The sequence below is a fragment of the Pseudomonas sp. FP818 genome, from assembly GCF_030687335.1.
GTDB classification, from domain to species: Bacteria; Pseudomonadota; Gammaproteobacteria; order Pseudomonadales; family Pseudomonadaceae; genus Aquipseudomonas; species Aquipseudomonas shahriarae.
Genome location: NZ_CP117427.1, coordinates 3,305,092 through 3,420,434, shown reverse-complemented (window position 1 = coordinate 3,420,434; position 115,343 = coordinate 3,305,092). Strand labels below are relative to the sequence as shown.

Annotated in this window: 93 protein-coding genes, 1 tRNA gene and 4 pseudogenes (2 of these 98 only partly in view); 57 read left to right on the top strand and 41 right to left on the bottom strand. The window is 61.1% G+C overall.

What is annotated here, in order from left to right:
- Both PSH80_RS15215 and PSH80_RS15210 read left to right on the top strand, forming a co-directional pair.
- Positions 1-1,259 carry the 3' portion of an ATP-binding protein gene (locus tag PSH80_RS15215; protein ID WP_081044264.1) on the top strand. 1,129 nt of this gene lie to the left of the window's left edge, so the window shows 1,259 of its 2,388 coding nt (coding positions 1,130-2,388); its start codon lies beyond the left edge, outside the window; it ends in the stop codon at positions 1,257-1,259.
- Positions 1,256-3,604, top strand: coding sequence for a transporter substrate-binding domain-containing protein (locus PSH80_RS15210; RefSeq protein WP_128593578.1), 2,349 nt, complete (start codon positions 1,256-1,258; stop codon positions 3,602-3,604). The genes PSH80_RS15215 and PSH80_RS15210 overlap by 4 nt, the downstream gene beginning before the upstream one ends.
- 14 nt (positions 3,605-3,618) lie before the next feature.
- On the opposite strand, the gene PSH80_RS15205 is transcribed toward PSH80_RS15210, so the two are convergent.
- A complete protein-coding gene (locus PSH80_RS15205; RefSeq protein WP_258571518.1) occupies positions 3,619-3,753 on the bottom strand; it encodes a hypothetical protein in 135 nt (44 codons plus the stop codon).
- Between the two features lie 252 nt (positions 3,754-4,005).
- Here PSH80_RS15205 and PSH80_RS15200 point away from each other — a divergent pair, with 252 nt between their 5' ends.
- The 4 genes from PSH80_RS15200 to PSH80_RS15185 all read left to right on the top strand — a co-directional run bounded on the left by PSH80_RS15200 (position 4,006) and on the right by PSH80_RS15185 (position 9,129).
- Positions 4,006-4,554, top strand: coding sequence for a fimbrial protein (locus PSH80_RS15200; RefSeq protein WP_057959903.1), 549 nt, complete (start codon positions 4,006-4,008; stop codon positions 4,552-4,554).
- Positions 4,555-4,707: 153 nt separating this feature from the next.
- Entirely contained in the window at positions 4,708-5,373 is a 666-nt protein-coding gene (locus PSH80_RS15195; protein WP_307830297.1) for a fimbria/pilus periplasmic chaperone, read from the top strand.
- 171 nt (positions 5,374-5,544) lie between these two features.
- On the top strand, positions 5,545-8,004 hold the full coding sequence (locus PSH80_RS15190) for a fimbria/pilus outer membrane usher protein (RefSeq protein ID WP_370693702.1): 2,460 nt from the start codon (positions 5,545-5,547) through the stop codon (positions 8,002-8,004).
- Between the two features lie 912 nt (positions 8,005-8,916).
- Entirely contained in the window at positions 8,917-9,129 is a 213-nt protein-coding gene (locus PSH80_RS15185; protein WP_305417344.1) for a fimbrial protein, read from the top strand.
- Positions 9,130-9,149: 20 nt separating this feature from the next.
- Here PSH80_RS15185 and PSH80_RS15180 read toward each other — a convergent pair whose 3' ends face one another.
- From PSH80_RS15180 to PSH80_RS15160, 5 genes are read right to left on the bottom strand one after another with little or no spacing between them, the layout of a single operon-like run.
- On the bottom strand, positions 9,150-10,421 hold the full coding sequence (locus PSH80_RS15180; protein WP_220172297.1) for an FAD-binding oxidoreductase: 1,272 nt from the start codon (positions 10,419-10,421) through the stop codon (positions 9,150-9,152).
- A gap of 2 nt (positions 10,422-10,423) precedes the next feature.
- A complete protein-coding gene (locus PSH80_RS15175; RefSeq protein ID WP_220172296.1) occupies positions 10,424-11,995 on the bottom strand; it encodes an aldehyde dehydrogenase (NADP(+)) in 1,572 nt (523 codons plus the stop codon).
- A 55-nt stretch (positions 11,996-12,050) separates the two neighbouring features.
- Positions 12,051-12,998, bottom strand: a complete 948-nt coding sequence (locus PSH80_RS15170) for a dihydrodipicolinate synthase family protein (RefSeq protein WP_057441006.1) — start codon at positions 12,996-12,998, stop codon at positions 12,051-12,053.
- A 44-nt stretch (positions 12,999-13,042) separates the two neighbouring features.
- Positions 13,043-13,969, bottom strand: a complete 927-nt coding sequence (locus tag PSH80_RS15165) for a 4-hydroxyproline epimerase (protein WP_057959897.1) — start codon at positions 13,967-13,969, stop codon at positions 13,043-13,045.
- Positions 13,970-13,995: 26 nt separating this feature from the next.
- Positions 13,996-15,612 carry an APC family permease gene (locus tag PSH80_RS15160; protein WP_120733440.1) on the bottom strand — a complete coding sequence of 539 codons (1,617 nt, stop codon included), beginning with the start codon at positions 15,610-15,612 and terminating at the stop codon, positions 13,996-13,998.
- A 200-nt stretch (positions 15,613-15,812) separates the two neighbouring features.
- Here PSH80_RS15160 and PSH80_RS15155 point away from each other — a divergent pair, with 200 nt between their 5' ends.
- Positions 15,813-16,583: an AraC family transcriptional regulator gene (locus tag PSH80_RS15155; RefSeq protein WP_198799360.1), complete on the top strand. Its 771-nt coding sequence runs from the start codon at positions 15,813-15,815 to the stop codon at positions 16,581-16,583.
- Between the two features lie 700 nt (positions 16,584-17,283).
- Here PSH80_RS15155 and PSH80_RS15150 read toward each other — a convergent pair.
- Positions 17,284-18,120 (bottom strand): 5'-nucleotidase, lipoprotein e(P4) family, encoded by an 837-nt coding sequence (locus PSH80_RS15150; RefSeq protein WP_305417336.1) that lies wholly within the window; start codon positions 18,118-18,120, stop codon positions 17,284-17,286.
- Between the two features lie 126 nt (positions 18,121-18,246).
- Between PSH80_RS15150 and PSH80_RS15145 the strand changes: the two are divergent.
- From PSH80_RS15145 to PSH80_RS15125, 5 genes and pseudogenes are all read left to right on the top strand, one after another.
- A pseudogene (locus PSH80_RS15145) lies at positions 18,247-20,398 on the top strand (TonB-dependent receptor family protein).
- A 158-nt stretch (positions 20,399-20,556) separates the two neighbouring features.
- Entirely contained in the window at positions 20,557-21,099 is a 543-nt protein-coding gene (locus PSH80_RS15140) for a sigma-70 family RNA polymerase sigma factor (RefSeq protein ID WP_169989989.1), read from the top strand.
- Positions 21,099-22,043 carry a FecR family protein gene (locus tag PSH80_RS15135; RefSeq protein ID WP_169989988.1) on the top strand — a complete coding sequence of 315 codons (945 nt, stop codon included), beginning with the start codon at positions 21,099-21,101 and terminating at the stop codon, positions 22,041-22,043. Before PSH80_RS15140 ends, PSH80_RS15135 begins: the two co-directional genes overlap by 1 nt.
- Positions 22,044-22,145: 102 nt before the next feature.
- A pseudogene (locus PSH80_RS15130) lies at positions 22,146-24,625 on the top strand (TonB-dependent siderophore receptor).
- Between the two features lie 119 nt (positions 24,626-24,744).
- A complete protein-coding gene (locus tag PSH80_RS15125) occupies positions 24,745-25,383 on the top strand; it encodes a hypothetical protein (protein WP_099170904.1) in 639 nt (212 codons plus the stop codon).
- 138 nt (positions 25,384-25,521) lie between these two features.
- On the opposite strand, the gene PSH80_RS15120 is transcribed toward PSH80_RS15125, so the two are convergent.
- Positions 25,522-26,067: a hypothetical protein gene (locus PSH80_RS15120; RefSeq protein ID WP_115128457.1), complete on the bottom strand. Its 546-nt coding sequence runs from the start codon at positions 26,065-26,067 to the stop codon at positions 25,522-25,524.
- Positions 26,068-26,236: 169 nt separating this feature from the next.
- Here PSH80_RS15120 and PSH80_RS15115 point away from each other — a divergent pair, with 169 nt between their 5' ends.
- Positions 26,237-26,566 (top strand): hypothetical protein, encoded by a 330-nt coding sequence (locus tag PSH80_RS15115; protein WP_057444032.1) that lies wholly within the window; start codon positions 26,237-26,239, stop codon positions 26,564-26,566.
- A 462-nt stretch (positions 26,567-27,028) separates the two neighbouring features.
- Entirely contained in the window at positions 27,029-27,277 is a 249-nt protein-coding gene (locus PSH80_RS15110) for a DUF1652 domain-containing protein (protein ID WP_057440802.1), read from the top strand.
- 3 nt (positions 27,278-27,280) lie between these two features.
- Here the strand turns inward: PSH80_RS15110 and PSH80_RS15105 are convergent, their stop codons facing one another.
- Positions 27,281-27,643 (bottom strand): NUDIX hydrolase, encoded by a 363-nt coding sequence (locus PSH80_RS15105; RefSeq protein WP_057959228.1) that lies wholly within the window; start codon positions 27,641-27,643, stop codon positions 27,281-27,283.
- A gap of 138 nt (positions 27,644-27,781) precedes the next feature.
- Between PSH80_RS15105 and PSH80_RS15100 the strand changes: the two genes are divergently transcribed.
- From PSH80_RS15100 to PSH80_RS15065, 8 genes are all read left to right on the top strand, one after another.
- Positions 27,782-28,750: a Gfo/Idh/MocA family protein gene (locus PSH80_RS15100; RefSeq protein ID WP_057440806.1), complete on the top strand. Its 969-nt coding sequence runs from the start codon at positions 27,782-27,784 to the stop codon at positions 28,748-28,750.
- A 79-nt stretch (positions 28,751-28,829) separates the two neighbouring features.
- The gene (gene lexA, locus PSH80_RS15095) at positions 28,830-29,447 is read left to right on the top strand and encodes a transcriptional repressor LexA (RefSeq protein WP_057440807.1); all 618 of its coding nucleotides are present in this window, start codon (positions 28,830-28,832) and stop codon (positions 29,445-29,447) included.
- On the top strand, positions 29,447-30,058 hold the full coding sequence (gene imuA / locus PSH80_RS15090; RefSeq protein ID WP_120733431.1) for a translesion DNA synthesis-associated protein ImuA: 612 nt from the start codon (positions 29,447-29,449) through the stop codon (positions 30,056-30,058). The genes lexA and imuA overlap by 1 nt, the downstream gene beginning before the upstream one ends.
- 7 nt (positions 30,059-30,065) lie before the next feature.
- Positions 30,066-31,481 carry a DNA polymerase Y family protein gene (locus tag PSH80_RS15085; RefSeq protein WP_169989985.1) on the top strand — a complete coding sequence of 472 codons (1,416 nt, stop codon included), beginning with the start codon at positions 30,066-30,068 and terminating at the stop codon, positions 31,479-31,481.
- On the top strand, positions 31,457-34,555 hold the full coding sequence (locus tag PSH80_RS15080) for an error-prone DNA polymerase (RefSeq protein WP_305417328.1): 3,099 nt from the start codon (positions 31,457-31,459) through the stop codon (positions 34,553-34,555). Before PSH80_RS15085 ends, PSH80_RS15080 begins: the two co-directional genes overlap by 25 nt.
- Before the next feature lie 135 nt (positions 34,556-34,690).
- Entirely contained in the window at positions 34,691-36,820 is a 2,130-nt protein-coding gene (locus PSH80_RS15075; protein ID WP_057959233.1) for a PAS domain-containing hybrid sensor histidine kinase/response regulator, read from the top strand.
- 57 nt (positions 36,821-36,877) lie between these two features.
- Positions 36,878-39,415, top strand: a complete 2,538-nt coding sequence (locus tag PSH80_RS15070) for an excinuclease ABC subunit UvrA (RefSeq protein WP_305417326.1) — start codon at positions 36,878-36,880, stop codon at positions 39,413-39,415.
- A gap of 78 nt (positions 39,416-39,493) precedes the next feature.
- A complete protein-coding gene (locus tag PSH80_RS15065; protein ID WP_032857259.1) occupies positions 39,494-39,733 on the top strand; it encodes a DUF465 domain-containing protein in 240 nt (79 codons plus the stop codon).
- Positions 39,734-39,880: 147 nt separating this feature from the next.
- On the opposite strand, the gene PSH80_RS15060 is transcribed toward PSH80_RS15065, so the two are convergent.
- From PSH80_RS15060 to PSH80_RS15050, 3 genes are all read right to left on the bottom strand, one after another.
- Positions 39,881-41,251, bottom strand: a complete 1,371-nt coding sequence (locus PSH80_RS15060; RefSeq protein WP_305417323.1) for a VOC family protein — start codon at positions 41,249-41,251, stop codon at positions 39,881-39,883.
- Positions 41,252-41,431: 180 nt separating this feature from the next.
- The gene (locus PSH80_RS15055) at positions 41,432-41,746 is read right to left on the bottom strand and encodes an SCP2 sterol-binding domain-containing protein (RefSeq protein ID WP_057440819.1); all 315 of its coding nucleotides are present in this window, start codon (positions 41,744-41,746) and stop codon (positions 41,432-41,434) included.
- Positions 41,747-41,802: 56 nt separating this feature from the next.
- On the bottom strand, positions 41,803-42,513 hold the full coding sequence (locus PSH80_RS15050) for a histidine phosphatase family protein (RefSeq protein WP_057959236.1): 711 nt from the start codon (positions 42,511-42,513) through the stop codon (positions 41,803-41,805).
- Between the two features lie 361 nt (positions 42,514-42,874).
- On the opposite strand from PSH80_RS15050, the gene sohB reads away from it, so the two are divergent.
- The gene (gene sohB / locus PSH80_RS15045) at positions 42,875-43,897 is read left to right on the top strand and encodes a protease SohB (protein WP_057959237.1); all 1,023 of its coding nucleotides are present in this window, start codon (positions 42,875-42,877) and stop codon (positions 43,895-43,897) included.
- Positions 43,898-43,931: 34 nt separating this feature from the next.
- On the opposite strand, the gene PSH80_RS15040 is transcribed toward sohB, so the two are convergent.
- Positions 43,932-45,458, bottom strand: a complete 1,527-nt coding sequence (locus PSH80_RS15040; RefSeq protein WP_057440823.1) for an MFS transporter — start codon at positions 45,456-45,458, stop codon at positions 43,932-43,934.
- A gap of 150 nt (positions 45,459-45,608) precedes the next feature.
- On the opposite strand from PSH80_RS15040, the gene PSH80_RS15035 reads away from it, so the two are divergent.
- On the top strand, positions 45,609-46,484 hold the full coding sequence (locus PSH80_RS15035) for a LysR family transcriptional regulator (RefSeq protein ID WP_057959238.1): 876 nt from the start codon (positions 45,609-45,611) through the stop codon (positions 46,482-46,484).
- A gap of 10 nt (positions 46,485-46,494) precedes the next feature.
- On the opposite strand, the gene dhaL is transcribed toward PSH80_RS15035, so the two are convergent.
- The 7 genes and pseudogenes from dhaL to PSH80_RS15000 all read right to left on the bottom strand — a co-directional run bounded on the left by dhaL (position 46,495) and on the right by PSH80_RS15000 (position 53,798).
- Complete coding sequence (gene dhaL, locus PSH80_RS15030) at positions 46,495-47,142, bottom strand: dihydroxyacetone kinase subunit DhaL (protein ID WP_115128449.1); 648 nt, start codon at positions 47,140-47,142, stop codon at positions 46,495-46,497.
- A 3-nt stretch (positions 47,143-47,145) separates the two neighbouring features.
- Positions 47,146-48,149: pseudogene (locus tag PSH80_RS15025) on the bottom strand (dihydroxyacetone kinase subunit DhaK).
- 90 nt (positions 48,150-48,239) lie between these two features.
- Complete coding sequence (locus PSH80_RS15020) at positions 48,240-49,355, bottom strand: alcohol dehydrogenase catalytic domain-containing protein (RefSeq protein WP_115128447.1); 1,116 nt, start codon at positions 49,353-49,355, stop codon at positions 48,240-48,242.
- Between the two features lie 26 nt (positions 49,356-49,381).
- Positions 49,382-50,137: an SDR family oxidoreductase gene (locus PSH80_RS15015; protein WP_057959240.1), complete on the bottom strand. Its 756-nt coding sequence runs from the start codon at positions 50,135-50,137 to the stop codon at positions 49,382-49,384.
- 136 nt (positions 50,138-50,273) lie between these two features.
- Positions 50,274-51,281, bottom strand: a complete 1,008-nt coding sequence (locus tag PSH80_RS15010; RefSeq protein ID WP_057959241.1) for a substrate-binding domain-containing protein — start codon at positions 51,279-51,281, stop codon at positions 50,274-50,276.
- Positions 51,282-51,336: 55 nt separating this feature from the next.
- On the bottom strand, positions 51,337-52,314 hold the full coding sequence (locus tag PSH80_RS15005; RefSeq protein ID WP_057959242.1) for an ABC transporter permease: 978 nt from the start codon (positions 52,312-52,314) through the stop codon (positions 51,337-51,339).
- Complete coding sequence (locus PSH80_RS15000) at positions 52,311-53,798, bottom strand: sugar ABC transporter ATP-binding protein (protein WP_057444030.1); 1,488 nt, start codon at positions 53,796-53,798, stop codon at positions 52,311-52,313. The genes PSH80_RS15005 and PSH80_RS15000 overlap by 4 nt, the downstream gene beginning before the upstream one ends.
- A 282-nt stretch (positions 53,799-54,080) precedes the next feature.
- Between PSH80_RS15000 and rpiB the strand changes: the two genes are divergently transcribed.
- The 3 genes from rpiB (at position 54,081) to PSH80_RS14985 (ending at position 57,583) form a co-directional block, all read left to right on the top strand.
- On the top strand, positions 54,081-54,542 hold the full coding sequence (gene rpiB, locus PSH80_RS14995; protein ID WP_057959243.1) for a ribose 5-phosphate isomerase B: 462 nt from the start codon (positions 54,081-54,083) through the stop codon (positions 54,540-54,542).
- Positions 54,543-54,605: 63 nt separating this feature from the next.
- Positions 54,606-55,586, top strand: a complete 981-nt coding sequence (locus PSH80_RS14990) for a sugar-binding transcriptional regulator (RefSeq protein ID WP_029293725.1) — start codon at positions 54,606-54,608, stop codon at positions 55,584-55,586.
- Between the two features lie 434 nt (positions 55,587-56,020).
- On the top strand, positions 56,021-57,583 hold the full coding sequence (locus PSH80_RS14985) for a TerC family protein (protein ID WP_057959244.1): 1,563 nt from the start codon (positions 56,021-56,023) through the stop codon (positions 57,581-57,583).
- On the opposite strand, the gene PSH80_RS14980 is transcribed toward PSH80_RS14985, so the two are convergent.
- Positions 57,580-57,942, bottom strand: a complete 363-nt coding sequence (locus PSH80_RS14980) for a co-chaperone YbbN (RefSeq protein ID WP_057959245.1) — start codon at positions 57,940-57,942, stop codon at positions 57,580-57,582. The genes PSH80_RS14985 and PSH80_RS14980 overlap by 4 nt on opposite strands.
- Positions 57,943-58,248: 306 nt before the next feature.
- Here PSH80_RS14980 and PSH80_RS14975 point away from each other — a divergent pair, with 306 nt between their 5' ends.
- From PSH80_RS14975 to PSH80_RS14940, 8 genes are all read left to right on the top strand, one after another.
- On the top strand, positions 58,249-59,094 hold the full coding sequence (locus tag PSH80_RS14975) for a transporter substrate-binding domain-containing protein (protein WP_305417313.1): 846 nt from the start codon (positions 58,249-58,251) through the stop codon (positions 59,092-59,094).
- Positions 59,095-59,146: 52 nt separating this feature from the next.
- Positions 59,147-59,809 carry an amino acid ABC transporter permease gene (locus PSH80_RS14970; protein WP_057440843.1) on the top strand — a complete coding sequence of 221 codons (663 nt, stop codon included), beginning with the start codon at positions 59,147-59,149 and terminating at the stop codon, positions 59,807-59,809.
- Positions 59,810-59,821: 12 nt separating this feature from the next.
- Positions 59,822-60,472, top strand: a complete 651-nt coding sequence (locus PSH80_RS14965; RefSeq protein ID WP_057440845.1) for an amino acid ABC transporter permease — start codon at positions 59,822-59,824, stop codon at positions 60,470-60,472.
- Positions 60,469-61,236: an amino acid ABC transporter ATP-binding protein gene (locus PSH80_RS14960; RefSeq protein WP_057440847.1), complete on the top strand. Its 768-nt coding sequence runs from the start codon at positions 60,469-60,471 to the stop codon at positions 61,234-61,236. The genes PSH80_RS14965 and PSH80_RS14960 overlap by 4 nt, the downstream gene beginning before the upstream one ends.
- Before the next feature lie 15 nt (positions 61,237-61,251).
- The gene (locus tag PSH80_RS14955) at positions 61,252-61,641 is read left to right on the top strand and encodes a RidA family protein (protein ID WP_200659689.1); all 390 of its coding nucleotides are present in this window, start codon (positions 61,252-61,254) and stop codon (positions 61,639-61,641) included.
- 180 nt (positions 61,642-61,821) lie between these two features.
- Positions 61,822-62,586, top strand: coding sequence for an IclR family transcriptional regulator (locus PSH80_RS14950; protein ID WP_057440989.1), 765 nt, complete (start codon positions 61,822-61,824; stop codon positions 62,584-62,586).
- Between the two features lie 17 nt (positions 62,587-62,603).
- Positions 62,604-63,812, top strand: coding sequence for an amino acid deaminase (locus PSH80_RS14945; protein ID WP_120733410.1), 1,209 nt, complete (start codon positions 62,604-62,606; stop codon positions 63,810-63,812).
- A 117-nt stretch (positions 63,813-63,929) separates the two neighbouring features.
- A complete protein-coding gene (locus PSH80_RS14940) occupies positions 63,930-64,838 on the top strand; it encodes a sugar kinase (protein ID WP_057959248.1) in 909 nt (302 codons plus the stop codon).
- Positions 64,839-64,875: 37 nt separating this feature from the next.
- Here the strand turns inward: PSH80_RS14940 and PSH80_RS14935 are convergent, their stop codons facing one another.
- The 12 genes from PSH80_RS14935 to PSH80_RS14880 form a co-directional block, all read right to left on the bottom strand.
- Positions 64,876-65,151 carry a peptidylprolyl isomerase gene (locus PSH80_RS14935; RefSeq protein WP_057959249.1) on the bottom strand — a complete coding sequence of 92 codons (276 nt, stop codon included), beginning with the start codon at positions 65,149-65,151 and terminating at the stop codon, positions 64,876-64,878.
- A gap of 41 nt (positions 65,152-65,192) precedes the next feature.
- Positions 65,193-67,742 (bottom strand): PAS domain-containing protein, encoded by a 2,550-nt coding sequence (locus PSH80_RS14930; RefSeq protein ID WP_305417307.1) that lies wholly within the window; start codon positions 67,740-67,742, stop codon positions 65,193-65,195.
- Positions 67,743-67,887: 145 nt separating this feature from the next.
- A complete protein-coding gene (locus tag PSH80_RS14925) occupies positions 67,888-69,840 on the bottom strand; it encodes an acetoacetate--CoA ligase (protein WP_057959251.1) in 1,953 nt (650 codons plus the stop codon).
- A 100-nt stretch (positions 69,841-69,940) separates the two neighbouring features.
- Complete coding sequence (locus PSH80_RS14920) at positions 69,941-70,714, bottom strand: 3-hydroxybutyrate dehydrogenase (RefSeq protein WP_057959252.1); 774 nt, start codon at positions 70,712-70,714, stop codon at positions 69,941-69,943.
- Positions 70,715-70,721: 7 nt separating this feature from the next.
- Positions 70,722-72,113: a GntP family permease gene (locus PSH80_RS14915; protein ID WP_057959253.1), complete on the bottom strand. Its 1,392-nt coding sequence runs from the start codon at positions 72,111-72,113 to the stop codon at positions 70,722-70,724.
- A gap of 286 nt (positions 72,114-72,399) precedes the next feature.
- Positions 72,400-73,806, bottom strand: a complete 1,407-nt coding sequence (locus tag PSH80_RS14910) for a sigma-54-dependent Fis family transcriptional regulator (RefSeq protein WP_128592943.1) — start codon at positions 73,804-73,806, stop codon at positions 72,400-72,402.
- A 49-nt stretch (positions 73,807-73,855) separates the two neighbouring features.
- Positions 73,856-75,433, bottom strand: a complete 1,578-nt coding sequence (locus tag PSH80_RS14905; RefSeq protein WP_200659691.1) for an ABC transporter ATP-binding protein — start codon at positions 75,431-75,433, stop codon at positions 73,856-73,858.
- A 14-nt stretch (positions 75,434-75,447) separates the two neighbouring features.
- A complete protein-coding gene (locus PSH80_RS14900) occupies positions 75,448-76,470 on the bottom strand; it encodes an ABC transporter permease (protein ID WP_169989979.1) in 1,023 nt (340 codons plus the stop codon).
- Positions 76,470-77,531, bottom strand: coding sequence for a microcin C ABC transporter permease YejB (locus PSH80_RS14895; protein WP_057440862.1), 1,062 nt, complete (start codon positions 77,529-77,531; stop codon positions 76,470-76,472). The genes PSH80_RS14900 and PSH80_RS14895 overlap by 1 nt, the downstream gene beginning before the upstream one ends.
- Positions 77,531-79,390, bottom strand: coding sequence for an extracellular solute-binding protein (locus PSH80_RS14890; protein ID WP_305417303.1), 1,860 nt, complete (start codon positions 79,388-79,390; stop codon positions 77,531-77,533). Before PSH80_RS14890 ends, PSH80_RS14895 begins: the two co-directional genes overlap by 1 nt.
- A 135-nt stretch (positions 79,391-79,525) precedes the next feature.
- Positions 79,526-79,807, bottom strand: coding sequence for a peptidylprolyl isomerase (locus PSH80_RS14885; protein WP_128592944.1), 282 nt, complete (start codon positions 79,805-79,807; stop codon positions 79,526-79,528).
- An 80-nt stretch (positions 79,808-79,887) separates the two neighbouring features.
- On the bottom strand, positions 79,888-80,958 hold the full coding sequence (locus tag PSH80_RS14880; protein ID WP_057959258.1) for a 3-deoxy-7-phosphoheptulonate synthase: 1,071 nt from the start codon (positions 80,956-80,958) through the stop codon (positions 79,888-79,890).
- A 621-nt stretch (positions 80,959-81,579) separates the two neighbouring features.
- Here PSH80_RS14880 and PSH80_RS14875 point away from each other — a divergent pair.
- Entirely contained in the window at positions 81,580-82,329 is a 750-nt protein-coding gene (locus PSH80_RS14875; protein ID WP_220172287.1) for a carbon-nitrogen hydrolase family protein, read from the top strand.
- 19 nt (positions 82,330-82,348) lie between these two features.
- Positions 82,349-82,798, top strand: coding sequence for a GNAT family N-acetyltransferase (locus tag PSH80_RS14870; RefSeq protein ID WP_120734439.1), 450 nt, complete (start codon positions 82,349-82,351; stop codon positions 82,796-82,798).
- A 36-nt stretch (positions 82,799-82,834) separates the two neighbouring features.
- Here PSH80_RS14870 and PSH80_RS14865 read toward each other — a convergent pair whose 3' ends face one another.
- Positions 82,835-83,074, bottom strand: a complete 240-nt coding sequence (locus tag PSH80_RS14865; RefSeq protein ID WP_057440874.1) for a DNA-binding protein — start codon at positions 83,072-83,074, stop codon at positions 82,835-82,837.
- Between the two features lie 81 nt (positions 83,075-83,155).
- Here PSH80_RS14865 and PSH80_RS14860 point away from each other — a divergent pair, with 81 nt between their 5' ends.
- The 6 genes and pseudogenes from PSH80_RS14860 to PSH80_RS14835 all read left to right on the top strand — a co-directional run bounded on the left by PSH80_RS14860 (position 83,156) and on the right by PSH80_RS14835 (position 90,247).
- Positions 83,156-83,521, top strand: a complete 366-nt coding sequence (locus PSH80_RS14860) for a helix-turn-helix domain-containing protein (RefSeq protein WP_057959260.1) — start codon at positions 83,156-83,158, stop codon at positions 83,519-83,521.
- Between the two features lie 151 nt (positions 83,522-83,672).
- The gene (uvrY, locus tag PSH80_RS14855; protein ID WP_029293774.1) at positions 83,673-84,314 is read left to right on the top strand and encodes a UvrY/SirA/GacA family response regulator transcription factor; all 642 of its coding nucleotides are present in this window, start codon (positions 83,673-83,675) and stop codon (positions 84,312-84,314) included.
- Positions 84,315-84,330: 16 nt separating this feature from the next.
- Positions 84,331-86,156, top strand: a pseudogene (gene uvrC / locus PSH80_RS14850) (excinuclease ABC subunit UvrC).
- A gap of 32 nt (positions 86,157-86,188) precedes the next feature.
- Entirely contained in the window at positions 86,189-86,749 is a 561-nt protein-coding gene (gene pgsA, locus PSH80_RS14845; protein WP_057959261.1) for a CDP-diacylglycerol--glycerol-3-phosphate 3-phosphatidyltransferase, read from the top strand.
- A 63-nt stretch (positions 86,750-86,812) separates the two neighbouring features.
- Positions 86,813-86,888, top strand: a tRNA-Gly gene (locus PSH80_RS14840).
- A gap of 1,232 nt (positions 86,889-88,120) precedes the next feature.
- Entirely contained in the window at positions 88,121-90,247 is a 2,127-nt protein-coding gene (locus tag PSH80_RS14835) for a TonB-dependent siderophore receptor (RefSeq protein ID WP_057959262.1), read from the top strand.
- A gap of 239 nt (positions 90,248-90,486) precedes the next feature.
- On the opposite strand, the gene PSH80_RS14830 is transcribed toward PSH80_RS14835, so the two are convergent.
- The 4 genes from PSH80_RS14830 to PSH80_RS14815 form a co-directional block, all read right to left on the bottom strand.
- The gene (locus PSH80_RS14830) at positions 90,487-90,645 is read right to left on the bottom strand and encodes a YeeE/YedE family protein (protein WP_234451166.1); all 159 of its coding nucleotides are present in this window, start codon (positions 90,643-90,645) and stop codon (positions 90,487-90,489) included.
- Between the two features lie 76 nt (positions 90,646-90,721).
- Positions 90,722-92,005, bottom strand: a complete 1,284-nt coding sequence (gene dctM, locus PSH80_RS14825; RefSeq protein WP_057959263.1) for a C4-dicarboxylate TRAP transporter large permease protein DctM — start codon at positions 92,003-92,005, stop codon at positions 90,722-90,724.
- Positions 92,002-92,634, bottom strand: coding sequence for a TRAP transporter small permease (locus PSH80_RS14820; protein WP_057959264.1), 633 nt, complete (start codon positions 92,632-92,634; stop codon positions 92,002-92,004). The genes dctM and PSH80_RS14820 overlap by 4 nt, the downstream gene beginning before the upstream one ends.
- 65 nt (positions 92,635-92,699) lie before the next feature.
- Positions 92,700-93,695 (bottom strand): TRAP transporter substrate-binding protein, encoded by a 996-nt coding sequence (locus tag PSH80_RS14815; RefSeq protein WP_057959265.1) that lies wholly within the window; start codon positions 93,693-93,695, stop codon positions 92,700-92,702.
- Positions 93,696-94,470: 775 nt separating this feature from the next.
- Here PSH80_RS14815 and PSH80_RS14810 point away from each other — a divergent pair.
- Both PSH80_RS14810 and PSH80_RS14805 read left to right on the top strand, forming a co-directional pair.
- On the top strand, positions 94,471-96,351 hold the full coding sequence (locus tag PSH80_RS14810; RefSeq protein WP_305417292.1) for a DUF294 nucleotidyltransferase-like domain-containing protein: 1,881 nt from the start codon (positions 94,471-94,473) through the stop codon (positions 96,349-96,351).
- Positions 96,348-97,070 carry a 3'-5' exonuclease gene (locus PSH80_RS14805; RefSeq protein ID WP_057959267.1) on the top strand — a complete coding sequence of 241 codons (723 nt, stop codon included), beginning with the start codon at positions 96,348-96,350 and terminating at the stop codon, positions 97,068-97,070. Before PSH80_RS14810 ends, PSH80_RS14805 begins: the two co-directional genes overlap by 4 nt.
- Positions 97,071-97,298: 228 nt before the next feature.
- On the opposite strand, the gene PSH80_RS14800 is transcribed toward PSH80_RS14805, so the two are convergent.
- The gene (locus PSH80_RS14800; RefSeq protein ID WP_057959268.1) at positions 97,299-98,966 is read right to left on the bottom strand and encodes a BCCT family transporter; all 1,668 of its coding nucleotides are present in this window, start codon (positions 98,964-98,966) and stop codon (positions 97,299-97,301) included.
- 410 nt (positions 98,967-99,376) lie between these two features.
- A complete protein-coding gene (locus PSH80_RS14795) occupies positions 99,377-100,294 on the bottom strand; it encodes a LysR family transcriptional regulator (RefSeq protein ID WP_057440882.1) in 918 nt (305 codons plus the stop codon).
- Between the two features lie 126 nt (positions 100,295-100,420).
- Between PSH80_RS14795 and PSH80_RS14790 the strand changes: the two genes are divergently transcribed.
- The 8 genes from PSH80_RS14790 to PSH80_RS14755 all read left to right on the top strand — a co-directional run bounded on the left by PSH80_RS14790 (position 100,421) and on the right by PSH80_RS14755 (position 109,239).
- The gene (locus tag PSH80_RS14790; protein ID WP_057959269.1) at positions 100,421-101,179 is read left to right on the top strand and encodes a 5-oxoprolinase subunit PxpA; all 759 of its coding nucleotides are present in this window, start codon (positions 100,421-100,423) and stop codon (positions 101,177-101,179) included.
- A gap of 95 nt (positions 101,180-101,274) precedes the next feature.
- The gene (locus tag PSH80_RS14785) at positions 101,275-101,520 is read left to right on the top strand and encodes an acetyl-CoA carboxylase (protein ID WP_057440886.1); all 246 of its coding nucleotides are present in this window, start codon (positions 101,275-101,277) and stop codon (positions 101,518-101,520) included.
- A gap of 10 nt (positions 101,521-101,530) precedes the next feature.
- Positions 101,531-102,904 carry an acetyl-CoA carboxylase biotin carboxylase subunit gene (locus PSH80_RS14780; RefSeq protein ID WP_057959270.1) on the top strand — a complete coding sequence of 458 codons (1,374 nt, stop codon included), beginning with the start codon at positions 101,531-101,533 and terminating at the stop codon, positions 102,902-102,904.
- Positions 102,901-103,773: an allophanate hydrolase subunit 1 gene (locus tag PSH80_RS14775; RefSeq protein WP_305417289.1), complete on the top strand. Its 873-nt coding sequence runs from the start codon at positions 102,901-102,903 to the stop codon at positions 103,771-103,773. Before PSH80_RS14780 ends, PSH80_RS14775 begins: the two co-directional genes overlap by 4 nt.
- Positions 103,770-104,744 carry a biotin-dependent carboxyltransferase family protein gene (locus PSH80_RS14770; RefSeq protein WP_216312054.1) on the top strand — a complete coding sequence of 325 codons (975 nt, stop codon included), beginning with the start codon at positions 103,770-103,772 and terminating at the stop codon, positions 104,742-104,744. The genes PSH80_RS14775 and PSH80_RS14770 overlap by 4 nt, the downstream gene beginning before the upstream one ends.
- Before the next feature lie 231 nt (positions 104,745-104,975).
- On the top strand, positions 104,976-106,187 hold the full coding sequence (locus PSH80_RS14765; RefSeq protein WP_370693701.1) for a cytosine permease: 1,212 nt from the start codon (positions 104,976-104,978) through the stop codon (positions 106,185-106,187).
- 77 nt (positions 106,188-106,264) lie between these two features.
- A protein-coding gene (locus PSH80_RS14760) for an IS3 family transposase (protein WP_216312731.1) occupies positions 106,265-107,400 on the top strand; the annotation gives its coding sequence in 2 pieces (ribosomal slippage) (positions 106,265-106,517 and positions 106,517-107,400; 1,137 coding nt in all).
- A 327-nt stretch (positions 107,401-107,727) separates the two neighbouring features.
- Entirely contained in the window at positions 107,728-109,239 is a 1,512-nt protein-coding gene (locus PSH80_RS14755) for a serine protease (RefSeq protein WP_120733383.1), read from the top strand.
- A 76-nt stretch (positions 109,240-109,315) separates the two neighbouring features.
- Here PSH80_RS14755 and PSH80_RS14750 read toward each other — a convergent pair whose 3' ends face one another.
- On the bottom strand, positions 109,316-109,834 hold the full coding sequence (locus PSH80_RS14750; protein WP_120733381.1) for a GNAT family N-acetyltransferase: 519 nt from the start codon (positions 109,832-109,834) through the stop codon (positions 109,316-109,318).
- A gap of 311 nt (positions 109,835-110,145) precedes the next feature.
- On the opposite strand from PSH80_RS14750, the gene PSH80_RS14745 reads away from it, so the two are divergent.
- The 4 genes from PSH80_RS14745 to PSH80_RS14730 form a co-directional block, all read left to right on the top strand.
- Positions 110,146-112,719, top strand: a complete 2,574-nt coding sequence (locus PSH80_RS14745) for a heavy metal translocating P-type ATPase (protein WP_057959276.1) — start codon at positions 110,146-110,148, stop codon at positions 112,717-112,719.
- Positions 112,720-112,884: 165 nt separating this feature from the next.
- Positions 112,885-113,385, top strand: a complete 501-nt coding sequence (cueR, locus tag PSH80_RS14740) for a Cu(I)-responsive transcriptional regulator (RefSeq protein WP_120734437.1) — start codon at positions 112,885-112,887, stop codon at positions 113,383-113,385.
- Positions 113,386-113,435: 50 nt separating this feature from the next.
- On the top strand, positions 113,436-113,651 hold the full coding sequence (locus tag PSH80_RS14735; RefSeq protein ID WP_057959277.1) for a heavy-metal-associated domain-containing protein: 216 nt from the start codon (positions 113,436-113,438) through the stop codon (positions 113,649-113,651).
- A gap of 361 nt (positions 113,652-114,012) precedes the next feature.
- Positions 114,013-115,343, top strand: the 5' portion of a protein-coding gene (locus PSH80_RS14730) for a hydrogenase maturation protein (protein WP_057959278.1). Its footprint extends 388 nt past the window's final position; the window shows 1,331 of its 1,719 coding nt (coding positions 1-1,331); the start codon lies at positions 114,013-114,015; the stop codon falls past the right edge of the window.

Genomic DNA, 115,343 nt, shown 5'->3' with positions numbered 1-115,343 from the left:
TGAGCATTGAACCGACCGATGTGACGGCGCTGGTGCAGGGTGTAGTTGGCTTGCACCGCCTGCGCGCCCGGGAAAAGCACCTGAGCCTGAATGTGAGCATCCACACCGCGCTGCCCTTGCTGTTACTCGACAGCTCCCGCCTGACGCAGATTCTTCATAACCTGCTTTCCAATGCCATCAAGTTCACCGATGTCGGCGGTGTCGACATCAAGCTGTACCTGTTGGCCCTACCGGCCGGTGGTCAACAGTTGCAAGTCAAGGTGCGCGACACCGGGATCGGTATCAGTGAAGCGGTACAGGCGTCGTTGTTCCGGCCATATGCCCAGGCCAGTCAATCCTACAAGCGCTCCGGTGGTACCGGGCTGGGCCTGGTGATCTGCCAGCAACTGGCGAACTTGATGCAGGGGTCGTTGACACTCAGCAGTGAGCCGGGGGTTGGCACGACCTTCATCCTCTGCGTGCCGGTAACGGTTGCCCCCCAGACTGCTGAACCACCGCAGGTTCAGCAGTCCGCGCCAGAGGCCGAGACGGACGGCCTGCAAATCCTGGTCGTGGAAGACACCCTGGCCAACCAGGAAGTGCTGCGGGCGCAGATCGGCGGCTTTGGCTGCGAGGCGGTGATCGCCGCCGATGCCGCCCAGGCCCACAGCTTGTTCGTGCAGCAGGCCTACCAATTGATTCTGATGGACTGTGACCTGCCGGACCAGGACGGTTACAGCCTGGTTCGCGAACTGCGTGAGTTCGAGCGCGGCTTGGGGCGTCCACGCTGCCCAATCATTGCCATTTCTGCCCTGACCGGTGAACAGCACCTCAAACGTTGCATGGATGCTGGGATGGACGCCGCATTGAGCAAGCCGATACGCCTTGGGCAACTGCGCGAAGTGATCGAGCGCTGGTGCGACGTCACCCTGGCTGCACCTCGTGCGAGCCTGATGGCCCCTCAACTGGATCAGGCGGCGATCAATCGGGAGATGGCCAGTGACCTGGGGAGCCTGATCAAGGCCATAGCGCTCTGTGACCGCCCCAGCGCCGTCCACGTTGCCCATCGTCTGCACGGTGCTGCGCTGATTATGGAGTGGCTGGCCCTGGGGCAGAGTGCCGAGCATCTGGAGCGCCTGCTGCGCGCGCAGGAGGGCTGGGATTGCCCGGCCTACGCCCAGGCCCTGCGGGCGTTGGTTGAGCATTGGCGGGCCTTGGGCGGGGATGCTCCCCTGGAAGTGCTGCCGCCCGCGCGTGCCTCGCGGGTGACCCAGCGATGAACGCCAAATTGCTACGCCTGCTGCTGATAGCGTTCGTGTTGGGAAACCTGGGCGTCGGGGTGCAGGCAGGCCCGACGCCGCTGGACTTGACCCAGCAGGAGCGTGATTGGATTGCCGCCCATCCGGTGCTGCGTGTTGGCGTATTCGATAACTTGCAGCCTTTTGAATACATCAGCAATGGCCAACTCAGAGGGTTGTCAGCCAAATACCTGGGGTTGATTGCATCGCGCACGGGCCTGTATTTCGAACCCGTCACCACCACTACGCGCAGCGCCCGCAAGGACATGCTGATCAGCGGCGAAGTCGATATCTTGTCCACCCGGCGCCGGGATGATGACCCGGCAAAGGATCTCGGGCTGCGTTACACCGCGCCCTACAACACCAGCTCGACCGTTATGGTCAGCCGTTTTGGCGATCAACCGTTTGCCGACTTGGAGCAACTCGCCGGCAAGCGGGTGGTGGTGCTGGGGCGTGAGGAGGATTACGTCGCTTTTTTGAAGCGTAAGGCCCCGGGGATAACCATTGTTTCAGCCCTGAATGCGCTGGACATGATGGCGATGGTCAAGGACGGCCGCACGGACGCGGCGATTGCTTCGGAATGGCTGCTGATTCCCTACCTGTCCCGCCAATATCATGGGGTACTGCAGATTTCTGGGGTGCTGCCGTCGCTGCATACCGGCGTGAGCATGGCAGTACGTGACAGCGATGTGCTCCTGCTGTCTATTTTGGACAAGGTGCTGGCGTCCATCAGCGGCGAAGAGCGCAAGGCGATCTATGACGCCTGGTTTGTGGATATGGACCTGGATATTCCCACCGTCAAGGCCATTGCCGAGCACTACCAAGGTGAGCTGTGGTTGCTGCTGGCCGTGGTGGCAGTGCTCGTCGGGCTGGTCGTGCAAAGTCGCCTGCAACGGCGCCAGGCCATGAACAGCGAACGGGAGAAGGCGATGTTCCTGGCGGTCATCAGCCATGAAGTGCGTTCGCCGATGAACGCAGTGCTGGCCGCCGTGGAACTGCTGGAGCACACCCCGCTCGATGAGCAGCAGCGACATTTCACCAGCTTGGCCAATAGCGGCGCCAATACCTTGCTGCGGCTGGTGGATGATGTGCTGGATATCTCCAAGATGGAAGCCGGGCAACTGGCCCTCAATCTTGAACCGGTGGACCTATGGGCGCTGGTCTTGCGGATAGTCGATGAGCATCGAGCGCAAGCACAGGAAAAGGGCATTGAGCTGCTCGTCACCGGCGAGCGTCCCGGCGCCCCATTGTTGCTGGACGAACTGCGTCTGGCGCAGGTGCTGCGCAACCTGATCTGCAACGCCGTCAAGTTCACCGATGTGGGCCGGGTAGAGGTGCAGTTGCAACAGCTGGAAAAGCCTGCGGTCGAGGTGCGACAGCTGGTGATCCGGGTCATCGATACGGGCATAGGCTTGTCCAAGCAGGTGCAAGCCTCGCTGTTCCGGCCGTATGCCCAGGCCAAGCAATCCTATCGGCGCACTGGCGGTACCGGCCTGGGCCTGGTGATCTGCCGGCGCCTGGTCAGCTTGATGCGCGGCAGGTTGGTGCTCAGCAGCTTGCAGGGGGTCGGTACCCAGGTCGAGGTGTGGTTGCCAGTTGAGCGGGCTGTTTCCCCGCAACTGCCGGCACCTGAGCCTGCGCCGAGCGCGGAATCGGCTAACGGTTTGCAGGTGTTGGTGGTGGATGACTCGCTACCCAGTCGGCAAGTGTTGCAGGCACAACTCGACAGCCTTGGTTGCGCGGCGCTGCTGGCGGCTGATGCCGACCAGGCGGTGGCGTTGTTCAGTGCGCACCGGGTCGATATGGTGCTGATCGATTGTGACTCGCCAGAGGGCGACGCCGAGGGCATGGTCAGCGCGTTTCGTGAGTCGCAGCTCCAACAGGAACGCTCATATTGCCCGATCATCGCGCTCTCGCAATTTAGCGGGAATGAATACCTGCAACGTTGTTTCGATGCCGGTATGGATGGTGTACTGAGCAAACCGGTCCAACAGGCCATGTTGCAGCAGATGATTGAACTCTGGTGCGAAGTAACCCCGGCGCCGCAAGTTGCAGAGTACCTGGAAACTCCAGGGTCGCCGGAGGCTGTGCGCCAGGAACTTAACAGCCTCATAGAACTACTTGCCCTGCGCGATCGCGGCATGGCGCTGGAGGCGCTACACAGACTGCGCACTGCCGCGTTGGACGTCGGCTGGGAGGACTTCGCGGCCACCGCGCAGCGTATCGAAGTGCTGTTGCAGGACGAAGTGAACTGGCCAGCAGAAGCGGTTGCGGGCCATGCCCGTAGCCTGCTTGAGCACAGGGCCGGGCTTCCCTGCGGAGCCTAGGTAGAGTAGGGGCTTCACAGCAGGACAGGTTGATCTGGGAATGATGCAATCGCCGCGAATTGCATGCCCTGCCGCAACATCTGCCTCACCGCCTCGATAAAACTCGATGGCGGCCACCGGTTGTTTGCTGCTTCTGCATTGATAAACATTGCAGCGCCTGTTTTTAGGAGTGCTCCTATAGACGGGTTACTAATGTTTTTCCATTAAATAGTGCAGTGCGGCAGTAAGTTTTATAGTGGTTTTAATTGTTGGGAATTTTCCGTGCTCAATTGTTTTTCAGAGCGCTCCTATATTGAGTTCGATGTGGGCTCCCTAAACTCAGCCCCGCAACAGCACAGAAGCTCTCCGATAAACGGAAGCTTTATAACTTACTGTAGAACATCGCTCTCTCGGAGTTACTCATGAATTACAAAGCTCGCGCCCTCGCTGTACTGGTCGCTGCCACCGCCTCTACCGTTGCTCTGGCTTCAGACGGCAAAATCGATTTCAACGGCGAACTGAAAGCCGAAACCTGCAAGGTTGCGGTTAACGGCGCGGCTGGTGCGAGCCCGTCGACTGTCACGCTGCCAACCGTCTCTACCGCTGCCCTGGGAGCAAAAGGCCAAGTGGCAGGCCAGACCGGTTTCAATATCGAGCTGAGCGATTGTTCTGCCGCGCTGAAAACAGCTGCTGCATTCTTTGAGTCGAGCGGCAGCGTTGATGCAACCAGCGGCAACCTGAAGAACGTGAGCGGTACTGCCACCCAGGTTCAGCTGCAATTGGTTGACGCAACCAATGGCAACGCGATCAAGGCCGGCAACACTGCGCAGGTCACTTCCACCAGCCGTATTGCCATCGATGCAACCTCCAAGGCCGCCATCCTGCCATACGCTGTCCAGTACTACGCTCAAGCCCCGACCACTCCGGGTACCGTAGTTGGCTCCGTGACTTACTCCATCAATTATCAGTAAGTCGCCGCTCATGGACACACGCCCTGTTCAGCGACAAAAGGGCGTGCTTCCAGGCAGCAACGGGATTACGTAATGCCTTGCATATCTGCCCTCAGACAATTGCTCCTGGCAAGCCTTGTGACACTGACGTGTTCCCAGGCTATCGGGGGTGTAGTGATTACCGGAACTCGCCTGCTCTACCCGGCGGACCAGAAAGAAATCACGGTAAAACTCAACAACAATGGCACGCAGCCAGCGCTGATCCAGTCGTGGATCGACACCGGCAGCGTCGAGTCGACTCCGACCAGCTCCAAGGCGCCGTTCCTGCTTTCACCGCCGGTGGCGCGCATCGATCCGACCAAGGGCCAAAGCCTGCGGGTGTTGTTTACCGGGGCTCCCATGGCCCAGGACAAAGAGTCGGTGTTCTGGCTCAACGTATTGGAAATTCCACCCAAGCCCGAGGCGGGTGCAGATATCAATACGCTGCAAATGGCATTCCGTTCGCGGATCAAATTGTTTTATCGCCCGACCGGCTTGCCAGGCACTGCCAGCGAGGCGATCGAGCAGGTGCAGTGGCAATTGGTGCCCGCACGCGATGGGCAAGGCTTGGCCTTGCAGGCCTTCAATCCGTCGGCGTTCCATGTTTCGCTGATCGAGTTGGAACTGGTGGCTGGCGCCCAGCGTGAGCGCAGTGAAGACGGCATGATCGCTCCGGGTGAAACCCGCCAATTTGTGCTCCCAACGCTCAAGGTCCGACCGGCTGCGGGTGCTCAGGTGGAGTTCAGCGCTATCAACGATTACGGCGCACTGATCCCGACCCGTAAAGCACTCAAGCCCTGATTAAACCTCAAGTTTTTTAGTCGCGAGTCATTTATGTCGACCTCTTCCAGCTGCAGGCTTTCTCTGCGGGCGCGGCCTTGCTTCGCCTTGAATCCGCTCTCTGCCTTGATCCTCAGGGTATTGGCCATCGCCCCTGGTGCATGGGGTATACAGGGTGCGCTGGCGCAAGAGGTGCAGTTCAACGATGCGTTCCTGCCTGAAGACTCGCGCAATCTCGACTTGGGCGCCTACCAGACCGGCAACCCGGTGATGCCCGGGCAATACCGTGCAGACGTAGTGCTTAACGGCCAGTTGAACAGCCGCCAGGACATTCGCATCGACGCCCAGGCCGACGGCAGTAAGCCGGTGGTCTGCATGACGCGTGGCTTGCTTGAGCGTCAGGGTGTGGAGATGAGCAAGCTGGCGCCTGAAAGCACTTTGGCGCTGGACAGCCAGGGCTGTGCCGCCGTGGGCAGTCTGATCCCGGGTGCAACCGCGAATTTTTCACCGGAAAACCAGGCCCTCGACCTGAGCATTCCCCAGGCGGCGCTGCGGCGCAATGCCCGAGGATACGTCAGCCCGGAACTGTGGGATCGCGGCGTGACCGCAGGCATGCTCAGCTACAGCTTCAATGGCAGCCGTAACCGTACCCGCAGTGGCAACTCTGACTCGGCATTCCTGGGCCTGCACACCGGCCTCAACCTGGGTGACTGGCGCCTGCGCCACAACGCGTCGATGAGCTGGCAGTCACGTCAGGGCAATAATTACCAAGCCCTGGACTCCTATGCGCAACGCGACATCACCGCGTTGAAAAGCCAACTGACGGTGGGTGAGTCCAACACCTCCGGCGAGATCTTCGACACCCTGTCCTACCGTGGTGTGCAACTGGCCAGTGACGACCGCATGCTGCCCGACTCCATGCGCGGCTATGCCCCGGTGATCCGTGGGATTGCCCGCACCAACGCCCGTGTGACCATTCGCCAGGCCGGCAACATCCTGCTGGAAACCACCGTGGCTCCCGGGGCATTTGTGATTGATGACCTGTATTCAACCGGCTATGGCGGCGACCTCAGTGTCAGCGTGGCGGAAGCCGACGGCACTGAGCAGAACTTCATCGTGCCCTATGCCTCGGTCAGCCAGTTGCTGCGCCCTGGTACCTCGCGCTTCAGCCTGACCGCAGGCGAGACCCGCAATAACTACGTCGACAAGCAATCGCGCCTGCTACAAGGCACTGTGCAATATGGCCTGAACAATACGTTCACCGGATTTGCCGGGATGCAGTCCAGCGATGACTACACCGCCGTGCTCACCGGCCTGGCGTTTGGCACGCCGATCGGTGCCATGGCCATCGACTTGACTCACGCCCAGACTGACCTGGCCACTGGTGCCGCCAAAGGGCAGAGCATGCGGGTGTCCTACAGCAAAAATGTGCTCAGCACGGGCAGTAACTTCACCGTTGCGGCTTATCGTTTTTCTACCAGCGAATACCTGGACTTCAGTAACGCCATGCAACTGCTCGATGCCGAGAAAACGGGGTGGGACACCAGCATGTTCGGGCGCCCGCGCAGTCGCTTTTCGGTCACCGCCGACCAGAGCCTGGGGGAGTGGGGGCAAGTGGCAATCAGCGGCTATGCGCAGAACTACTGGAACCTGCCGGGCAGTGATTTGCAGTACCAGTTCAGCTACAGCAAGCAGTTCAATCGCATCAGCTTCAGTGTGAACGCCAACCGCAGCCGCATGGGCCTGGGGGACATGGAAAACAGCTTTTTGCTGACCATGAGCATGCCTCTGGAATTTGGCGGTCCAGGCTTCAGCCCGCAAATGACCGCACAGGTAGGACGTGACTCCCAAGGCAACTACAGCGAGCAGGCCGGCATCAGCGGCACCGCTGGCGAGGACCGTCAATATGGCTACGGCGCGACGGTCGGCCATGACGGTGCCAGTAACAGCAAGAGCGCGGCCCTCAATGGCCAATACACCGGCGCGCGCGCCATGCTCAGCGCTGCCCTGGGACGCGGTGATGGCTACACCAGCGCCTCGGTGGGCGCGAGCGGCAGCGTGGTGGCGCATGCCGATGGGGTGACCATGACTCCTTATCGCGGTGAAACCATGGCGGTGGTCAGTGCCCCGGGTGCGCAGGGGGCCAAGGTGTCCGGCTACCCTGGCCTCAAGCTCGACAGCCGCGGCAATGCCGTGGTTCCGTACCTGCGGCCATATGAGTTGAACGAAGTGGCAATCGACCCTATTGGTAGCTCGCTGGACGTCGAACTCAGCGAAACCAGCCAACAGGTGGCCCCGCGCGCCGGTGCGGTGGTGCACCTCAAGTACACCACCAACCAGGGCCGCGCAGTGTTGCTCAACGTACGCCTCGACGATGGCAGCAGCCTGCCCTTTGGTGCTGGCGTGACAGATATCGACGGCACCTCGGTCGGCGTGGTCGGGCAGGGTGGCCAGCTCTACGCACGGATCAAGCCGCAAACCCGTCAGTTACTGATCAACTGGGGAAGCAAGACCCATCAACAGTGCGCACTGGTCATCCCGGCGGGCCCCGGCGAAGGGCAGCAATTGCAACAGGTAGACGCGGTTTGTGCGGCCGGTAAGCAAGTCGCTGGCAGCGTGCAGCCCAACATTCTTCAAAAGGTACAGTTATGAACATTGGCGCTTTGATCAAGGCGGGCCTGGCCGTCGCGGCATTGTGGGCGGCGGCGGGGACGGCCATGGCGGTCACTTGCACCTACATGGAGGGTATCCAGCCGGCCGTGGGCTCCATGCCATTGCAGATTTCGGCGATCACTATCGGGCGCGATCTGCCGGTGGGTACCGAGGTATATCGTCAGCGCTTCAGCATGGCTGCGGGCCAGGCGCCCAAGCTTGAATGCCTCTATGCCCCGTATCAGCAGTGGACTGAGATGACAGTCGACTCCCGTTATCCCATGGCCAATGTGTCCAGCGGGACCTACGCCAACAAGGTCTATAGAACCAGCATTCCGGGGCTGGGGGTTGCCTTCAACAGCTCGGGCGGCCTGCTGCCAAGGCAATCTGGCAAGGCATGGACCACATGCACATCTGGCTACAGGTGTGTGGTCCCATTTGACGGGCCTTCGAACTTTGAGCTGATCTTGATCAAACTGGGCGATGTAACGCCTGGTGTATTGGTGGGCAATACGTTGCCGGTCGTCAGTCTGTACGGCAACTTCGGCGATGCGAGAATGCGCGGCTTCAGTATGGGGATCTCCGGCAATATCCAGATTGTCTCGAGTACCTGCCGTACACCGGATGTCTCGGTGCCCATGGGCTCTCATCTGACCTCCAAGTTCACCGGGCTCAACAGCAGCACGGGCTGGACGGATTTTTCCATCGCTTTGAATGACTGCCCGGCGTTCAACGGGATCTATACGACAACGGGGCCGGCCTGGTCATCGCAAAGTGGAAATTTTCCTTCTGGTACGAACATCGGCAGTGGCTCTCTGGTGCGTAACACCCTGCAGTACCGCATCGACCCCGCGCGTACGGCGATCAACACGAATAACGGTGTACTGAGCCTCGACCCTGGCGCCACGGGCAGTGCGCCCGCCGCCACAGGGGTTGGCGTGCAGGTGCAGAACCGCAACGGCAACTCGGTCATCCTTGGAACCAACCAAAGCAGCGGCCTCACCCTGCGCCCCAACGAGGGGGAGTTATACGATCCCCTTGCGCGCCCGCTACCTGCAGACGGCGAGCAAGGTAACCCCCGGCCCGGCGAATGCCTCGGCGACGTTTACGATTATTTACCAGTGATTGCTCCTGCTAGGTCTGCGTCAGAACCGATCCAGCCGATAGGCCGCCAATGCCGGCAATCCCTGGGGCTGAGGCACATAAATCGGCGATACCCACTGCGCGATCAGTTCGGCGGTGACGGCCGCTTGCGTCAACCCCAAATGTTGATGCCCGAAAGCAAGCAACACTCTGCCGTCGCACACCCGGTCGATGATCGGCAGCGAGTCCGGCAACGACGGCCGAAAGCCCATCCACGGCGTGGCGTCCTCAGCGCTCAATTCGTGACGCAACAGGCCGTGGCTGAGCCGGTGCAATTGCCAGGCGCGCTGCATGTTTGGCGGGCGGTCGAGGCCGGCGAATTCCACGGTGCCGGCCAGCCGCAGCCCATCGCTCATGGGCGTCATGATGAACTTGCGTTCCAGTGAGGTGACGGCGAAGGGCAGGCGATCTTGTTCATGGGGCAGCATCAGGTGATAACCGCGCTCGGTGTCCAGGGGCACCTTTTTGCCGGTCAGCGCTTGGGTGAGCCTGGCCGAGTGGGCGCCGCAGGCGATCACTACCTGGCGTGCGGCCAAGCGGCCCTGGTCGGTGATCAGTGCAACGCCCTGGGCCTGAAGCTGGCCGTCCCGGACCTGGCGCTTGAGAAAGGTCACGCCGCTGGCCTTGGCGGCCTCGACCAGTTCGCACACCACGCGATACGGGTCGAGGAAATGCCCGGTGCGGGGAAAGAACAAGCCCCCCTGGATCCGCTCGCTCAATTGCGGTGCGGCCTGCTGCACGGCGTCGGCCGACCAGCAGTCCACCGGCACGTTCTGCTGGGTCATGCGCGCTTGCAAACCCTCAATTGCTTTCCGCGATTCGGCACGCTCGAACACCAGCAGCGAGCCGTCCTCGCGCATCAACTGTGGCCGGTCGATGTTCGCCAACAAGCGCTGCCAGGCGCCCAGGCTGCTTTCGTTGAGGGCACGGATACCGGCGACCGTGCGCTGGTAGGCGGCGGGGCGCAGGTTTAACAATAGCCGAGCAAACCAGGGCAGCGCACGGGGCAGGTATTTCCAGTCCAGGCGCAGTGGGCCCATGGGGTCCATGAGCATCGCGGGCAGGCGCATCAGGATCGACAGGTCGGCGATGGGGAATACCTGTTCGGTGGCCAAATGCCCTGCATTGCCGAACGAGGCGCCCATCCCCGGTTCCTGCTGGTCGATGACCACCACGCGCCGGCCCTGGCGCGCCAGTTGCAGCGCGCAGGCGACGCCGATGATGCCGGCGCCGACCACCGCGATGTCGATCTCGGTTTGACGATTGTCGAGCATGATCAGGCTTCTCTCTGGCCGTCGAGCAAGCGTCGCAGCCGCAGGGGGTTGCCTTGTTTCAGTGCGTCGGGCAGCAGGCTGTCGGGGAAGTCCTGGTAGCACACCGGCCGCAGGAAACGCAGGATCGCGCCGGTGCCGACCGAGGTCGAGCGCGAGTCCGAGGTCGCGGGGAAGGGCCCGCCATGCACCATGGCATCACACACCTCGACCCCGGTCGGCCAGCCGTTGACCAGCAGCCGGCCAGCCTTGCGCTCAAGTGCCGGCAGCAATGCCCGTGCCTGTTCAACATCCCCCTCATCCAGGTGCAGGGTGGCGGTCAACTGGCCTTCGAGGTGCTCAGTCACTTGGCGCATTTGCGCGTTGTCGGCGCACTGCACCAGGAGCGAGGCGGCGCCGAAGACTTCGGCCTGCAAATGCGGGTTGGTAAGGAAGTCTTGCGCGTGGGTAGTAAACAGCTGCGCCTGGCATTGGTTCGGCCCTTGCGCCGGCAACCCGCTGGCCAGGCAGTGGGCATGCTCAGCCAGTGCGCTGACGCCCGCCTCATAGGCCTGGAAGATGCCCGGTGTGAGCATGGTCTGCGCCGGGCTGCGTTGCAGCAAGTCGCTGGCGAGGCTGACAAACTGCTGCAGTTCCGGACCTTGAACCGCAATCACCAGGCCGGGGTTGGTGCAGAACTGCCCGGCGCCCTGGGTCAATGAGGCGACAAACCCTTGTGCCAGTGCTTCGCCGCGCGCCTTGAGGGCGCCCGTAAACAGGTACACCGGGTTGATGGCGCTCATTTCCGCGTACACCGGAATGGGCTCCGGCCGTGCCTGGGCCGCCTGGCACAAGGCAATACCGCCACTTTGCGAACCGGTGAATCCCACTGCCTTGATCCTTGGGTCGCTGACCAGGGCAATCCCCACTTCGCGTCCGGAACCGTACAGCAGGGAAAACACGCCCTCGGGCAGACCACACTGCTTCACGGCACGGGCCAGCGCGCGGGCCACCAGTTCGCTGGTGCCGGGGTGGGCGCCGTGGGCCTTGACGATCACCGGGCAACCGGCGGCAAGGGCTGAAGCGGTATCACCGCCGGCCACCGAGAACGCCAGCGGGAAGTTACTGGCGCCGAATACGGCCACCGGGCCCAGCGGCACCTGGCGTTGGCGCAGGTCGGCACGGGGCAGGGGCTGGCGGCCTGGTTGGGCGCCATTGACCCGCACGTCCAGCCATTCGCCAGCGCGTACGGTGCGGGCGAAGGTACGCAGTTGCTGGCAGGTGCGGCCCCGTTCGCCCTGGATCCGCGCGTGGGGCAAGCCGGTTTCGGCCACGGCACGCTCGATCAGTTCATCGCCGAGGGCTTCGATTTCGCTGGCGATGGTTTCGAGGAATTCAGCACGCGCCGCCAGTGATGTCTCGCGGTAGCTGTCGAAGGCTGACCACGCCAACGCGCAAGCCTGGGCCACCTGCTCGGTGGAACCGCCGGGATAGGCCGGCTCCAGCGCAGCATCGGTGGCTGGGTTGATCGCACGGATGGCTGTGCGGGTGCCGGGAATGGAGTGCTGACCGATCAGCATATTGCCTGTCAGAGTCATGGCCTGTTCCTGAAAAAAGAAGGGACGCCGCTGTGTAGCAGCGGCGTACGAGCAGTCAGTCGACGTTCTGTTCTGCCGACCAGTTGGCGTACCACTGGCGGAACAGCGCGTACTGGTGCTCGGCATACCGGCGTTGGGCATCGCTGAGCACATCGCTGTCGTTGAAGTGCAGGCTGTATTCCAGGTCGCCATTGAGCACCATCAGGTGCTTGTAATAGAGCACCAGGTCGCAGCCTTCATCGAAGGACGACAGCACCGCCAGCGCCGCTTCCAGCTCCCGGGCCTGGCGCCGGGCCTTGGCATCGCCCTTGGCAGCCTTCTTACTCAGGGCCACCAGTTGCAGGACTTCCCGTGGCAGGGCGTTGCCGATGCCAGTGATCGCGCCGGTGGCGTTGCAGTTGACGAAACCGTGCACCACCTGGGTATCGACACCGACCATCAGGGTCACGTCATCGTCCTTGGAGGTGATGTGTTCGGCCGCATAGCGCAGGTCGGCACCGCCGCCGAACTCCTTGAAGCCGATCAGGTTCGGGTACTCGCGACGCAGTTCAAAGAACAGGTCGGCGCGGGTGGCGAAGCCGTAGTAGGGGCTGTTGTAGATCACCGACGGCAGGTTCGGTGCGGCGCTGAGGATCGCCGCGAAGTGGGCCTTTTGCGCAGTGGCCGAAGCGCCACGGGACAGCACCCGTGGGATGACCATCAAACCGTGGGCGCCGACCTTGGCGGCGTGGGCGGCATGGGATATTGCTTCACGGCTGTTGACCGCCCCGGTGCCGACAATGGTCGGGATGCCCGCAGCCACCAGGCGCGCCACGCCTTCCTGGCGCTGGGCTTCGGTGAGCAACGGCCAGTCGCCCATGGAGCCGCAATACACCACGGCGCTCATGCCGATGTCGATCAGTTCGCGGCCCTTGGCGACCAGGGCGTCGAAGTCCGGCTGACGCTCGGCGGTGCACGGGGTCATCAGGGCAGGGATGCAGCCGGTGAAAATGTTATCGCTCATGGTTCTATCTCCTTGGAAGGGTCTGTTGTAACGCTGCCGGGTGCTCAAATGCCCCAGGCGAAGGGGTCCTGTTCGTCGATCAGCAAGGTGCTGTCGGCGGTCATATAGGCGCGGCCGGTGATGAAGGGGCGGATGCGTTCGCCCTCCCATTCAAAACGGCCTTCGAATTGGCTGGCGGTGATGCTGGCTTGTACCCAGGGCTCACCGGCCTGAAGCTTTCCATCGGCGGCCAGGCACGCCAGCTTGGCGCTGGTACCCGTGCCGCAGGGCGAGCGGTCGTAGGCCTTGCCGGGGCACATGACGAAGTTGCGGCTGTCGGCCTGGTCGTCATCGGCGAACAGTTCGATATGGTCGATCAACGCGCCGTCTGCGCCATGGATGCCTTGGGCTTCGAGGGCCTTGAGCATGGCCCAGGTGAAGTCGGTAAGGACCTCGACATTGGCCATGTGCACATCCTGGCCGTGCTCGGACACCAGGAAAAACCAGTTGCCGCCCCAGGCGATATCGCCGTAGATCCGGCCATGCCCCGGTACATCCACGGGCACCTGCTGGCGATAGCGATAGGCGGGCACGTTGCGCAGGGTGACCGCGCCGTCCTCATGCAGGGTGGCGCTGACTTGGCCCACCGGCGTGTCGATGCTGTGCACCCCTGGCGCGATGCGGCCCAAGTAGTGCAACGAGGCAATCAGGCCGATGGTGCCGTGGCCACACATGCCGAGGTAGCCGGCGTTGTTGAAAAAAATCACCCCGCAGGTGGCCCCCGGCGAGACCGGCTCGCAGTACAGAGCGCCGACCAGTACATCGTTGCCACGGGGCTCCAGCAGGCAGGCGCGGCGCCATGGGTCGTGCTCGGTGCGCAGGCTCTCGAGCTGCTCGGCGATGGTCTGGCCGGCCAGCTGCGGGAAGCCATTGATGATCAGGCGCGTCGGTTCGCCGCCGGTGTGGGAGTCAATCACATGCAGTCGTTTCATCCAGCTATTCCTTGGTGATTGGCCAATTACGCGTTCGCCGGGTGCATGCCGGTAGTGGGCAGCACGGCTTCGCTTTCGTCGTCTTCGTGTTCCAGTTCTACCAAGTGCGCCGGCACGCCGGTGGCCGCACCCCAGTAGTAGATGCCCATGGCGCAGGCGGCGACGACCAGGGTGTCGAAGGGATGACTGAGCACGCCCAGGCCGCCGAAACTACCGAGTTTCGACAGCACCATGGTCACGGCGTAGAAGCCGATCAGCCACGCGCTGGAGCGCACTTGCTGGGCGATGCTCAGGTGCTGGGTCGGCACCAGGCGGCGGCACAGCAGGTACACCACAAACATCACGATTTGCAGGCCCAGCAGCCAGGACACGGTGTTCCAGCCCGACCAGTAGACGATCAGCGCGGCGATGATGAACGACAGCGGGCCCAGCACACTCATCCACTTGACCCGGAACGGGCGCGGCATGTCCGGTGCATTGCGTCGCAACGCAGCCACGCACACCGGGGCCACGGCGTAGCTCAACACCAGGGCGGCGGACACCACATTGATCAGCGCTTCCCAGGACGGGAACGGCAGGGTCCAGAACACCGACAAGCCAAAGGTCAGCCACAACGCCGGGCGCGGGATGCCGGATTTCTCATCAATACGCGTGAAAATCTTGAAGAAGGTGCCGGTCTGCGCCCAGCCATAGATCACCCGTGGCGTGGCGTTCATATAGATATTGCCGCAGCCGCTGGGGGAGATCACCGCGTCGGCCACCACCAGGTAGGCCAGCCAGCCCACGCCCAGGGCCAGGGCGATATCGCGATAGGGCAGGGCCAGTTCCTTGCTGATGCCGGCCCAGCCATTGGCGAGCATTTCGGTGGGCACGCCGCCGAGGAAGGCCACTTGCAGCAGCACATAAATTGCCGTGGACAGCAGCACCGAAAGGATCAGGGCAATGGGAATGGTGCGTTGTGGGTTTTTCACTTCGCTGGCCACCGAGATGATCGGCGTCAGCCCCAGATAGGCAAAAATCACCCCGCCGGCGGACACCGCCATTTCAATCCCCGACAGGCCGAACGGCGCGAACCCCTGGGAGTGGAAGTTGGCCGGTTTGAAGAAGGTGAACAGCACGCCGATCACCAGCAGCGGCACGATGAACTTGAAAATGCTGACCAGGTTATTGGCGATGGCGAAGGTCTTGACGCTGCGGTAATTGAGCACGAAAAACAGGCAGAGCAGGCCGAACTGCACCAACCAGCCGAGGGGGGTGGGGTCGCTGGAGCCAGCCTTGGTCAACTCGGGAAACCAGGCGGCGGCATATTGCCTTGCGGCAACCACTTCAATCGCCACCAGGCTGGAAAACGCGATCAGCGTGATAAAGCCCATCAGGTAGCCCAGCAGCGGGCCGTGGGAATACACCGGGTAGCGCACCACGCCCCCGGCACGGGGCAGGGCGGCGCCCAATTCGCAATACACAATGCCCAGCAACAGCACGGCAAAACCGCCGAGCAACCAGGAAAAAATCCCCGCGGGGCCGGCAATGGACGACACGTGACTGGCGGCAAACAACCAACCGGAACCGAAGATGGCTCCCAGGCCGATAAAGGTGAGGTCGATCAGAGACAGCTGTTTCTTGAACTTGCCTTGGGCTGACATAGCGGCGCCTTCTTGTGGGTTATTGGATAGGCATGCAGTGGCGCTACAGTGAACCCATCGGCGCGCTGGCGATTGATGTTTTGCGCGGCTATCAATGACGAATTCAGCACAATTGCCAGGTGGGCAACGGCACTCGACAGGGCCCCGGCCATCGGGCAATCTGCTGGCCCGGCGAGGCGATAAACGAGGCGGTGAGCGGCATGATGCACAACGCGTTTGCAGCCCTGTGCCAGGGCGATGAGCAGCGCCCCCACAGCCTCGAACAGCTGCTGGCGGGCGTGGCCATGCTGTTGCCGATGCTCGACGTGATCCCCAATGCGACGATGTTTATCAAGGATGTGCAGGCGCGCTATGTCATGGCCAACCACACCCTGGTGCAGCGCTGTGGCTTGAAAGACCGGCGCCCGTTACTGGGCAAGACCAGCGCCGAAGTGTTCCCCGCGCAGTTGGGGCCGGGCTATACCGAACAGGATCGGCGCGTACTGGAACAGGGCCTGGTACTGGAGGACCAACTGGAGTTGCACCTGTACGGCAGCCGTGAACCCGGTTGGTGCCTGACCCACAAATGGCCGTTGTATAACCGCGAGGGGGCGATCATCGGCTTGGCTGGGATTTCGGTCGACCTGCAATCCGCCAGCGAGACCCACCCGGCCTATCAGCGCCTGGCGGCGGTGGACGAACACATCCGCGCCCATTTCAACCAGCGCGTGACCCTCGGCGAACTGACACGCATCGCCGGCATCTCGGTGGCGCAACTGGAGCGTTACTGCAAGCGCGTATTTCACCTGACACCCCGGCAGATGATCCAGAAAGTGCGCCTGGAACATGCCCATCGCCTGTTGCACACCGAGTTGCCGATCACCGAAGTGGCCCTGCAATGCGGCTACACCGACCACAGTGCATTCACCCGCCAGTTCAAGGCGTTGACTGGCTTTACGCCGCGTCAGTATCGGCAGGCCACCAGCCAATGAGTGGACGCAAGTCCCTGTGGCAGATGGCTTGCCTGCGATAGCGGTGGGTCAGCCAACATCAATCCCAGCAATACCGCCGCCATCGCCGCCTCGCCGGGGCTCGACAGCTCCCACCTTGATCTTCAGGGTTTGGAAGATTGCGTTTCAGCTGCCATCGCAGGATGCATACGGTGCTCAATGTACTGAGGATCCTAGGTGGGAGCTGGCTTGCCTGCGATAGCGGCGGGTCAGCCAACATCAATCCCAGCAATGCCGCCGCCATCGCAGCCTCGCCGGGGCTCGACAGCTCCCACCTTGATCTTCAGGGTTTGGAAGATTGCATTTCACTACCACCGCAGGATGCACACGGTGCTCAATGTGCTGAAGCTCCAAGGTGGGAGCTGGCTTGCCTGCGATAGCGGCGGGTCAGCCAACATCAATCCCAGCAATGCTGCCGCCATCGCAGCCTCGCTGGGGCTCGACAGCTCCCACCTCGATCTTCAAGGGGTGGAGGATTGCATTTCAGCTGCCACCGCAGGATGCATACGATGCTCAATGTGCTGAAGATCCAATGTGGGAGCTGGCTTGCCTGCGATAGCGGTAGTTCAGCCAACATCAACCCCCGCAATGCTGCCGCCATCGCAGCCTCGCCGGGGCTCGACAGCTCCCACCTCGATCTTCAGCGGGTGGAGGGTTGCATTTCAGCTGCCACCTTGGATCTTCATTGCTGCAACTGAAGGGCCTCACGCTTGAAAAAGCGCTTCTGCTCAAATGGAATCTCTTCGCGGTCGGCGTAGGGTGCGCTGTACCAGTTGCCGTAGGTGGGATTCGGCAGCAGGAACCAGCGCTGGCCGAACCAGCCTGTATAGGGCTCGACCGCCCGGTGTTGGGCGGCCAGGGTGTTGTGTTCGGCCTGGACGAAATCCCCCAGGGAATCCCCGACCATCAACAGCACCCGCGCCTGGCTGGCGACCCACTGGCGGCGGCAGTTTTTGCCGTAGCCGGCCTGTTCGCAATGGCCGGTCGGGGTGGCGGCCGCCAGTATTTGTTGGTTGCTGTCCACCGGGAAACCACGCAGGCGCAGGTTAGCGACCGTGGCCTGAACCTGGCTGTGTTCGCGGTTGGTCAGGTAATACACCTTGATCCCGCGTTGCTGCGCCGCCTGCACAAACGCCACGGCACCGGGCAGGGTCTGGGCCTTGGCCTGGTCGACCCAGGTGTTCCAGCGATCATAGGAGTAGACCTGGTTGTTGATGATGTCCCGCGCGTTGAGTGGCACGTTGTCCAGCAGGGTTTCGTCGATATCGACGATCACCGCCGGCGGCAGGCCGCTGAGGTTGCGTGGGGCAAAGGGCAGGGCGTCCCAGTCCTTGCTGGCCAGGGCCACGTCGAGCTGGCGGGTGGCGTTGGCAAACACCTGGCGATAGATCAACTCATGCTCGATGGAGGTTTGGGTCCAGAGCACCGCATCCAGTTGGTCGTTGGCCGGTGGGTGCTGTTGGCAACCGACCAATAGTGAAGAGAACAGGCAGATGCTGGCGAAGGTGAGATTGCGCATGAAAGGCTCGGCCTCAAGAGTGAAGGGGCGCTCAGGGCCAGCACATTAGCCTAATCGACGAGGTTTGTGCGTGACCTGCGTATGATCCGCGGCTTCCAACCGCAGACCTCTTCAAGGATACGGCCCATGCGCCTGCGACAACCTCTGCTTGTTCTTTCCCCGCGCTGGCTCGGCTTGGGGGCTGCCCTGACGTTCAGCCACCTGGCCCAGGCCGATGAGGCGCTGCAGTTGGCGCCGCTGCAAGTCACCAGCACCGAACTGAGCGAAGGCGAAGCGGCCCAGGCGCAACTCAAGCAGGTACCCGGTGGGACCAACTACGTTGACATGGCCAGCGTCGAGCAGGGGCGGGTCAGCAGCAATGAAGACGTGCTCAAGTACCAGGCCGGAATCTATGCCAAGGCGGCGAATAACGAAGGGGTGAAAATCTCCATTCGCGGCTCGGGCATCAACCGTGGCCCCGGCAGCCATGCGTCCGGCCTGTATGAAACCATCGACGGCCTGCCACTCACCGGCCCCGGCGGCACGCCTTATGAACTCAAGGACCCGCTGTGGCTCAGCCGCGTCGAAGTGCTGCGCGGTGCCAACGGTTTCGACCGCGGCGCACTGGCCCTGGGCGGGGCGGTCAACTATGTCACCCGCACCGGCTACGATGCGCCCAAGTTGCGCGTGCGCTACGAGGCCGGCAGCCACGGGTATGCCCAGCGGGAAATCAGCTCCGGGCAAGTGCTGGGTGATGCCGACTATTACATCAGCCTGACCGACACTGACTACGATGGCTTCCAGCAACAAAGCGCCGGCAGTGGCAAGGGCGTGGCGGCCAACTTCGGCTACCGGTTCAACCCGGACCTGGAAACCCGCTTCTATTTGCGTTACCGCGAAACCGCCAACGACAGCCCCGGCAAACTCACGCGCCAGCAGATCGAGCACAGCCCGCGTGCGGCCAATGCGCTCAATTTGACGCGCGACTCCAAGCGCTTGCAGCCGGGTTCTACCTGGATCGCCAACAAGACCACGCTGCAGTTGGACGATAACTCCCGCATCGAAGCGGGGCTGGTGTACCACGACTACCCCATGGACCTGCGCGAAGGCACCAACCGGCTCAAGGTGGCGTATACCGATATCAGCGGCACCTTGAACTACATCCGCCAGGACACCCTGCTGGGACGCGACAGCAAGACCATGGTCGGCCTGCGCACCACCCAGGGCCTGCCCAATAACGGTGTGTCGGAGTACGTGCGGGTGCCTGCAGGTGCCACCGCCGGTTTTGCCCCGGGCACCAAGACCCGTGACTACAGCTACCTGGGGTCGGATACGGTGCTGCACGTGAGCAACGACCTGGAGCTGCTGCCCGATCTGTGGCTGACCACCGGGCTGGCGGCGATCTATACCCGTCGCGAAACCGAAGTCACCTATCCCGAGACCCATGCCCCCTTGAGCACTCATGCCTGGGACTATGCCCCGCGCGTGGGCCTGCGCTATGACTTCAACCCGCAATTGCAGGTGTATGGCAACCTGAGCCGCTCGGTGGAGCCGCCGCATGCCTGGTCGATGATCTGGGGTTCCAATAAGTTCTTTGCCAAAGATGTTAATAATCCGGCTTCCGGCTTGGCCCGCGAAGGCGTGGAACTGCAAAACCAGACCGCCACCACCCTGGAAGTGGGCGGACGCGGCGAAGCCTGGTTCGGCCAATGGGATCTGGCGCTGTATCACTCGCTGGTGCGCCATGAGTTGCTCAGCGTCGAGACCCAGGCGGCTACTACGCCCAACCTGTCGCAGGTGGTCGCCGAATCCAACGCCAGCCCGACCATTCACCAAGGCCTGGAACTGAGCCTCACCAGCCCGTTGTGGGAGGGCGGCAACACTGGTCGCCTGGCCCTGCGCCAGGCCTACACCTACAGCAACTTCCACTACCGCGACGACCCGCGTTTTGGCGACAAACACATTGCCCGGTATCCCCAAGCACTATTACCAGGCGCAGGTGCGCTACAGCCATCCCAGCGGCTTTTTCAGCAGCCTCAATGGCGAGTATTCCTCGCGGGTGGCGGTGGACTACGCCAACTCCTACTACGCGCGAGCCTATGGCTTATTGGGCACCACCGTTGGCTATGACGCGCCGAAGCAGGACTGGCAAGCCTGGGTCGACCTGCGCAACCTGACCAACCAGCGCTATGCCAATACCGTGACCCCGGGCTATGACGATCATGGCAAGGATATGGCGCGCTCGACGCCGGGCGATGGCATGGGCGTGTATGCCGGGGTGTCCTGGAGCTTGCGCTAAGCAGGCGAACCCCTCGCCATAAGTCGGGCCTCCTGCACCTGTGCGGGACAGCTGGTCTGGATGTGCCTGGGGTTCGTTGCCAAGCTCTTGCCCTGCCATCGTTTTACTGTCATCGTTTGCGCGATTGGTAATCTTTCTTGTTTGAGAAACTTTTGCGCATGCATGACTTTCCTGTGGCCGATTGTGATATGGCCCGCCGCCAGCAGACACTCACTGCGCTCTACAGCGACCACCATTCCTGGTTGCAGGGTTGGCTGCGCAAGAAACTCGGCTGTTCGCAGCATGCGGCGGACCTGGCCCAGGATGCATTCGTGCGGGTGTTGCTGCTGGCCGAGCCCCACAATATTCAGGAGCCTCGGGCATTTCTCGCGACCACTGCCGGGCGCTTGCTGATTGACGGTGCGCGGCGACGCAAGATCGAGAAAGCCTATATGCAAGCCCTGGCGATCCAGTACGAAGACGCTGGCATGCCCGATCCGGCGACCATTCATGTCGCGCTGCAGGCCCTGGAACGCATTGCGCTGATGCTCGCCGGCCTGCCGGACAAGGCCCGCGAAGCGTTTCTGCTCAGTCGCCTGGACGGCCTGACCTACAGTGAAATCGCGGCCCAGCTCCAGGTCTCCTCCAGCACAGTAAAAAACTACATCTCCAGCGCGCTGGTGCATTGCTACCAGACGCTGCATGGCGCGGATCCGCTTTGATGTCCGCCGAACAGATTGTCAGCGAGGCAGCGCAATGGTTGGCGCTGCTCAATGATGAGAAAGTCAGCGCCGCTGACCGCCAGGCATTTGAAGAGTGGTGTGAGGCTGACCCACGCCATCGGGTGGCTTTCGAGCGCATGGGGGCATTGTGGGGCAGCCTCGATGAACTGCCTGCCGAACCGGCACGGCTGGCATTGAATCAAGCCTTCATCCCACGCAAGCCCGGTTACGCCGTGCGCGGCGGGCAGGTCCTGGGGCTGTTGGGTGTGTTGGTGCTCGGCTGGGCGAGCGTCGAGCAACTGCCACTGTGGATGGCCGACCAACGTACCGGCGTCGGCGAACGGAGCCAGGTGGTCCTGGCCGATGGCAGCCAGGTGCAGCTCAACAGCAACTCGGCACTGGACGTGAAATTCGACGGCCAGCAGCGTGTAATCGAGTTGCTCAAGGGCGAGATGTGGGTCGAGGTGGCCAAGGATGCGCAGCGGCCATTTGTGGTGCGCACCGACCAGGGCACGGCGACCGCGTTGGGCACGCGTTTCCTGGTCCAGCGCGCGGTGGATGGCTCGACCGTGGTCACGGTGATCGAATCAACGGTGGCCGCCAAAGGCAATCACAGCGAGGCGGTGAAGGTCACGGCAGGCCAGCGCGCGATCCTCAAGCAGGGCCACGCCCAGCCGGCGCAAGCGGTCGGCAGCGGCGACCCGGCGGCCTGGACCCGGGGCTTGCTCACGGTGGATGACCGGCCGTTGAGCGAGGTCCTGCAAACCCTGGCCAGCTATCGCCATGGCGTGGTGCGTTTTGATCCTCAGGCGTTGCAAGGCATGCGCGTGTCAGGGGTGTTCAAGCTCGATGACAGCGATGCAGCGCTGGCGACCCTGGCGGATAACCTGCCGATCAAAGTGGAGCATTTCACCGACCTGCTGGTGGTGATCAAACCCCTCTGATCTGCCTGAAGACACCCGTTCAAATAAAAACCGGTCTCATTCATACCCGATTTCCCGACATGGCCGTCATGGAATATAGAACCCTCTTTTCCAGGACCTCTCATGTCACGCTTTGCTCGTCCGTTGCACCCGCTGGCGCTGTCAGTGGCGATGGCTTTTGCCGCTGTGCCCCTGACCATTCACACCGCATGGGCTGATGAAAGCAGCCATTTCTCGATCCCTGCCGGTGACCTGAGCCAGGCCCTCAACGGCTTTGCCGAACAGGCCGGGCTGGTCCTGGCCTTTGATCCGGCCTTGACCCGCGGCAAGCGCAGCAGCGGTTTGAACGGGCAGTTGAGCAGCGACGCGGCACTCGCCCAGTTGCTGGCGGGCAGCGGTTTGCGGGCCCAGGCGCTGTCTGCCCAGCGCTATCGCATCGAGCCGATCCCCCAGGCGGATGGCTCGGTGGAGTTGCAAGCCACCACCATCAGCGCTGCCGAGCAAAGTGAAAGCCCCATCGGCCCGGTGTCCGGCTATGTGGCCACGCGCAGCCTGTCCGGTACCAAGACCGACACCGCGCTGATCGAGACCCCGCAGTCGATCTCGGTGGTCACCAAAGACCAGATGCGCGCGCAGAATGCCGAGAGCCTCAACCAGATCCTGCGCTACAGCGCCGCGGTCGTCCCGGAAACCCGTGGCGCCACCGCCTCGCGCCTGGACCAGTTGACCATTCGCGGCTTCTTGCCAGTGACTTACCTCGACGGCCTGCGCGTGGCGTCGAGCCGCGATGCCTCGCCGCAAAAGGATGCCTTCGACCTGGAGCGCGTGGAGGTCCTGCGCGGCCCGGCCTCGGTGTTGTATGGCCAGGGCAGCCCCAGCGGCGTGATCAATATGGTCACCAAACGCCCGCTGGATACGCCTTTTCACGAAGTGGGCGTGGAGTACGGCACCTTCAACAAAAAGCGCACCACCTTCGATCTCAGCGGCCCGCTGGATGAGCAAGGGGTGTACTCCTACCGCGTCGCCGGCTTGTTCGATGATGCCGACGGCCAGGTCGAGCACACCGAGACCCGCCGCCAATCCCTGTCTTCGGCCTTCACCTGGCGCCCGAACGAGGACACCTCGCTGACCCTGCTCGGGCATTTTCAGAAGGATCCCAAGGGCGCTTCCTACGGTTCGATGCCGGCCTGGGGCTCGGTGTTTGCATAGCCCGCTGGGGCGCAAGATTGATGTCGATTTCTACGACGGCGAGAAGAACTTCGAGAAGAGTGACCGCGCGCATTACTCCATCGGTTATGCCTTCGAGCATCACCTCGACGACGTCTGGACCGTGCGCCAGAACGCTCGCTATATGCGCAGCGAAGGGATCTACCGCAGTATCTACAGCAGCAACCTGCAGGCTGATTACCGCACCTTGAACCGCTCGACCATCGCCACCGATGTCGACATGGATGCCTACAACCTGGATAACCAGTTGCAGGGCAAGTTCGACACCGGCCCGGTCCAGCACACGCTGTTGATGGGGCTTGATTACCAGAACCACCAGCGTCGATACCAAGGCCGGTTACGGCAAGGGACCGGACCTGGATATTTTCGATCCGGTATATGGCGCGCCGGTCACCACCCCGGCATTTTCCAGCGACGCGACCCAGCGCAGCGAGCAGACTGGCGTGTACCTGCAGGAGCAGGCGAAGTGGGATAAGTGGGTGCTGTTGATGGGCGGTCGTTATGACTGGGCCAGCACGGATAACAGCTCATTGAGTTTGACCGACGGCAAGAAAGCCAAATCCTCCCTGGACAGCAAAGCCTTCACCGGCCGCCTGGGGGTGGTCTACCTCTTCGATAACGGCCTAGCGCCATACGCCAGCTATTCCGAATCCTTCTCCCCGCAATCGGGCACCGGCTACGGTGGTTCGGTGTTCAAGCCCACCGAAGGCAAACAGTACGAAATCGGCATCAAGTACCAGCCGCCAGGCAGCAACAGCTTTATCACCGCCGCCATCTTCGACCTGCGCCAGAACAACGTGCCGACCATGGACCCGGACCCAACTCACTTGTGCGGCAATGGTCGCTGCCAGGTCCAGGACGGTGAAGTGCGCTCCCGTGGCTTTGAACTCGAAGGCAAGGCCAGCCTCAACGACAATCTGGATATCACGGCGGCCTATGCCTACCTCGATAACCGCATCAGCAAATCCAACAGCACCGTGCGCTATGCGCCGATCACCGACATTGGCGTCGGCCCCGCCGTGCCGACCCAGGGCACCACGACCTATGCTGTGCCGCGCCACACCGCCTCGGTGTGGGCCGACTACACCTTGCATGACGGCAACCTCAAGGGCTTCGGCGTGGGCGCAGGCGCGCGGTATGTCGGCTCGTCCTGGGGCGATACCGCCAACACCCTGAAGGTTCCGGGCTACACCTTGTTCGATGCGTCGGTGCACTACGACATCCCGCACATCAATACCCAGGGCGACAACCTGCGCCTGGCGCTGAACGCCACCAACCTGGCGGATAAAGAGTACGTGGCGTCCTGCTATTCGTACTCGTGGTGCTGGTACGGCTCGCAACGGACGGTGCAGGCCAGTGCGACGTATCAGTGGTAAACGCCGAGAGTTGATGAGGTTTTTTCCTACAACGGCCTTTTACCCAGGCCGTTGACTCTCTATTATCCGCCCCCAGCACCTCCGGCCATGGAGACGCTCCATCAACTAAGGAAGTCGTAATGCACATTGGAAAAATGCTGGGGTTGGCCCTAATGATGTTGGCAGTGAGTGGCTGCGCCAGCTTCACCAAGGACGAAGTCGCGCCAGTCACCCTGCCATCGAAGGCGAGCTTCGCCAACAAGCCGAACGTTTACGTCGACTTTGATTTCTATCAAGGCGAACCGACCAACGCTGCCGCTGCCGAAGTCCCCCAGGCGCGGGATATGCTGCGTCCGCAGCTGCAAAAAATCCTCACCGATTCCGGCCTGTTCGGTCGCGTGACCCTGGATGAGTTCCAGAAGCAGCCAGGCGATTACAGCCTGCGCCTGAAGGTCTACAACCATCCGCCAGGGGGCGGTCAGATGGTACTGGCGTTTATCAGCGGCTTCACCTTCACCATTATTCCGGCGTTGGGTACCGACCAGTACACCATGAGCCTGGAAGCCCTGGACCCACAAGGCCAGGCGCTTAGCAAAGGCAGCAACCACGATGCGATCAACACCTGGTTGGGTATCTGGTTTATCCCGATGATGGCCTACACGCCAAAAGAAGCGGTGACCGATACTTTCACGCGCCAGGTCAATGCGTTGCTCAAGCAGATGGTCGAGAGCAATAACCTGAAGTACTCGGCACTGGATGGCGGTGTACCGCGGGCCTGATGCGGCCTGCAAAAAAGGGAGCCGGCTGACGGGCTAATACCCGTTAGTTAAGGACGAACACTGTCTCTGTGGCGAGCGGGTTCTACTTAACTAACGGGTATTACCCGGCTGACCGGCTTCCTTTTTTTACCTGGTTTTTTACTTGAGTGCCTGGATGAACAGCGGGTCGCTGTACAAGGCTTTGAGCAAGTCACGCACCAGCGGGTTATAGGCATTCGCCGCATTCGGAATCGCAATGGGGCCGAAGAATGAACTGGACCACACGCTGGTCACTTCCTTGGTGGCGTCGTACACCACTGCATCGTTCTTGAACAGGGTGAAGCGCGCGGCCAGCGTGCCGTGGCCTGAGCCTACGCCTGCCGTCAGCTCGTTCTTCACCAGCAGCACGTCAAGGCGGCGTGGCGCGCTTTGATTAAGCAGGCCGGCCAGGGACAGTTCCTGGGTAAGTGCCGCCTGCACATGGGCGGGGATACTGCCGGCGGGCGAACTGATCGGATTGGCCCGAACCATCAACGAACCCTGGCCCGAGGCAGCAGTGACCTTGGCCTGGCTGACGGGCTGCAGCGGTGGCGTCTGCTTGAGGCGCTGGACGTTGTCGAAGTTGGGCTCGTATTGCGTCATGGTCACGCCGCAACCTTGCAGCAGCAGGACTAACAACGGGGCTAACAACAGAAACTTCTTCACGGCATTTCCTTGCGTGAGGGGAATAGTGGCGCGCGATTATGGGCAGCCGCGGGTAGGGCGGCAACCATGGCGGGGAGGGCAGGTGGCCGAGAAGGCATTTTAATGGCCCCCAACTGGCCGATGTTTCGCCAAAATCACTTTTATTTTCAGGTGGTTAGGTGGGATGCCAATGCGTAACGTAAAAATCACGCTGATTGCCTTGGCCCTGGCGAGCGGGGCGGCGGCGGCCCAGGGCAAGACGCTGCGCGAAGGGGATCGGTACATGTGCAGTTGGGGCGCGGGCACGGCGGCCAGGGCCCAGGAGCTGAAGTTGGCCGGTGTTTCGCTGTATGCCGCGCGGCAGAAAATCCAGCGGTACAAGTTCGACAAGTCCTGGATGCGCATGATGGCCATGGGGATCACCGAGCAGACCTATGACAGCCCCTCGCGGCTCAAACCGACGGCTGTTCGTTCGAGCTTTTATGAAGAGTGCGTGCGCTACAAACTGGCGCGTAAATAGACATGCTACATACTCGGTTATTAACCTGATAGTTATTAGGGTTTTAACCCGGCAAGTTTGGAAGTTGCACCAAAAAGTGGCACGAAAGATATCGCGAACCCTGAAAAATGTGTGGTTATTGAATGACTTAGCGCTGTTTCAATCCGACGAAAGGCTAATAATCAACTTGTTACAGGTTGTCTCGATGGTTATTATGACCGGGCGTTCACCTCCCACGGTTTATGCATTTTTAAATCCCAAGTTTCCATCAGCTACTTGGGATTTTTTTTGTCCGCGATTTGACCTTCATACCTGCCTGGCAGATAAACGTCCGTGGTTTTTCTGGCGCCAGTGCACCAACGCTTTCGCAGAAAAGTGTGGGGTAGCTAACACTTTCGTAGGATTGCCTACACGCGTTGCACAACCTGATCTACCCTGCATGGATCACGTCCATCGCGTCATGTGCGAGCAAGGGTGCCCAGGATGATTCCGATCGCTGAGTTGAGCCGCATCATGGCGTCCGGTTTCGTCCCGCTGTCGTGCGACTGTAGCGTCAACCCCCAGGGTTTCTTGACCATCCGAGTCTTCGAACCGGAGTCCGGTCGCGTCGAGCTGCTGTTGACCGGCGTGTCGCCCCAGGGTCTGGACAGCATCCGGGCCATCTCCAACCTGATTGGCGAACTGCGCACCGAACTCAAGGCCGGGCGCCGTGGGTTTGCGGCATTCGGCTAGGCGTCAGAGCCGGCGCAGAAACGAGCGGACAATGCGCTTGGTGGCGTCGGTGGTGTCCAGTTGCTCCAGGGCACTATAGGCATGCCACTGGCAGTCGGTGATTTCATTGCAGGGCCGGGCCTGGTCGATGTTCACCACTGAGGCTTCAAACACGTGATGCAGCGTGTCACTGGCCTTCAACTCCTGCAGATACAGCAAACCATCCACGTTCAGCCCGGTTTCCTCCTGTAACTCCCGCTCGGCCGCGCCGACTGGGCGCTCATCGCGCTCGACCTTGCCACCGGGCAATGCCCATTTCGACCTGGCCTTGCGCACGAACAGAATGTGCCCCTCACTTTCGCAAATCACCGTTGCGCGTATTTTCATCGTCTGTGCCCCCGCAAGATGATCGTCATAAAAGTGTAATGCAATTGTCATGCTGGGTCTTTATGGGCGGAGGCTGGAGACCGCGCAGGAAAACGCTGATACTGCCCGACTGAAAAAGTACCGATGAAGGAAAGTCATATGAGCACCATCCGCTGGGGCATGATCGGTTGTGGCAGTGTTACTGAAATCAAGAGTGGACCCGCTTTCTACAAAGCGCCAGGCTCGGCCCTGGTGGCCGTGATGGGGCGCCGTGAGGAAGCCGTGCGCGATTATGCGGCACGCCATGGGATTGCCCGGTTTTACACAGATGCCCAGGCCCTGATTGATGACCCCGAAGTGGATGCGGTGTACATCGCTACGCCCCCCGACAGCCACCTGGAATACAGCCTGCTGGTGGCGGCGGCGGGCAAGCATTGTTGTGTCGAAAAGCCGATGGCGCTGAATGCCGAGCAGAGCGCCTTGATGCAGCGCACCTTCGAGCGGGCCGGGCTGCATCTGTTTGTTTCCTATTACCGCCGCTCCCTGCCGCGCTTCCAGCAGGTGCGTGCCTGGCTGCAAGAGGGGCGCATCGGCGAGTTGCGGCAGCTGAACTGGACGTTGTGCAAGCCGCCATCGCCCACGGACACCAACGCGAGCAACTGGCGTACCGATCCGGCGATTGCCGGCGGTGGTTATTTTGCCGACCTCGCCAGCCATGGCTTCGACCTGTTCCAGTACCTGGCAGGGGATATTGTCGAGGTCACGGGTTATACCGCGCGCCAGGCCGGGCGCTATGCGGCGGAAGATGCGGTCACCGCCTGCTGGAGCTTCAGCTCGGGCGCGCTGGGGATGGGCTGCTGGAACTTTGTGGCTGACCGACGCGAGGATCGGGTCGAGTTGATCGGCAGCACAGGGCGCATCAGTTTTTCCGTGTTCGACGAGCAGCCGTTGCAACTTGCAGCCGAGGTCAGCGAAACCCTGCATATTGCCCATCACCCCCATATCCAGTGGCACCACGTGCTGGGCATGAACGCGCATATTCGCGGCGAGAGTGTGCACCCGGCACTGGCGATCGAGGCCCTGAAGACCGACCGCATCATGGATCGGGTGTTGCAGCGCAAGCCCTGACGCCGCCCACCCTTGTCGGAGCCGGCAAGGTGTTGGTCTGACTGGCGGCTATTGTCAGGAATTTCCCACAGGAGTACAAATGTACTCCATGACGACTCTCACTCCCCGCCGTTCCGCCATCCTGAACTTCATCCGCGAGCGTATCGCGCAGCAAGGTCAGCCCCCCAGCCTCGCCGAGATCGCCGAGGCATTTGGTTTTGCTTCGCGCAGTGTGGCGCGCAAACACGTGCTGGCGCTGACCGAAGCCGGGTTTATCGAGGTCAACCCGAACCAGGCCCGGGGGATTCGCCTGCTCAATCAACCGGCGCGGCCTGAGTGGCTGGAGGTCCCGGTGCTGGGCCGCGTGGCCGCTGGCCTGCCCATCGGCGCCGACGCCGAAGTGCACACGCGGCTGATGCTCGATCCGGCGACCTTCGCCCGGGTCCCGGATTACCTGCTGCGGGTCCAGGGGGACTCGATGATCGAGGACGGCATTCTCGATGGCGACCTGGTGGGCGTGCGGCGCAGTGCCGAAGCGCTGAACGGGCAGATCGTGGTCGCGCGCCTGGACGGCGAAGTCACCATCAAGCGTTTCGAGCGAGTGGGCCACAGTGTGCGCCTGTTGCCGCGCAACCCTGCCTATCAACCTATTGTGGTTCGTGCCGACCAGGACTTGGCCATCGAAGGCGTGTTCTGTGGCTTGGTGAGGCAAGGTTGATGGGCGCGGTGGTTGCGCTGGACTCGCTGTTCAATGGCGGGCGGGTGTGGAAGGGGCGGCCGGCCGCGCCGCCGGCCAGTGTGCACCCCACCGGGCTGGCGGCCCTGGATGCGGTGTTGCCCAGCGGTGGCTGGCCGGAGGCGGCCTTGAGTGAAATCCTTGTGGCCCAGCAGGGGGTGGGCGAGCTGCGACTGGTCTGGCCAACCCTGGCGCGGCTGTCGGCGGCCGGCGAGCGGATTGTGCTGGTGGCGCCGCCGTATACCCCATACCCCCACGCCTGGCAGAACGCCGGGGTGGACCTGCGCCAGCTCTCGGTGATCCAGGCCGATGAACGCGATGCCTTGTGGGCGGCCGAGCAATGCCTGCGCTCCGGCAGTTGCGGCGCGGTGCTGTGCTGGCCGCACAAGGCCGATGACCGGGCCTTGCGCCGTTTGCAGGTGGCCGCCGAAACCGGCCAGACCCTGGCGTTCGCCTGGCGGGCCCTGAGCGAGGCGATCAACCCGTCACCGGCCGCCCTGCGCCTGGTCGTCGAACCGAGCCAGGTGCGGGTGCTCAAGTGTCGGGGCGGCCTCGCCCATCCCGCGCCGATTGCCCTGGCCAGCGGGCACTGAGGTTGGTATGCGCTGGGTGTGCATTGTCTTCCCGCAATTGGCGTTGGACGGGGTCTTGCGTCAGCGTCCCGAACCCGACCAACCCTTGGCGTTGTTGGCCGGCCCGCCGCAACGCCGGGTGCTGCAAACCGTCAATGCCGCCGCACGTGCCCTGGGCTTGCGCCCCGGTCAATCCCTGACGGCGGCCCATGCCCTGACCAAGGCTTTTACCTGCGTCGAATACGACCCGGTGGATATCGAGCGCTGCCAGCAATTGCTCGCGGCCTGGGCCTACCGTTTCAGTTCCCAGGTCAGCGTGTTCTATCCGCGGGCCTTGCTGTTTGAAATCGAATCGAGCCTGGGCCTGTTCGGGCCGTGGCCGCTGCTGGAAGCACGCTTGCGCAAGGAACTGACCGCCCTGGGCTTTCGCCACCGTATCGTCGCCGCCCCCAACCCGGCCGCTGCGCGGGTGTTGGCCAATGCCTACGATGGCCTGGCGGTGGCCGATGTCGAGGGTTTACAGCACGCCCTTGGGTCGATGCCGATTGATCGCGTCGGCCTCACCCCGCAAGCCGCCACGGCCTTGTCGCGCATGGGCCTGCGGACCCTGGCCCAGGTGCAGGCGTTGCCCCGGCATACCCTGGCCAGGCGCTTCGACGCGGGGGTGCTCAAGCACCTGGATGCCTTGACCGGGCAACGGCCACTGGCCCTGGATTTTTATCAGCCGCCGGATCGTTTTGATCTGCGCATCGAGTTGAATTTCGATGTGCAGTCCCACCAGGCGCTGCTGTTTCCCTTGCGGCGCCTGACCGGCGACCTTGCGGCGTTCCTTTGTGGCCGTGACAGTGGCGTGCAGCGTTTTGCCCTGCACCTGGAGCATGCCGAGGCGCCCGACAGCGTGATCCAGGTTGGCCTGCTCAGTGCCGAGCGCGAACCCTCGATGCTGTTTGAACTGGCCCGTGGCCGCCTGGAGCAGGTGCAAGTGGCGGCGCCGGTGCGTGGCCTGCGCCTGCTGGCCGAAGACTTGCCGGTGTTTGTACCGCAGCGCCAGGACCTGTTCGACGAGCGCCCGCAGCAAACCCTGCCCTGGGTGCAATTGCGCGAGCGTCTGCGCGCGCGCCTGGGGGATGAGGCGGTGCAGGGCTTGCGCTTCCATGCCGACCATCGTCCCGAGTGCGCCTGGCTGCCGGGCGCCGACAGCCGTGCCTGCCCGGCCTTGAGCCCGGTGCAACGCCCTGGCTGGCTGCTCCATGAACCGACTCTGCTCGCCGAGCAGGGCCTGCAGATCCTGCTGGGCCCGGAGCGCATCGAGTCCGGTTGGTGGGATGGCGTGGATATCCGCCGCGATTACTACCTGGTGCGCACTCGCAGCGGGCAGCAAGGCTGGGCCTATCGCACCGTGGGTGACAGCGCCGGGCTGTGGCTGCAAGGCTGGTTTGCATGATGGAGGGCTACGCCGAGCTGCACTGCCTGTCGAACTTCACCTTCCAGCGCGGCGCGTCCAGTGCCCGCGAGTTGTTCGAGCGCGCCAAACAGCAGGGGTATCAGGCCCTGGCAATCACCGACGAATGCACCCTGGCCGGCATCGTGCGGGCCTGGCAGGCGGCCAAGGAGGTTGGGCTGGGGTTGATCGTCGGCAGTGAGGTGCGCCTGGAAAACGGCCCGAAACTGGTGCTGCTGGTGGAGGACCTGCAGGGCTACCAACACCTGTGCCGACTGATCACCCTGGCCCGGCGCCGTGCCGCAAAAGGCCAGTACCGCCTGTTACGCGAAGACTTTGCCGAGCCGGTGCCGGGGCTGCTGGTGCTGTGGCTGGCCGACGAGGGCGACACACCTGCCGACGGCCAATGGTTGTGCGAAACCTTCAGCGGGCGGCTATGGCTGGCGGTAGAGCTGCATTGCGCCCAGGACGATGCCCACCGCCTGGCGCAACGCCTGCAACTGGCCGCCAGCCTGCACCTGCCGGCCGTGGCCTGTGGCGATGTGCATATGCATGTGCGCAGCCGGCGCGCCTTGCAGGACACCATGACCGCGATCCGCCATCACCTGCCGGTGGCGCAAGCCGGCCAGCGCCTGCACCCCAATGGCGAGCGGCACCTGCGCAGCCTGGAGGCCCTGGGTGCGCTGTATCCGGCGCACTTGCTCGAAGAATCGCTGCACATCGCCCGCCGTTGCAGCTTCGACCTGAGCCAGTTGCGCTATCAATACCCCAGGGAGCTGGTGCCAGAAGGGCAGAGCCCAAAATCCTGGCTGCGTGCCTTGACCGAAGAAGGCATTGCCCGGCGCTGGCCCGAGGGGGTAGCAGCCAAGACTCTGGAGCAGATCAATAATGAGCTGGAGTTGATCAGCGAGCTGGGCTACGAAAGCTACTTTTTGACGGTGCACGACATCGTGCGCTTCGCCCGCAGCCGTTCGATCCTCTGCCAGGGCCGTGGCTCGGCGGCCAACTCGGCAGTGTGCTTTGCCCTGGGTATCACCGAAATCGACCCCAGCCGCATGAAAATGCTGTTCGAGCGCTTCCTGTCCCGGGAACGCAACGAGCCACCGGACATCGACGTGGATTTCGAACACGAGCGTCGTGAAGAGGTGCTGCAATACGTATTCCAGCGCTATGGCCGGCGCCGCGCGGCCTTGACCGCAGTAGTCAGCAGCTACCACGGTGCCGGCGCGGTGCGTGATGTGGCCAAGGCCCTGGGCCTGCCACCGGATCAGGTCAATGCCCTGGCCGATTGCTGTGGGCGCTGGAGCGATGAAGCGCCGCCATTGGAGCGCCTGCGCGAAGGCGGTTTCGACCCGGACAGCCCGGTATTGCGGCGGGTGTTGGGCCTGACCCAGCAACTGATCGGCTTCCCGCGTCACCTGTCCCAGCACCCCGGCGGTTTCGTGATTTCCGAGCAGCCGCTGGACACCCTGGTGCCCGTGGAGAACGCCGCCATGGCCGAGCGCACCATCATCCAGTGGGACAAGGACGACCTGGACGCCGTGGGCCTGCTCAAGGTGGATATCCTCGCCCTCGGTATGCTCAGCGCGATCCGCCGCTGTTTTGACCTGCTGCGCCGCCATCGTCACCTCGACCTGACGCTGGCGACGGTGCCCTCGGAGGATGCGGCGACCTACGCAATGATCAGCCGCGCCGACACCATCGGCGTGTTCCAGATCGAATCCCGGGCGCAAATGTCCATGCTGCCCCGACTCAAACCCAAGACGTTCTATGACCTGGTGATCGAGGTGGCCATCGTGCGCCCCGGGCCGATCCAGGGCGGCATGGTGCATCCGTATCTGCGCCGGCGGAACAAGGAAGAGCCCACGACCTATCCATCGCCCGAGCTGGAGGCGGTACTCAAGCGCACCCTGGGTATCCCGCTGTTCCAGGAGCAAGTGATGCAGATCGCCATTGTCGCGGCGCACTACACACCCGGCGAAGCGGACCAGTTGCGCCGCTCGATGGCCGCCTGGAAGCGCCATGGCGGCCTGGAGCCCCATCGCCAGCGGCTGCGCGACGGCATGCTCAAGAACGGTTACAGCCAAACCTTCGCCGCCCAGGTGTTCGAGCAGATCAAGGGCTTTGGCAGCTATGGTTTTCCTGAGTCCCATGCGGCCAGTTTCGCCTTGCTGACCTATGCCAGTTGCTGGCTCAAATGCCATGAACCGGCGGCGTTCGCCTGTGCCCTGATCAACAGCTGGCCCATGGGCTTCTACAGCCCGGATCAGATCCTGCAGGATGCGCGTCGCCATCATTTGCAGATTCGCCCGGTGGACGTGACCGCCAGTGACTGGGATTGCAGCCTGGAACCCATTGACGGCCAGCAGCCGGCGATTCGCATGGGCTTGCGCATGATCAGCGGCTTTCGCGAAGAGGATGGCCGGCGTATCGAAACCGCCCGCCAGGCCGCTGGGTTTTGCGGGATCGCCGACCTGGGCGAGCGCGCCCAGTTGGACAGCCGTGCCCAGGAACTGCTGGCCGATGCCGGGGCCTTGCGCCAGTTGGCCGGGCACCGGCACCGGGCACGCTGGGACGTGGCCGGGGTGGAGCAACAGTTGGGGTTGTTTGCCGGGGTGTCGAGCCCGCGGGAGGAGGCGGTGCAACTACCGGCTCCCAGTGTCGGTGAGGACCTGTATGCCGACTATGCCAGTGTGGGCACCACCCTGGGGCCCCATCCCCTGGCGCTGTTGCGTGATCAACTGCGTGCGCGGCGCTGCCGCAGTTCACAGGAATTGCAGGCGGTGGAGCACGGACGCAATGTCAGCGTTGCCGGCCTGGTCACCGGGCGCCAGCGCCCGGGCACGGCCAGTGGCGTGACCTTCGTGACCCTGGAAGATGAGTTTGGCAACCTCAACGTGGTGGTCTGGCGTGAGCTGGCCGAGCGTCAGCGCCAGGTGCTGGTGGGCTCACGGCTGCTCAAGGTGGATGGGCGCTGGGAGGCGGTGGGCGAAGTCCGCCATTTGATCGCCGGCCGCCTGAGCGACCTGACGCCGCTGTTGGCGGGGATCAGCGTGCGTAGCCGGGATTTCCACTGACGGGTAGGGCGCACCGACCTAATCGTCCCTCCTGTGGGAGCCGGCTCCTGCAATGGTTCTTCTACACAGTGAAACCATCGCGCCCGGCTATGCTCCAACATTGGCGACTGTCCTCTCTCTGCACTGAGCTGATCCATGCAATTTCTATCCAATACCTACGGCTGTGACGGTTGGGGCGGTGAAATGGCCCAAAGGATTCGTGCCTTTGACTGGTCCACCACTGACCTGGGCCCCATTGATACCTGGTCCACCAGCCTGACCTGCGCGGTGCAGATGCTCCTCGCTTCGCCAGTGCCGATGGTGATGCTCTGGGGCCGCGCCGGGTACATGATCTACAACGACAGCTATTCGGTGTTTGCCGGCGGGCGCCACCCGTTTCTGCTGGGGGTGCCGGTCGAGCAGGGCTGGCCGGAAGTGGCCGAGTTCAACCGGCATGTCATGGACACCTGCCTGGCCGGTGGCACCTTGTCCTATCGCAACAAGGCCTTGATGCTGCTGCGCAATGGCCGCCCCGAGGATTTGTGGCTGGACCTCTATTACAGCCCGGTGGCCGGCGACGACCAGCATCCGGCCGGCGTGTTGGCGATCGTTGTGGAAACCACCGAGCATGTGCTGTCCGAGCGTTTGCGCCAGGAAGCCGAGGGGGCTTACCGGGTGGCGGACGAACGCTTGCAACTGGCCCTCAATGCCGGGGCGTTGCTGGGGTCGTTTGTCTGGGATGTGCTGCCGGATCGCCTCTCGGGCGACGAGCGCTTCGCCCGTACCCTGGGCCTGTCCATGGACGACGTGGAGCGGGGTGTTTCCATTGCAGTCGCCACCCAGGCCATCCACCCCGACGACCTGGCGCGGGTCAACCGCCTGATTGCCCAGACCCTGGCGACGGGTGGGCCATATAACGTCGAGTTTCGCGTGCGACGCCCGGACGCCAGCTATCTGTGGGTACTGGCCAGCGGGCGTTGCGAGCTGGACGCGGGCGGCCAGCCGTTGCGCTTTCCCGGGGTGATCATTGATATCCATGTGCGCAAGATCGCTGAAGAGTCTCTGCTCAAGCTCACCCATAACCTGGAGCAGCGCGTCGCCGCCGAAGTCCAGGCGCGCTCGGCCGCCGAGGAGCAGTTACGCCAGTCGCAAAAGCTCGAGGCCATTGGCGGGCTGACGGGGGGCGTGGCCCATGACTTCAATAATCTGCTGCAGGTGATTGCCGGCAACCTGCACCTGCTGGCCCGCCATGAGCGCGATAACGCCCAGGTCCAACGGCGCGTCGGTGCTGCCCTGGCGGCCGTCGAGCGCGGTGCCAAGCTGTCCTCGCAACTGCTGGCCTTTGCCCGGCGCCAGCCACTGTCACCGGCGGTGTTCAACCCGCGGCGCATTTATGAAGGCCTGGGTGAGTTGCTGCAGCGGGCCCTGGGGGAAACCATCCAGATTGATGTGCAGTTGCCGCAAGACCCGTGGTGCATTCATGTCGATCGCAATCAACTGGAAAACGCCGTGCTCAACCTGGCGATCAACGCCCGGGATGCGATGAAGGGCGAGGGGGTGATCCGCATCACCGGTGAAAACATCACGTTGTCGCCCGAAGATGGCAGCCGCAGCGGGATTGCCCCTGGCGAATATGTGCGCCTGTCGGTCAGCGACACGGGGGCCGGCATGTCGCCGGCGGTGCTGCAGCGGGTCTTCGAGCCGTTCTTTACCACCAAGCCTGACGGTCACGGCACCGGCCTGGGCTTGAGCATGGTGTTTGGCTTCGTCAAGCAAAGTGGCGGGCATGTGCAGATCAGCAGCGAGCCAGGCCAGGGCACCCTGGTGCAGATGTACTTCCCCCACAGCCTTGAGCCGGAAAGCCAGGAAGCGCCCGACCAGGTGGAGCAGCAAGAAGGCGGCCGGGAAACCATCCTGGTGGTGGAGGACAACGAAGGCGTACGTGGCGCAGCGGTGGAACTGCTGCAACAGGCCGGCTACACGGTACTCACTGCCACCGATGGCGATGACGCCATGCTGATGCTGCGCACCGGCTTGCGGCCGGACCTGATCTTCACCGATGTGGTCATGCCGGGGCGGATCAAAAGTACCGACCTGGCCACCTGGGCCAAGGCGCAACAGCCGCCCATTGCAGTACTGTTCACCTCCGGGCATACCCGTGACATTCTTTCCAGCGACCACCTGCTGGGCAACGACATTCATCTGCTGGGCAAGCCCTACAGCCCCGAGGAACTGGCGCGACAGGTACGCTCGGTATTGACCACGCAGGTGAGCTACTGCGATTGAACGTTTACCCCTGTTGCCGGATCCACCCCTGGACCGCTGACTCTTATAAGGTTGACCATGACTTCATCGCGCCACTTGCCGCCTGCCACTGATCTTCTGGCCGCGCGCCCCGGTTTTGTCCGGGTGCGCGGCGCCCGGGAACATAACCTGCGCAATGTCGATGTGGACATCCCACGGGATGCTCTGGTGGTGTTCACCGGGGTCTCGGGGTCGGGCAAATCATCCCTGGCGTTTTCCACGTTGTATGCCGAGGCGCAGCGGCGTTACTTCGAGTCGGTCGCGCCGTATGCCCGGCGCCTGATTGACCAGGTGGGCGTGCCGGATGTGGACTCCATCGAGGGGCTGCCGCCGGCCGTGGCCCTGCAACAGCAGCGGGGCACGCCGAGCACGCGCTCGTCGGTGGGCAGCGTGACCACCTTGTCCAGCCTGATCCGCATGCTCTATTCCCGTGCCGGCAGTTATCCGCCGGGGCAGCCGATGCTGTATGCCGAAGACTTCTCGCCGAACCTGCCCCAGGGCGCCTGCCCGCAGTGCCACGGCCTGGGCCGCGTGTATGAAGTGACCGAGGCACTGATGGTGCCCGATCCGTCCCTGACCATCCGCCAGCGGGCGGTCGCCGCCTGGCCGCTGGCCTGGCAGGGGCAAAACCTGCGAGACATCCTTGTGACCCTGGGCTACGACGTCGATATCCCCTGGCGCGAGCTGCCGAAAAAACAGCGCGACTGGATCCTCTTCACCGAGGACACGCCCACGGTGCCGGTGTATGCCGGTTTGACCCCGGAGCAGACCCGCGGCGCCCTCAAGCGCAAACTCGAACCCAGCTACCAGGGTACTTTCAGCGGCGCCCGTCGCTACATTCTGCACACCTTCACCCACACCCAGAGCGCGCTGATGAAAAAGCGTGTCGCGCAATTTATGCAAGGCAGCCCGTGCCCCTTGTGCGAGGGCAAGCGCCTGACCAAGGCCGCGTTGTCGGTGAAGTTTGCCGGGGTGGATATTGGCGAGCTGTCGCAACTGACATTGTTGCAACTGGCGCAGCTCCTGCGCCCGGTGGCCGAGGGCAAGGGCCGGGTAAAACTCTCGGTGGAAAAACGCCTGGCCGCCCAGCGCATCGCCCAGGATTTGCTGGAGCGGGTCAGCACCCTGACCGACCTGGGCCTGGGCTATCTGTCCCTGGAGCGCAGCACGCCAACCCTGTCCTCTGGCGAATTGCAGCGCCTGCGCCTGGCGACGCAATTGGGCTCGCAACTGTTCGGCGTGATCTATGTGCTGGACGAACCGTCGGCCGGCTTGCATCCGGCGGATGGCGAAGCCCTGTTCACGGCGTTGGAGCGCCTGAAAGCCGCCGGCAACTCACTGTTTGTGGTGGAGCACGACCTGGAAACCATGCGCCGTGCCGACTGGTTGATCGACGTCGGCCCGGCGGCGGGCGAGCAGGGCGGCCATGTCCTGTACAGCGGCCCACCGGCAGGCCTGGCACAGATTGCAGCGTCACAGACCCGCGAATACCTGTTTGCCGAGCCGCGCCCGCTGAACACTTCGCGCCGTGCGCCGAGCGGCTGGCTCAGCCTGGAAGGGGTCAGCCGCAATAACCTCGACGAGGTGAGCGTGGACTTTCCCCTGGGCTGTTTTACTGCTGTGACGGGGATTTCCGGCTCGGGTAAATCCAGCCTGGTCAGCCAGGCCCTGCTGGACCTGGTGGGTGAGGGGCTGGGTCGGGTGGTGGTCAGCGACGACGAGCCCGACCTCGAAGACCCGGCGCCGCAAACCAGCAGTGGCCGCATCCGCGCGGGCCTGGAGCAGATCCGCCGCCTGGTGCAGGTGGACCAGAAGCCCATCGGCCGCACCCCGCGCTCCAACCTCGCGACCTACACTGGCCTGTTCGATAACGTGCGCAAGCTGTTCGCCGCTACCCCAGCGGCGAAAAAACACCACTACGATGCCGGGCAGTTCTCCTTCAACGTCGCCAAGGGTCGTTGCCCGAAGTGCGAGGGTGAGGGTTTTGTCAGCGTCGAATTGTTGTTTATGCCCAGCGTCTACGCACCTTGCCCGACCTGTCACGGCGCGCGCTACAACCCCCAGACCCTGGCGATTACCTGGCAGGGCCTGAACATTGCCCAGGTGCTGGGCTTGACCGTTGAGCAGGCGGTGGACGTCTTCGCCGAACAACCCAGCGTGCTGCGCGCGTTGCGGGTCCTGCGCGACATCGGCCTGGGCTACCTGCGCCTGGGCCAGCCGGCCACCGAGCTGTCCGGTGGCGAGGCCCAGCGGATCAAACTGGCCACCGAACTGCAACGTACCGCGCGGGGCGCAACCCTGTATGTCCTCGACGAGCCCACCACCGGCCTGCACCCCCGTGATGTCGACCGCCTGCTGCTGCAACTCAACCACCTGGTGGATGCCGGTCACACAGTGATTGTGGTCGAACACGAAATGCGCGTGGTGGCCCAGAGCGACTGGGTCATCGACATCGGCCCAGGCGCCGGCGACCAGGGCGGCAACGTCGTCGCCAGCGGCACGCCCCAGCACCTCGCCCAGAACCAAACCAGCCGCACTGCCCCCTTCCTCGCACGCGAGCTGGGGCAAGGGAATTGACCTTGGGCATGACAAGAGGCCCCTGGATGGGCTAGCTTCAAGGTGGACCAGTCATTGATTAACTTGCGGAGGTACTTCATGCCAGTGAAACATGATCTTTATCAGGATTTGGGGTTGAGCAAGGAGGATGTCCAGCAGCGTCGGGCAAGCCACCATCGGTTGGATGTATTGCTCACCCAGTATGACGTTGCCGACAAGGAGGTGCTGGAGGCTGAATCTGCAAGTGCCAATGACGATGATGTGGAGAACCTGAAGAAGAAACGCCTGTTGATCAAAGATAAAATCGTCGAACAACTGGAGCAGACCAAGGGGCATTAGCCAACGCTGGGGGAGGGGGTCCATATTTGTTCAGAATTGCCCCAAGGACAACAACCCCGCCACTGCCTATTATCCCAACCGTTCGCCCGACCCTGGGGCACGTTGACTGCGCATGGAATGCGTTGTGGTGTCGGGCGAACTCTTTTTCTAGGTGCGCAGCACCTGCAGGCAGGCGTCGATCGAGCGCTGCTGGGTGTCTGCATACAGCTGCAACTCATCAAGAGTCTGGCGGCCCAGGGCCTGTTCAAACTCAGCCTGGTTGGCGTTGGCCGCGTAGTGACTCTGCGCCGCATCGCCCAGGTTCGACTGGAAAATCCCCGCCGCGCTGACCGGCAGAAAATCTTCATACACCAACGGTTCGATATCGACGTAACCCGCCTCGATCAACGCGTCCAGACTCTGTGGCGCGTCCTTCTCGGCGGCACGGCCCTTGTCGGTCACTCGGTAGCGAAAGTACGCCAAACCTTGCTCGCGCATGGCCCGATGGTTATCCGGGAAGGCCTGGAAGTGCTGTGCCATCAGTTCGGTATAGCGCTGGGCGTTGGCTTCATTGGGAAAGGCACCCAGTTCGTCCCGCGCGGCGTTGAGCAGTTGGTCATAGAGCGCCCGGCCCTTGGGCGTCAGGGCCACGCCACGTTGTTCGATTTCGCCAAAGCGTGCGCTGTGGCTGCCCTTGGCATCGGTAAAGGCAATGGCTTCGTCGAGGGCCTTGAAACTGGTCTGGCGTAGCAGGATCGGGCATTGGCGGCGGGGTGGGCCTTCGATCACGGCTTTGGGGGTGATGCCTTTGCCGGGCATGTCGGCTTGTACGCGGTCGATGTCCAGGGTGCGTGGGGTCAGGTGATTGATATGCGGGCCCTTGAAGGCCACCACGTCGGCAATCAGCCGGTGCTGGTCGCTGAGTTGCTGGTACTGGGCCGCGCTGACCGTGGAGGTGTGGTGCCAGCGAAAGGTTTCCAGGGCTTGCTGGATAAAGGCCTGGGCATCGCTGGCATTCAGGCCGCCGTCGGCTTCGGCCTGTTCGATCAGGGCTAGGGCCCGTGGGGTGAAGATGGAGCGCTTGGCCAGGGCTGATTCGGCAAAGGCTCGCAGTTCAAGGTTTTCGATCAGCTCCAGGCGCAGCAGCGAGGTGAAGACCCGGAACGGGCTGGTCTGCAAGGCGCTTTCATGCACGGCGCGAAAGGCCGTGGAATGCACCGGCACGCCGGCCGGGGTGAGGTCGTAGTAACCCACCGGGTGCATGCCCATTACTGCAAACAGGCGGCTGATGGTTGCCAGCTCATAGGCGCTGCCCAGGCGGATGGCGCCGTGGCGCTCCATGTCCAGGCGCTGGATTTCGCCAGTGTGCTGCAGTTGCTGCGCCAGGTCTGGATCGCTCGCCAGCACCCGGGCATTGGTTTCGGCCACCAACTCCAGCAGCGCGCCATACAGCGGCACTTCCTCGCGGTACATGTCGGACATGGCCTTGGAGAAGTCTTTGCGGATGGCATCGGGGCTGATAAAGCGCGGGGTAGGCATAGAAAAATTCCTGGCTGCGGTAACGGTGGTGTGGGCCGTAAGCCAGATTTTGTTGGGCGCTGCCTGAGGGGCGCAAACGAAGATTCCTCTGGACTTCATTCTGCAAATGAATGAGCGCCACAGGCACACACAAAAATCCCGCCTGGGTAGGCGGGATTGGTCAACCCAGGTTGCCCTGGATCAGGCCGGGAACAGTTCGCTCAGTTTCATCGCCAGCATCATGTCGCCTTCGGCGCGCAGTTTGCCGCCCATGAAGGCCTGCATGCCGTCGGTTTCGCCGCTGACGATACCTTTCATGGTTTCAGCGTCCATCACCAGAGTCACCTGGGCGTCAGGGTTCACGCCTTCTTGCAGTTCGCAGGTGTTGTCCTTGACGATCAGGGAGAAGTTCTGGCTCTCGTCGATACGGAAACCGAACACCAGGTCCAGGCCGTCGGCAGCGGCTGGGTTGAATTTGGCTTTCATTGCTTCTACGGCTTTAGCTACGTCAGTCATGGTTCGATCCTTTTATGGGTGGTGCCAGTGACCTTGGGGTCACGGTTGGCCGCAATTCATCGGAAGGTGATGAGCTGCGGCGCCTTCAACAGTTGCAAGTGGGTATGGCTGTTGAAGGAAGCCAGTGCCACTTCGCGTCCACGGAACTTCAAGTGGTTGAGCGAAGTGTTGACAATCTGCCAGTTCAGCTCGAAAGCCTGGGTGGCAGGTATGCGGGTAATCAGGTGGAGCAGGGCGGTGATGGTGCCGCCAGAAGTAAATACGGCGATCTTGTGGGAACTGTCGGCAGTCTCCAGCAGGCGCTGCAGGCCACCCTGGACGCGCTCGACAAACCCCAGCCAGCTTTCCAGGCCGGGGGTGTCGTAGGTGCCGCTCAGCCAGCGTTCGATGATCAGGGCAAAGATACGCTGGAACTCGCCACGGTTTTGCTGGGCGTTGCGCAGGATATCCAGGGCTTCGGGCTCGCTGTCGAGCAGGTCCGGAAGCAGGGCGCGGATGATCGCGTCGGCGTCGAATTCGTTGAAGGCACTGTCGATTTCCAGGGGCGGCACCGGCAAGCCCTGGGCGCCGATGGACTCGAGCGTGGCATTGGCCGTGTGCTGCTGGCGCCGCAGGTCGCCCGACACACAGCGGTCGAACGTCAGGCCCAGGTCTGCCAGATGGCTGCCCAGTATCTGCGCCTGCTGCACACCCACGGGCGACAGGACATCATAGTCGTCTGCACCGAAGGAGGCCTGGCCATGTCGAATCAAATAGATGCTGCCCACGTCCGTCACCCGGTACGTTGAAAGTCTGGCGAGGTTATGAGGATGCCGGGAAGCTGTCAATGAAAAAACATACGCTTGTTTTAAAAGCCCGTTAGAGGCCGATATCCGTGTGGGAGCTGTCGAGCCTTGGCGAGGCTGCGATGGCAGCGGCACTGTCAGCAGAGATGTTGCCTGGCCCACCGCTATCGCAGCCTCGCCAAGGCTCGACAACTCCCACAGGGTTTAGCGGTGTTTGTTGGATCCTTTCACGAGCATGAGCCTTGAGAGGCCCGTTTCAAGGGGTTTCAGCTCTGGCTCACCGGCCGTCCCATCGGTATGCTGGGGCAATCGCGCCTGGCGCACCGTTTCTGTAAGGAGTCCCATGGAGTTTTTGGCTGAGTATGCAAGTTTTCTGGCTAAAACCGTCACGTTGGTCGTCGCCATCCTGGTGGTGCTGATCAGTTTTGCGGCGTTGCGCAGCAAGGGCCGGCGCAAGAATGCCGGGCAGTTGCAGGTCAGCAAGCTCAATGACTTTTACAAAGGCCTGCGCGAGCGCCTGGAGCAGACCCTGCTCGATAAGGATCAGCTCAAGGCCCTGCGCAAGTCCCAGGGCAAGGCCGAGAAAAAACAGAAGAAAACCCCCGAAGCCAAGCCACGGGTGTTTGTGCTGGATTTTGACGGGGACATCAAGGCGTCGGCCACCGACAGCCTGCGCCACGAAATCACTGCGCTGCTGAGCCTGGCCACGCCCAAGGATGAAGTGGTACTGCGCCTGGAAAGCGGCGGTGGCATGGTCCACAGCTATGGCCTGGCGTCCTCGCAATTGGCGCGGATCCGCGAGGCGGGCGTGCCGTTGACGGTGTGCATCGACAAGGTCGCGGCCAGCGGCGGCTACATGATGGCGTGCATCGGCGAGAAGATCATCAGCGCACCGTTTGCCATCCTCGGCTCGATTGGCGTGGTGGCCCAGTTGCCCAACGTCAACCGCCTGCTGAAAAAGCACGATATCGACTTTGAAGTACTCACCGCTGGCGAATACAAGCGCACCCTGACGGTGTTTGGCGAAAACACCGAGAAGGGCCGGGAGAAGTTCCAGGAAGACCTGGATATCACCCATCAACTGTTCAAGAACTTCGTGTCGCGCTATCGCCCGCAACTGGCGATTGATGAAGTGGCTACCGGCGAAGTCTGGTTGGGCGTCGCGGCGCTGGACAAGCAGTTGGTAGACGCGCTGCAGACCAGTGACGAATACCTGGCCACCAAGGCCAAGACCGCCGAGTTGTTCCACCTGCACTATGCCGAGCGTAAAAGCCTGCAGGAGCGGGTGGGCCTGGCGGCCAGCGGCTCGGTGGACCGGGTGCTGCTGACCTGGTGGAGCCGCCTGACTCAACAGCGTTTCTGGTAACTCACCCACCCTGTAGGCGCCGGCAAGCCGGCACCTACAGGGGATCGCGTCGATCCTGCAGCAGTGGAATCGGATGCCTCATCAGCAGGCCCACCACCAGCGCCCCCAGCAGCCCCAATAGCCCCGCCACCCACAACACCCTGGCAAACCCGCCGACAAACGCTTGCCACGCCAAGGGTTGCACCCATCCCTGCGCCGACTCCGGCAGCAGTGCCATGGCCGCTGGCATATCCCCGGCCACCACCCGCGAGGCAATCCCCGGTACCTGGGCCTGCCATTGCGTACCAAGGCTGGTTTGCAGCAGATACTCGCTATGACTGGCCAATAGCGCGCCATACACCCCAATCGCCAACATGATCGCGCTGAAACGCATCGTGGTGCTCATGCCCGATGCCATGCCCGCGCGGTCCCTTGGCACGCAGGCCATGATGTTTTTCTGGGTGTCGCCATTGAGCAGGCCGGCCCCGGCGCCAGTCACTGCAATCGCCAGGGCGAACGGCAGATAACCGCCGACATTCACCGCCCAGGCGCTGAGCAGGTTGCCGCTGCCCACCAGGGCCAGGCCGGCCGCCATCATGGTCGCGGGGGCAAAGCGGCTGGCCAGGCGTGCGCCGATCCGCGGGCAGATCAGCATGGTCAGGGCAAACGGTAACATTCCCAAGCCCGAGGCAATCGCGGAAAACCCCAGGCCGTTTTGCAGGTAGAACGGCAGCAGCGTCATCATCACCTGGGCACACCCGGCATAGGCAAACATCCCCAGCAAGGCCCCGATAAACCGTGGGTACTGGAACAGTTGCAGGTCCACCATGGGCCGGCGCTGCAAGCGCTCCACCCACACAAACAGGCCCAGCAGCAACGCGCCGCCGAGCAGCCGCGCATAGGTCAGCGGGTTGTCCCAGCCGATGCGATTGGCTTCGATCAGGCCCCAGATCAGGCACAGCAGGCTGGCGCTGAAGGTCAGGCTGCCCCAGGGGTCGAGGCGCGCCGATTGGCTGTCGCGCGATTCCGGGATGGCGTGCAGGACCAGTGCGAGCAAGGCCAGGCCCACTGGCAGGTTGAGGTAGAAAATCCAGCGCCAGCCCATGTAGTGGGTAATCAGGCCGCCAAGGGTCGGCGCGGCGGTCATCGCCACGCCCATGCAGGCGCCCCAGAATGCCCAGGCCTTGGCCCGTTCCAGGTCATCGTGAAAGGCATGGCCGATGGAGGCCAGGGCTGAGGTCAGCAGCAACGCTGCACCGACACCCTTCACGGCGCGGGCGATATCCAGCAGCAGCACGCTGGGCGCGGCGCCACAGCCCAGGGAGGCGAGAATAAAAATCCCCAGGCCCCACACCAGGGTTTTCTTGCGGCCGAAGCGGTCGGCAATGCTCCCGGCTGGCAGCAGCAGGGCGGCGAATGCCAGCATATAGGCGCTGACTACCCATTCGATATCGGCGAAATTGGCGCCCAGGTCGCGAGCAATGGTCGGCAGGGTCACGGCGACGATGTTGGTGTCGAGGACAATCAACGAACAGACCCCGGAGGCGGTCAACAGGGTAAGGCGGGGGCTGACCCGGCTCATGGCAGGATTACCTGGCAGGCAACAGGCAAGACGGATTTGACGGGCATCAGGTGGACTCTCTACTGTGGGTGTCCTGTGAGCTTATCGTCGGCGCCCAGTGATTCTGTTAGCCGAGGTGAAGCACATCATTACCTTTGAGCTAATCCTGCGATGGAAATACGTCATTTCCGCTACTTCCTGGCCGTTGCCCGGCACCGCAACTTCACGCGGGCCGCCGAGCAACTGGATATTGCCCCACCCACCTTGAGCCGACAGATCCAGGATATGGAGCGCGCCCTGGGTACCCGCCTGTTTATCCGGCGTCAGCGGGATGTCAGCCTGACCGAGGCGGGCAGTGCGTTGCTGGGTGAAGCTGAAGCCACCGTGCGCCAATTCGAGTTCGCCCAGCGCAATGCCCAGCGCGCCGGGCGTGGCGAGATCGGCCATATCGAGTTGGGCTATGTGGCGTCGGCGGTGTATTCCGGCGTGTTGCAACGCCAGGTGCAGGGGTTTTGTGCGGAGTTTGCCGATGTCAGCCTCAGCGTGCGGGAAAGCCCCATGGCCTTGTTGCCGGGGCTGGTGGCCGAAGGGCGCTACGACATTGGCTACATTCGCTCACCCATGACCCTGCCCGACGGCGTGGAGGCGCTACGCCTGGGCAGTGAGGGTTTTGTCCTGGCGCTGCCACAGGGCTCGTGGCTGCTGGGCTTGAAGGCGATCACCTGCGAGCATTTGCAGAACGAGACCTTCATCCTGCCCGAGCAAATCAGCGGTACCTTGCAGGTGGCCGCGCAAGGCGGGTACGCCCCGCGCCTGGGGCCGCAGCCGGGAGGCCTGGTGGCGGTGATTGCCCTGGTGTCCCTGGGGCAGGGCGTGGCGGTGGTGCCGGAGTCGGTGGTGGGGCATGTCAGCTTGCCGGGTGTGCACTACCGCACCCTCCAGGGCAGCGATGCGTCGTCGTGGCTGTCGCTGATCTACCGGCGCTTTGAAAAAGCCCCGGCGGTGGCGCGGTATATCCAGCACATCAAACACAACCCCACCCCGTAGCAACTGGTCCCTACCGGGTCAGGCGGGGCTGTATCGAGTCTGCCAGCTGCGTGAGGATCAGGCAGCAGGACACCGCCCCCGCATCCAGCACCCCCAGCGAGCGTTCGCCCAAACGGCTGGCCCGGCCGATCTTGGCCACCAGGTCCTTGGTCGAGTCGCGGCCCTGGGAGGCGGCGCTTTTCATCGCGTCCAGGGCGTCGCTGAAGGACGCACCCGCTGCCTGTGCCTGCTCAAACGCCTCCACCGCCGGGATCAGGGTGTCCATCAGGCACTTATCGCCGACGCCGGCTTCGGTGATGTCCTGCAGGGAGGTGAGGCCGCCGCGCAGTAGATGGGCGAAGGTCGCGGCGTCGATATTTTCGCTGCCGCGCACTTCATCGGCCATGCCGATAAACAGGCTGCCATACAGCGGGCCCATGGAGCCGCCGATGCCTTCCATCAGGCTCAGGGTCAGTTCATCCAGGGCCTCGGCCAGGGTCAGTTGCCGGCCTTCGAGGGTGCGGCCGCAATGAGCGAAGCCCTTGGCCATGTTGATGCCGTGGTCGCCATCGCCAATCGCGCCATCGACTTCGCTGAGGTATTCACGGTTGGCGACGATCACGCTGACCAGGTCGGTGACAATCGCACTGCCGTCGTGGGTAGAAAAATGCTGGCTCATGGTCTATTCCGCCTGGGTCATGCCGATGGAGCGGCAAGGTTGGTCGATCAGGGTTTTCAGTTCGGCATCCAGGCCCAGCAGGGTCAGGGTCACGCCCATCATTTCCAGAGAAGTGAAGTAGTTGCCGACGTAGCAGCGATGGATCTTCAGGCCCTTGGCCTTGAGCTGGCTTTCGACTTCGGCGTAGAAGATGTACAGCTCCATCACCGGCGTCGCGCCCAGGCCCGAGACCAGCACCACCACGCTGTCATCCTGGCTGAAATCGCGGTCGGCGAGAATCGGTGCCAGCATGCGTTCAGCCATGGCCGCTGCAGACTCGATCGGGATCACCTCGATCCCCGGGTTCGCCGTGGTGGCCGATACCCAACTCCATCTGGCCGTCCGGGATCTGGAAGTTCGGCTTGCCCACCGCGGCAATGGTGCAAGGCGTCAGGCCGATGCCGATGGAGCGGCAGTGATCGACCGCCTTCTGTGCGACGCGGATCACTCCATCCAGGTCATAGTGCTGCGCGGCGGCGGCCCCGCCGATCTTCCACATGAAGATTTCCCCGGCGACCCCGCGGCGCTTGGCGATATCGGCCTTGGGCGCCGACGCCACGTCATCGTTGGCGACCACGGTGCGGATCTGCATGTCCTTGCTGGCGGCCATTTTCATCGCCAGCTTCACGTTCATATTGTCGCCGGCATAGTTGCCGTACAGACAGGCCACGCCGGCGCCGTGATCGGCGACACGAAACGCGTCGAAGAAAACTCTTGGCGGTGGGCGACGAGAAAATTTCGCCGACGGCCACCGCGTCCACCAGGCCGGGGCCGACGTAGCCGAGAAACGCCGGCTCATGGCCGGAACCGCCGCCGGTGACGATGCCCACGCGGCCTGGGCCGGAGGGCTTGGCCTTGCTGATCACGCGGGGGTTGCTATCGCATTGGGTCAGTTCGGGATGGGCGACCAGAATGCCGCGCAGCATGTCCTCGACCACTTGGTCCGGATCGTTGATGACTCGATTCATAACGCGGGTTCCTGTTCTTGTTGTCTTGGGCGCAGTCGTTCAAGTGTGGGAGCGGGCAGGCCCGCTCCCACATTTGGATATGTGTTGGGTTCAGGGCTCGAGCACGACCTTCAAGGACTTGTCCCCGCGCTCCATTACCGCAAACGCCTCCTTGAAATCCGCCAGCGCAAACTTGTGGGTCACCACGTCGCGCATGTCGATCTTGCGCTTGCCGATAAAGTCGATGGCCCGTGGGTACATGTACGGGCCCAGGTGCGAGCCGAGTACGTCCAGCTCCTTGCGGTCGCCGATGATCGACCAATCTACCGTGGCCTCGTCGTTGAACACGCTGAATTCGACGAAACGCCCCAGCTTGCGCAGCATCGCCAGGCCCTGGTTCACCGCTTTGTGGTGTCCGGTGGCTTCGATATAGATATCGCAGCCATAGCCGTCGGTGATTTCGCGGATTTTCGCCAGTACATCAACTTCGGCCGGGTTCCAGACTTCGTCGGCGCCCATGCGCAGGGCCAGTTCGGCGCGTTCGGGTTTCATGTCGAGCACGATCAGGCGTTTGGGGTTGCGCATGCGCACCGCGCCGATGATCCCCAGGCCGAGGGTGCCGGCGCCGGCCACGACCACCACATCGTCGAAATCCACATTGGCCCGTTCCGCCGCGTGCAGCGAGCAGGCCAGCGGCTCGATCAGGATCGCTTCGTCCGGCGCGATGGAGTCCGGCACCTGGTGGATGATGCCTTCCTTGGTGAAAATCATGTACTGGGCCATGGCGCCCTGTACGTTGTTCTGGAAGCCATAGAGGTCGTGCTTCTGGCACATCCAGTACTGGCCGTGGTTGCAGAAACGGCAGCCCCAGCAGGGCACGATCTGCTCGGAAATCACCCGGTCGCCGACCTTCACCCCGCGCTTTTCAGCGCCTGGGCCCAGGGCGACCACGCGGCACACAAACTCATGCCCGGGAATCATCGGCGGCTTGACGTAGCGCGGCTGCTCGGCGTCGCCCCAGAACGACGGCGCGCCGCGATAGGTCTTGATATCGCCCATGCAGATGCCGCACAGCTCGACCTTGGTCAGGATCTCGTCGGGGCCTGGCGTCGGTACATCGACGGTTTCCAGGCGATAGTCTTCCGGGCCATGGCAGACCACGGCCTGCATGGTCTTGGGGATCACTGGGTGGAGTTGTTCGGCGGTACGTTCGGTAGCGATGGACATGACAAACCTCACGACGAATAGAAGGATTACTGAATGCTGTAGCCGCCGTCGATCACCATATTGGCGCCGGTGATCATCTGGGCTGCGTCGCTGAGCAGGTACAACGCCAGCCCGGCGATTTCATCCGGCTGGGCAAAACGGCCCGCCGGGATCTGCAATTTGGCCCGTTCGCCCACTTCGCCGGCCCAGGCTTTTTTGCCCAGGGCGGTCTCGACGATGGTGGGGGAGATGGCATTTACATTAATGTGCGGCGCCCATTCCATGGCCAGGACCTTGGTCATGCCGACAATCGCGGCCTTGCTCGCGCAATAGGCCACATGCCGATCCAGGCCGATCACCGCCGCCTGGGACGCCAGGTTGACGATGCGCCCGCTGCCCTGGGCGAGCATGTGCCGGGCGCAGGCCTGGGCCACGAAAAAACTGGCCTTGAGGTTGATATCCAGGGTGATGTCCCAGGCGTTTTCGCTGACGTCGATGGCCTTGTCCAGCATCACCACGCCGGCGCTGTTGATCAGATAATCCAGACGTTTGAAGTGCGCGAACACGTAGTCGATGCTGCTCTGCACCTGATCGAGCTGGCGCAGGTCGACGGCCAGGCCAAGATGCCCGGCGCCGAGGCTGGCGGCTACTTCTACCACGGCCGGATCGCGGTCGAGCAGCGCCACGCGCGCGCCACGCTCCACCAGCAGGCTGGCACATGCCAGACCAATCCCCGCAGCCCCACCGGTGATCACGGCGCAGCGGCCGCTGAGGTCGAAGGCTTGGTTCCAGAATCCAGACATTGGTTTAACTCCATTCTCAAAAACAGTGGAGATCGGATGTGGGAGCTGGCTTGCCTGCGATGCGCGCATCTCGGTCTGTCAGGGATTCCGAGGTGAGGCAATCGCAGGCAAGCCAGCTTCCACATTGACCGCGTTGCTATTTAGTGCCGCTGACCTGCTGGTACAGCGCATCCGCATTGGCATTGGTGACCGGCACCCACGGCAGGATGTAGTTCTTCGCGGTGCCGTCGGCCCATTTCACGTCCTTGGCATAGCGCTCCCAAATCACCGACTTGGGCTTGTAGTCTTCGCCCGCCAGTTGCCGCAGGGCTACGTCCAGTGCGCCCTGGGACTGGGCCTGGGCGTCTTGCAGGAAGGTGGTGACTTCATCTCGTTTCGCTGCCTGAATCGCGTCCGGCATGCCGTCGATGGAGGTGACAGGCACCTCCTTGGAGGTCAGTCCATGGGACTTGAGGGCCTGCACGGCGCCGAGGGCCATGTCGTCGTTTTGCGCGATCACCCCGTTGATGCCCTTGGGGTGGGCGTTCAGCCAGTCTTCAGTCAGGGTCAGGGCCTGGGCGCGGTCCCAGTTGGCAGTCTTCTTCTCGATGATCTTGATCCCGGGGTGTTTGCCCAGCACTTCCAGCTCGCCTTTTTCCCGGTCGATCTGCGCCGACTGGCCAATCGGGCCCTGGATGATCACCACATTGCCCTTGCCCTGGAGTTTGTCGACCATGGCCTGGGCCTGCAGGCGACCACCCTCGACATCGTCGTTGCCCACGTACGGCACGCTGGCGTCGGCGACCTTGGTGTTGGAGGCGATCACTACCACATCGTTGGACATTGCCTGCTTCACCGTGCCGACACCGGCCTTGGTGTCGATGGGCACGAAGAGGATCGCGTCGTAGCGCTGGGTGACCATGTTTTCGATCTGGTTGTTCTGGGTCAGTGCGTCATAGTTGCCGTCGAAGACGGTCAACTGCACGGTGCCATCCTTGACCGCCGGATGCTCCTTCAGCTCGCGCACCCAGTTCTGCATGAACTGGCCCTTGAGCCCGTATACGGCGGCGCCGATTTTGTAGGTCTTGCCATCGGCGGCCAGGGTGATGCTGCTGGCGAGCAGGGAGAGGGCCGCCACGGCGGCAAACGATGTAGCGAATTTCATAATGAGAACCCCGTTTATTGTTGTGGTCGTTCAGTTCGGTTCAGAGCAAAAGCGACTAGCGTTTTTTCTTGCGCCACACGTCAATCAACACCGCGAGTACGATGATCAAGCCCTTGGCGACCTGCTGGTAATAGGAGGACACGCCAAGCAGGTTCAGGCCGTTGTTGATCACCCCGATCAGCAGGGCGCCGAACAGCGTGCCGACGATGGTGCCGACGCCGCCGGACAGGCTGGTGCCGCCGATCACCACGGCGGCAATCGCATCCAGCTCATAGGACATACCGGCCTGGGGCAGGGCGGAGGTGGTGCGCGCGGACAGCACCACGCCCGCCAGGCCGGCGAGCAAGCCCGAGACCACGTACACCGAGAACGTCACCTTGCGCACACCGATCCCCGAGGTGCGTGCGCTTTTTTCGTTGCCGCCCACCGCGTACACATAGCGCCCGTAGGTGGTGTAGCGCAGCACCATCCAGAAGATCAGCGCGACCACCGCAAAGATAATGACCGGTATGCCAATCGGCCCGAGCTTGCCAATGCCCAGGGCCAGGTAGGCGTCCGGCAGGTCGGTGACCGGGCTGCCATCGTTGAGGATAAAGGTCATGCCCCGGGCCACACTCAGCATGCCCAGCGTGGCAACAAAAGGCGGGATCGACAGATTGGCCACCATGAAGCCGTTGACCATCCCCAGCATCGCTCCGGCGAACATCCCGGCACTGACGGCGGCGAGCAGTCCGTAGCCCTGGGTCGCGACCAGGGCGCTGCACAGCCCGGCGAAGGCGAGGATCGAACCTACCGACAGGTCGATGCCCTTGGTCAGGATCACGTAGGTCATGCCCACTGCCAGGATGCCGTTGATCGAGGTCTGGCGCAGGATGTCCATCCAGTTGCGCCAGGTCATGAAGTATTCGCTGGAAAACGCCATGACCACGCACAGCAGGATAAACACCAGTGGCAGGCCAAAGCGGTCGAGGGAAAGGCGCAGACGGCTGCGCGCGGGGGGGGTCAGTGGCGTGGCAAGGGTTTTGGCATTCATGAGGCAAGACTCAACAAGGCTTCCTGGGAAAGAGCGGTGTCGCTGCTGATAGTCACCAGCCGGCCGCCCTTGAAGACCGCGATACGGTCACTCAGGTGCAGCAGTTCCGGGGCTTCGGACGACACCACGATGGCCGCGCCACCGGCGCGCACGAACTGGTCGAGCAAGTGATAGATCTCCTGCTTGGCACCTTCGTCGATGCCCCGGGTCGGTTCATCGCACAGCAGGCACACCGGTTGGGTCGACAGGCATTTGGCGAGCACTACCTTTTGCTGGTTGCCGCCGCTCATGGACGCCACTGGCAGATCGAGGGAGGTGGTCTTGATCTGCAGGCGCTTGACCATGTCCTCGGCCAGTTGGGTTTCCTTGCGCGCATTGATCAACGACCAACTCGACAGTTGCTTGTACGCCGACAGCGCGATGTTCGAGAGGATGCTGGAGCTGAGTACCAGGCCGCTTTCCTTGCGGTCTTCGGTGACCAGGGACATGCCGGCGCGGATGGTCGCCTTGGGCAGGCCGATGGGCATCGGCTTGCCTTGCAGGGTGACGCTGCCAGCGTCCGGGGTGGTCAGGCCATAGATGCAGTTGAGGAACTCGCTGCGCCCCGAGCCCATCAGCCCGTAGATGCCGAGGATTTCGCCCTGGCGCACTTGCAGGCTGATGTCCTGGAACTCGCCGCTGCGGCTCAGGCCCTGGACGTCCAGGCAGCAGTCGGCGGCGCTTTCGCGGCCGACCTTGTGGTCGATGCGCGTCAATTCCTGGCCGACGATGCCGCGCACCAGGTGGGCGCGGTCGATATCGGCCATGCGCCCGCTTTCGACGAAGGCGCCATCGCGGAAGATGCTGTAGTCGTCGGCTATCTGCGCAAGCTCGCTGAGGCGATGGGACACATACACGATCCCGGCGCCACGGGCGGTGAGGCGGCGGATGGCCTTGAACAGGGTTTCGGCTTCGCGCTCGCCGATGGCGGACGTGGGCTCGTCCATGATCATCACCTGGCAGTCATGGCTGAACGCCTTGGCGATCTCCACCAGTTGGATCTGCGCCACGCTCAGGCGATGCATGGGGGCGCTGGCGTCGACCTCGAACTCCAGGCTTTCCAGGAGCTCGCGGGTACGCCGGTGCAGTTCCTTGCTGTCGACGATGCAGCCGGCGCGCCGTGGTTCGCGGCCCAGCCAGATGTTTTCGGCGACGCTCATGTAGGGGATCGGTTCCAGCTCCTGGGTGATCATCGCGACCCCCGCCGCCAGCGCTTCGCTGGGACGATTGAAATGTACGGGAGCGCCATTGAGCAGGATGTTGCCGGCATCACGCTGGGTGATGCCCATCAAGATACTGAGGAAGGTGGATTTGCCCGCGCCATTGCCGCCGCACAGGGCGTGCACGCTACCGGCCCGCAGCGAGAGGCGGCCGTCACGCAGGGCAGGGATGCCGGCGTAGGCCTTGGCGACGTGTTCAGCCTGGAGCAGTAATGGCGTGGCCATCGGCGTGTCCTCGTGCTGTGAATTCTTATTAGGTACACAGTCGTGTTGCTGCGTGATCATATGTGTACCAAATGAAATTCTGATCAGTCAATCTCTTTCACTGGAAACTTGTAATCGCCGGCAATTTCTTAATGTTTGGCGTTTTAGAGGGGTTTGACTGGAAGGTCAGTTAAAACGTGCTTGACAGTTGCGAGGGAATATCCGAGAAATGCCTGATCGAAATTTCACTGAGTGATCATATGATCGGTCTTAAGTTTCACCACGGCAGCGGAGCCTAATGCCATGAACACACCTTTTCCGGTGGCTATCGGATGTGACGAAGCGGGTTTTGAGCTCAAGGAGCTGTTGAAGCGCCATATCGAGACGCTGGGGTATCCGGTGACCGACTTTGGTACCCATTCCACGGCGCCGGTGCTGTACCCGGATATTGCGCTGGCGGTGGCCACGGCCATCAACGGCGGGCAGCAGCGCCTGGGAGTGCTGGTGTGTGGCACGGGCATCGGCATGGCCATCTCGGCCAATAAAGTCTTGGGTATTCGCGCGGCTCAGGCCCATGACACCTATTCGGCGGAGCGGGCGCGCAAGAGCAACGATGCGCAGATCCTGTCCATCGGTGCACGGGTGGTGGGGGCGGAGCTGGCCAAGAGCATCGTCACCGCGTTTCTGGCCTCGGAGTTCGAGGCGGCGCGTTCCGGGGCCAAGGTCGAGCGCATCAACGCCATTGAGCGTGATGGGCATCAGTAGTGGACGTAGCGGGGCAAGAGTCGGGAGAATGCGCCTTTGACGCCGAAACGGAAGCCCGTCCCCATGAGTGACAGTACCCTGCGCACCGCCAGCGATATCGATCTGATGACCGAAGTGGCGATGCTCTATTACCTTGAGAACGTCACTCAGGAAGCCATCGCCAAGCGCTTTGACCTGTCCCGGGCCAAAGTCAGCCGGCTGCTCAAGCGTGCGCGCGATGAAGGGATTGTCGAGGTGCGGGTACTGCAGCATCCGGCGATGAACAACGAATTGGAACAGGCGTTGGTGGAGCGCTTCCAGCTGGACCGTGCGTTGATCGCGGTCGATCACAGTGACGCCGACACCCAGCGCTCCGCCGTGGCCAGCCTGGTGGCCAACTACCTGAACAAGACCCTGGGCGACGGCATGATTGTCGCTGTGGGCATGGGGCGCAATGTGGGGGCGGTAGCCGATAACGTGTTTTTGCCGGTGACGCGCAACTGCACATTTGTCTGCGCCATTGGCGGTTCGCTCAAGGCGGGCGAATACATGAACCCCGACCATATCTGCCGACGCCTGGCCCTGCGTTTTGGCGGCGAGAGCGAAAGCCTGTACGCCCCGGCGCTGGTGGCCAACCCGGAACTGCGCAGCGTGTTGATCAGCAACGACACCGTACGCTCCACCCTCGACCGCGCACGGCGCGCCGATATGGCGCTGATCGGCATCGGCGACATGAGCGAGAACAGCAATATGGTGCGCATGGGCTGGTTCTCACCCCAGGAAATCGCCCAGGCGCGCTTGTCCGGCACGGTGGGTGACATGATGGGTTACGACTTTATCGACATTCATGGCCAGCCGGCGGTCAACGCCATCCAGGGGCGGGTGATCGGCTTGACGGTGCAGGAGTTATTCCGCATTCCCGATGTGGTGGCGATTGCCAGTGAAAACACCAAGGCGGCGGCGACCCTGGGGGCGTTGCGCTCGGGGGTGATCAATACGCTGGCGACCACGGTAACCAATGCCCACACCATCCTGGCGCTGGACGACGCTACCCGCAAAACCTGACCTGTCGCCTCTCAAAATATGGGCACTGGCGTGTGGGGGGGGCTGGCTTGTGTGGGAGCTGGCTTGCCTGCGATAGCATCGCCTCGATCTAACTGATACACCGAGGTGCCTGCATCGCAGGCAAGCCAGCTCCCACACAAGCCACCACGCAAGACCACGGCACAGGCTTTCGAGGGGCGGCTTTTACAGATCTTGTAATGGTTTTAAATTGTAGGGAATTTGTATTTTTCATGTAGGATTAACGTCCTTTTCTCACTGCAGGATTTGCATGAACACCCTCTCGGAGCCCCCCAGTCGTCTTTCTCCAAGACCGCTACTGCCGACGTTCCCGCTGAAACATCCTCTATTTAGGCTGCTAACCTTTTCCCGGTCATCGGACCGCGTTTTGTTGTGCCCGGCATTCTGAAAATCAATAAAGAGACAGAGACTTCTATATGGAATGGTTAGCGGATCCAACGGCCTGGCTCGGCCTGTTGACCTTGATTGTGTTGGAACTGGTACTGGGTATAGACAACCTGGTGTTTATCGCGATCCTGGCGGACAAGCTGCCACCGGAGCAGCGTGACCGTGCGCGGTTGATCGGCCTGTCCCTGGCGTTGATCATGCGCCTGGGCCTGTTGGCGAGTATTTCCTGGTTGGTGACCCTGACCCAGCCGTTGTTCGAGGTGTTCGACAAGAGCTTCTCCGGACGTGACCTGATCATGCTGTTTGGTGGTGTGTTCCTGTTGTTCAAGGCCACCATGGAGTTGCATGAGCGGCTCGAAGGGCATGTCACCGAGCGCACCGGCAATGCCGCCTACGCGATGTTCTGGCCGATTGTGGCGCAGATCGTGGTGCTGGACGCTGTGTTCTCCCTCGACGCGGTGATTACTGCGGTCGGCATGGTTGACGAGCTGGCGGTGATGATGATCGCGGTAATCGTGTCCATCGGCGTAATGATCGTGGCCAGCAAGCCGCTGACTCGCTTCGTCAATGCGCACCCGACGGTGATCATGCTGTGCCTGGGCTTCTTGATGATGATCGGTTTCGCCCTGACCGCCGAAGGTCTGGGCTTCCACATCCCGAAAGGCTACCTGTACGCGGCCATCGGCTTCTCGATCCTGATCGAGGTGTTCAACCAGATCGCCCGGGCGCGCCGCAAGAAGTCGGCGCAAGGCCTGCGGCCGATCCGTGAGCGCACTGCTCATGCGGTGATGCGTCTGCTGGGCGGTCGCAGCCTGGCGGTGGAAGAAGTGGGTGAGGACGTTACGGACCTGTTGGGCGACTCGCAGGACCATCAAGGCCCGCTGTTCGACCGTCGCGAACGGATCATGATCAGTGGTGTGCTGCAACTGGCCGAGCGGCCGATCCGCACCTTGATGACCCCGCGGGCGAATGTCGACTACATCGACTTGGCCGACGACCCTGAGACGATCCGCCTGAAACTGATGCACTCGTCCTACTCGCGCTTGCCGTTGATCCGTAACGGCGCGGTGGATGAGCCCCTGGGCTTCGTGCATAAGAAGGAGTTGCTCAAGGAGTACCTGGCCGGCAATGAGCCGAACCTGGAACACCTGGCGCGGCGGGCGATCAACCTGCTGGACAGCTTCTCGATCCTCAACGCCCTGGAGCAGATGCGCCAGGAGTCGACGCACATTGCCTTTGTGATCAACGAATTTGGCGATTTCATGGGGGTGTTGAGCATGACCGACATCCTTGAGTCCATCGCCGGTGAGTTGCCCGATGCCAGTGAAGTCGAAGGTCCGGACATCGTCGAAGAGCAGGGCGGTTATCGCGCCAATGGTGCGTTGAACCTGAACCTGATTCGCCAGCGCACCGGGTTCAAGGCTGTGGCCACCGAGGATTACCAGACCCTCGCCGGCCTGGTCATGAGCCTGTTGGATCGCCTGCCAGTGGTCGGTGACAGCCTGGAATACGAAGGCTGGCGCCTGACCGTGGCGGCGGTGGAGGAGCGGCGGGTGACGCAGGTACTGCTGATCCCTGTCGCGCTGGGTTAACGGGGCTTTGCCCGTTTGGTCGGCACACCCCGGGTGTGCCGCTCGAAGGTTCTTTTCAGGGTCTGCTCCTGGGTCTCCCAGGGGCCGAACCCCTTGAGCTTCTCTACCAGCCTGCCGTTTTTCAAGATCAGCAGCGTCGGCGTGCCGGTCACCTCGGGATGCCGTGGGGTCTGGCTGGTGTCCAGTACATAAAGCGCCGCCTGGCGTCGATAGCGACCGGCCACTTTGCTGAACAGTGGCTTGGCCGCGCCGCACGCCGCGCACTGGGGCGATACAAACAGCATAAACACCGTGCGGGGCGTCTGCAGCGCACGTCTATACGCCTGTGCGTCGTCGATCACCGTGTTGATCGGTCCCATGACAGTCTCCTTGTAGGCACTTGGCCAAACCCTAAGTCGGGTGGGCCGGACGGTCTACTGTGAGAATTCACAGGTAACGCACCCAAATGGGATGGACCGCAACGGATTGTGGCGCACGGTAGCAGTGTGTCTGCCGGCGCTGGCGGCGCGGTGATTCGTCGGTGCCTTCTTATCTCTCTGATTTAAAAACACTTGCGCGCTTCAATAGGCTTCTGCTGCTGGCTGTGGCACACTTTCTGCTGTCCATTCCGTTGTTACATACCTGATTCCGGTATAGCGGAATACACAACTTCTGGAGTGCTTGCCATGCATCGCCGACCTTCCGTGTTTAAAGCCTGTGTTTTTCTCTTCGCCGCATCGGCTTGCCTCGCCAGCCAAGTGCAGGCGGACAGCAAGCTCGATGAAGTGCTCAAACGTGGGCATCTGCTCGTCGGTACAGGCAGTACCAATGCGCCGTGGCACTTCCAGGGAGCGGATGGCAAGTTGCAGGGGTTTGATATTGATATCGGGCGCATCGTCGCCAAAGGCCTGTTCAACGACCCGAGCAAGGTCGAGTTTGTGGTGCAGTCGTCCGATGCGCGGATTCCCAACCTGTTGACCAAAAAAGTCGATATGAGCTGCCAGTTCATCACCGTCACCGCCAGCCGCGCGCAGCAGGTGGCGTTCACCCTGCCGTACTACCGCGAAGGTGTGGGCCTGTTGTTGCCGGCCAACAGCAAATACCAGCAAATCGAAGACCTGCAGGCAGCGGGGGATGACGTCACTGTGGCGGTGCTGCAAAACGTCTACGCCGAAGAGCTGGTGCACCAGGCGCTGCCCAAGGCCAAGGTGGATCAATACGACAGCGTCGACCTGATGTACCAGGCGGTGAACTCCGGGCGTGCCGACGCGGCGGCCACCGACCAGTCCTCGGTCAAGTACCTGATGGTGCAGAACCCCGGCCGCTACCGCAGCCCGAGCTACGCCTGGAGCCCGCAAACCTATGCGTGCGCGGTCAAACGTGGCGATCAGGACTGGCTGAACTTCGTCAACACCGCCCTGCACGAGGCGATGACCGGCGTCGAGTTTCCGACCTATGCAGCCTCGTTCAAGCAGTGGTTTGGCGTTGATCTGCCGACCCCGGCGATTGGTTTTCCGGTGGAATTCAAATGATTGTTGAGCGCGGGGCGTCGCAGCGGGCGCCCCAATCAAGGTAGTGCCGACCATGAACTATCAGCTGAATTTTGCCGCAGTCTGGCGCGATTTCGACACCTTGCTGGCGGGCCTCGGCCTGGGCCTGCAACTGGCCTTGCTGTCGATTGCCATCGGCTGCGTGATCGGCCTTTTGATGGCTTTTGCCATGCTGTCCAGGCACCGTGCGCTGCGGATTCTGGCCTCGGTGTATGTGACGGTGGTGCGCAACACGCCGATCCTGGTGCTGATCCTGTTGATCTACTTTGCCTTGCCCAGCCTGGGCATCCGCCTGGACAAGATCCCCTCGTTCATCATCACCCTGTCGTTGTACGCCGGGGCCTACTTGACCGAAGTGTTCCGTGCCGGCCTGTTGAATATTCCCAAGGGCCTGCGCGAAGCCGGCCTGGCGATTGGCCTGGGGGAGTGGCAGATCCGCGCCTACATCACGGTGCCGGTGATGCTGCGCAACGTGCTGCCGGCGCTGTCGAACAACTTTATCTCGCTGTTCAAGGACACCTCTCTGGCGGCGGCGATTGCCGTGCCGGAACTGACCTATTACGCCCGCAAGATCAACGTCGAAAGCTACCGGGTGATTGAAACCTGGCTGGTGACGACCGCGCTCTACGTGGCGGCCTGCTACCTCATCGCCATGCTGCTGCGTTACCTGGAGCAGCGCCTGGCGATTCGTCGATAAGAGGGGTTTTCCATGTATTGGCTGCATGAGTTGTGGATCGCCCGGGCAACCCTGTGGGCAGGGTTCCAGACCAGCGTGTATTGCTCGGTGCTGGCGATTATCTTCGGCACCCTGATCGGCATCGTCGCCGGGTTGGTGCTGACCTACGGCAAGTTCTGGATGCGCGCGCCGTTTCGTCTGTACGTTGACCTGATCCGTGGCACCCCGGTGTTTGTGCTGGTACTGGCCTGCTTCTACATGGCCCCGGCGCTGGGTTGGCAGATCAGTGCGTTCCAGGCCGGTGCCCTGGGCCTCACGCTGTTTTGCGGCTCTCATGTCGCCGAGATTGTGCGCGGTGCGTTGCAAGCCATTCCCCGTGGGCAACTGGAAGCGGGCAAGGCCATCGGCCTGACCTTCTATCAGTCCCTGGGCTATGTGTTGCTGCCCCAGGCACTGCGGCAGATTTTGCCGACCTGGGTCAATTCCTCCACCGAGATCGTCAAGGCCTCGACCCTGCTGTCGGTGATTGGTGTTGCCGAGTTGCTGTTGAGCACCCAGCAAGTGATCGCCCGGACCTTTATGACCCTGGAGTTCTACCTGTTTGCCGGCTTTCTGTTCTTTGTCATCAACTACGCCATCGAGTTATTCGGGCGCTACATTGAAAAGCGGGTGGCCTTGCCATGAATCAACCATTGCTCAACATCAGCGGCCTGCGCAAGCAATACGGTGCGGTGGAAGTCCTCAAGGGCGTTGACCTGTCGCTGCAGCGCGGCAACGTGGTGACCTTGATCGGCTCCAGCGGCTCGGGCAAGACCACGCTACTGCGCTGCGTCAACCTGCTGGAAGAGTTCCAGGGCGGGCAGATCACCCTCGACGGCGAGTCCATTGGCTATGCCGATGTTGCCGGCAAGCGCGTGCGTCACCCGGAAAAACTCATTGCCCAACACCGCGCCATGACTGGCATGGCGTTCCAGCAATTCAACCTGTTCCCCCATCTGACGGCGTTGCAGAACATCACCCTGGGCCTGCTCAAGGTCAAGCATATGGGCAAGGACGAGGCGGTAGCCCTCGCGGAAAAATGGCTGGAGCGCGTCGGCCTGCTGGAACGGCGCAACCACTTCCCCGGTCAGTTGTCCGGCGGCCAGCAACAGCGGGTGGCGATTGCCCGGGCGATTGCAATGAACCCCAGTCTGATGCTGTTCGACGAAGTGACCTCAGCGCTGGACCCGGAGTTGGTCGGCGAGGTGCTCAGTGTGATCAAGGGCCTGGCGCAAGAGGGCATGACCATGTTGCTGGTGACCCACGAAATGCGCTTTGCCTACGAGGTTTCGGACAACATCGTGTTTATGAACCAGGGGCGGATTGAAGAGCAGGGCCCGCCCAAAGCGGTCTTTGAGCGCCCGCAATCGCCACGCCTGGCGGAATTTCTGAAAAATATTCGTTTTTAATCAAGGAGCAACTTTATGAGCATTACTCGTTACGGCGCCGGCAGCACTGCCGGCGGTGGCCAACCCCGCCCATTTGCCCGTGCAGTGGAGGCTGATGGCTGGTTGTACGTGTCGGGCCAGGTGCCGGCGGTGGAGGGCGAGATTATCAACGGCGGGATTGTCGAGCAGACCCACCAGACCATGAAGAACGTGGTGGCGATCCTTGAAGAGGCCGGCTACGCGCTTGAAGACGTGGTCCGGGTCGGCGTATGGCTGGAAGACCCACGGGATTTCTGGAGTTTCAACAAAGTCTTTGGCGAATACTTCACCCCCGAACACGCCCCGGCGCGGGCCTGTGTGCAGGCGAATATGATGGTCGATTGCAAGGTTGAGATTGATTGCGTGGCCTACAAGAAAAAAGGCTAAATGCCCGATCTCAAGACCACTAAAAATTCAATGTGAGAGTGAATTCGGGTGGGAGCGGGCTTGCTCGCGAAAGCGGTGTATCAGTGCCAGATTTGTTGGCTGGCACGCCGCTTTCGCGAGCAAGCCCGCTCCCACACAAAGCGACTCTTACATGGACCTCTTACGCTGATGAAGACCGCCATGACCGAAGACACCATCAAGCGCCGCGCAAAAGGCCTGGACCGAGCGTTCGATATCCTCGATTTTCTCAAGGAAGTCGGCCAGCCCCTGCGCCCCAATGATATTGCCAGTGGCATTGGCAGCCCCAAGTCCACGGTCTATGAACTGGTCGCCTCCCTGCTGGAGCGGCGGATTCTCGAAACCGTGGGCAAGGATGGGCACGTGTACCTGGGCCGTCAGCTGTACTTCCTCGGCCAGGCCCACTTGCGCCATTTCGACCTGACCCGCGAGGCCGATCACGCCTTGCAGGAGATCGTCAGCCAAACCCACGAGACGGCGCAGATGTGCCTGCTCAACGGGCGCAAGTACACGGTGGCGCTGATGCGCGAGGGCGAGCGGCACTTCCGGATTTCTTCGGATATCGGTGAAAACGCGCCCATCCCCTGGACTGCGTCCGGGCGCCTGTTGCTGGGGCATTTGAGCGACCAGCAGATCATCGACCTGATCGACCACGACGACTTTATCCTGCCGGACGGCCAGCGTTTACCCCTGGACACCTTCCTCGGGCAGATCCGCCAGGCCAGCGTCGATGGCTTCTTTTCCTTCGATAGTGTTGCCGACACCTTTACCCACTGCTTTGCCGCCCCGGTGCGTGACGCCCAGGGTGTCGCCATTGCGACCCTGTGCATCGTCGCCCCACGGGCCGACGCCAAGAACAATTACGACGACTACCGCCGGGTGCTGATCGAAAGCGCCAATAACCTGGCCCGTCGCATCAATGAATAGCGAAACGGAGTAACCCCATGTCTGCCTTCAATGCCGTTGAAAAAGGCGCCGCCGCCAGCGGTGCCCACCTGGTACGCGACGTCAGCCTGCCCGCCCTGGTGCTGCACCGCGCGGCCCTGGAACACAACATCCGCTGGATGCAGGACTTTGTCAGCAACAGCGGCGCGCAACTGGCGCCCCATGGCAAGACCAGCATGATGCCGGCGCTGTTTCAGCGTCAGTTGGCGCAGGGCGCCTGGGGCATCACCCTGGCTACCGCGGTGCAGACCCGCGCGGCCTATGCCGGTGGCGTGCGCCGGGTATTGATGGCCAACCAACTGGTGGGCGCGCCGAACATGGCGCTGATCGCCGAGCTGCTGGCTGACCCCGACTTTGACTTCCATTGCCTGGTCGATCACCCGGACAACGTCGCTGACCTGGGCGCATTCTTCGCCGCCCGTGGCCTGCGCCTGAACGTGATGATCGAATACGGCGTGGTCGGCGGCCGCTGCGGTTGCCGCAGCGAGCAAGAGGTGCTGGACCTGGCGCGGGCAATCAAGGCCCAGCCGGCCCTGGCACTTACCGGGATCGAAGGTTATGAAGGGGTGATCCACGGCGAGCATGCCATCAGCGGAATCCGCGAGTTTGCTGCGTCCCTGGTGCGCCTGGCGGTGGATATGCAGAACAGCGGGGCCTTTGACCTGGGCAAGCCGATCATCACCGCGTCGGGTTCGGCCTGGTATGACCTGATCGCCGAGTCTTTCGCCGCGCAAAACGCCGAAGGGCGCTTCCTCAGCGTGCTGCGCCCCGGCAGCTATGTGGCCCACGACCACGGCATCTACAAGGAGGCGCAATGCTGCGTGCTGGACCGGCGCAGCGACCTCACGGAGGGCCTGCGCCCGGCCCTGGAAGTCTGGGCCCATGTGCAGTCGTTGCCGCAGCCGGGGTTTGCAGTGATCGCCCTGGGCAAGCGCGACGTGGCCTACGACGCCGGCCTGCCGGTGCCCCTCAAGCGCTACAAGGCCGGCGTGCTGCCGGCGGTGGGCGATGACGTGAGTGCCTGCAAGGTCACGGCGGTGATGGACCAGCACGCCTTCATGAGCGTGGCGGCGGGGGTTGAACTGCGTATTGGCGACATCATCTCGTTTGGCACCTCGCACCCGTGCCTGACCTTTGATAAGTGGCAGGTGGGGTGTTTGGTGGATGAGCAGTTGCAGGTGATCGGGACATTGCACACCTGTTTCTAGACCGCGTCGCGGCCATCGCGGGCAAGCCAGCTCCCACATTGGGATTTGTGAACACATTCAAATGTGGGAGCTGGCGGGCCTGGGATGAGGCCCCAAAACCCAGCCGAGAATCCAAATATGACCCCACACCCGCGCATCGCCCTGATCGGCGAATGCATGATCGAACTACAACACCGCGCCGACGGCAGCCTGCAACAGAGCTTCGGTGGCGACACCCTGAACACCGCCGTCTACCTGCGCCGCGAGCTGGGGGCCAGCAGCACGGTGGATTACGTCACCGCCCTGGGCGATGACAGTTTCAGCGATGCCATGTGCCAGCAATGGGCCGCCGAAGGCCTTGGCCTGGACCGGGTCCAGCGCTTGCCGGGGCGTCTGCCGGGTCTGTATTGCATCCAGACCGATGCCAACGGCGAGCGCAAATTCCTCTATTGGCGCAACGAAGCGGCGGTGCGCGATTGCTTCACCACGCCAGGGGCCGAGCCGGTCCTGGCGGCCTTGCCGTGTTATGACGTGCTGTATTTCAGCGGTATCACCCTGGCTGTATTGGGCGAAGTGGGGCGCGTGCGCCTGTTGGCCGCGTTGCTGGAAGCCCGCCAGCGTGGCGCCCGGGTGGTGTTCGACAACAACTACCGGCCGCGTCTGTGGGCCAGTGTCGAAGCCGCTCGTGAGGCCTATCAGCAGGTGTTGGCGCAGGTGGATATGGCCTTGCTCACCGAAGACGACGAGCGTGCCCTGTTTGGCTATGCCGACAGTGAGCAGGTGTTCGCCGCTTATCCAGGGATCGAGGAAGTGGTGCTCAAGCGCGGCGCGGATGACTGCCTGATTCGCCAGGGCGGCGAGCGTTTTGCGGTGCCGGCGCAGGTAGTCGAAAAGGTGGTGGACACCACGGCGGCGGGGGATTCGTTCAGCGCGGCGTATCTGGCCAGTCGGCTCAGGGGTGGTTCACCGCAAGAGGCGGCTTTGGCGGGGCATCGGTTGGCCAGCCGGGTGATCCAGATTCCGGGTGCGCTGATTCCCAGGGACTGATCGTTCCCACGCGGAGCGTGGGAACGATCAGGGTGCTCTAGTCGCGGTAGAACACCTGCACCAAGTGATACCCAAACTTGCTCTTGATCGGCCCATGCACCACCCGCAGCGGTTTCTTGAAAATCACCGCATCAATCACCCCGACCATCTGCCCCGGCCGCACTTCACCCAGATCGCCGCCGCGCTTGCCGGACGGGCAGATGGAGAACTTCTTGGCCAGCACATCAAAGGCTTCGCCCTTGGCAATACGCTGCTTGAGTTGTTCGGCTTCTTCGCTGGTCTTGACCAGGATATGGCGGGCTTGGGCTTTCATCGGGCAGTTACCTTGCAACGGTCGGGCTTGAAGGCGCGGGATTATGCATCAACTTGGCCTTTGACGCCGATCATGCTGCGGATTTTCGTGGCCAACTGGTCGATGGAAAACGGCTTGGCCACCATGTCCATGCCGTCCTCCAGAAAGCCCTGGCGCTCGGCGGCGGTCTCGGCGTAGCCGGTCATGAACAGCACCCTGAGTGTAGGGCGGTGCTGGCGGGCGATTTCCGCCAGTTGCCGGCCGTTCATGCCGGGCAGGCCGACATCGGTCACCAGCAAGTCCACCCGCAGGTCAGACTCCAGCAGTGGCAGGGCTGCGCGTGCGTCGGCCGCCTGGTGGGCGGTGTAGCCCAATTCATCCAGCAGGTTGACCACCAGCATACGCACCGCCGCATCGTCCTCGACCACCACCACGGCTTCGCCGTCCAGCGCCAGGGGGGCTTCCACGGGGACCTGCGGCGGGACTTTTTCCAGGGCGGTGCCATGCAGGCGCGGCAGGTACAGGCGCACGCAGGTGCCCCGGCCCGGTTCACTGTGGATCGTGACGTGGCCGCCCGATTGCTGGGCAAAACCATAGATCATCGACAATCCCAGGCCGGTGCCCTGGCCGATGGGCTTGGTGGTAAAGAAGGGGTCGAAGGCCTTGGCCAGGATTTTCGGGGTCATGCCGGCGCCGTTGTCGCACACGCCGAGCATCACGTAGTCGCCGGCCTTGACCGGCTCCAGGGTGGTGATGTCGGTGCCGTCAAGGTAGCTGTTGGCGGTCTCGATGCTCAGTAGCCCACCATCAGGCATGGCATCGCGGGCGTTGATCACCAGGTTGAGCAGGGCGTTTTCCAGTTGGCTGGCGTCGGTGTTTACCGGCCAGATATCGCTGCCCAGCTGCACCTTGAGTTCGATATGGGCGCCTTTGGTACGGCGGAACAGGTCTTCCAGGGACGCGACCAACTGGTTCGGGTCCAGGGGCCGGCGGTCCAGGGACTGGCGCCGGGAGAAGGCCAGCAGGCGATGGGTCAGGGCGGCGGCGCGATGGGCCGAGGACACGGCGGCGTCGGTGAAACGGCCGATCTCATCGCTACGGCCGGCGGCGATGTAGCGCTGCATCAGGTCCAGGCTGCCGATGATCCCGGTGAGCATATTGTTGAAGTCATGGGCTATCCCACCGGTAAGCTGGCCGACCGCTTCCATTTTTTGCGCATGGCGCAGCGCGTCTTCGGCACGCTCGCGCTCGAACATCTCGTTTTGCAGGCGCTGGTTGGCTTCGGCCAAGGCCTGGGTACGCTGGGCCACGCGTTCTTCGAGGTTGTCGTTGAGGTGGCGCAGGGCTTCCTCGGTGAGTTTGCGCTCGGTCTCATCAATCACAAAGATGTAGAAACCATTGACCGAGCCATCGGCGCTGAAGCGTGGCAGGTACTTCATCAGCGCATGCCGGGGCCGGCCATCGCGATGGGGGGTGACGGTAATGAAACTGCAGGCCTTGCCCTTGAGTGCGGCGGCGATCTTATCGGCGCGCCCGGCATAGATCTCGGCGCCGATCACTTCGCGGATGGTCTTGCCATACAGCTCTTGCGGGGTCAGGCCATACCAGTCGAGGTAGGCGCTGTTGTTCAGGCGAAAGCGCTCTTCGTGATCGACATAACCGATCAGCACCGGCATCGCGTTGATGATCAACTGCAGCTCGGTCTGGCTCTGGCGCAGAGCTTGTTCGGTGTGCTTGCGTTCGGTCAGGTCCAGGGCCGCCCCGAGAAAACGCGCTGGTCGGCCGTGGTGATCCTTGTAGCAGCGGCCACGGGCAAACACCCAGCGCACCTGGCCGTCGGCCTGGAGCAGGCGATATTCCTCGGCGTACTCGGAGCCATGGCTGATGCAATGCTTGATGCTGCGGGCCACCATGCCACGGTCTTCCGGGTGCACGCCTTGCAGGTAATCACTGATGGGCAACTGCCGGGCTTTAGCCGGATCAACCCCATGCAGTTGGGCAAAATGGCTGTCGGCAATAAAGCGGTCTTCGCTGATATCCCAGTCCCAGGTGCCCACTGCATCGGTGGCGGCCAGGGCCAGTTGCAAGCGTTGCTCGGTATCGTGCTGGGCCTTGAGGCTGGCCTCGGAGCGTTGTTGCAGCTCCTGGGCGAGTTGCCGGCGCTCGTTGGTTTCAATCGCCGTCACCAGGACCCCGGCGACCCGGCCGCGTTCGTCGCGGATCGGGCTGTAGGTCAGGTCCAGCCAGATTTCCGTATCACGGTGATTGCGCTGCAGGATAAAACGCTGCTCGCTGAAGGTGCGCACCTGGCCGGACAGTACGGCGCTGTAGATCGGGGCGGTGAAGTGTTGCATCTCCGGCCAGACCTGGTGGGTCGGCTGGCCGAAGGCCTGGGGGTGCTTGTTGCCGGCCAGCAGTGCGAAGCCATCGTTGTAGATCTGCGTGAGTTCGTCGCCCCACAGCAACAGCATCGGCATCGGTGAGTGGATGACGATATCGACTGCCGTGCGCAGGCTTTGTGGCCAATGGCTGGCATCACCGAGGGGGCTTGTGGCCCAGTCCAGCCGTGCGATCAGGGCCGCGGCCTGGCTGCCGGTGGGTGATCCGTTCATGTGTAAGTGTCCCGCGCGTAACGCTTGAAGAATGACAGAGGCCGATTATCCCGTGCTGCGGAAACGGCTGCCTACCCCCCGGAAAATAGCATGCTTGAGGGGTTTATCTTCAAATGAGTGTGTGGGCGCTGAAACCTTTCATCCTTTATGCCAGCTCAGGGCGGTCGCGAAACTGCTCCAGGGCTTCGGGGTTGGCCAGGGCATCGGTGTTTTTCACCGGTTCGCCATGCACGACATTCCTTACCGCCAACTCGACGATCTTGCCGCTGATGGTGCGCGGGATGTCGCTGACACTGAGGATCTTCGCCGGCACATGGCGCGGCGTGGTGTTGGCGCGGATCACCTCGCGGATCTGCTGCTCAAGCGCGGCGTCCAGGTGTTCACCGTCATTGAGGCGCACAAACAGCACCACGCGCACGTCGTCCTGCCAGCGTTGGCCGATGGCCAGGCTTTCCAGGACCTGGGGGACTTTTTCCACCTGGCGGTAGATTTCCGCCGTACCGATGCGCACGCCACCGGGGTTGAGCACCGCATCCGAACGGCCATGGATCAGCAGGCTGCCATTGGCGCGTTGCTCGGCATAGTCGCCCTGGGCCCAGACGCCGGGGAACTGGCTGAAATACGAGGCGCGCAGTTTTTCCCCCTGTGGGTCATTCCACAGGCCAATGGGCATGGCCGGGAAGTGCCGGGTGCACACCAGTTCGCCTTTTTCACCGACCAGCGCCCGGCCCTGGTCGTCCCACACTTCGATGGCCATCGCCAGGCTCTTGCACTGCATTTCGCCGCGCCGTACCGGCAGCACCGGGTTGCCGATGACAAAGCAGGAGACGATATCGGTACCGCCCGACATCGACGACAGGCACAGCTCCTGTTTGATGTCGCGGTACACGTAGTCGTAGCTCTGGGGCGACAGTGGCGAGCCGGTCGAGATCAGGCCCTTGAGGCTGCCCAGGTCATGGCTGCGACGCGGTTGCAGGCCGGCCTTTTCCAGGGTAGCGAGGAATTTCGGGCTGGTGCCGAACACGCTGATGCGCTCCTGGTCGATCAGGTCAATCAGACGCTCCGGCCCCGGATGAAACGGTGAGCCGTCGTACAGCACTACCGTGGCGCCGATGGCCAGGACCGAGACCAGCCAGTTCCACATCATCCAGCCGCAGGTGGTGTAGTAAAACAGGCAGTCGTCGCGTGACAGGTCGGCGTGCAGGCCATGTTCCTTGAGGTGAGTCAGCAGCACGCCGCCGGTACCGTGGATGATGCATTTGGGCACGCCGGTGGTGCCGCTGGAGTAGAGGATGTACAACGGATGGTCGAAGGGTACGGCGACAAACTGCGGTTCGCCGCCGGGGCGGTAGAAGTCATCCCACAGGGCGACGTTGGCCTGGGTCGGGTAATCCTCGACGCGCGCCTCGGGTCGGGCGTAGGGCACGATGATCAGGTGTTGCAGGGACGGCAGGCGGTCGAGGATTTCATTGAGCTTGGCGCTCTGGTCGATCAGCTTGCCGGCATAGCGATAACCGGCGCAGGTGATCAGCACCTTGGGCTCGATCTGGCCGAAGCGGTCGATCACCCCTTGGGTGCCGAAGTCCGGCGAGGAACACGACCAGATCGCCCCGAGGCTGGTAGTGGCAAGCATGCCCACCAGGGTTTGCCAGGTATTGGGCATGCACGCCGCCACCCGATCACCCAGGCCCACGCCCGCCGCTTGCAGGCTGCGTTGCAGGCCGGCGACGTGGCGGGCCAGTTCGGCATAGCTCAGTTGTTCGCGCTGGCCGTCTTCGCCGATAGCGACCACGGCGGGGTGGTCATCGCGGCGGCGCAGCAGGTGCTCGGCAAAGTTCAGGGTGGCGCCGGGAAACCACTGGGCGCTGGGCATCGGCGTGCCTTCCACCAGCACGGTGCTGGGTGGCGTACGAAACTGCACGTCGAAGAACTCGACAATCGCCGCCCAGAAATCCGGGCGCTGGTCGATGCTCCATTGGTGCAGGGTGGGGTAATCGTTGATCTGCAAGGCGTGGCGATCATTGATAAAGCGCCGGAACTGGTCCATCCGGGTGGTGTGGATGCGTTCCGGGCTGGGTTGCCAGAGGATATCGGACATGGCGCACTCTCTTGTTCTTGTATGAAATCTGCCAGGCACCACACATCCAAACTGTGGGCGCAGGCAAGCCAACGCCTACAGGGGATGTGTGGTGTTTGGGTTACTGGGCCAACCACCCACCATCAATATTCCACGCCGCGCCACGCACCTGGCTGCCGGCTTCACTGCACAGGAACAGTACCAGTTCACCCAGTTGCGGTGGGGTGACGAACTCCAGGGAGGGCTGCTTCTCGGCCAGCAGATCATGCTGGGCCTGTTGCGGGTCTACGCCTGCAGCAATGCGATCGTCGATCTGCTTTTGCACCAGCGGGGTCAGGACCCAGCCGGGGCAGATGGCATTGCAGGTCACATTGCTGGTGGCGGTTTCCAGGCCGACCACTTTGGTCAGGCCGATCACCCCGTGCTTGGCCGCGACGTACGCGGCCTTGCCGACCGAGCCGACCTGGCCGTGTACCGAGGCGATATTGACGATCCGCCCCCAGCCCTTGGCCTTCATGCCCGGCAGGCTCAGGCGCGTGCTGTGGAACACCGACGACAGGTTGATCGCGATGATCGAGTCCCAGCGCTCCACCGGGAAGTCTTCCACTGCCGCCACATGCTGAATGCCCGCGTTGTTCACCAGGATGTCGATGCCGCCGAACTCGCGCTCGGCGTAGGCGACCATCTCGGCGATTTGCGCCGGGTCGCTGACATCCGCCGGGTGATGGCCGACTTTGCCGCCGAAGGCCTGCACCTGGGCGATCACCGCGCTGGCATCGCCGAACCCGTTGAGGATCAGATTGGCGCCGGCCTTGGCCAGGCTCAGGGCAATCCCCAGGCCGATGCCGCTGGTGGAGCCGGTGACCAGGGCGGTCTTGCCGTTCAATGTCGTCATGAAAACCTCACACAATGCCGGTGGCGTAGAAAGTACCGATCACCACGAACACCGCGAGGGTCTTGATGATCGTGATGCCGAAAATATCCTTGTAGGCTTCGCGGTGGGTCAGCCCGGTGACCGCCAACAGGGTAATGACCGCGCCGTTGTGCGGCAGGGTGTCCATGCCGCCGCTGGCCATGGCCGCGACCCGGTGCAGCACTTCCAGGGGGATATTGGCGGCATGGGCCGCGGAAATAAAGCTCTCGGACATGGCCGCCAGGGCGATGCTCATGCCGCCGGACGCCGAGCCGGTGATGCCGGCTAGCAGGGTCACGGTAATCGCTTCGTTGACCAGCGGGTTGGGGATGCCCTTGAGCCAGTCCGCCAGCACCAGGAAGCCTGGCAACGAGGCGATGACCGCGCCGAAGCCGTATTCCGAAGCGGTGTTCATCGCCGCCAGCAGCGCGCCGCTGACTGCGCTTTTACTGCCTTCGGCCAGCTTGCTCTTGATCGCCTGGAAGCCGAACACCAGGACCATGATGATCCCCACCAGCAAGGCCGCCTGCACCGCCCAGATCGCGGTGAGCTTGGCGATTTCGGTGGTCACCGGTGCGCTCATGCCCGGCAGGGCGAGGCTGTGGGTCTTGCCGTACCACTGCGGGATCCAGTGGGTGAACAGCAGGTTCATCACCCCCACCAGAATCAGCGGCGACAGGGCGATCCACGGGTTGGGCAGGCTCAGGTCTTCGGCGGTTTCCGGCTCGTTGCGCAAGTCGGTGCCATAGCCTTCACCGGCACGCTGGGCCTTGTTGCGCTGGCGCGCCAGGTACAGCATGCCGGCGCAGAACACAAAGATCGTGCCGATCACGCCCAGCCAGGGCGCGGCCCAGGCGGTGGTGTTGAAAAAGGTGCTGGGGATGATGTTCTGAATCTGCGGCGTGCCGGGCAGGGCGTCCATGGTGAACGAGAACGCGCCCAGGGCAATGGTCGCCGGGATCAGGCGCTTGGGGATATTGCTCTGGCGGAACATCTCGGCGGCGAACGGGTACACCGCAAACACCACCACAAACAGCGACACGCCGCCGTAGGTCAGCAAGGCACACACCAGCACGATCACCAGCATCGCCTGGCGAGTGCCGAGCAAGCGGATGGCGGCCGCGACAATCGAGCGCGAAAAGCCTGACAGCTCGATCAGCTTGCCGAACACCGCGCCGAGCAGGAACACCGGGAAATACAGTTTGATAAAGCCGACCATTTTTTCCATGAACACCCCAGTAAAGGCTGGGGCAACGGCGGAAGGGTCAGTGAGCAACACCGCGCCGAGGGCGGCGATAGGGGCAAACAGGATGACGCTATAGCCACGGTAGGCAGCCAGCATCAGCAGCGCGAGCGCCGCCAGGGCAATGATCACACTCATGGTGTGTCTCCATCGGATTGTTATTGTTGTGGGGTGTAGCTGTAGGAAGGGGCTATAGCGGGAAGCGTGCCAAGTTTGTAACTTATTGATATATATGGATATTTATAATTTCTGAGCTGTGGTTTTCATGCTGAGTCTCTATTTCAAGACAGATGAAATTCCAATGTGGGAGCGGGCTTGCTCGCGAAAGCGCTGTGTCAGGCAATGATTTTGTTGCTGATAGACCGCATTCGCGGGCGAGCCCGCTCCCACATGGAGGTGTCTTTGTTGTGAGATTTATGTCTCTTTATTGAGATTGCTCGATGCCCAGCGCCACCATCTTCTTGTACAGCGTCGAGCGCCCGAGCCCCAATTGCTTGGCGGCCTCGATCACATTGCCCCCGCATTGGCGCAACGCTGCACCAATCAACTGCCGGTCAAACCGCTCCCGCGCCACGCTGAAGGTTTCGACCTCTACGGGCGCCACAGCGCTACGCTCCACCGGGCTGAAGGTGCCGATCGCCGCACGAATCTCCTGCGCATCCAACACCAGGTCATCACTGAGCAACGCGGCGCGCTCCAGTACGTTGCGCAGCTCGCGGATATTCCCCGGCCAGGCATGCTGGGCCAGCAGTGCCAGGGCTTCGCGGTCCAGTTCATGCTGGCTGCGCAGTTCTTCGAGGATTGCTTCACTCAACGCCGGGATATCGTCCAGGCGTTCGCGCAGGGGCGGGACCTGGATCGGCAACACGTTGAGGCGGTAATACAAGTCGGCGCGAAACTCGCCACGCTTGATCGCGGCTTCCAGGTCGGTGGAGGTCGCGGCAATCACCCGCACGTCGCTGTGGATCATCTCGTTGGAGCCCACCGGCTCAAATTCTTTCTCCTGCAGCACCCGCAGCAGTTTGCTTTGCAGGGGCAATGGCATGTCGCCGATTTCATCGAGGAACAACGTCCCGCCCTGGGCGATTTGCAATTTGCCGGGGCGGCCCTTGCGGTCGGCGCCGGTGAAGGCGCCGGGCGCGGTGCCGAAGAACTCGGCTTCCAGAAGGTCATGGGGGATGGCGGCGCTGTTGATGCTGACAAACGCTTTGTTGGCTCGGGGTGACGCACCATGGATGGCCTGGGCCAGCAGCTCCTTGCCGGTGCCGGTCTCGCCCAGCAGCAACACCGGCGACTCGGCACTCGCGCTGCGCCGCGCCCGGCGCTTGACCTCGAGGCTGGCAGCGCTGGTGCCGATAAAGTGCGCGAAGTTGTACTTGCTCTGGCGTGAGCGCAGCAGCGAACGGGTCGAAGCCAGTTCCTGTTGCATGCTCAGGTAGCGCTCGATCATCGGCGAGAGGTTGCGCAACTCATCGAACAGGGCAAAGCCGATGGCGCCGATGACCTTGCCGGCATCGTCGTGGATTGGCAGGCGCATCACCACCAACGGGCCTTTGGGCGTGTCCTGGATATCCAGGAGGATCGGCTGGTCACTGCGCACCACCTGGCGTAACAGGCTGTTGGAGATCACCCGCTCGCAAGGTTGGCCGATGGCCTGGTCGGCGCTTTTCAGGCCGAAGCGCTTGGCGTAGCGCTCGTTCATCCACACGATGTTGGCGTCGCGGTCGACAATCACCGTGCCTTCGCTGGACTGCTCGATGATCTCGAACAGGGACTGGATCGCCAGGCCGCGAACGTGCGGGTAGTCCTTGAGGCTTTCGGTGGTGTTCATGGTCGGGGCGCCAAAAATAAAGGATGAGTTCAATGGTAGGAGCCTGCTCCTACAGGGGAGCGTGCGCGGCAGCAAGCAGCTCTTGAGTGTAGGGGTGCTGTGGCGCGGCAAAGACGTCAGCGCATGGCCCGCGCTCAACCACCTGGCCATCCTTGATCACGATCATATCGTGGGCCATGGCCCGTACCACGGCCAGGTCATGGCTGATAAACAGGTAGGTCAGGGCGTATTTTTCCTGCAGTTCACGCAGCAGCGCCACCACTTGTTTTTGCACGGTGCGGTCCAGGGCCGAAGTCGGCTCGTCCAGCAGCATCAAGGCCGGGCGCAGCACCAGGGCGCGGGCGATGGCGATGCGTTGGCGCTGGCCGCCGGAAAATTCGTGGGGGTAGCGGTGACGGCTGGCCGGGTCGAGCCCCACATCCTGCAGCACTTTGATCACCTGGGCGTCACACTCCTGTGGGCTGCATGGCGCGTGTACTTCCAGGCCTTCGCTGATGATCTGCTGTACCGACATGCGCGGGCTGAGGCTGCCGTAGGGGTCCTGGAATACCACCTGCATCTGCTTGCGCCACGGGCGCATCTGTTTCTGGCTGAGGTTGTCGAGGGCCTCGCCCTGGAAGCGGATGCTGCCGCTGGAGTCGAGCAGACGCAGGATCGCCTGGCCCAGGGTGGACTTGCCGGAGCCGGACTCGCCGACGATTCCCAGGGTCTTGCCCCGTTGCAGGTCCAGGCTGATGCCGTCCACCGCCTGCAGGTACTGCTTGCGCCGGAACAGCCCGCCACCGATGGGGAAGCGCACACTCAGGCCGGCGACCTGCAACACCGTCTCGCGCTGATCCTGGCACAGTGCGGTACCGACCGGTTCGGCATCCAGCAGCAGGCGGCTGTAGGGATGTTGCGGGGCATTGAACAGGGTTTGGCAGTCGGCCTGCTCGACAATTTCCCCGGCCTGCATCACGCACACGCGCTGGGCAATGCTGCGCACCAGGTTGAGGTCGTGGCTGATCAGCAGCAGCGACATGCCCAGGCGTTGCTGCAAGGATTTGAGCAGCAGCAGAATCTTGCGCTGCACCGTCACATCCAGGGCGGTGGTCGGCTCATCGGCGATCAGCAGTTCCGGTTCGCAGGCCAGAGCCATGGCGATCATCACCCGCTGGCGCTGGCCACCCGACAACTGGTGGGGGTAGGACTTGAGGCGTTCCTGGGGGTTGCGGATGCCCACCAGGTCCAGCAGTTCGAGGATGCGTGCCTGCGCCGCCTTGCCGCCCAGGCCCTTGTGCAGCAGCAGGGTTTCGCCGATCTGCTTTTCGATGCTGTGCAAGGGGTTGAGGGAGGTCATCGGCTCCTGGAAGATCATCGCGATGCGGTTGCCGCGCAGCTTTTGCAGGGTGCCGGCCTCGGCGCCAATCAGCTCCTGGCCGCGATAGCGCACCGACCCTGTGGTAACGGTGCCGGCCTGGGGTAGCAGTTGCAGGATCGAATGGGCGGTCACCGACTTGCCCGAGCCCGACTCGCCCACCAGTGCCAGGCACTCGCCGGGGCGCACATCCAGGCTCAGGTTGCGCACCACGGTCTGGCCGCTGAAGGCGACGCACAGGTCGCGGATCTCGATCAGGTTGTCAGTCATGGATGCATCGCCCTTCATGATCGTGGGTCGAAGGCGTCACGCAGCGCCTCGCCGATAAATACCAGCAGTGACAGAATCAGCGCCAGGGTGAAAAAGGCCGTGAGCCCGAGCCACGGTGCTTGCAGGTTCTGCTTGCCCTGGGCGATCAACTCACCGAGGGACGCGCTGCCCGCCGGCATGCCGAAGCCGAGAAAGTCCAGGGCGCTGAGGGTGGAAATCGCCCCGGTCAGGATAAAAGGCAGGTAGCTCAGGGTGGCGGTCATCGCGTTCGGCAGGATGTGCCGGCGAATGATCTTGCCGTCGCCCAGGCCCAGGGCGCGTGCGGCTTTCACGTACTCCAGGTTGCGCCCGCGCAGGAACTCGGCACGCACCACATCCACCAGGGCCAGCCAGGAAAACAGCGCCATGATCCCCAGCAGCCACCAGAAGTTCGGCTCGACAAACCCCGAGAGGATGATCAGCAGGTACAGGACCGGCAGCCCCGACCACACTTCAAGAATGCGCTGGCCGAGCAGGTCGACCCAGCCGCCGTAATAGCCCTGCAAGGCGCCGGCGGCAATGCCGATGACGGCGCTGATCAGGGTCAGGCCGAGGGCGAACAGGATCGACACCCGCGCGCCGAAGATCACCCGCGCCAGCACATCGCGGGACTGGTCGTCGGTGCCCAGCCAGTTCACCGTGGACGGCGGGCTGGGGGCTGGGCGGGTCAGCTCGTAGTTGGGCGTGTCGTCGCTGAAGGGGATCGGCGGGAACAGCATCCAGCCGCCGTCTTGCTTGATCAGTTGCTGCACGTAGTCACTGCGGTAGTCGGCCTGGAATGGCAGTTGCCCGCCGAACTGCTGCTCGGTGTAGCGCTTGAACACCGGGAAATACAACTGGTCCTGATAGCTGAGCACCAGGGGTTTGTCGTTGGCGATCAACTCGCCGCCCAGGGTCAGGATAAACAGGCCGATAAACAGCCACAGCGACCACCAGCCCCGGCGGTTTTGCTTGAAACGTTCGAAGCGGCGACGGGCCACGGGAGACAGATTGAGCATCAGGCGTTCCTCGCGGCGAAGTCGATACGCGGGTCCACCAGGGTGTAGCAGAGGTCGCCGATCAGTTTTATCAGCAGGCCAAACAGGGTAAAGATAAACAGCGAACCAAACACCACCGGATAGTCCCGCGACACCGCGGCTTCGTAGCTCATGCGGCCCAGACCGTCGAGGGAGAAGATCACCTCGATCAGCAGCGAGCCGGCGAAGAACACACTGATAAACGCCTGGGGGATCCCGGAGATCACCAACAGCATGGCGTTGCGAAACACATGGCCGTAGAGCACACGCCGTTCGCTCAGGCCTTTGGCGCGTGCCGTGACCACGTACTGACGCGTGATTTCATTGAGGAACGAGTTTTTGGTGAGGATGGTCAAGGTGGCGAATCCACCGATCACCAGGGCGCTGACCGGCAGCACCAGGTGCCAGAAATAATCGGCGATCTTGCCCAGGGTGCTCAGTTGCTCGAAGTTCTCCGACACCAGGCCGCGCACCGGGAACCAGTTCAAGGTGCTGCCGCCGGCAAAGACCACGATCAAAAACATCGCAAACAGGAAGGCCGGCATCGCGTAGCCAATGACGATGGCGGTGCTGCTCCATACATCGAAACTGCTGCCGTGGCGCACCGCCTTGCGGATCCCCAGGGGGATCGACACCAGGTAGGTGATCAGGGTTGCCCAGAGGCCGAGGGAAAGGGTCACCGGCAACTTTTCCAGGATCAGGTCGATCACCGTGGCGCCGCGAAAGAAGCTGTTGCCGAAATCCAACTGGGCATAGTTCTTGAGCATCAGCCACAGGCGTTCGGGGGCGGACTTGTCGAAGCCGTATTGTTTTTCGATGTCCTTGATCAGCTTGGGGTCAAGGCCGCGACTGGCGCGGGAGCCACTGCTGACGCCGTCGCCGGCCGAGCCGCCGACGCCCCCGCCGCCAATCCCCTGCAAGTGGGCGATGGCTTGCTCCACCGGCCCGCCGGGCGCGGCCTGGACGATCACAAAGTTCACCAGCAGGATAATCACCAGGGTCGGGATGATCAGCAGCAGACGCCGCACGATATAGGCAAACATCAGTGGGCACCTCGCAGCTTGCTCAGTTCGGCTTTCATCTGCTCATTGGTCAGTGGCGTGGGGCTGACTTCCCACCACGATTCCAGTGCCTCGTCGTTGCTGGCCTCGATGGCCGGGCGACCGAAGCGGTTCCACCACGCCGCCGAGGTGCCGGGCGGGTAGTAATTGGGGATCCAGTAGTAATTCCATTGCAGCACCCGGTCCAGGGCATGGGCGTAGCTGAGCATCTGTGCCTGGGTAGTGGCGCGTACCAGGCCGGTGACCAGGGTATCGACCGCCGGGTTTTGCAGGACGATGTAGTTGTTGCTGCCCGGGTCGAACGCCGACGACGAACCGAAGTAGTTGTACAGCTCCATGCCCGGCGAGGTGGTGACCGGGAAGCCGGTGACGATCATGTCGTAGTCCCGGGTCATCAGGCGGTTGACGTACTGGGACGAGTCGATGCGCCGGATGTTGAGGGTGATGCCGATCTGCGCCAGGTTGCGTTTATAGGGCAGCAGCAGGCGTTCCAGGCCGTTTTGCACATTGAGGAAGGTGAACTCCAGGGGCTCGCCGGCGGCATTCACCAGTTTGTCGCCCTTGGGCGTCCAGCCGGCGTCTTCCAGCAGGGCCAGGGCTTGCAGTTGCTTGTCGCGGATCATGCCGCTGCCGTCGGTGGTCGGCGCCTTGAACACCTGGGTGAAGACTTCGTCGGGGATCTGCCCGCGCAGGGGTTCGAGAATCGCCAGTTCCTGGGCGTCGGGCAATTGGGTGGCGGCCAGCGGGCTGTTGGAAAAGTAGCTTTGCTGGCGGATATACAGGTTGCGCATCATCTGCCGGTTGGCCCACTCGAAATCCCAGAGCATGGCCAGGGCCTGGCGCACGCGGCGGTCCTGGAACATCGGTTTTTGCACATTGAACACATAGCCCTGGGCCGTTTGCGGGGCGTGCTTGGCCAGGTGCGCGCGTTGCAGGCGGCCATCGTCCAGGGCCGGGCCGTTGTAGCCGATGGAATAGCCGGTGGCGGAGAACTCGCGGTTGAAGTCGTAGGCACCGCCGCGCAGGACCTGGCGCGCGACTTCGGTATCGCCGAAGTACTCCAGGCTCAGGCGGTCGAAATTGTACAGGCCGCGGCTGACGGGCAAGTCCTTGCCCCACCAGTCGGGATCGCGCTGGAAGGTGATGGTACTGCCGGCATTGATTTTGCTGACCTTGTACGGGCCGCTGCCCAGGGGCGCTTCATAGCCGCCACCATTGGCAAAGTCGCGGCTCTTCCACCAATGCTCGGGGAGCACCGGCAGGGTCGCGAGATCCAGGGGCAGGGTGCGGTTTTCATTGCTGGCGAAGTCAAAGCGCACTTGCAGCGGGCCTTCGACCTCGACGTGCTTGACGTCGGCAAACAGTGTGCGAAAGCGCAGGCTGCCCTGGGTCATCAGCAGGTTGTAGCTGTAGCGCACATCTTCTGCGGTGATCGGCTTGCCGTCGGCAAAACGTGCCTTGGGGTTGAGGAAAAATCGCAGGTACAGGCCGTCCTCGGCGCGCTCCATCTTTTGCGCGACCAGGCCGTAGACGGTATAGGGTTCATCCAGTGAGCGGTAGGCCAGGGGCGAATACACCCAGCCGTCCAACTGGCTGACGCCGATGCCTTTGTCGATATACGGCAGCACATGGTCGAAGCGACCGACCTCGAGGGCCGAGCGCTTGAGGCTGCCGCCCTTGGGGGCGTCGGGGTTTACATAGTCAAAATGGCTGAAGCCGGCAGGGTACTTGGCTGGCTCGCCGTAGACGGTCAATGCATGTTGCGGGGCTGCGAACGAGGCGGTACTCGCCAGCAGCAGGGCCAGGGTAGAGCCAACGAACGTGAGGAAATCCAGTCGCATTATCAGCCTTGAGCACCGGGTGAAGAAGGAAGGGGACTTGTACCCTAACCGTGCGCGGGTCGCCAGTCACCTGGTGACCCCGCAAACACAACGGCCCACCAAAAGGCGGGCCGTTGAGTGCTGCGAAGACGTAGATCAGTCCTGGCGGCTGGTCACTTCCAGCAGGTGATAACCGAACTGGGTTTTCACTGGGCCTTGCACGGTATTGACCGGTGCGCTGAATACGACCGCGTCGAATTCCTTGACCATCTGGCCAGGACCGAACGAACCCAGGTTGCCGCCGTCGCGGCTCGATGGGCAGCTGGAGTTGGCTTTGGCGACTACTGCGAAATCAGCGCCGCCTTCGATCTGGACTTTCAGTTCGTTGCACTTGTCTTCGGTGGCAACCAGGATGTGACGGGCGGTGGCTTTGGCCATGGTGGGTAACTCCTTGAATAAAAAAGGTGAGCGTACCGGATTCAGGCGGTTATTTCCCGGCAAAGTTCCGCTGATTTACGTCAGGCTTGATCGCGCAGACGTGCGGCTGCTTCACGCAGCAACTGCTCAGTCCCGTCCCAACCCAGGCAGCCGTCGGTCACCGAGACGCCGTAGCGCATCGACGGGCTGAGGGGCTGGCAGCCTTCGAACAAATGACTCTCCAGCATCATGCCGATCAGCGAGGTGTCGCCCTGCAAGCGTTGCTCCAGCACGTCATTGAATACCGCCGGTTGGCGCATCGGGTCCTTGCCGCTGTTGGCGTGGCTGCAATCGACCATGATCCGCGTGGCCACTTTGCTTTTGGCCAGGTCGGTCTTGACTTGGGCCACGCTCTGGCGATCGTAGTTCGGGCCACGGTGGCCGCCGCGCAACACCAGGTGGGTGTCGGCGTTGCCCGGGGTCTGGATGATCGCCGGATGGCCCTGGCTGTCGACGCCGAAGTGGCGGTGCGGGTGGGCCGCCGAACGCATGGCGTCACAGGCGATGGCTACGCCGCCGTCGGTACCGTTCTTGAAGCCGACGGGCATGCCCAGGCCGCTGGCCATTTCCCGGTGGATCTGCGATTCGGTGGTGCGGGCGCCAATGGCCACCCAACTGAGCACATCGTCGAAGTAGCCGGCGGCCATCGGTTGCAACAGTTCGGTGGCGACCGGCAGGCCCAGGCGCAGCATTTCGCGCATCAGTTCCCGCGACAGCGTGAGGCCGGCGGCCATGTCATCGCTGCCATCCAGGTGCGGGTCGTAGGCCAGGCCTTTCCAGCCGATGGTGGTGCGCGGTTTTTCGACGTAGGCGCGGATCACCAGCAGCATCTGGTCACTGACGTCATTGGCCAGCTTCTTCAGATTGCGCGCGTATTCCATGGCGGATTCGGGATCATGGATCGAGCAGGGGCCGACGATGACGAGCAGGCGGGAGTCTTGACCATTGAGAATCGCGCGGATGGCCTGGCGATGAGCGTTGACTTGCTCGGTCAGGAACGGGCTCAGGGGCAATTGGTGCTTGAGCTCAAGGGCGCTGGGCAAACGCTGGGTCAGCGCTTCATTGGCGCTGGACAGGGTGGTAACGGGCAGTGCGGCGATAGAGGAGTTCATGATTTCTGCTTCCTGGGCAAGCGGCGGGCTGTTCCCGCGCGCTCTGCCCTACTGGGGTGTTCGACAATTGGCCGTATTGGCTGCGTGTGTTGGCTTGCCACCAATAGGTGACCGATCGGAGGCGGCAGGCTGTCCCGAACGGAGCTTGCTAAATCGCCAGGCGGTGCAGGTGTCGTAACGGTAATAAGTGGTGAAGTTCATGGTGTGATTTCCTTTAAGTTCGGTGTGTAGCAAAAATTGTTCAGGGCTGGAAAAACAAAACCCCCGGTCGGGGAGCCGACCGGGGGTTAGATTTCTCTGGCAGGCGACCCCTTGAGTAGTGGGCGCCGATTTCAGGTATCAGGCGCGCCAGTGGCTAAACCAATACCCAAAATAAAAGCTGACCAGTGCGCTCAAACCGTTCACGCGGGTAGCCACGACCGAACGCTGGGCGTTGGCAGTAGGGCAGGCCTGGGTGAGGGTGAGTGGCAACATGGTGTTTCTCCAAATGATGGGGTGGAGCTTAACTGAGGGATGCCGCTGGATTCAATCAGTAATTTCTATCGCGATGAGCGACTTAGCGCTATGGCGCAAGTCCCGATATGCTGGATGGATAGTCCCAATGATTGCCAGGATGCGAGCATGACCGCTTTGATTATTGCCAGTGCCCAGACCTGTTCCATTGCTGGCGACCTGGCGGCCAATATCCAGCGTCACCTGGCGTTGATGGTTGCGGCCGCCGAGCACGGCGTACAACTGCTGGTGTTTGCGGAGTTGTCCCTGACCGGTTACGAGCCCGCGCTGGCGCGGGAGCTGGCGATTGCGCCGGACGATACGGTGCTTGCGCCCCTGCGAGAGCTGGCGCGTGAGCTGCAGATGACGGTGGTGGTGGGTATGCCGATTCGCTTGGCGTCGAGCAGCGGGGTGCTTATTGGTGCGCTGGTGTTGGCGGCGGATGGCTCATTGGCGGTGTACAGCAAGCAGCATCTGCACCCCGGTGAAGACGCGGCATTTGTGCCGGGCTCGGGTGGCAAGGCGTTGGTGTGGGGCGAGGACCGGATTGCCCTGGCGGTTTGCGCTGACTTTTCCCACGCCAGCCATCCGCGTGATGCGGCGGCGCTTGGGGCTACAGTCTATGCAGCGGGTGTATTGATCAGCGAGGGCGGTTACGCCGCAGATAGTGCGTTGCTTCAGGGGTACGCCAGCGAACACTCGATGGTGGTGCTGATGGCCAATCATGGCGGGCCGTCCGGTGGCTGGGTGTGTGCCGGGCGCAGCGCAATCTGGGGGCCTGATGGCGAGTTGATTGCGGCTGCGCCGGGGGTGGGCGACGCCTTGGTAATAGCCCGCAGGGAGGCCGGCAACTGGAGTGGTTGGCAGGTCATGCTGTAACGCAATGGAGTACGCCGCGATGGCATTCACCCTCAAGGCCGCATCGGATCAGCACTTGGCCTTTGCACGCAGCCTGACGCATCAGGCGATGGGCCATTACTATCGGCAGTACGATCTGACATGGTCCGACAAAGGCTTCGACACCGCCTGGGCCGGGCGGGAAAACTGGTTGATTTGCCAAGAGGACAGGCTGGTGGGGTTCGTCAGTCTGAGCCGCGATGACAACGCGCTGTATATTCGCGAGCTGCACATACTCGAGGATTTTCGCCGCCAGGGCGCTGGCAGTTGGGTGCTGGAGCAGATGTTCGCCAAGGCTCGGGCCGAAAGCCGGGGTTATTTGCGATTGACGGTGTTCAAGACCAATCCGGCAAAAAGGCTGTATCAGCGTCGGGGCCTGAGTATTGTCGGTGAGGAGGGCTGTTTCTGGCGGATGGAGTCTGTTTGTCTGTCAGCGCAGTCGTCCCGGTAAACCTCGCGCTCAACTTGAATCGGTGCATACTGCTCTTTAGGAGCCGATCTCCTGATCATTGCACAGGCTTTGCGCCTCGTTAAGGATGATCCCCTCTTTCATGCCCAGAAGGACCGCCACCTTATGGGCTTCTCCACGCCGCCCCTTTTTGCGCCCAGCGAGCACTTGATAGGTGGTCGCCGGGTCCACGCCATGTTCCCTGGCGAATGCCTGAACCGACTTGCCTTGATGTTCCAGCCAGGCTTTGGCTTGTGCAGCAGTACGGATTCCGGGCATAGTTCAAAACCGTTCAAGTTTGTGTAAAACGAGATGACATCGTCACCTCTTGGGGTGTGCCATAAAGGATATTACATCCAAATGAGTGGAATAGGTTCGCGCTTAAGGCAAGAAAGAGAGCGACTGGGCTTGTCGCAAAAGGTTTTTGGTGAAATAGGAGGTGTGGAGGCAAACGCACAGGGAAAATACGAAAGCGGTGGGCGCGCGCCGAAGGCCGATTACCTATCCCGCGTGGCAGAGAAGGGTGTCGATATTCTGTTTGTTTTGACAGGTAGCCCGACGCCCATCCACTTGGACAACCTGAGCCAGATCGAAGAAAAGGTCTTGGGTAACTACCGTGCGATGTTTAAAGAGGACCAGGATGCAATCCGCAGACTGACCAGCACCTTGGCAGAGCATTCCTCAGCGGCGAGTGGAAAACCCCGGTCGATCCTCAAGGAATCCTGACCTTTTGCCCAGGAAACACCCCCGCCTGCCGCTCGGCAGGCGTTCGTAGTGTATTGAAACTCTATATATATGACGCGTTCAGCTAGGTCTGTGCCTTGGTTTTTTGCTAAGGTGCTCAGCAACCTATAAGACCATTTCGCGAGGTGTCTGCTTGATTAGGGTGCTAGTAGTCGATGACCATGATCTCGTTCGTACAGGCATTACACGAATGCTGGCTGACATCGATGGCCTGCAAGTAGTCGGTCAGGCCGAGTCGGGGGAGGAATCCCTGATCAAAGCGCGTGAATTGAAACCCGATGTGGTCTTGATGGACGTCAAGATGCCGGGGATTGGTGGTCTTGGTGCGACCTGCAAACTGTTGCGCAGTCATCCGGACATCAAGGTCGTGGTTGTTACGGTCTGCGAAGAAGACCCTTTTCCTACCCGGCTTCTGCAGGCTGGCGCAGCAGGTTATCTGACAAAAGGCGCGGGGCTCGCGGAAATGGTCCAGGCTATCCGCCTGGTATTTGCCGGCCAGCGCTACATCAGTCCGCAGATTGCCCAGCAATTGGCGATCAAGTCCTTTCAGCCGGTCAGCGACTCGCCGTTTGATGCCTTGTCCGAGCGCGAGATTCAGATCGCCCTGATGATCGTCGGCTGCCAGAAGGTCCAGTCGATTTCCGACAAGCTTTGCCTGTCGCCGAAAACCGTGAACACCTACCGTTATCGAATTTTCGAGAAGCTATCAATCAGCAGTGATGTTGAACTGACCTTGCTGGCGGTTCGCCACGGCATGGTGGACGCCAGCGCCTGAAATGCAAGCCTCTGAAATAAACACCGTGTTTGATCCGAGTGCATTTCTTGCGACCTGCAGCGGCCGGCCAGGCGTGTATCGCATGTTCGACAGCGAGGCGCGCCTGCTGTACGTGGGCAAGGCCAAGAACCTCAAGAAGCGCCTGGCCAGCTACTTCCGCAAAACCGGCCTGGCGCCGAAGACGGCCGCCCCTCGTGGGGCGTATCGCCCAGGTCGAAACCACCATCACGGCCAACGAAACCGAGGCGCTGCTGCTTGAGCAGACGCTGATCAAGGAATGGCGGCCGCCCTACAATATTCTGCTGCGTGACGATAAGTCCTACCCGTATGTGTTTTCTGTCGGACGGTGACTTTCCGCGCCTGAGCATCCATCGCGGGGCGAAGAAGCACAAGGGTAAGTATTTTGGCCCTTACCCCAGCGCGGGGGCGATCCGCGAGAGCCTGAGCCTGCTGCAAAAGACCTTCTTCGTGCGCCAGTGCGAAGACAGCTTCTACAAGAACCGCACCCGCCCGTGCCTGCAATACCAGATCAAGCGTTGCAAGGCGCCCTGCGTCGGGCTGGTCGAGCCTCAGGAATATGCCGAAGACGTACGTCACTCGGTGATGTTCCTCGAAGGGCGCAGCAACGCCCTGGCCGACGAACTGTCCGGCGCCATGGAGCAGGCAGCCAGTGTCCTGGACTTCGAGCGGGCCGCCGAACTGCGTGACCAGGTGTCCCTGTTGCGACGGGTGCAGGACCAGCAGAGCATGGAAGGCGGTACCGGTGATGTCGACGTGATTGCGGCCTTCGTCAATCCGGGCGGGGCTTGTGTGCACCTGATCAGCGTGCGTGGTGGCCGGGTGCTGGGCAGCAAGAACTTCTTTCCCCAGACCGGGATCGAGGAGGAAGTGGCCGAGGTCATGGCCGCGTTTCTCGGCCAGTACTACGTCAGCAGTCCCGAGCGCGACTTGCCGGGTGAACTGATCGTCAACGTGGTTCACGAAGACTTCCCCGCATTGATTGACGCCATTCACGCCCTGCGCGGCCGCGAGCTGGACATCAGCCACCGCGTGCGCGGCACCCGTGCGCGCTGGCAGCAACTGGCGGTGACCAACGCCGAACAGGCCCTGAGCGCGCGCCTGGCCAACCGCCAGCACGTTGCCGCACGCTTTGAAGCGCTGGCCGACGTGCTCAAGCTTGACGAGCCACCGCAACGCCTGGAGTGCTACGACATCAGCCATTCCAGCGGCGAGGCGACCGTGGCGTCCTGCGTGGTCTTTGGTCCGGAAGGGCCGATCAAGTCCGATTATCGACGCTATAACATCGAAGGCGTCACCCCAGGCGATGACTATGCGGCCATGCACCAGGCCCTGACCCGGCGCTTCAGCAAATTGAAGGACGGCGAGGGCAAGCTGCCGGATATCCTGCTGGTGGACGGCGGCAAGGGCCAGTTATCCATGGCCCGTGACGTGCTCAACGAGCTGGCGGTGCCCGACCTGATCCTGCTCGGCGTGGCCAAGGGCACGACGCGCAAGGCCGGTTTCGAAACGTTGTACTTGAATGATGCCGCCCATGAGTTCACTTTGAAGGGCGATTCACCGGCATTGCACCTGATTCAGCAGATTCGCGACGAAGCCCACCGTTTTGCCATTACCGGTCACCGCGCCCGACGTGGTAAAACCCGGCGTACCTCCACCCTGGAAGGGGTGGCGGGGGTAGGGCCGAAGCGGCGACGCGAACTGTTGAAACATTTTGGTGGATTGCAGGAATTGTCCCGTGCCAGCATTGAAGAAATAGCCAAAGCCCCCGGAATCAGTAAAAAGCTCGCTGAGTTGATTTATGCAAACCTACACAGCGAGTAGAATGCCTTCTCACCTCGTAGCCAGTTGTGCCGATGAATATCCCTAATCTGATCACCGTTCTACGCGTTCTGCTCATACCGATTTTCATTTTGCTGTTTTACCTGCCTTATGATTGGAGCTACATGGCCTCCAGTTCGGTCTTTGCCTTTGCGGCCGCGACCGACTGGCTGGACGGCTACCTGGCACGACGCCTGGAGCAAAGCACGCCGTTTGGCGCGTTCCTCGACCCCGTGGCCGACAAGCTGATGGTTGCGGTGGCGCTGGTGCTGCTCGTGCAGGAGCACGGCAACCTGTGGCTGACCCTGCCGGCGGCCGTGATCATCGGTCGCGAGATCGTCGTCTCGGCCTTGCGTGAATGGATGGCCGAAATCGGCGCACGCGCCCACGTGGCCGTGTCAAACATGGGCAAATGGAAAACCGCTGCGCAGATGCTGGCGCTGGTCATCCTGCTGGCCAACCCGTCGAGCTTCACCTTCTGGGTGCTGCTGGGTTATGCCTTGCTACTGATCGCCGCCGGCCTGACCCTGTGGTCCATGCTGCAATACCTGCGCGCCGCCTGGCCCCATCTGCGCACGACCGTGGAAAAGAAATAAAACTTTTTTGAATCAAGGGGTTGACGGGTGGTGAGGATTCTATAGAATGCGCATCACCAAGACGCGGGAATAGCTCAGTTGGTAGAGCACGACCTTGCCAAGGTCGGGGTCGCGAGTTCGAGTCTCGTTTCCCGCTCCAAACATAGCACTGCAGAGTTCCACTGAATTCTGCAAGTGATTGAAATAAGGACCTTCGGGTCCTTTTTTCGTTGTGGCGCGAACCACTGAAATCCAGCTCCATCCAGTGCGTTAAGTCCCGAATGAGGATCTTGTATTTGGATGTGCACTGAATCGGTTTTTTGCTGGAGCAGCATGGATAGCGAGACGAGCATCTGGCCCTGACTCTGTTCAGGAGTTCGCTATGGCACTCTCGGATACGACCGTTCGGCAAGCCCGAATCACTGGCAATGACTGCACGATACTTCACTGGTTCTGCAGGCCGTCAGGATGGTAAACGGAGGGCTTTAGCGCTGAGCGCTTCTGCTTTTTCGAGGGTCTTCATGAAGGCGGGAAGCTCTGTCCATGCCAATGCTGCATGGTGCTTCACTGCACGTACTTCGGCGCGAGGAGGCAGCAGTTTGTCCCCATCGAGCAGGATTCTCACCTTCGCGCAGCCCCACGGCTTTGACCGCATCTACAACCCGTTCGATGCGGTTGCGCACACGGCTAGCGGTTTCGGGTATCACTGTCCAAATCGGCTTAAGAATTTTCAGTACGTGTTGAGTGCCAATTTCCTGCGTTGGAAGTTTGCCTATTTCTGCGAACGCATAGGGTGTCCTGCCATTGCTGTGCATGCTTGGTATTTTTCCAGCCTGGTTTGTGATCGACGATGTAGCCGAGTGCGACCTCTTTGAAAGTGGTTGCTTTCGCCTTGGCGGCATCCTGCGCTAAACGCTCAGCCTCTTTTTAGAGCCGTCGCCTTTCCAGTTCTTCATTCCGATGGGCAAGCGGATCGACGGCAGACCTGCCTCGGGGTGCCTGCCCAGTCCCATATCTCGACTCTTACCAGCCAATTTGTACCGAAAAACCCAGCTGGCGGCTGCCACCCGTTTTCGTTCCTGTCCATTCAGGCGAGGTTGTGCTCATACGCACTGTTACTTTGAGCATACAGAGCAAAATCACCTTGCTCTGCGAGTCTCTGCTTGATTTTGGTGGTAATCCTGCTGGTGGGCCTTTCTCTTTATCAGAGCAGTGTCAAACGCTGCTCCTACTTACAAGTCGTTTTTTCTGGTTTTTCGGCCGATACAAAGCAGGTATTCGACAGTTAGTAAATGAGAATCCCTGTTAAATGTGAACGATTGGTATATTGTGTGCTGCAAATTTTTTGGCAGGTTTACTTTCCATTCGGCTTATCCATTAGGTCTAACTTCCATGCGTCGTACCTTGATTTCCCTTTGCGTGCTTCAGGCGTTTTCTCCTTTTGTCTGTACGCAGGTTGCCGCTTCCGAAAATGCCAGCCTTGAGCTGCAAGCCATCAATGTCACGGGCGAAATAGACGCTGAGACGGCTCAAGGGCCGGTCAAAGGGTATCGCGCTACACGTTCTGCAAGTGCGACACGCACCGATACCGCTATCCATGAGACACCTCAGTCCATCAGCGTGGTGCCCAAAGACGTGGTAGAGGATATTGGTGCAACCCGCTTGCAGGAGGCCTTGGACTATGCCGGTGGCGTCGGCCGGGCGAACAACTTCGGTGGGCAAGGGCTTACCAGTTTCACCGTGCGGGGCTTTACAACCGCAGAGTTCTACCGCAACGGTTTTCCGATTAACCGGGGCTATCCAAGCATGCCGGACGCCAACAGCATTGAGCGTCTCGAAGTGCTTCGCGGGCCAGCGACCATGCTTTATGGCCGGGGCGATCCCGGCGGTACCTTCAACGTGGTCTCCAAGCAGCCTTTACCTGAGCGTACGGTCACATTGGGTAGCCAGTTGGACGATCAGGGTATGAAACGTGGCACCCTTGATGCTTCAGGCCCGCTGGATGAGCAAGGGCGTCTGGCTTATCGCCTGAACCTGGTGGGTGAGGGAGGAGACACCTTTCGCGACCATGTATCCACCGAGCGCTATGGGGTGACGCCTGTCCTGAGCTGGCAGGTCACGGACGACACCAAGGTGATTTTCGAAGGCGACTTCATGCGCAACAACCAGCCGCTTGACCGAGGCCTGACCCGCTTCGCCAACCAGCACGGTACGCCGTCCCGCGACACCTTCTGGGGTGAAAGATACGCCGGCAATCTGCACAACGATAACAACATGGCTCAGCTGCGTTTCGAGCATATGCTCAACGACAACTGGACCCTGGGCGGTGGTTTCCAGTGGCTGGACGGGACTATGAAGGGTAATGCTGTTGAGGCTAACGGTGCCAACAGCTTGAATGCCGATGGTCGAACACTCCAGCGCAACTTCAACTACCGCAAGCTGGACTGGACCGATAAAGACTATCAACTGAACCTGACTGGGCACTTTTCTACGGGTGGCCTTGATCACACGTTGCTGACTGGCGTCGAGTACGAAGATTACGACTACAAGTCGATCATTCGACGCTCCAGCGGCGATTTTCCAATTGACATCTTCAACCCGGTCTATGGCCAGCCACGTCCGGCGCTGACTCGTACGCCGACCCACGACAAAGAAAACCTCAAGACTTACGCAGCTTTCGTACAGGATCAAGTGGCTCTGACCGAGCGTTTAAAGGTGCTCGCTGGTGCGCGCTTTGAGCGCTTCGAGCACGAGTACGAATCCTACGTGCCCGGCGTAAAAAACTGGAACTCTGCTGACAACGCCGTCACCCCGCGCGTCGGCGTGATGTATGACCTCACTGACACTGTCGCGATCTACGCGAATGCCGCGCGCTCGTTCAAGCCCAACGCGGGTGCCAGCCGCCAAGGCGGCGGGTTTGAGCCGGAGAAGGGCAAGTCTTACGAGATGGGCGTGAAGTGGGAAGCGCTTGACCAGCAGCTGAGCGTCGACGCGGCGATCTACCAGATCGACAAGAAAAATGTCCAGGGGGACGACCCCGTTGACTCAGCCTTCAAAGTCGCTACAGGCCAGGTACGCAGTCGCGGCTTCGATTTGAATATAGCCGGCAACCTGACGCCCGAGTGGCGGGTGATCGGCGGCTATGCCTATGTGGATGCCGCAGTGACCAAAGACACTACAGTACGTACCGGGACGCGCTTGGCGAACATTCCGCGCAACAGCTTCAGCCTGCTCAACGTGTATGAATTCCAGGATGGCGCGCTCAAAGGGTTGGGCCTCGGCGGGGGAGGTAAATACGTGGCCGAGCGTGCCGGCCAGACCGCCAACAACACGTTCTCGATGGGGGCTTACACGGTCGTAGACTTGCTTGGCTACTACAAGGTCAACGAAAAGGTCAGGCTCAATCTCGACATAAAGAACCTGTTCAATCGTGAGTACGAAGAAGGTTCATTCCTGAATTTCTACGCCTACCCGGGTGAGCCGCGTACGGTGCAAGTGGGGATTTCTTACACCCTTTAGCCAAATCAGAACGCTGCTCGCTGGGGCATTATCGAAAATCTCAAGTCCACCTTTGCTCAGGTGGGCTTACACCTATCGATGAAAGCGCTTTGCGCAATGGTCTGCCCCGCGTGCCTTGGCCTCTCGCATTGAACCGCAATCAGCGAAAAACGAAAAAAAGAGAATCTCTGTCGGTCCCTATGCGCTGTTTGATGTAAGGAATAGGGCTTGTGTGGCCTCCTTATGCCAATACGAAATCATCAACAGCCCCAGCACAAATGTAGCTCGCCGACGACATCCCCGGGCACCGGGCGTAGCAGACCGCCGACGATGCCGCTGATGCCGGCGATACGTCCATTGAACAGTATCAACAGCACGGCGCCCGTACCGATCAATAGGCCACCGCCCCATGCACTCATCGGTGTGGCTCATATCGATCATAGCGATTTCCTTTTAGGGACCTCGCGGAGGATGCCTGGTTGGGGAGGGCGGGCATTAATTCATGCCCAGCCAGTTGGGCAGTGCCAGTGCAATCCAGGGTACATAGGTAATCAGCACCAGGAACAGCAGCAACAGCACCAGCCAGGGCATGGCTGCCTTGATGGTGGCAGGCACTGACATGCCGGTCACCGCGGACGTCACGAACAAGTTCAGACCGACCGGGGGTGTGATCAAGCCGATCTCCAGATTGACCACCATGATGATCCCAAGGTGAATCGGGTCGATACCCAGCTTTATGGCAATCGGAAAAAGGATCGGCGCCAGGATCAGGATAATGGCCGAGGGCTCCATAAAGGCGCCAGCCACCAACAAGACAATGTTCACCACCAGCAGGAAGGTCACCGGTGTCAGCCCCGCCTCGATCACCCAGGCCGTGATTTGTTGGGGTAACTGCTCGGTGGTTAATACATGAGCAAAGAGCATGGCGTTGGCAATGATGAACATCAGCATGATGCTCAACTTGGCGGCGTCCAGCAGCACTTTAGGGGTCTCGCGAAACGTCAGATCCTTATAGACGAACAAGGCGATGAACGCTGAGTACACGGCAGCAACGGCGGCGGCTTCCGTCGGCGTGAACATCCCGGTGTAAATGCCACCCAAGATGATCAGCATCAACAGCAATCCCCAGATGGCTTTACGCGCAGCACTCAGAAACTCACGCAGGGTTGCACGTGGCAGGGCCGGTAAGTTTTTCTTAACGGCGACGATGTAGATCGCCACCATCAGCGTTATCCCCAGCAACAGGCCTGGTATGACGCCGGCCATGAACAGCTTGCCAACGGATGTCTCGGTGGCGGCGGCATAAACCACCATCACGATTGAGGGCGGTATCAGGATACCCAGTGTGCCCGCGTTACAGACGATTCCCGCGCCGAATGCCTGCGGGTAGCCAGAGCGCACCATGCCGGCAATGGCGATCGAACCTACCGCCGCAACCGTCGCGGGGCTGGAGCCGGAAAGGGCTGCAAACAGCATGCAGGCCAATACGGCGGCGATGGCCAGCCCCCCACGAATATGGCCGACGCAGGCGTTGGCAAAGTCGATCAGTCGGCGTGCGACGCCGCCGGTGGTCATGAAGGCGCCTGCAAGCAAGAAAAACGGAATCGCCAGCAGGGTGTAGTGCTCCGACGTTTCAAACAACTTTATTGCAAGGGAACGTACTGAGTCTGGGCTGAAAAATACAAGGGTCAGCGAGCCCGCCAAGCCCAAGGAAATGGCAATGGGCACACCAATGAACATCAATGCGAAGAGTGCCGTGAACAGGAAGGCAATGGTCATGGTTTATTGTCCTCGTGCTCGGTCAGTTTCATCACGTCAGCGGCTTCATCGGCCAGGCCGAGACCGGTTTGGCGGTGCAGCAGGATGCGCACGAAAATTTCAGCGAAACGGATGAAAACCAATGCAAAACCCACGGGGACAATCAGCCCTATGTGCCACTGCATGATCCCGAAATGGCCAAGGTCCTCGGCGCCTATTCCCGCCGACATCAAGGTATGAATCCACTCGAAGCTGGCCGTACTGAACAGGCCGGCATAGAGCAGGCAGCAAAGACAGGCCAAGATTCCAATGAGCCGCTGGACGGGTTTACTCGCCAGCTTTACCAGCGCGTCAACGCCAATATGCCCGGCGGTGCGCACGCCATAGGACAGGCCGAAGAAGATCAGCCAGCCGAACAGCGCCTTGGTGAGTGCGGTGCTCCAGGTCATGGCTTGAGCCATGCTCATGACGCCATCACCCATGGCAAACAATACGTTACTGGCGCCTTCCCAGTTGTCGGCAAGACGGTAGAAAAGCGTATAGAGATTGTTGAGAATGACATAGACGAACGTTACCAATGTCATGGCGGCCAGAAGGAAGACAATGAAGCCTTCCTCGAAGTGTTCCCAGATGCGCCGAAAGGCCTGCATGGATGGCATCTCCCGTATCGTAATGACTGGCAGGTGCTACCACGTCGGTAACACCTGCCTCCCGGTCATTGAGCCGTGTTGGCGGCTTGCGCAGCGGTGATCAGCTCAGGGCCAATATCAGCTTCGAATTTTTTCCAGACGGGTTTCATCGCGGCTCGCCATTGCTCGCGTTGCTCAGGAGTCAAGGTAATGATTTCGGTGGTTTTGGCGGCAATGATGCTTTGCTTGGCGTCCTGATTGAGCTGTTCGGCCTCTTTGTTAACTTGCGCGGTAACCTGCACGATGATCTTGTCCAGTTCACTGCGAATATCCGGCGGCAGACCGTCCCAGAACTTGGTGTTAGTGATCAGCATGTAGTCCAGCACACCATGGTTGGATTCGGTGATGTATTTCTGTACCTCATGCATTTTCTGGCTGTAGATGTTCGAGTAAGGGTTTTCTGCACCGTTGACTACACCGGTCTGCAAACCCTGATACACCTCGGCAAAGCTCATTTTGCGCGGGTTGGCGCGCAAGGCCTTGAACTGCTCCTCAAGCACGGCGGAAGCCTGCACCCGAAACTTCAGGCCTCGGGCATCCCCAGGAACACGCAGCGGTTTGTTGGCCGACAACTGCTTCATCCCATTGTGCCAATAGGCCAGGCCGGTGATGTTTTTACTCTCCATGGACTTAAGCAGTCCCTGGCCCTGCGGGCTCATCTGGAAGCGGTCAACTGCAGCGATGTCATCAAACAGAAAGGGCAGGTCGTACAGCTGGAGGGTCTTTGTGTATTGTTCGAACTTGGCCAATGACGGCGCAATTAACTGCACATCCCCCAACAACAGGGCTTCCATCTCTTTGCCATCACCAAACAACGATGAGTTGGAATAAACCTCGACCTTGACCTTACCGGGTAAGCGTTCCTCTACCAGCTTCTTGAACATCAGTGCGCCCTGGCCCTTGGGCGTATGGTCGGCGACGACGTGTGAGAACTTGATGATGACTGGATCAGCTGCCATGACTGCACTCATGCTCCCTAGAGCAAGCGTGCAGGCGAGTGCCTTACAGATGGATTTGAACATTTTGGGGGAATCCTCTTATTTTTGTATTTTTTGGCCAACGCTCTGACGCGCATTCGGTTATACGGCCAAGACTCCAGTCTAGGCAAAAACATCACTTAGTGCAGGAGCGCAAGCGTGGCAATGGAAAGCGCCACTGAGCAGTTTCCGAATCTTCTGCCCCTGTGCGACACCCGCGGTGTCAGATTGGGCCAGGTCCTGGGGGGCGGCCTCCTAGTATTCGCCCAGTTATACCGCCCGATATTGCTTCTAGGTAGTTTCCGAGACTATTCAATAGCCTGCACAGGTCGCTAACTTGGGGGTATGCCGTACTGGAGTAGAGCGCACTTTTAGACAGGCGTTGCCCGGCCGCTAAACTTGCGTGTCTCGCACCGTGTTCAGGGTCCCGAAAAATAAGGTTACTGAATATGTCGGAGACGCCTACTCCCAATAGAACCCTTTATCCGCTCTGAAGGCCTCATCCTGGCAGGTGGCGCAGCGGTCGCGCAATCGCTCATCTCCTGCGCAATCATCGCCGGCAGGATGCCCATAAATATTTGTAACTTATGTGCTTTGGCGATAGCACCTGCGCTATGCATTCAGCGAATGCCGCTCCTGCCGGTATTGCCAATATGACGGCCAGCCGTTGCGCAGCAGTTATTGCAACTCTTGGCGTAGATTAGACGTGGCGCTTGATCCTTGTATCGGGATGTGATGTGGTGGGCCACACAGAAAGACGACTGTCCTTTGTCATTTAGGGCGCTCGCAACTTTAGTTCTTTTGAGCATTTCGAGGTTTCATGCAAATCGAGTTACAGGAGATTAGCGACCACCTCTATCGTTTCGCTCCATTTGATACGCTACCAAAGGAAACGGTAGACGCCATCGCCCGGCGGGTAGAAGTGAGTTATTTCAAGGCCGGCAGTGACATCCTTGAAGCGGGCGCAATCATTCATGACTTGCACTATGTCCGTAGCGGTGCGGTGGAGATTTACCGGCGCAATGGCGAACTCTATAACCGACTTGTCGAAGGCGACCTCTTCGGTCAGGCCGGTTTGTTGCGCAGTAACAAGGTGCGTTTTCCCGCCAGAGCCTTGGAAGATAGCCTGATCTATTACATACCCGCCAATATCTTCGCTGAACTGTGCGCACAGCATGATGCTTTCGCCGACTTCGTTGAAGCTGAGGGGCATTCCAGGCTCAAGACTGCCGTAGAGGCGCAGGGGCGGGCGAGTGAGCTTATTCAGCTCAAATGCCGAGGCCTTATCTCTCGGCCCTTGGTGTGGGTCACGTCGGATACCTGTGTCGGCGACGCGGCAAAAATCATGACAGAGCAAAGTGTTTCTTGCGTTCTGGTGATGTCATCAGCGGGCTTGCAGGCGGCTGAAATCCAAGGGATTGTGACCGATCGGGACCTTCGCACACGCGTTGTCGCGGAAGGCCGAAACGCTGACGAAACGTCTGCCCGAGACATCATGACGGCCGAGCCGGTAGCGATAGGCGCAGACGACTCAGTGTTTGAAGCGATGCTGGTGATGTTGCGCCGTAATATTCACCATCTGCCGGTGGTCCATCTTGGCCATCCGATCGGGCTGATCAACTTGTCGGATATCATCCGCTACGAGTCACACAGCAGTTTGTACCTGGTAAACAGAATCTCTAACCAGACGTCGGTCGACGGTTTGAAATCGCTTTTGCGTGACCTGCGCGGAACCTACATCCGCATGGTGCGTGATGGCGCGACGGCGCACATGATTGGCAGCGCGATTTCTGGTATTGGCCGAGCCTTTACCCAACGTTTGCTGGAGCTCGCAGAGAAAAAGCTGGGGCCGCCTCCGGTGCCTTACTGCTTTATGGTGCTGGGCTCCATGGCACGTGATGAGCAGCTATTGGTGACGGACCAGGACAACGCCCTGGTGCTCGACGACCGCTTCGATCCGATCCAGCACGATGCATACTTCCGCGCGTTGGCGACGTTTGTGAGTGATGGCCTGGCCGCGTGCGGTTACAGCTATTGCAAAGGCCGGATCATGGCGACGAACGATCAGTGGCGTCAGCCGCTGAAGGTATGGCGAAGTTATTTTGATCAGTGGATCGAAAAGCCTAATCCGACGACGTTGCTCAATAGTTGTATTTTTTTCGATCTGGATGGTGTGTTTGGCGAACTCGAGCTTGTTCAGGAACTTAAGGTTCTGTGTGCTCGAAAATCCAGCGCACATCCTGTTTTTCTAAGTGCCATGGCTCGAATTGCCCTTAACCGGACACCGCCATTGGGCTTTTTCCGGACCTTTGTGGTTGAGACAGATGGGCAGCATAAACGGATTATCAACCTCAAGGGGCGAGGCACTGCACCGCTGACTGATCTGATCCGTATCCACGCGCTCGCGTGTGGCAGTACCGCGCAGAATTCATTTGATCGCATGGATGCCATCGCGAACAGCAACGTCATTCCGCCTGAAGCATTAAAGCAACTCCGATACGCGCTGGAGTTCCTGTCGATGGTGCGAATTCGACATCAGGTTGACGCACTGGAGCAGGGAGCTGCGCTTAATAATTACATTGAGCCTGAGCGCTTTTCCAATAGTGAGCGGCATAACCTCAAAGAGGCGTTTCAAGTCTTGAGTAATGGCCAGAATTTCTTGCGCTTCCGTTATCCCTCCAAGGGTCGCCTGTCCTCATGAACCACGTGAAAGCGCAGCCCAATCATAAAATGCTGGAGTGGTCCGCGCGGTTTGAGACGCTGGCAGGCGAGGCCGTTAACAGCCGCTTGCGACAGTTCTATCAAGCCGGCGCGGTCTCGGCACAGGCATCCATTGAAAGCGTGCAATTGCTGGCCTTGGACGTAGAAACCACCGGCCTTGATGCACAGGCTGACAGTATTGTGAGCATCGGCGTCATGCCGTTCACGCTGCAGCGCATTTATTGTGGGAGTTCGCTTTACTGGGTGATAAAGCCAGCGTCCGAGCTGAAGGAAAAGTCAGTGACGTTTCATCACATAACCCATGCTGAAATTTCAGATGCTCCCACCTTTGAGCGGGTGCTGGCGCCATTGCTGGAGGCCATGGCAGGTAAGGTGATGGTCGTCCATTACCGGAATATTGAGCGGGCCTTTCTGGATCAGGCAGTGCGTAGCCATTTAGGGGAGGGGTTTGAGTTTCCGGTCATCGATACGATGCAGTTAGAAGCCCGTCTACACCGGCGAAAACGCGGGTGGTTCGCCCGACTTATGGGGCGCTCACAACCGTCCATAAGGCTGGCGGATAGCCGAGCGCGCCTTGGCCTTCCGGCTTATCACGCTCACCATGCATTAACCGATGCCCTGGCGACGGCAGAACTGTTGCAGGCGCAAGTAGCGACTCATTACTCAACGTCCACGCCTGTTGGCGAGTTATGGAACTGAGTCGCCGCTTGAAAGTGAAACGCTTGCGGCTGTCTGACGGACCTTCCTGAGGCCTCCGCTTGGGCCGATGGATCTCGCTTTGAGATGCATTTGGGTGTTGGGCCTGCCGTCATTATCCGCCTTGAGCAAATGGGCATTGACTCGCTAGCGGTACTCAGGGTGACGCCATCTGCGCAGACGATGGCGTCACGGGGGGGGGGCTGCGCGCTGACAGCGGCAGCCTATTTGCTAGCGAGGCTCAGACATCAGTCCTTTCACGAGGGATATGCACCCCAGCATTAATACGATTGCGAAAGGCAACCCTGTAGACACTGCCATTGCCTGCAATGCCACAAGACCGCCGCCCAGCAGGAGAGCAATAGCAATAACGCCCTCGATCACTGCCCAGAACACACGTTGAGGCACCGGCGCATCCACCTTGCCGCCGGCGGTGATTGTGTCGATTACCAAGGAGCCTGAGTCCGAGGAGGTAATAAAGAACACAATGACCAGAACGATGCCCAGGAATGAGGTGATCTCTTTAAGCGGCAACTCCCCCAGCATGGCAAACAACTTCAGTTCCAGCACAGCGTCCTTGACGCCCATCAGGCCCTGTAAGGTCGTTTGGTCAATGGCCGTTCCACCGAACGTTGTCATCCACAGCACAGACACCACTGAGGGGACGAGCAAGACCGAAATCAGAAACTCTCTGACCGTTCGACCACGACTGACGCGGGCGATAAACATCCCTACAAACGGCGACCAACTGATCCACCACGCCCAGTAGAAGGCTGTCCAGCCTTGGGTGAATTGAGTGTCAGTGCGGCCGAATGGATTTGACAGCGCCGGCAGGTATTCAACATACGTCACCAGGTTACTGAAGAACCCGGTGAAGATGGCCAGGGTCGGCCCCACTACGATGATAAATACCAGTAAGAGAAACGCGAGTCCCATATTGATCTGGGAAAGCATTTTGACGCCCTTGTCCAAACCGGAAAGGACTGACCACAGCGCGATCAAGGTGATGCCAACGATCAGGACAACTTTGCTGAGATTTGTCGATTGTATCCCGAAGAGATATTCAATCCCCGCAGCAGCCTGTTCTGCGCCAATGCCCAGAGAGGTCGCCAACCCAAATAGTGTGGCGAATACCGCGAGAATATCGATGAGATGCCCCGGCCATCCCCAAACGCGCTCACCCAGTAACGGATAGAAAATTGAGCGTATCGACAGCGGTAAGCCCTTGTTGTAAGAAAACAATGCCAGGGACAACGCCACAATTGCATAGATCGCCCAGGGATGAAGTCCCCAGTGAAAGATCGTAGCGGCCATGGCCAAGTCGGCGGATGCTTTCATATCGCCTGCTGCACCGCCCAACGGTGCCCAGTCCGTACGCACTCCGCTCGCATCGACGGTCACGCCTCCCATGGATGCCGCGTAATGCGACATGGGTTCGGCTACGCCATAAAACATCAACCCAATGCCCATGCCCGCGGCAAACAGCATTGAAAACCATCCGACGTAGGAGTGGTCTGGTTTGGCATCTCTGCCGCCCAAACGCACCTTTCCCAGCGGGGAGAAAATCAGCGCAATGCACAGCACCACAAAAACATTCGCAATGCTCATGAAGAGCCAGGCGAGGTGGCTGGTTAACCAGTTCCGGATGGCGCTGAAGAGGGGCTCTACTTCATTTTGCAGTGCCAATGTCAAAATCACGAACAGTAAAATTGTGGCAGCTGAAATGATGAATACTTTGCCGTGGATATCGAGCGAGAATGAAAACTCTCCCTTGATATTGTCTTGACCGATGACGTAGTCAGTGTCGATCAGATTGGCAGCCCCACTAGGCGCAGGAATACCGTCCTCACTGGGGACGTTTGGGGTGTTCGGTCGATCATCCGTAGGCTTTTCAACCATAAGAATCTCCTTGTTGTTGGCACGTCTTAACGTGTAGTTGTGATTATCCCCGCTGTTCCTATGGTAAAACGAGATGTAAGCGCGTTTATCCTAACAAGCTTTGAGAATAAAACCGGCAAAACTTGCCTATTGCACAGCCCTTCGATCGAATAGTTCACAACCACATGACTTGATTTTGGGCTTCAATCTGTTCGATTGAGTGCAATGAACAGGTTTGCGCGGGCCAGATCAATGCCCCATCAGCTTATGTATCCCGTCCGGTTTGGCGTGAGCGCCAAAGCGTTCCACGATCGTGAAAGTTGCCCGCTTCATACCGATGAGGTTTACGTGAAGTCCTTCGCGACGCCGCTTCAGTACGGGTAGCCCACCGTGCGTGGCTCCCGGTCATCCTTGATTAAAATCGCAAGTTTTCAGCGTCGTGCGAAATGCTGTTGGGGCGTTAGAAATGTGTGGTGGAAATAATTTCGAAATGCGTGCATCGCCGAGCTGAATTCACGTTCGCGATGCCACGCCAGGCCGACGCTCATGGGGGTCACCTGATCGGAGATGGTCAGGGTTTCAATGCGCTTTCCTTCCAGCGACCAGGGGCGGTGTACCAGGTCTGAGAGGATCGCAACGCCGTTACCATTGGCTACCATGCTGCGCACCGCCTCGACGGAACTGGTGCGCACTTTGACGTCCGGCTGAAAGTTTGCGAGTTCCCAGTAACGCATTGCACTTTGTTCGGCTTCGTCGACGGTCAGGAGAATGTAGGGCTCTTGCGCCACATCGGCGAGGCTCACGGCCGAGCGCTCGCAAAGGGCATGGCCGCTGGGCAGCCATAGCCGGCGCTCGGAGTTGAAGAGCGTCTCCGAGACGATGTCCGGGTGGGTCAGGTTCGCGGTGAGCACCACTGCCATGTCGAATCGACCTTCCAACAGACCCTGCTCGATGGCCGTGCGTTCTTGTTCGTGCACTTCGATGGCCACGTCCGGATGCCAGTGCTCAAGTCGTTGCAGGTGGTGCGGCAAGAAGTAACCGATCACCGTGTAGCTTGCCGCCAAGCGCAATACACCACTGGCGCGGATGTCCGGCAACGGGCTGTTCAACGCATCATCGACGCTGCGCAAAATCACGTAGGCCCGATTCAAAAAGTGCCGCCCGGCATCGGTCAGGCTCATGCCCTGGGCCGAGCGCTGGAACAACAGTGTACCGAGGATGCCTTCCAGCTCCTTGATCGCCGTGGTCACGGCCGATTGGGAAATATTTAACTGAATCGCCGCTTGAGAAATTTGCCCGATCTCGGCGGTGGCGACGAAATAGCGAATCTGGCGCAGGGTCAGTGACATAGGCTCTCCTGGTGAGCGCGTATCTGTTTTTCAGAAGACAGCCTATCTGATAATAGATCTTCCCAAGGGGGAGAGGAGGAATCTAACGTGGCCTGCAAGAAGTCACAAGCGTTGGGAGCAAGCGTCATGCAGGCAGTAGATTTCAACTCGGACATGGGCGAAGGGTTTGGCCCTTGGACCATCGGCGATGGCGTCGACAATGAGCTGATGGGCTTTATCAGTTCGGCCAACATCGCCACCGGTTTTCATGCTGGCGACCCCAGTACCATGCGACGTACCGTCGAGCATGCCAAGCGTTTGGGTGTGGCTATCGGCGCGCATCCGGGGTTTCGCGACCTGGTTGGTTTTGGCCGTCGGCACATCAATGCGCCGGCCCAGGAACTGGTCGATGACATGCTCTATCAGTTAGGCGCCTTGCGTGAACTAGCCAGGGTTCAGGGCGTAGCCTTGCAACACATCAAGCCCCACGGCGCGCTCTACATGCACCTGGCCCGGGACGAAGAGGCTGCGCTTTTGCTGGTGGAGAACCTCCAGCGTCTGGAGCCGGAGTTGCTGCTGTATTGCATGCCCGGTTCCGTGATCTGGCGGATTGCCACGGACCTTGGCCAACCGGTGATTCGCGAGTTCTACGCCGACCGCGAATACGACCTCAGCGGCTCCATCGTCTTCACTCGCAACGTGCGGGCTTACGACCCGATCCAGGTCGCCGAGCGAGTGCTGCGTGCTTGCCAACTGGGCGTGGTGCGTACCGTCGAGGGCGAAGACCTGGCGATTGAATTCGATTCCATCTGTTTGCACAGCGATACGCCGGGCGCCTTGGCGTTGGTCGAAGCAACGCGTCGTGCCCTCGATGACGCGTGTATAGAGGTCCGATCACCGCACTGAGACCGAATAAAAATACTTGGCACACACACGTCTGGGTTTGCCCACCCAGGTACTTTTTTGCCTGCCTTTCTACAACTATTCCAAGAGGAACAGACATGGCCGAACACAGTGTAATCACCCCGTTGCCGGGGTCCTTCTACCGCAAAGCGACTCCGGAATCGGCGAACTACGTCGAAGTGGGCGCTCAGGTCAGCGCCGATACGGTGATTGGCCTGATTGAGGTCATGAAGCAGTTCTCCGAACTGACCGCCGGGACGGCTGGTCGTCTCAGCGCATTCCTGGTAGAAGACGGTGATCCGGTGGAGCCGGGTCAAGTCATCGCAACACTCGACGTCGAGTGAGGGCGCGATCATGACCCAAGGTATTCATAAATTACTGATCGCCAACCGTGGCGAGATCGCGGTGCGGATTATTCGTGCCGCCAAGGCGCTCGGGATTCCCACCGTGGCGGCGTGCAGCGAGGCGGACGTCGACTCCCTGGCGGCGCGCATGGCCGATGAAGTGCACATTCTCGGCCCGGCCCGTGCTGACAAAAGTTACCTGAACGTAGAAGCCTTGCTCGGTGCCTTGACATCCACGGGCGCCAACGCAGTGCATCCCGGTTATGGCTTTCTGTCAGAGAACGCCGATTTCGCTGAAGCAGTCGTGTCTGCCGGTGCCATTTTCGTCGGCCCGAGCGCGGAGACGATCCGGCGCATGGGCGATAAAGCTGAGGCTCGGCGCACGGCGCAAGCCGCTGGCGTACCGGTGGTGCCGGGTTCGCCGGGTGAACTGTTCGACGTTGAATCGGCGCTCAAGGCTGCCGAATCCGTTGGTTTCCCGCTGCTGATCAAAGCTTCGGCCGGTGGCGGCGGGCGCGGTATTCGGCTGGCGGAAAATGCCGAGCAATTGAGTGAAGAGTTCCCCCGTTCCCAGCGCGAAGCCCAAGCGGCGTTTGGCAATGGAGCGGTGTACCTGGAGCGGTTTATCAGTAGGGCCCGGCATATTGAAGTGCAGGTACTGGGCGACGGTCATCACGCCGTGCATTTGTTCGAGCGCGAATGCTCGTTGCAACGGCGCCGGCAGAAAATCTTTGAGGAGGCGCCGTCGCCAGCCCTCAGCCAGCAGCAACGAGAGACCCTCTGCGAAAGCGCCGTGCGTCTGACCGAATCTTTGGGCTACAAGGGCGCCGGTACTCTGGAGTACCTGTATGACGACGCCACTGGGGAGTTCTTCTTTATCGAGATGAACACGCGGATTCAAGTGGAGCACCCGGTCAGTGAACTGATCACCGGCATCGATTTGGTCCAGGCCATGTTACGCATCGCAGGCGGCGAGCCGCTCGGCTTCAAGCAGAGCGACATCCGACTCAACGGCGCGGCCTTGCAAATGCGCCTGAACGCCGAAGACCCGGCGCGGGATTTCTTCCCGAGTCCAGGCCTGGTCGAGGAGCTGATCTGGCCGAACGGCGAGGGCATTCGCGTCGATACGCATCTGTATCCAGGCTATCGCGTGCCGCCGTACTACGACTCGCTGCTGGCCAAACTGATTGTTCACGGCGCGGATCGCGCTGAAGCCCTAGGCCGAGCGCGAGTCGCGGTGGCAAACACCACGCTTACCGGCATGGCCAACACCTTGGCGTTGCACGGCGAATTGCTGGAACAACCCTGGTTGCACAACGCCGACTTTCACACGGGCACGCTGGAAACCTGGTTGGCCGAGCGCGGCAATGGAGGCGAATCATGAGTACTCCCGTCCGCTACAGCTTTGGCGCTGATGAACATTTGTTTGCCGAAGTCAGTGACAGCATGTCCTTGGACGCCTTCTTCAAAGGACTGGCCATCACCCGCGCCGTGGAACGGTTGGCTCTGGATGGTGTGCTCGATATCTGCCTGGCTAACGCATCATTCCAGATTCGTTTCGACCCGGATCGCATCGCCCCTCACACCTTGCTCGAAGCGGTACAAATCGCCGAGACCGGGGCCGTCGCGGAGCGCACGTTGCAGACGCGGATCATCGAGATCCCCGTGCTCTACAACGATCCCTGGACCCACGAAACCCTGATGCGTTTTCGCGACCGCCATCAAGACCCGAGCGCCACGGACCTGGAATACGCCGCACGCATCAACGGCCTGGCCGACGTCGATGCATTCATCGCGGCCCACAGTTGCGCACCGTGGTTTGTCTCGATGGTGGGCTTCGTTGCCGGGTTGCCGTTCATGTTCCAGATGGTTGAGCGTGAGCGCCAGTTGCAAGTGCCTAAATACCTGCGCCCACGCACCGACACGCCAAAATTGACCCTTGGCCACGGCGGTTGCTTTGGATGCATTTACTCAGTGCGCGGCGCCGGCGGCTATCAGATGTTTGGCGTTACGCCCGCGCCGATCTACGACCCGCAACAGAACCTTGCGTACCTGAAAGAACACATGGTGTTTTTCCGTCCAGGCGACATTGTGCAGTTCAAACCGATGGACCGCGAAGCCTACGACCACGCGGTCGCCGAAGTGGAAGCCGGTTGCTTCGAGCTGCGGATTCGACCAGTCGAGTTTTCGCTGGACGCGTTCCTTGCCGATCCTGTCGGCTATCCCAAGTCGCTGCAGGAGGTATTGGCATGATTAAGGTCCTCAAACCCGGCCTCGCCACTTCTGTGCAGGACCTAGGCCGCGAAGGGTATTACCACTTGGGCATTCCGCCGTCCGGCGCGCTTGATCAATACGCCTTGAGCGTGGCCAATCAATTGGTCGGCAACCCCGCAGGAGCGGCGGCGCTGGAGTGCACCTTGCTGGGCCCTGAGTTGGAGTTTCAGCAGGATGCACTGGTGGCGGTCAGTGGCGCGCACATGACGCCACGGGTCGATGGCGTGGAAATGCACCACGACACCGCGTTCACGGTGAAGGCCGGGCAAGTGCTGCGCTTTGACTTTCCCAAGGCCGGTGCCCGCACTTATGTGGCGGTGGCCGGCGGCATTGATGTACCGGTGGTGCTCGGCAGTCGATCCACCTACGCGCTCGGTGCGCTCGGCGGTTTTCAAGGGCGACGGCTGAATGCGGGGGACGAATTGCCGGTCGGTATCGCCAGTGGCAAGGGGCTCGCCGGGGCCAGTTTGCCCATGGCGTTACGGCAAGCATTGGGGGGCGAAATCACCCTGCGGGTAGTGCCCGGTTTGTACTACCACCGTTTGACCGAATCGGCGGCGCAGAGCTTTTTCGCCGAACCGTGGACGGTCGGTTCGGAAGCGGACCGCATCGGCTATCGCTTCAAGGGTGGCAGCGCGCTGAGCTTTCAGCCCCGCGAGCGGCCATTCGGCGCCGGTTCCGATCCGTCGAACATCGTCGACAGTTGCTACCCGATCGGCTCGATCCAGGTGCCCGCCGGGCTTGAACCCATTGTGTTGCACCGTGATGCGGTGTCCGGTGGCGGCTACGCGATGATTGGCACAGTGATTAGCGCCGACCTCGATTTGATCGGCCAGATGCAACCCAACCAGAAAGCCCGCTTTGTTGCGGTGACCCTCGAAGAGGCGCTGGAGGCACGACGATCCTATAAGAAAAAACTCAGCTGCCTGAACAAGCTGTTCCCTTCCTGATCCTGCCCGCCGCATAGCGCGGGCCATGCCAAACGGTATGCCAACGCCGTACTTCGGTGCGGTGACGGCTGCCCGCGCTTCAACCTTTGACTGGTTTTGGAGTTCACGCATATGGCTGCTTTATCGCAATCGAATCAAACCGGGCAAGACCCGGCCCATCAGCCCGTCCCGACCGAAGCACGCATGGGGCGATTATCCCTGACTATGGCTTGGTGGGCGGTGTGCAGTGCGATGTTTTACATCGTCGTGGGTGCGTCATTGGCGTTGTCGTTCGGTACGCGCAATGCGCTGATCGGCATGGTCCTGTCGGTGATCAGCTATGGACTGATCAACAGCGTGCTCAGCCGCTTTGCGATTCGCAGCGGTCTGTCGGTGGCGTTGTTTTCACGACTACTGTTCGGCAGCACTGGGGCGTGTCTGGCGACGCTGATTTTCTTCTCGACCGCGATCTATTACGCAGTGTTTGAAGGTTCGGTGATCGCCGTGGCGCTCAACCACCTCTATCCGCAATTGGCCTATCCGCTTGCCGCACTGGTAGTGGTGCTCTACAGCGTGCCGCTGATACTGGGTAGCGTGCAGCACTGGCTGGACAAGCTCAACGGCGTGTTGCTCCCGGTGTACCTCGCAGGTTTGCTGGTGGCGGTGGGGCTATCGATCAGCCGGTATGGCTACCAGCCTCAATGGCTGGATTTCGGCCCGGCAACGCCGAGTGCATTCGGCTGGTGGGATTGCTTTGTCGCTTACATGGGCGTCTGGGTGCTGATGCTGTTCACCTTTGACTACGCACGTTTTGGCAAGCCTGAAGACGCCGAATACCACGGTCGCTGGAACTTTGGCATGCCATTCTACGCGGTGACGTTTCTGCTCAACGGCGCGGCGGGGATCTATCTGGTGAGTAGCATTCCCCATGAAGGTGCGCTGAGCGAAGTGTCAGTAGTGATGGCGATTCTGCAGTTGATGGGCCTGTGGGGGTTGCTGTTCGTCTGGGCTACGCAAACCCGGATCAACACCGCCAATTACTACTTGGCGACGCTGAATATGCAGGCGTTCTTCGGGCGTTTTGGCGCGCGCGGTTCATACCTGATGTGGGCAATAGTGGTCGGTGTGATCGTCTATGGGTTGATGCTGGCGGATGTGTTTGCCTACCTCCTCAAAGCGTTGGCGTATCAGGGGATTTTCGTGGTGGCCTGGGTCGGCGTGGCGTTGGCCAAGATCCTCTGCGAGCACAGTGATGTGAAGGCGCTTGAGCGGGTGGCAGCCTTCAATCCGGTGGGTTTGACCGCATGGTTTGGGGCTACAGCACTGGGACTGGCGTTGATGTTTGCAGGCGGTGAGCTGAGCCGCTTTTCCGCCCCCTCTACCGTGATCGTTGCGTTTGCATTGCAGGCAGGCTTGTCCCGCCTAAGCCATTCACGGTGGAGTGGACTGCCCCCGGCATCGTAGACATCTCCAGCCTATGCTGGACTGCCCCCGGCATCGTAGACATCTCCAGCCTATGCTTTGAGCATAGGAGGAAGTTTATGAGCACCCAACGATTCACGCCGGAATTCAAGGCAGAAGCCGTGAGGCAAGTTATTGAACGCGGATACTCCGTTGCGGAAACAGCCGAGCGCCTCGGCGTTTCGACCCACAGCCTCTACAAATGGGTCAAAGCCGTGACGCCTGACAAAACCGAGAAACAGGCCAGCGAGTTGCTCGAAGCCAAAAGTGAGATTTTGCGGCTGCGAGCCCAAATGCGACGCTTGGAAGAAGAGCGCGACATATTAAAAAAAGCAGCGCGGTACTTCGCCAGGGAACCCGAGTGAAATACCGCTTTATGAACGAGCATCGGCATCAATACGCGATCACTACGCTGTGCCGGGTTTTGCAAGTTGCTCGTGCCGGGTTCTATCAATGGCTACACAAGCCTGTTTCTGACCGCGAAAAAGAGAATGGTCGGCTGTTAGGGCTGATCCGCGACTCCTATGCGGCCAGTCGAGGTGTGTATGGCGCACGGCGGGTGTTTGCTGACTTGCGCGAGGCTGGAGAAAGTTGCGGCAAGCACCGTGTCGCGGCACTGATGCGCACCAATAAAATCAAGGCGCTCAGAGGATATAAAGCCCCGCGCGCAATCAAAGGCAGACCATCGATCATTGCCCCCAATCGACTTAACCGGGCCTTCACTGTCGATGCCCCTAATAAGGCTTGGGTGACCGATATCACTTACATCCGAACGTGGCAGGGATGGCTATATCTGGCTGTCGTACTGGATCTCTACGCTCGCAAGGTGGTCGGCTGGTCAATGAAGCCAACGCTAGGCAAGGAGCTGGCGCTGGACGCGCTGCTCATGGCGGTATGGCGCCGTAAACCCAAAACCAGAGTCATCGTGCATTCGGACCAGGGTAGCCAATATGGTAGCGATGACTGGAAACGTTTTTGTCTGGCCAACCACCTCGAGCCGAGTATGAGCCGCCGAGGAAACTGCTGGGACAATGCCGTGGCTGAGTCTTTTTTCAGTAGCCTGAAAAAAGAACGCATCCGCAAGAGGATCTACAAAACCCGGGACATGGCCCGTGCCGACGTATTCGATTACATTGAGGCGTTTTACAACCGAACGCGTCGTCACAGTCACCTGGGCGGCGTCAGTCCTGAGGCCTTTGAAAGTGCCTCACTTTGAGGCTGGAAAATGTCTACGGAAGCGGGGGTAGTCCAATCGGATTGCTGCCGGAGCCCGGCGAGTCATTTGCTGAACATCTCGCCCTGAGTCCAACCTTCAGAAGGCTGGAAGCAGGGCGCTTTCAGATGCAGCCGTCCGGTAGGCCAAGATTACACCCTTGCAACATTGACGGCCGGTCTCTGGTGGTGACGGCTTCACGCGGGCGTTGTTGGCACGTGCATGAGTACTTCCTCGGTCGTTCACTGTAGCAACCCGATATGTCACATCAGTGAGAAGTGCCGAGTAAATTCAGCGCAAATCACTGTTGCAACACTTCGAGGCTCTATCATGCTGACCCGTTGTTTTATCCCCTTTCTATTTCTTTTGGTTTCTTGTATTGCCGGACAAACCCACGGCAGGGATCTGGCTGAAGGACTGACCGAACAGGACCCGTCTGTGGCGTTGCAGAACCACGACCTGCGCTATGGGCTGTGGTCCGGCATTGGACTTATGAAAAATGCAATCGGGCAAAGCTGCAATGCGGTTCTGCTGGATACTCGCGACCGGCAGAATAAAACCGTTGGCCCCGCCTATGTATTGACGAGTGGGCATTGTGTTTACTTCAGCTACGGCACGGCTTCTATCAACCAAACCGTAGAGGCGAGCATCACCTTCAACTATTTCCACGATACTCCCGCGCAACACCGGAAATTTCGCATCAAAACAGCGCATTGGAGCAGTATGGTCGGCACTGATCTGGCGGTTCTGGAGCTTGATGCGCCATTGGCTGCCCTCATTGCAGAGGGGGTCATGCCACTCAAGCTCGCGGCTCATCAGCACACTGGAGAGCGGGAGGTCATCAATGTCGGATCCCCGACCGGGTTTCGCCAAAAAGGCTTACGCATGAGTGCGTGCAAGGAAACGGCAACAAATAGCTTTGTCGAGCATCCCGGTGTATTTCCTGGCGCCATGAAAAACCGTTGCCAAGACCTTCAGTACGGAAGCTCCGGGAGCCCGATGCTCGATCGGGGTACCAACGAAATTACTGGCATTGTCAGCAAGGTCGCTGCTGTCATCAAAAAGGACATCCTCAGCAACTGTCTGAATACCTCCGCGTGTGAAGCGGCCAAGTTTAACTATAGCTATCCAGCGAACGACCTTCATCATTGTTTTGTCGATGGCCAGTTCTTGAATAACACGCGGGACTGCCAACTGAAATCCGTCGAACTCGTCCTTGAAGAGCCTTGGAAACTCAACCCCTACGTGCATTTGCAGCAGGGTGTGAACGGGCTCAGTATTTGGCCCACGTGGAACATCAGATTCTCGGTCAACGATCCCTACTATCGATTCAAGGCCGTGCGCGAGGTCAGGGAGTGTCGATCTCCCAGCGACTATCACAACGCCGTAGCGTCAACGGATGGTTACATCAACCAGGCGATCGGGCCGGCGCTGGGGGCCCATGTGTTGTGCATCATTGGGATACAAAACCGCAGCGAGCCCCTGACGCCAGCCTTGCTCCACAATGTTTTCACACACTCCGTATTTTTGACCGCCCCAACGCCGACACCGCAGATCAGCCTGAGCTACAACGTCAACTGGGACGACCAAACCACAGACTTCACCCATCACTACTTCTACGTGGATGCTTCAGAACGGGCTTTGTGCCAAGACATCGACGACGTCCGCTATGCATTGGCCAACGGCAGCAACCCTTACCAGGTGTCACAGCTCCCCATCACATTGTGCAGCTATGCCCGCAACCTTGCTGGTCAGCCGTCCGCCGTCCGTACGGATGTAATCGAAATATCAAGGTATCTCCCTCCCCAGCAAACGGTGAAGCCATCACCGTCACTACGCTAAGAGCTCATCGGTGACGATAAAAACGTCCCCGCTTGTTCACAAGGAGTGTCAGTGGGACGTTTACCGCGTAAACGCCTTAAGCCACTGGCCATGCCATGGCACACCGACTGCCCGGCGCGAATCCGTGCTGGTACTCCTCGCTCAATACGGCCGCTAGCCTCTGATCCAGGTCTGCGGTGGCTTTGATCTGGAATCCCAGGCGGGCATAAAAGGGGGCGTTCCATGGCACGCTCGTGAATGTCGTGAGCGTTACGAAACTCAGTCTGTTGGCGCGGGCATAGTCCTTTGCGGCCTCAACCAGACGCCGCCCCCAACCTTGTCCCTGCACCGCGTGCATCACGGATAACTCATAGATGTGTAAGTCATTGCCGTGGCGCGCAGCGCTGAGAAAACCTTGCGGCCGGTTTTCGGCGTCCAGGGCGACCCAGCAGGTCGAGAGCGCGATACGTTGGCGATGTTGCTCAACGGACATCGGGGGTGATTCAGCCAGCCAACTCAACCCATCAATCATGCGGAAGGCTTGAGCTGCGGAAATTTCGATGGCAGGCAGGCGTTGCGCATCTTCCGGTACAGCAACGCGAATAATCGCCGGCATGGGTCGCCCTTGGTGAGGTGAGACTGAACTGGAAAAACCAGCGTTCGAGGGGTGAAGATATCATGCACTCAGAGCCTCAGGCTCAGTGGTTTTGATGGCAGTCGAACTCATCAGAGGCCGGTCTAGAGCGGTTGCCGGTATCGCTCAAGGTCCGCGCGCAGGCTCTTACGCTCCGCGTGCGGTAACGTCCTCCGCAGTCCAGCTGTCACACCAAACGCCAACCTGGCGAAACAGATGACGCAAAAGCCTTGACCTTTCCATCATGGGAAGCTTCAGGCTTGCTTCATCAGTAACATTCAAGGGGTATTGCAATGGCTACGGTTTCCCATCAGCAGGGGTCCAACCCATCCAGTTCGCGGGAGGTGCGCCTGAGTCTGCCGGTCGAGGGCATGACGTGCGCATCCTGCGTCGGTCGGGTCGAGCGCGCGCTGAAAGCGGTGCCTGGCGTGCACACGGCCGCCGTCAATCTTGCCACCGAGCATGCCAGCATCACCTTCACCGGGGCGCCCGATCCCCAGGCGGCGGTGCGTGCCATCGAGAGCGCAGGCTACAGCGTGCGTGAAGAGACGACTCATCTTGCGATAGAAGGCATGACCTGTGCGTCATGTGTGGGCCGGGTCGAAAAGGCCCTGGCTAAAATCCCCGGCGTGCTCGAAGCCACGGTTAACCTGGCCACCGAGCGTGCCCGGGTGCGCCACTTGGGCGGCGCAGTCTCCACGGCAGACCTTGAAGCAGCAGTGGAGCAGGCCGGCTACAAGGCCCGCCGCTTGTCCGCCGAGTCGCCGAGCGAGGGCGACCAGGATGCCGCGCGGCGCGACAGCGAAGCTCGGGAGTTGCAGCGCTCCATGTTGATTGCAGCGCTCCTCACTTTGCCGGTCTTCATCCTTGAGATGGGTTCGCACCTTATCCCTGCCATGCACCATTGGGTGATGGGGGTCATGGGGCAGCAGACGAACTGGTATGTACAGTTTGCGCTGGCCACCCTCGTGTTGTTCGGCCCAGGGCTGCGGTTTTTCCGCAAAGGCGTACCGGCGTTGCTGCGAGGGGCGCCAGACATGAACTCGCTAGTCTCTGTGGGCACCGCGGCGGCTTACGGTTATTCGCTGGTCGCGACGTTTATTCCCGAGGTTCTGCCGCAGGGCACCGCCAACGTCTATTTCGAAGCCGCAGCGGTGATTGTGACCCTGATCCTGCTGGGCCGCACGTTGGAGGCGCGCGCCAAGGGGCGAACCTCACAGGCGATCAAGCGGCTGGTCGGTCTTCAGGCGAAGACCGCGCGCGTGGAGCGCAATGGCGAAATATTGGAAGTTGCCCTTGATCAGGTGACGGCCGGCGACATTGTCTTCGTCCGTCCGGGGGAGAAGGTCCCGGTCGACGGCGAGGTGATTGAAGGCACCTCGTACGTTGACGAGAGCATGATCAGCGGCGAACCGGTACCTGTGTCCAAAAGCGTAGGCGCCGAAGTCGTTGGCGGCACGATCAACAAGACCGGTGCGTTCAGTTTCCGGGTGACCAAAGTGGGGGCCAACACCGTCCTCGCGCAGATTATTCGCCTGGTGGAAGAGGCGCAGGGCTCCAAGCTGCCGATCCAGGCACTGGTGGACAAGGTCACGATGTGGTTTGTCCCGGCGGTGATGGCGGCGGCCACGGTGACCTTCCTGGTCTGGCTGATTTTTGGCCCGACGCCGGCGCTGACGTTCGCGTTGGTCAACGCGGTAGCGGTGCTTATTATTGCCTGCCCCTGTGCCATGGGGCTGGCCACGCCGACCTCGATCATGGTCGGCACGGGCCGCGCAGCCGAGCTCGGGGTGCTTTTCCGCAAGGGCGAGGCATTGCAGGCGCTACGCGATGTGTCGATTATCGCCCTCGACAAGACTGGCACGCTGACCAAGGGCCGGCCTGAGTTGACCGACCTGGTTCCCGCCGAGGGCTTTGACTACGACGAAGTATTGGCACTTGTCGCGGCGGTGGAGACACGCTCCGAACATCCGATTGCCGAAGCGATTGTCAGCGCGGCAAAGAGCAAGGGCATCACGCTTGCACCGATTGAGGCCTTCGACGCCGTACCGGGCTTTGGCGTGACGGCGAAGGTCGCCGCGCGCACGGTCTCTGTGGGGGCTGACCGGTTCATGACGCAACTGGGCCTTGATGTGACGGGCTTCCAGTCGACTGCCCAGCGTCTCGGCGAGCAAGGCAAAAGCCCGCTCTATGCGGCGATTGATGGCCGCCTGGCGGCGGTGATCGCGGTTGCCGATCCGATCAAGGAGACCACGCCCGAAGCGATCAGGGCCCTGCATGCGCTGGGGCTCAGGGTGGCGATGATCACCGGTGACAATGCGGCCACGGCAGCGGCAATCGCCAGGCAACTGGGCATCGATGAGGTGGCGGCCGAGGTGCTGCCCGACGGTAAGGTCGCGGCGCTGAAAAAGTTTCGCAGCAAGGGGGCGCGAGTTGCCTTTGTGGGTGACGGGATCAACGACGCACCGGCACTCGCCGAAGCAGACGTCGGGCTTGCCATCGGCACCGGCACCGATGTGGCCATCGAAGCCGCTGACGTGGTGCTGATGTCGGGCGACTTGCGCGGCGTGCCGAACGCCATCGCCCTCAGCCAGGCGACGATCCGCAACATCAAGCAGAACCTGTTCTGGGCCTTCGCCTACAACGCGTTGTTGATACCGGTTGCGGCGGGCGTTCTGTACCCGCTGAACGGCACGCTGCTGTCGCCGATCTTCGCCGCGGCGGCGATGGCGCTCTCCAGTATCTTCGTGCTTGGCAACGCACTGCGGCTCAAGCGCTTCCGAGCACCGATGACAGTAGAGAGCAGCGCCGAGGCGCCAGTGGGTGGGGCGGCATTGGCCAAGCCACGCCTAGCGAATGAGCACTGATATCAGGCTTGGGTTTGAACACGATTGAGGAGGCTGTAATGGCCAGTGAACCTCATCCGAGCGTGATTGTTTAAGGACACGGCCAAGCGTACTCATGCGCCGTGTGCAGGTGAGTTCCCGAATTTGCGGTGAGTAGTTGATAGGTTCCCTCAGGAGGAGAGAATGATGAATATCGGTCAAGCAGCCAAGTTCTCCGGCGTTTCGGCTAAGTCGATTCGCTACTACGAACAGATTGGTTTGGTGCCCAAGGTCAGCCGGTCTGATGCCGGCTATCGAAACTACGGTACACAGGATGTGCAAAACCTGCGTTTCATTCGCCGCGCGCGTGACCTTGGCTTTTCGGTCAGGCAGATCTCCGAGTTGCTGGTTTTGTGGGGCGACCCTGATCGCGGCTGTATCGACGTCAAGGCCATGGCCCTGTCCCATGTGGCCGGGTTGAAGGCAAAGATTGCTGACCTGCAGGCCATGGCGCAAACCCTAGAGCAGTTGGCCGAGCAATGCCATGGCAACGATCGTCCGGATTGCCCGATCATTGCCGGTTTGGCGCAGCGCACAGCCGCCGTGGCGATGGAACTGCGCCCCAGGGCTCCTCAGAATCCCCCCCGGTTTGGGGGGGATACGGCGGCCTCATCCCAGCATCGCGCCGCGATGCAGATGCATTTGTAAGCGCTGGCAAGGCTCACATTCACTCTTCAGAGCAACTTCAGGAGTTCCACATGCTGCGTTTTTTCATACCAAACATGACCTGTGGCGGCTGCGCCAGGTCCGTTACCCGGGTACTGCTGGGCGTAGACCCGCAGGCCCAGATCAAAACTGATCCGCCCACACGTGTGGTCGTGATTGACAGCACTCTGGATGCGCACACGCTGCTCACGGTGCTGAGTGACGCCGGGTATCCGGGTGAGCATCTGCCGCAAGCGATATCCAGCTGATCGTTGCCGGCGTAGTCCCGCAGGGCTGGCGCGAGATCAGATTTTTATCAATAAAAAGCCGGGAGATTGTCTCCCGGCTTTTGTATTTCCCACGTTTAGAAAGCCGTCACAAGGTGTCAGGAGACTACGCCTGCAGCCCAAGCAACCAGTACATCAGCAAGATCAGGCGGGTAGCTGCTGAGCGGGTCAAGCTGGGTGCATTGGCTAACATGCACGCCACTCAAATCAAGCCGATGTGCTGACACAAGATTGACCTCGATCATCTGCCTCCCCTGTTACTCCCTCTACTCTGGCACTTCCATAAAAGGCCAAGGATGGCTCAAGGAGCCTGCGGCCATGCATTTTCAAGGAAGAGTCAGTCATGCAGTCATTGAAGATCATGTTGTTGTCATCGGCGTTCAACGGTTTGACCCAGCGGGCCTGGCTGGACTTACGCCAGTTGGGGCACACGCCCAGTGTGGTGCTGTTCACCGATGAAGCCTCGGTATGTCGGCAGATCGAGGCATCGGCGGCGGACCTGGTGATTTGTCCGTTTCTCAAGGACCGCGTACCGCAACAACTCTGGAGCAATCCTGAGCGCCCGGTGGTGATCATTCATCCGGGCATCGTCGGCGACCGTGGCGCCAGCGCGCTGGACTGGGCCATCACCCAGCAAGTCAGGCGCTGGGGCGTCACGGCCTTGCAGGCGGTGGAGGAAATGGACGCCGGTCCGATCTGGTCGACCTGCGAGTTCGACATGCCCGCCGACGTGCGCAAATCCGAGTTGTACAACGGCCTGGTGAGTGACGCGGCGATCTCTTGCATCCGCGATGTGGTGGAGAAATTCGCCAGGGGGTTCGTGCCCACGCCCCTCGATTACACGCAGCCCGACGTCGCTGGGCGTTTGCAGCCGAATATGAAGCAGGCTGACCGCACCTTCAGTTGGTACGATTGCGCACGGTTTATCAAGCGCAGTATCGACGCCGCTGACGGCCAGCCCGGGGTGTTGGCCAGCCTCGCCGGCGGGCAGTATTACCTGTATGACGCGCACCTGGATGCGCGCCGCGGCACGCCGGGCGAGATCCTTGCGGTACAGGACGACGCGGTATTGGTTGCGGCCGGCGATCACAGCCTGTGGCTCGGCTCGCTCAAGCGCAAGGCCTTGCCCGGCGAGGAAACCTTCAAGTTACCGGCCCGCCATGTGTTAGCCGGGCAACTGGCTGATGTGCCGGTGCTGGACGGCTCGCTCGCCAACCAAGGCTTCGACGAGATGGCCTATCAGCCGATTCGTTACCGAGAAACCGGTCATGTGGGCGAGCTGACCTTCGAGTTCTACAACGGTGCCATGAGCACTGAACAGTGCCAGCGGCTGGTCGCAGCGTTGCGCTGGGCCAAGGCTCGGGACACCCAGGTGCTGCTGGTCAGGGGAGGGCGCGGGAGCTTTTCCAATGGGGTGCACCTCAACGTGATTCAGGCGGCCGAAGTGCCGGGGTTGGAAGCCTGGGCCAATATCCAGGCCATCGATGATGTTTGCCGCGAGCTGCTGACGGCCCGGCAACTGGTGGTCAGTGGCCTGACGGGCAGCGCCGGAGCCGGCGGTGTGATGCTGGCGCTGGCGGCCGACATCGTCTTCGCCCGGGCGGGTGTGGTCCTTAATCCGCATTACAAGACCATGGGCTTGTATGGCTCCGAATACTGGACCTACAGCCTGCC

Bases quoted from the DNA above. Each gene is read 5' to 3' on its own strand.
- PSH80_RS15210 (WP_128593578.1), top strand. From the start codon at position 1,256: ATGAACGCCAAATTGCTACGCCTGCTGCTGATAGCGTTCGTGTTGGGA.
- PSH80_RS15205 (WP_258571518.1), bottom strand. From the start codon at position 3,753: ATGTTTATCAATGCAGAAGCAGCAAACAACCGGTGGCCGCCATCGAGT.
- PSH80_RS15200 (WP_057959903.1), top strand. From the start codon at position 4,006: ATGAATTACAAAGCTCGCGCCCTCGCTGTACTGGTCGCTGCCACCGCC.
- PSH80_RS15180 (WP_220172297.1), bottom strand. From the start codon at position 10,421: ATGCTCGACAATCGTCAAACCGAGATCGACATCGCGGTGGTCGGCGCC.
- PSH80_RS15175 (WP_220172296.1), bottom strand. From the start codon at position 11,995: ATGACTCTGACAGGCAATATGCTGATCGGTCAGCACTCCATTCCCGGC.
- PSH80_RS15170 (WP_057441006.1), bottom strand. From the start codon at position 12,998: ATGAGCGATAACATTTTCACCGGCTGCATCCCTGCCCTGATGACCCCG.
- PSH80_RS15165 (WP_057959897.1), bottom strand. From the start codon at position 13,969: ATGAAACGACTGCATGTGATTGACTCCCACACCGGCGGCGAACCGACG.
- PSH80_RS15160 (WP_120733440.1), bottom strand. From the start codon at position 15,612: ATGTCAGCCCAAGGCAAGTTCAAGAAACAGCTGTCTCTGATCGACCTC.
- PSH80_RS15155 (WP_198799360.1), top strand. From the start codon at position 15,813: ATGATGCACAACGCGTTTGCAGCCCTGTGCCAGGGCGATGAGCAGCGC.
- PSH80_RS15150 (WP_305417336.1), bottom strand. From the start codon at position 18,120: ATGCGCAATCTCACCTTCGCCAGCATCTGCCTGTTCTCTTCACTATTG.
- PSH80_RS15140 (WP_169989989.1), top strand. From the start codon at position 20,557: ATGCATGACTTTCCTGTGGCCGATTGTGATATGGCCCGCCGCCAGCAG.
- PSH80_RS15135 (WP_169989988.1), top strand. From the start codon at position 21,099: ATGTCCGCCGAACAGATTGTCAGCGAGGCAGCGCAATGGTTGGCGCTG.
- PSH80_RS15125 (WP_099170904.1), top strand. From the start codon at position 24,745: ATGCACATTGGAAAAATGCTGGGGTTGGCCCTAATGATGTTGGCAGTG.
- PSH80_RS15115 (WP_057444032.1), top strand. From the start codon at position 26,237: ATGCGTAACGTAAAAATCACGCTGATTGCCTTGGCCCTGGCGAGCGGG.
- PSH80_RS15110 (WP_057440802.1), top strand. From the start codon at position 27,029: ATGATTCCGATCGCTGAGTTGAGCCGCATCATGGCGTCCGGTTTCGTC.
- PSH80_RS15105 (WP_057959228.1), bottom strand. From the start codon at position 27,643: ATGAAAATACGCGCAACGGTGATTTGCGAAAGTGAGGGGCACATTCTG.
- PSH80_RS15100 (WP_057440806.1), top strand. From the start codon at position 27,782: ATGAGCACCATCCGCTGGGGCATGATCGGTTGTGGCAGTGTTACTGAA.
- lexA (WP_057440807.1), top strand. From the start codon at position 28,830: ATGTACTCCATGACGACTCTCACTCCCCGCCGTTCCGCCATCCTGAAC.
- imuA (WP_120733431.1), top strand. From the start codon at position 29,447: ATGGGCGCGGTGGTTGCGCTGGACTCGCTGTTCAATGGCGGGCGGGTG.
- PSH80_RS15085 (WP_169989985.1), top strand. From the start codon at position 30,066: ATGCGCTGGGTGTGCATTGTCTTCCCGCAATTGGCGTTGGACGGGGTC.
- PSH80_RS15075 (WP_057959233.1), top strand. From the start codon at position 34,691: ATGCAATTTCTATCCAATACCTACGGCTGTGACGGTTGGGGCGGTGAA.
- PSH80_RS15070 (WP_305417326.1), top strand. From the start codon at position 36,878: ATGACTTCATCGCGCCACTTGCCGCCTGCCACTGATCTTCTGGCCGCG.
- PSH80_RS15065 (WP_032857259.1), top strand. From the start codon at position 39,494: ATGCCAGTGAAACATGATCTTTATCAGGATTTGGGGTTGAGCAAGGAG.
- PSH80_RS15060 (WP_305417323.1), bottom strand. From the start codon at position 41,251: ATGCCTACCCCGCGCTTTATCAGCCCCGATGCCATCCGCAAAGACTTC.
- PSH80_RS15055 (WP_057440819.1), bottom strand. From the start codon at position 41,746: ATGACTGACGTAGCTAAAGCCGTAGAAGCAATGAAAGCCAAATTCAAC.
- sohB (WP_057959237.1), top strand. From the start codon at position 42,875: ATGGAGTTTTTGGCTGAGTATGCAAGTTTTCTGGCTAAAACCGTCACG.
- PSH80_RS15040 (WP_057440823.1), bottom strand. From the start codon at position 45,458: ATGAGCCGGGTCAGCCCCCGCCTTACCCTGTTGACCGCCTCCGGGGTC.
- PSH80_RS15035 (WP_057959238.1), top strand. From the start codon at position 45,609: ATGGAAATACGTCATTTCCGCTACTTCCTGGCCGTTGCCCGGCACCGC.
- dhaL (WP_115128449.1), bottom strand. From the start codon at position 47,142: ATGAGCCAGCATTTTTCTACCCACGACGGCAGTGCGATTGTCACCGAC.
- PSH80_RS15020 (WP_115128447.1), bottom strand. From the start codon at position 49,355: ATGTCCATCGCTACCGAACGTACCGCCGAACAACTCCACCCAGTGATC.
- PSH80_RS15015 (WP_057959240.1), bottom strand. From the start codon at position 50,137: ATGTCTGGATTCTGGAACCAAGCCTTCGACCTCAGCGGCCGCTGCGCC.
- PSH80_RS15010 (WP_057959241.1), bottom strand. From the start codon at position 51,281: ATGAAATTCGCTACATCGTTTGCCGCCGTGGCGGCCCTCTCCCTGCTC.
- PSH80_RS15005 (WP_057959242.1), bottom strand. From the start codon at position 52,314: ATGAATGCCAAAACCCTTGCCACGCCACTGACCCCCCCCGCGCGCAGC.
- PSH80_RS15000 (WP_057444030.1), bottom strand. From the start codon at position 53,798: ATGGCCACGCCATTACTGCTCCAGGCTGAACACGTCGCCAAGGCCTAC.
- rpiB (WP_057959243.1), top strand. From the start codon at position 54,081: ATGAACACACCTTTTCCGGTGGCTATCGGATGTGACGAAGCGGGTTTT.
- PSH80_RS14990 (WP_029293725.1), top strand. From the start codon at position 54,606: ATGAGTGACAGTACCCTGCGCACCGCCAGCGATATCGATCTGATGACC.
- PSH80_RS14985 (WP_057959244.1), top strand. From the start codon at position 56,021: ATGGAATGGTTAGCGGATCCAACGGCCTGGCTCGGCCTGTTGACCTTG.
- PSH80_RS14980 (WP_057959245.1), bottom strand. From the start codon at position 57,942: ATGGGACCGATCAACACGGTGATCGACGACGCACAGGCGTATAGACGT.
- PSH80_RS14975 (WP_305417313.1), top strand. From the start codon at position 58,249: ATGCATCGCCGACCTTCCGTGTTTAAAGCCTGTGTTTTTCTCTTCGCC.
- PSH80_RS14970 (WP_057440843.1), top strand. From the start codon at position 59,147: ATGAACTATCAGCTGAATTTTGCCGCAGTCTGGCGCGATTTCGACACC.
- PSH80_RS14965 (WP_057440845.1), top strand. From the start codon at position 59,822: ATGTATTGGCTGCATGAGTTGTGGATCGCCCGGGCAACCCTGTGGGCA.
- PSH80_RS14960 (WP_057440847.1), top strand. From the start codon at position 60,469: ATGAATCAACCATTGCTCAACATCAGCGGCCTGCGCAAGCAATACGGT.
- PSH80_RS14955 (WP_200659689.1), top strand. From the start codon at position 61,252: ATGAGCATTACTCGTTACGGCGCCGGCAGCACTGCCGGCGGTGGCCAA.
- PSH80_RS14950 (WP_057440989.1), top strand. From the start codon at position 61,822: ATGACCGAAGACACCATCAAGCGCCGCGCAAAAGGCCTGGACCGAGCG.
- PSH80_RS14945 (WP_120733410.1), top strand. From the start codon at position 62,604: ATGTCTGCCTTCAATGCCGTTGAAAAAGGCGCCGCCGCCAGCGGTGCC.
- PSH80_RS14940 (WP_057959248.1), top strand. From the start codon at position 63,930: ATGACCCCACACCCGCGCATCGCCCTGATCGGCGAATGCATGATCGAA.
- PSH80_RS14935 (WP_057959249.1), bottom strand. From the start codon at position 65,151: ATGAAAGCCCAAGCCCGCCATATCCTGGTCAAGACCAGCGAAGAAGCC.
- PSH80_RS14930 (WP_305417307.1), bottom strand. From the start codon at position 67,742: ATGAACGGATCACCCACCGGCAGCCAGGCCGCGGCCCTGATCGCACGG.
- PSH80_RS14925 (WP_057959251.1), bottom strand. From the start codon at position 69,840: ATGTCCGATATCCTCTGGCAACCCAGCCCGGAACGCATCCACACCACC.
- PSH80_RS14920 (WP_057959252.1), bottom strand. From the start codon at position 70,714: ATGACGACATTGAACGGCAAGACCGCCCTGGTCACCGGCTCCACCAGC.
- PSH80_RS14915 (WP_057959253.1), bottom strand. From the start codon at position 72,113: ATGAGTGTGATCATTGCCCTGGCGGCGCTCGCGCTGCTGATGCTGGCT.
- PSH80_RS14910 (WP_128592943.1), bottom strand. From the start codon at position 73,806: ATGAACACCACCGAAAGCCTCAAGGACTACCCGCACGTTCGCGGCCTG.
- PSH80_RS14905 (WP_200659691.1), bottom strand. From the start codon at position 75,433: ATGACTGACAACCTGATCGAGATCCGCGACCTGTGCGTCGCCTTCAGC.
- PSH80_RS14900 (WP_169989979.1), bottom strand. From the start codon at position 76,470: ATGCTCAATCTGTCTCCCGTGGCCCGTCGCCGCTTCGAACGTTTCAAG.
- PSH80_RS14895 (WP_057440862.1), bottom strand. From the start codon at position 77,531: ATGTTTGCCTATATCGTGCGGCGTCTGCTGCTGATCATCCCGACCCTG.
- PSH80_RS14890 (WP_305417303.1), bottom strand. From the start codon at position 79,390: ATGCGACTGGATTTCCTCACGTTCGTTGGCTCTACCCTGGCCCTGCTG.
- PSH80_RS14885 (WP_128592944.1), bottom strand. From the start codon at position 79,807: ATGGCCAAAGCCACCGCCCGTCACATCCTGGTTGCCACCGAAGACAAG.
- PSH80_RS14880 (WP_057959258.1), bottom strand. From the start codon at position 80,958: ATGAACTCCTCTATCGCCGCACTGCCCGTTACCACCCTGTCCAGCGCC.
- PSH80_RS14875 (WP_220172287.1), top strand. From the start codon at position 81,580: ATGACCGCTTTGATTATTGCCAGTGCCCAGACCTGTTCCATTGCTGGC.
- PSH80_RS14870 (WP_120734439.1), top strand. From the start codon at position 82,349: ATGGCATTCACCCTCAAGGCCGCATCGGATCAGCACTTGGCCTTTGCA.
- PSH80_RS14865 (WP_057440874.1), bottom strand. From the start codon at position 83,074: ATGCCCGGAATCCGTACTGCTGCACAAGCCAAAGCCTGGCTGGAACAT.
- PSH80_RS14860 (WP_057959260.1), top strand. From the start codon at position 83,156: ATGAGTGGAATAGGTTCGCGCTTAAGGCAAGAAAGAGAGCGACTGGGC.
- pgsA (WP_057959261.1), top strand. From the start codon at position 86,189: ATGAATATCCCTAATCTGATCACCGTTCTACGCGTTCTGCTCATACCG.
- PSH80_RS14835 (WP_057959262.1), top strand. From the start codon at position 88,121: ATGCGTCGTACCTTGATTTCCCTTTGCGTGCTTCAGGCGTTTTCTCCT.
- PSH80_RS14830 (WP_234451166.1), bottom strand. From the start codon at position 90,645: ATGAGTGCATGGGGCGGTGGCCTATTGATCGGTACGGGCGCCGTGCTG.
- dctM (WP_057959263.1), bottom strand. From the start codon at position 92,005: ATGACCATTGCCTTCCTGTTCACGGCACTCTTCGCATTGATGTTCATT.
- PSH80_RS14820 (WP_057959264.1), bottom strand. From the start codon at position 92,634: ATGCAGGCCTTTCGGCGCATCTGGGAACACTTCGAGGAAGGCTTCATT.
- PSH80_RS14815 (WP_057959265.1), bottom strand. From the start codon at position 93,695: ATGTTCAAATCCATCTGTAAGGCACTCGCCTGCACGCTTGCTCTAGGG.
- PSH80_RS14810 (WP_305417292.1), top strand. From the start codon at position 94,471: ATGCAAATCGAGTTACAGGAGATTAGCGACCACCTCTATCGTTTCGCT.
- PSH80_RS14805 (WP_057959267.1), top strand. From the start codon at position 96,348: ATGAACCACGTGAAAGCGCAGCCCAATCATAAAATGCTGGAGTGGTCC.
- PSH80_RS14800 (WP_057959268.1), bottom strand. From the start codon at position 98,966: ATGGTTGAAAAGCCTACGGATGATCGACCGAACACCCCAAACGTCCCC.
- PSH80_RS14795 (WP_057440882.1), bottom strand. From the start codon at position 100,294: ATGTCACTGACCCTGCGCCAGATTCGCTATTTCGTCGCCACCGCCGAG.
- PSH80_RS14790 (WP_057959269.1), top strand. From the start codon at position 100,421: ATGCAGGCAGTAGATTTCAACTCGGACATGGGCGAAGGGTTTGGCCCT.
- PSH80_RS14785 (WP_057440886.1), top strand. From the start codon at position 101,275: ATGGCCGAACACAGTGTAATCACCCCGTTGCCGGGGTCCTTCTACCGC.
- PSH80_RS14780 (WP_057959270.1), top strand. From the start codon at position 101,531: ATGACCCAAGGTATTCATAAATTACTGATCGCCAACCGTGGCGAGATC.
- PSH80_RS14775 (WP_305417289.1), top strand. From the start codon at position 102,901: ATGAGTACTCCCGTCCGCTACAGCTTTGGCGCTGATGAACATTTGTTT.
- PSH80_RS14770 (WP_216312054.1), top strand. From the start codon at position 103,770: ATGATTAAGGTCCTCAAACCCGGCCTCGCCACTTCTGTGCAGGACCTA.
- PSH80_RS14765 (WP_370693701.1), top strand. From the start codon at position 104,976: ATGTTTTACATCGTCGTGGGTGCGTCATTGGCGTTGTCGTTCGGTACG.
- PSH80_RS14755 (WP_120733383.1), top strand. From the start codon at position 107,728: ATGCTGACCCGTTGTTTTATCCCCTTTCTATTTCTTTTGGTTTCTTGT.
- PSH80_RS14750 (WP_120733381.1), bottom strand. From the start codon at position 109,834: ATGCCGGCGATTATTCGCGTTGCTGTACCGGAAGATGCGCAACGCCTG.
- PSH80_RS14745 (WP_057959276.1), top strand. From the start codon at position 110,146: ATGGCTACGGTTTCCCATCAGCAGGGGTCCAACCCATCCAGTTCGCGG.
- cueR (WP_120734437.1), top strand. From the start codon at position 112,885: ATGAATATCGGTCAAGCAGCCAAGTTCTCCGGCGTTTCGGCTAAGTCG.
- PSH80_RS14735 (WP_057959277.1), top strand. From the start codon at position 113,436: ATGCTGCGTTTTTTCATACCAAACATGACCTGTGGCGGCTGCGCCAGG.